Consider the following 112,085-nt stretch of genomic DNA (forward strand, 5'->3'; position numbering starts at 1 on the left):
TTCGTCATCGTGTTCTGGACCTGCTGCATCATCCCGCTGTTCGCGGTGTATGCGTTCGCCCCCAAAGTGCTGGCTGCGCTGAACGTCCAAGGCGACAGCGCCTCGATCGGCTCAATCCTGATCACCCTGTTCTTCGTCGCTGGCTGCGTGATTGCCACGCGCATCATCAACCGCATCGGCCGGCGCAGCATGTTGCTCTACAGCTTTCTGTTCTCCGGCCTGGCGCTGCTCTGCCTGGGCCTGTTCCACGCCAGTGCCGGGCTCTGGATCCTGTTGTTCTTTGCCATCTACGCCTTGTTCATCGGCGGCGCCCAAGTGCTCACGCTGGTGTACCCGAATGAGCTGTTCCCCACTGAAATCCGCGCATTTGCAGTAGGGGTCGGCACCTCGTTCTCGCGCATCGGTGCGGCCGTCGGTACCTACCTCGTGCCTATCTCGCTGGACACCCTGGGCATCGCCCAAACCATGTACATCGCGGCACTGATCACCCTGATCGGGTTGCTGCTGTCGTGGCTGCTGGCGCCGGAAACACGTTCGCTCAACCTGCAGCAAGCCGCCGCGCTTGGCTGATACCGCACGCTGCGCTGGCCGTATCGGCCCGCGTCGTCTTACCGCTAGTGAAACTACCTGGAGCACCATCAATGAAGTTCGAAGGCATCTATACCCCGGCCATCACCCCTCTGGACGCAGACGGCAACATCGACAAGGCCGCCTTCGCCGAGGTCCTCGAATACCTGGTCGAGGCCAAGGTCCACGGCATCATCATCGGCGGCTCCACGGGCGAGTATTACGCTCACACCGCTCAGGAGCGCTTCGACCTGGCGGCGCAGGCCAAGGATGTTTTGCACGGGCGCCTGCCCTTGATCGTTGGCACCGGCGCTATCCGCACCGAAGACTCGGTGGCCTACGCTGAAGCGGCCAAGGCGATCAAGGCCGACGCCCTGCTGGTCGGCTCGCCACCGTATGCCCTGCCGACTCAGCAGGAAGTCGCCGAGCACGTCCTCGCAGTCGACCGCGCCGCGGGCTTGCCGATCATGCTCTACAACTATCCAGCGCGCATGGGTGTGCACATGGGCCCGGAGCTGTTCGACGCGCTGGCGGGTTGCCGCAACATCGTCGCCATCAAGGAAAGCTCCGGCGACATGGCGCAACTGCACCGCCTGGCGACCAAGCTGCCACACATCGCCCTGTCTTGCGGCTGGGACGATCAGGCCCTCGAATTCTTCGCCTGGGGCGCGCGCAGCTGGGTCTGTGCCGGCTCCAACTTCATCCCGCGTGAGCATGTGGCGTTGTACCAGGCCTGCGTGATCGAAAACAATTTCGTCAAAGGTCGGCAGATCATGGCGGCGATGATGCCGTTAATGGACTTCCTCGAAGGCGGCAAGTTCGTGCAGTCGATCAAGTACGGCTGCGAGCTCAATGGCCTGCGCACAGGCGGTGTTCGAGCTCCACTGAAAGGCCTGCAAGACAGCGAAAAAGCCGAGCTGAAAGATGTCGTTGCGAGCCTCAAGCGCGCTGTTGCACAAATTACTGGAGGAGTCTGAGATGAGCGAGTTGCTGAGCAAAGAAGAGTACGCCGCGATCGCGGCGGACATGCAATACCGCACCCAGGCGTTCATCGACGGGCGCTTCTGCGCAGCCCAGAGCGGCAACACCTTCGTTACCAGCAACCCTGCGACCGGCGCCACCCTTGCTGAAATCGCCTCTTGTGATAGCCGCGACGTAGATATCGCCGTTGCCGCCGCCAAGGCTGCATTCGCCGATGGCCGCTGGCACAAGCAAGCACCAGCTGCACGCAAACAAGTGCTGCTGCGCTTTGCACAACTGCTGGAAGACAATGCCCATGAGCTGGCTGTTCTCGAAAGCCTGGACAGCGGCAAACCGGTCAGCGAATGCCAGACAGTCGATGTGCCAGAAACCATCAACACTTTGCGCTGGCACGCCGAGCTGATCGACAAGGTCTACGACAGCACTGCACCGACCGGGCATGGCGCGGTGACCCTGGTTGTGCGCGAAGCAATCGGTGTGGTCGGCCTGGTGCTGCCGTGGAACTTCCCGTTGCTGATGCTGGCCTGGAAAATCGGTCCCTCGCTGGCCGCGGGGTGCTCGATCGTGGTCAAGCCGGCCAAGGAAACAACCCTCACCGCTCTGCGCGTCGCCGAGCTGGCGCATCAGGCCGGCGTACCGGCTGGGGTATTCAACGTGACCCCAGGTGGCGGCCGCGAGGCTGGCGAGCCGATTGGTCGGCACATGGACGTTGCCATGGTCAGCTTCACCGGTTCGACCGACACCGGCCGGCTATTCCTGAAATATGCCTCCGAGTCCAACCTCAAGCGCGTGGTGCTGGAGCTGGGCGGGAAAAACCCGGCGGTGGTGATGAATGACTGCGAAGACCTCGAGCAGGTCGCCGAGTACGTCACTGCCGGTGCGTTCTGGAACATGGGTGAGAACTGTTCGGCAACCTCGCGGTTGATCGTTCATGAAGACGTCAAGGACGAGCTGCTGAGCCTGATTGGCAAGCAGTTGCACAACTGGCAACTGGGCGACCCGCTCGATCCGCAGAACCGGCTAGGTGCGATGGTCAGCAAAGCGCATTTCGACAAGGTGCGCAGTTATCTCGATTACGTTGCCGAGCACAACCTGCAAGTGGTCCAAGGCGGCGCAACACAAGCCGGCGTGTTCGTGCAGCCGACCATCGTCGATGGCGTTGGCCGGGACAGCCCGCTGTTCATCGAAGAGATCTTTGGCCCAGTGCTAAGCGTCACCAGCTTTGCCAGCCTGGACGAAGCCATCGAGCTGGCCAACGACACCGTCTATGGCCTGGCGGCCTCAGCCTACACCGGCAGCCTGCGTAATGCGCTGCGCTTGTCACGGGAAATCCACGCGGGCGTGGTGACCGTCAACTGCTTCGGCGAAGGCGATGCCTCGACGCCGTTCGGCGGCTACAAGCAGTCCGGGTTTGGCGGTCGTGACAAGTCGATCTGGGCGCATGATCAGTACACCGAGCTTAAAACCATCTGGATCGATGCATCCTGAGCAGTTGAATCTGCTCACAGCCAAGCGCCGCTGCGAGGCGGAGCTCGGCTGGCAAGCTCTCAACGCGTAGCAGCTGGATTGCTGACCCGCGCGGGCGCATCGGCTTTGTTGAAGCCATTAAGCAGCGCATGCGCAGCAAGACCAATCAGCAAGCCCCAGAACGCACCGCCGATACCCAGCAAGGTAATGTTGGCGGCAGCGGCCAGAAAGGTGATCAACGCCGCTTCACGGGTTTTCGCATCGGCGGTCGCGCTGGCCAGGCTGCCGCCGATGGTGCCCAGCAAGGCCAGCCCGGCCAGGGTGGTGATGAAGCTTGCCGGCAAGGCCATGAACAGCGCCGCCAGGGTCGCCCCGAACACCCCTACCAACACATACAGCAAACCAGCGGCAATGCCGGCGATCCAGCGCTTTGACGGCTGTTCGTGGGCTTCCTTGCCGGTGCAGATGGCCGCGGTGATCGCCGCCAGGTTGAATGCATGCGAGCCGAATGGCGCCATCAACAGCGAACCCAGCCCGGTCACCGTCACGATGGGGCTGGCGCTAGTGTCGTAGCCATCGTTGCGCAGCACCAGCATGCCCGGCATGTACTGCCCGGTCAGGGTGATCAGAAATAACGGCAGGGCCACGCTCAGCAGCGCATTGAGCGAGAACTGCGGCGCGGTGAACACCGGCTCGGTCAGTTGCCAGTGCAGGCCGGACAGGTCAAGCCGGCCCTGCACCAGCAAAAAGCTCAACCCCAGCAGCAAAATGCCGGCCACTGCATAGCGCGCAGTAAAGCGCTTGAGCAGCAGGTAGCAGGCGATCAGCAGCCCGGCCAGCAGCGGATCGATGCTGACGCTGCTGAACGCACCAATGCCAAACTGCAGCAGAATCCCGGCCAGCAGCCCTGCTGCTACTCCTGGTGGAATCAACGCGATGACCTTGTCGAACCAGCCGGAACAGCCCAGCAGCACGAAGGCCGCGGCACAGACCATGTAGGCGCCTACCGCTTCGGCATAAGGCGTAGTTGCCAGCGCGACGACCAGAAACGCCGCAGCCGGGGTCGACCAGGCGGTGATGATCGGTGCGCGATAGCGCCAGCTCAGGTACATCCCGGTAATGCCCACGCCAATGGACACCGACCAGACCCACGAGGCCGTCAGCTCAGGGCTAAGGCCGGCCACCTTGGCCGCCTGGAACACCAGGATGAAGGTGCCGCCATAGTTGACGATGACCGATACCAGACCGGCAATGATCGGGTGCAGCAGATCGCTCGGGCGCAGCGACCAGCGAGAGGCATTGAGTGACATGGTAAACAAGCTCCAGGCAGTGGCGAGGCGCAGAGTCTACGGATAGACTGGCCTGCCGCTTCAGGCCAATTCATGCAGTCAGGGCAGACCACATGGCAAAAACGTTCGAACTCGAAACCCTGCAGATGCGCTTGGCCGACAGCGAATTTGTCACTCTCGATCTGCACCAGCGGATCCAGCGCGCACTGCGTGCACTGATTCTCGAAGGCTCGCTGAGTGCCGGCCTGAAGCTGCCCGCCACGCGAGTGCTGGCGCGCTCGCTCGGCGTGGCCCGCGACACCGTCGAAAACGCCTATGTGCAGTTGCAGCGCGATGGCTACATCAACCGCCGCGGCGGCGCCGGCAGCTACGTCGCGCAAACCCTGGGCAGCGAGTTGCATGGCGCCGTTCGCCGGCGCATGCAACAACGCAACGCACGCCGTGCTCAAGCCGCCACGCAAGCGGCCGGGCTGAGCCAGCGCGGCCAGCAGATCCTCGCCAGCGGCGGCATCCATGACCAGCAGGCGATCAAGGCCTTCGCTACAGGCCTGCCGGAAACCCGCAGCTTCCCCACTGAGACCTGGGAGCGCCTGCAACGCCAGGTCATGAAGGACTACCGCGCCAACGTCTTGCTGCATGGTGACCCGCAGGGTGCCGAGCCGCTGCGCAAGGCCATCGCCACGTACCTCAACCTTGAGCGCGGCGCCAACTGCAAGCCCGAGCAAATTCTGGTGCTGAGCAGTACCCGCCAAGCGTTGTTCCTGTGCGCGCAGTTGCTGGTAGACGCGGGCAAACCCATCCTGCTGGAGAACCCCGGCTATTTTGGCGCGAAAAAAGCTTTCGAAGCGGCCGAGGCCAAGGTCGTGCCGATCGACGTCGATGAACAAGGCGTGCGCATCGACCTGCTGCGTGCCGATCGCAGCGGTGCCAATTGCCTGTACGTGACGCCGTCGCATCAATACCCCACCGGCGCCACCCTGCCGCTGGCGCGCCGGCTGGAGCTGCTCGGCTGGGCGGCCGAGCACGGCAAATGGATCATCGAGGACGACTACGACAGCGAGTTTCACTACGACGGGCTGCCCACCGCCTGCATGCAGGGGCTGGACCGCTACCAGCGCACGATCTACCTCGGCACCTTCAGCAAGACCCTGTTCCCCGGCCTGCGCATGGGCTACATGATCCTGCCCGAACAACTGGTGCAGCCGTTTGCCTGCGCCCGCAGCATCATCGACGGGCATACCCCGCAGATCCTGCAACTGACCCTGGCGCGCTTCATGGAAGACGGCCATTACAACGCCCACGTGCGCGCCATGCGCAAACTCTACAGCCGGCGCCGCCTGTACATGCTCGATGCCATCGCCAGGTACCTGCCAGGCATTGCCACCGCCCTGCACCCGCAAGGCGGGCTGCAGATTCCCTGCCTGCTCGAGGCGGGCTGGAGCGAGCAGGACACCATCCGCGTAGCGGCCAGCGCCGGCGTGCAGTTGCCTGGCCTGAGCCGGCTCTACGCGGGCGAGCACAAGCAGCAAGGCTGGCTGCTAGGTTACTCGTCCCTGACCGAGCATGAAATCGAGACGGCCATGTCTTGTTTGGCCAAGGCTTTGAGAAGCCAATAAGCCTGCCGCCAAGCCCGGAGTGGTCTGGTTATTCGGCTGAAATCGGACTGCCAGACGCGACCACAAGCTGATTAACATGCGTGCCCAACGGCGCTGCTCAGCGCAGCATTGACTTGAGCAGCAGAGGCGCTTGCGCAAGGCATCGACCCGGCGCACATGGGCAAGGCTTTTTCGGTACACACCCTTGGCGGTGTTAAAGACGCTCAAGGCCAGGCCAAGCTCGACTTAGCCGACACCAAACAGCTGTGGCAACACCTGGAACAGCTCCGCCAGCGCCATGATGTCAGGTGGCTGACCCAGTGCGCTGTCGCCACCTGGGGCAGAAGTCCGATACCGGGTGATGACCCTGTTGCAAGAGGCCTCGATCAGACGAGCACGCCATGCAGTAGCAGTGCAGCAAGCCGTGCCCTGATGAGTCACATGAATGAATATTCATGCAAGGCTGCGGCTCAGTGCTGCCGGGGCTGACGGGCCATCCGGGCAGGCTCGCCGGGGGCGGTTTGCTTGAGCAGCAGCGGGTGCTTGCGTAGCATTGCCGACCCGGTGACCTCTCCACCCCGAAGAACGCGCATGCCCCAACCCATCCCCCTCAAGGATCACGAACAGGAAAAGCAGCTGGTCAACCGCCGCCTGTTGGTCTGCGCCGTGCTGACCTGCAGCCTCGTTGCGGTGCTGATCGCTCGCCTGTACGTGCTGCAAGTGCTGCAGCACGACCAGCAGAGCGCCGTTTCCGAAAACAACCGCGTCCACGTCCTGCCGATCGCGCCCGAGCGCGGCTTGATCTACGACCGCAACGGCGTCGTGCTGGCCGACAACAAGCCCAGCTTCAACCTGACCATGACCCGCGAGCGCGCTGGCGATTCAGCCAAGGTGCTCGACAGCCTGACGCAGATCCTCGGCCTGGCCGACGACGACCGTCAGCAGTTCAACAAGGATCTGCGCCGTGGGCGTAAACCGTTCGAACCGGTGACCTTGATGGTGGGCCTGAGCGAAGAACAGATCGCTCTGATTGCCGTCAATCAGTTCCGCCTGCCGGGGCTTGATGTAGAGCCGCAGTTTATCCGTGAGTACCCGCTCAATGAGCACTTTGCGCACTCGGTGGGCTATGTCGGCCGGATCAACGAGAAGGAAGCCAAGACCCTCGACAGCACCGAGTACCGCGGTACCCAGTCGATCGGCAAGACTGGCGTCGAGCGCTTCTACGAGGATCGGTTGCACGGCCATGTCGGCTACGAAGAGGTCGAGACCAACGCCCAGGGCCGGGTCATGCGCGTGCTCCGCCATCAGGACCCGATCCCGGGCAAGGACATCATCCTCAGCCTTGACGTGCAGCTGCAGCAGGCCGCCGAAAAAGCCCTGGGCGATCGCCGTGGCTCGGTGGTGGCGCTCGACCCCGCCACCGGCGATGTGCTGGCGATGGTCAGCAACCCAAGCTTTGATCCTAACCTGTTCGTCAAAGGCATCAGCTTCAAGCAATACGCCGCGCTGCGCGATTCGATCGACCGGCCGCTGTTCAATCGGGTGCTGCGCGGTTTGTATGCGCCGGGTTCGACGATCAAACCGGAGGTGGCCATCGCCGGCCTCGACAGCGGCGTAATGACGCCCGCCAACCGGGTGTTCGACCCCGGCTACTACGAGCTGCCCAACTACGACCACAAGTACCGCAACTGGAACCGCAGCGGCGATGGCTGGGTAGACATGTACACCGCGATCATGCGCTCCAACGACACCTACTTCTATGACCTCGCGCACAAGCTGGGCATCGACCGCCTGCATGACTACATGGCCGAGTTCGGCCTCGGCCAGAAGGTCTCCCTGGACATGTTCGAGGAAGCCGCCGGGCTGATGCCGTCGCAGCAATGGAAGCGCGCGACTCGCCGTCAGGCGTGGTTCCCCGGTGAAACGCTGATCCTGGGGATTGGCCAGGGCTACATGCAGGTCACCCCGTTGCAGCTGGCCCAGGCCACCAGCCTACTCGCCAGCAAAGGCGTGTGGCACCGCCCGCACCTGGCCCGGAGCATTGGTGGCGAGCCGCCGCGGGATCCGCACCCGATGCCGGATATCGTCCTGCACGACAAGCGCGCGTGGGACCAAGTCAGCCAGGGCATGCAGATGGTCATGCACGACCCGCGCGGCATCGCCCGCGCCTCGGCGGCTGGCGCCCAGTACCGGATTGCCGGCAAGAGCGGTACCGCGCAGGTAGTGGCGATTCGTCAGGGCGAGCGCTACGACCGCAACAAGACCCTGGAGCGGCACCGCGACAATGCCTTGTTCGTCGGTTTCGCCCCTGCCGAGCATCCCTCGATTGTGGTGGCGGTGATGATCGAAAATGGCGAAGCCGGCGGCCGCGTCGCCGGGCCGGTGGTGCGCGAGGTGATGGATGCCTGGCTGCTGGACAGCCAGGGCCATCTGAAGCCCGAATATGCCGGTGGTGAGCACGCTTCGCCGCATTCCTGACTCGCTGCGCAGACGGCCACGCATACAGAACCCCTTTAAAGGAATAAGAGTATTCTTTCTTATTCCTTTTTAAATAAACCCAGTTCTTCTATAACTGTCTGCACTGTACAGCCGCCAACAGCTGGCCAACTGTCTGCAGCGCAGCACCCCATCAACAGCAAGCCCCAACAGCCTCGACGATTGCTCAAGCAAAGTCCCCCACTCAATTGACCTGGAGACTCGCACATGAGCAACCCGCTCGACAACGCTGCCCTGGCCGGCGGTATTGCCCACCCCGCTCGCTCTTCGGCCCTTGGCATTGCCCGCGAGCTGGCTGAGCAGTTTGCTCAAACCGCAGTCGAGCGCGACGAACGCGGCGGCACGCCCAAGCGCGAGCGTGACGCCCTGCGCAGCAGTGGCCTGCTCGCGCTGACCATCCCCACCGCCTATGGCGGCCAGGGCGCCAACTGGCGCGAAACGCTCGAAGTGGTGCGCGAATTCGCCCGGGTCGATAGCTCGATTGCCCATGTGTTCGGCTTCCACCACTTAATGCTGGCCACCGTGCGCCTGTTCTCGCGGCCCGAGCAATGGCAACCATGGTTCGAGCAGACGGCGCGCAAGCATTGGTTCTGGGGCAACGCCCTCAACCCTCTGGACACCCGCACCGTGGTCAAGCACTTCGACGGCTGGTGCGAGTTCTCCGGGCAAAAGAGCTTCTGTTCCGGCGCCAGCGATTCTGAGATGCTGATCGCCTCGGCCGTGGACGAACGTGCCGGCGGCAAGCTATTGATCGCGGCCATCCCCAGCGCCCGCACCGGCATCAGCCTGCACAACGACTGGAACAACATTGGCCAACGCCAGACCGACAGCGGCAGCGCCACCTTCGAACGGGTGCGGGTCGAGCAAGACGAACTACTGCTCGACCCTGGCCCGCTGAGCACGCCATTCGCTGCATTGCGCCCGCTGATTGCTCAGTTGCACTTCGCCAACCTGTTCCTCGGCATCGCCGAAGGCGCCTTTGCAGAAGCGCGCCAGTACAGCCTCAAGGAAAGCCGCCCCTGGTTCCGCTCCAGCGCGGCACAGGTCAGCGAAGACCCTTATGTGCTGCGCCATTATGGCGAGTTCTGGGTGGGCCTGGAAAGCGTGCGCTTGCTGATCGAACGCGCCGCCGACCAGCTCGATGCTGCCTGGCAGCAGGAGCATGCGTTGAGTGCAGAGCAACGCGGCGACCTCGCCCTGGCCATCGGCACCGCCAAGGTCGCGGCAACCCGCCACGGCCTGGATATCTGCAACCGCCTGTTCGAAGTCACCGGTGCCCGCGCCACCCATGCCTCACTGCGCTTCGACCGGCATTGGCGCAACCTGCGCACGCAAACCCTGCACGACCCCGTGGATTACCGCATCCACGAGCTCGGCGAGTGGGCTCTCAACGGCAAGCGCCCTGTCCCGTCCTTCTATTCCTAAAGGCACGCCCATGCAATTGCTCACCCTCCCCCCGTCACCGTCACTGGCCACCTCGATCCGGGCGACTGCGCAGGTCTTCGAAGACCCCAGGTCGCAGGCGCTGCTGGCCCACTTGCAACAGGTTGCGCCAAGTGAGGCCAGCGTGCTGATCATCGGCGAGACCGGCACGGGCAAGGAGTTGGTGGCGCGCCATATCCACGACCTTAGCAGGCGTCGCAACGGGCCGTTCATCGCGGTCAACTGCGGGGCGTTTTCCGAGTCGCTGGTCGAGGCCGAGTTGTTCGGCCACGAGAAAGGTGCCTTTACTGGCGCGCTCGCCGCCAAGGCCGGCTGGTTCGAGGAAGCCAATGGCGGCACGCTGTTTCTCGACGAGATCGGCGACCTGCCCTTGCCGATCCAGGTCAAGCTGCTGCGCGTATTGCAGGAGCGCGAGGTGGTCAGGCTAGGCTCGCGCAAGAGCATCCCGATCAATGTGCGGGTGCTGGCAGCCACCAACGTGCAGCTGGAAAAAGCCATCAATGCCGGGCATTTTCGTGAAGACCTGTACTATCGCCTGAGCGTAGTGACGCTGTCGCTGCACCCTCTGCGCGATCGCCCCGGCGATATCATGCCGCTGGTGCGCCACTTCATCCGCCGCTACAGCGAACGCTTGGGTTATGGCCCGGTCGAGCTCAGCCCACGCGCGCAGGCCAAGCTGGTCGAATACAGCTGGCCGGGCAATATTCGCGAGCTGGAAAACGTCATCCATCACAGCCTGCTGACCTGCGGCAACGGTGAAATCCAGGCGCAGGATCTGCGCATGTCCAACCTGCGCCTGGAGCGCCAGGAGGATGCCGCCGCCAGCCATGCTGGTTCGGCAGAAGAGCTGCTGGAGCAAGCGTTCAGCCGGCTGTTTGAGGAGCAGTCCGGTGAGTTGTTCGAGAAAGTCGAGAACGCCCTGCTGCGTTCGGCGTATCACTTCTGTCACTACAACCAGGTGCATACCGCGCAGTTGCTGGGGCTGTCGCGCAATGTCACGCGCACCCGCTTGATCGCGATTGGCGAACTGGTGGTGAACAAGCGCCGCAATCAGGAGGAAAGCGTGCATAGCCGGGTGGTGGGTTTGTCCATCTGACCTGCAGCCCTGCTCGCCAGGCTGCAGCCAGGGTCAGTCTGGGCTGACCCGCACGAGGGAACGACGGACCTTGTCCAGCAGCTCGCCAATCTGGAACGGCTTGATCAGCATATCCATGCCCGAGCCGAGAAACGCCTGCCGATCCAGCGCGGTCTCGGCGTAGCCGGTCATGAACAGCACCGGTAAGCCTGGCCGGTAAACCCGGGCCATATCAGCCAGCTCGCGACCGCTGATGCCTGGCAGACCGACATCGGTGAGAAGCAGTTCGATACTGCTGTCGTTGCGCAGATGGTCCAGCGCCTGCTCGATGGTTTCCGCCAAGGTATAGCGGTAGCCAGCGTCAGCCATCACCTCAGCCACCGACAGGCGTACCGAAGCCATGTCCTCGACGATCAGCACGTGCTCACCTGCGCCTCTTTGATCGACGTGGGCCACCAGCGCCTCGCTGACCGCTTCGCGGTTGCTGGCAGGCAACAGCAGGGTCACTTCCGTGCCCTGCCCCTGGGCACTGCGCAACGCGACATGGCCACCGGACTGGCGAGCGAAGCCGTAGATGGTCGACAGACCAAGGCCGGTGCCCTGCCCCAAAGGTTTGGTGGTGAAGAATGGGTCGAAGACCTTCTCCAGCAGGTCCGGGGCGATACCACTGCCGTCATCGCGTACCGTCACGGCGATGTAAGCGCCATCCTGAAGATTGGGGTCGGCACTGGCCACCACTGCGGAGGTAGTGACCCAGATATGCCCGCCCTTGATCAACGCATCGCGGGCGTTGATCACCAGGTTGAGCACGGCGCTTTCCAGTTGCACCGGATCGACCAGCGCAGTCGCCGGGCACTCGCTCAGCTGCAACTGCAGATCGATGCGTTCACCGATGGTGCGGGTCAGCAGCTCTTGCAGCGAACGTACGCGCTCGTTGACATCGACCGGATGCGTATCCAGCGGCTGCTGCCGCGCAAAGGCCAGCAGACGATGAGTCAGCGAGGCCGCGCTCATCGCCGAGCTCAGCGCCGCATCGGCATAGTTGGGCACCTTTTCCAAGCGGTTTTCGCCGACGCGTTTACGGATCAGCTCGAGGCTGGTGATGATCCCGGTCAGCAAGTTGTTGAAGTCGTGGGCGATACCGCCAGTCAGGCTGCCCAGAGCGTCCATCTTCTGCAGTTGCAGCAGCTGCGCTTCAGTGCGGGCGCGCTGGGCCACTTCGCGGGCCAGCTGGGTGTTGGCATCATCGAGTTTGGCCAGGTGCGAGCGCTCGCGGTGGCGATGCTCGGTGACGTCCTCAACGAACACCAGGCACAAGCCGGGGGTGCGATATGGCGACAACTGCCAGTCGGTGTCGCGCAACTGGCCTCTCACCGTCATGCCCAAGGTACCGCGCCAGCGCTCGCCGTCTGCCAGGTGCCGCCGCAAGGCAGCCAGGGCACGTTCCTGGCCCGGGGTGAAGCATTCCAGCAGCACTTCAGGCTGCTGATTATCCTGAATCAGCTGGGCGAATGCCTGGTTGCACTCGTGCACTTTGAACTGCGCATCCAGCACTGCAATCGGCGCCGACACGTTGCTGAATATCTCGCGAAAACGCGCCTCGCTTTCACGCAGGGCGCGCTCGGTGTCACGCACCCGCAGCAAGGTGCGCAGAGTCGCCTGCAGCACATCCGGGTCGACCGGGTGCACCAGGTAGGCATCGGCTCCGGCCTCAAGACCGGTAATGATGTCGCCGGTCAGGATCGACGCAGCCGAGACATGGATCACCGGCAGCAACGCCGTCTCGGGATCGGCGCGCAACAGGCGCACGACATCGAAACCGCTCATGTCCGGCAGGTTCACATCCAGGATCAACGCATCGATCTGTTCATTGCGGATCATCTCCAGGCCGTCGCCGCCAGTGCCTGCCTCGAGCACCTGATAGCCGTGCAGGGCCAGCCGCCGACGCAGCGCGTAACGGGTGGTGGCGTTGTCGTCGACGATCAGCAGGCGGATCTCAGAGCTCATCGGCGCTCTCCTGGGCGATGGCAAGCGGGATGATTACAAAGAACGTCGAGCCGACCCCGGGTTCACTTTCTACGCCCACTTCTCCGCCCAACAGCGCAGCGAAGCGTTTACACAAGGACAGGCCCAAGCCAGTCCCGCGCAGGCGTTTCTGCAAAGGCGAGTCGACCTGGGCGAAATCTTCGAACAGGGCGCCGAGCAGTTCCGAGGCAATACCGATACCCGAATCACTGACGGCAAAGCGGATGCGGTCAGTACCGTGCAGACGGGCCGACACGCGGATCTCGCCGCGCAGGGTAAATTTCAGGGCGTTGGCAATGAAGTTGCGCAGGATCTGCGCCAGCTTCTTGTCATCGGTATACAGCTGCGGCAAGCCTTGCGGCTCTTCGAAGATCAGGTCGACCGCGCCCATGTCGACGATCGGCCGGAACATCCCGCGCAAGGCGGCGAACAGGTCGAGCATATCGAACCAGGCTGGCGAGATATTGATCCGCCCGGCCTCGATCTTGGCCAGGTCGAGCAAGTCGTCGACCATGTCGCTGAGCTCGCGGGTCGCCGAGCTGATGAAGCCGACCTGCAACTGCTGTTCTTTGCTCAGCGGCCCGTCGATTTCGTCAGCGAGCAGGCTGGTGATGCTCAGGATCGAGCCCAGCGGCGTGCGGAATTCGTGGCTCATGTAGGCCAGGAAGCGGCTCTTGAGGTCGGATGCCTGGCGCAATTGCTCAGCCTGCACGTCCAGCTCGGCATACAGTGCGAGCACGCCCTGATTGGTCTCTTCAAGCTCGTCGCGCAAGGCTTCATTGTCGGCTTGCAAGCGGCTGATGAGGGCGGCCTGCTCCGCCGAATCGGGAATCTGTTCAGGCATAAGCAGCCTCCAGGTCGATGACCAATACGGTGACATCATCACGACCGCGGCAAAAATCCCGGTGCAGAACCCCAGCGATGATCGCCGGGTGGCGCGGGGCCAGGCCCGGGTAGGCTTGCAGGTTCCAACGCGATTGCAGCCCGTCGCTGTACATGATCAACAGATTTCCCTGTACCTGAGCGTAGTTGAACACCTGACCCTTGCGGTATTGACCGCCGACGATGCCGGGATACGAGGTCAGCCCGCGCGGACGTTCGCCGCCTACCAGCGTCGCACCGATGTTGCCGATACCGATAAAGGCCAGGTTGTCCGCTGCAGCGTCATACTGGGCAATCGCCGCCGCGCCGCCGCGCGTGCCGCCCATGGCGTGGTGCATTTCGGCGAGCAACTGTTCGGGTTCGCTGAAGGGGGTTCGAGCAAATTCCGTAGCGCCCGCCAGGGCGGCTGAGGCAGCCTCGCTGCCATGACCGAGGCCATCGACCACCAGGGCACTCAGGCGCTGATGATCGCGGGCGACATACCAGGTGTCGCCACAGGCTGGATCGTTGTGCAGTGAATGCTGACTGACGCCAATGCGTACGTCGGCGCCCTTGACATCGCGACGATGCAAACGCGCCAGCACCGCCGCGCCGCGCTCGTCCGCATACACATCGAACACCTGCGCCTGGCGGCTGACCGCGCCCAGGCCGATGCCTTGGGTACCAGCTGTGGAATACCTGTCCGTCAGGCAGGCGTGCACGTCAAAGCCAGGGCCTCGATCGATGGCCAAGAGCTCGAGTGCATGTGCCGCGCCATGCGGCAAGACACGCAGGTGCAGTTCGCCGCGTTCGGCATGCTTGAGCACATTGCTGGCAAGCTCGGTGGCAACCAGCGCCGCACGGCCTGCGTCGGCCTGATCAAAACCGTGGTCTTCGGCAAGCTTTTGCACGGTGCGCCGAGCATGGCCCACCTGGCTGCTGTCATCGAGCGTCAACACCTGGGTCAGGCTGGCCGCAAAAGTCATGTCCATCGAGTTATGGTCACCCGAGTGCCTTGCCCTGGGACGGTATCCAACTCGAACTCGTCGACCAATCGGCGCGCCCCGGTCAGGCCCAGACCCATGCCATTGCCAGAGGTCCAGCCATCGGTCAGGGCCAGTTTGGTATCGGGGATACCCGGACCTTCGTCACGAAACACCAGACGCAGACCCACCCGGCCAAGGCCGTCGATGATCTCCCAGTCCATGTCGCCGCCACCGCCATACACCACGGTGTTACGCGCCAGCTCGCTGACAGCGGTGACCATCTTGGTCAGGTCGACCAGGCGCATGCCGCATTCGCTGGCCAGCTTGCGCGCCAGTTGACGCGCCAGCACCACATCCTGCTCGATGCGTACCGGTTGACTGCCGCTATCGCGGACGTTCATGACTGGCCTACCCGCTGGCGCAGTAGGTGCATGCCGCGATCAACGTTCAGTGCCGTGCTGACACCGGGCAAGGTCAGCCCCAGTTCGACCAGGGTGATAGCGACCGCAGGCTGCATGCCGACCAGCACCGTCTCGGCGTCAAGGATGCGCGACAGTCCGGAAATAGTGGCGATCATGCGGCCGATGAACGAATCGACCATATCCAGCGCCGAGATATCGATCAGCACGCCGCGGGCGTTGGTCTGGTCGATGCGGCTGGTCAGGTCATCCTGCAGGCGCAGCGCCAGCTCGTCATGCATGTCTACCTGGATGGTCACCAGCAAAAACTGGCCCATCTGCAGGATCGGGATACGCTCCATCGTTTACGCCCGCTCGCCGATGTCGGTGCCCAGGCGCTTGAGCGCGAGTTTCAGTGCATCGGCCAGGTTCGACTTGGTGGTCAGGGTGCCCAGGTCCAGGCCCAGGTGCACGATGGTCTGGGCGATCTGCGGGCGCACGCCACTGATGATGCAATCAGCGCCCATCAGGCGGATTGCGGTGACGGTCTTGAGCAGGTGCTGAGCAACCAGTGTGTCCACGGTCGGCACGCCGGTGATGTCGATGATGGCAATTTCCGAACCGGTCTCGACAATGCGCTGCAGCAGCGACTCCATGACGGTCTGGCTGCGGTGCGAGTCAAGTGTGCCGATCAATGGCAGCGCGAGCACGCCTTCCCATAGTTTGACCACTGGAGTGGACAGCTCGAGCAGTTCTTCCTGCTGGCGCTTGATCACTCCTTCACGGGTCTTTTGATAGGTGCGGATGGTGTGCAGGCCAAACGCATCGAACAGCTCGGAAATTTGCCACAGTTGTTCGGCAAGCTCGGCTGGCTGATCGCGGTACTGGGTTTGCAGCAGCGCAAACAGCGGGCCTTTCAGCGAAAAGATGAACGAGGCAGTCTGATGCGACTCCTGGCCGAGCTGGGCACGGCTGGCGGAGAGTTTGTCGAGGAAGCGGCGGGTTTCTTCCCAGCCCGCAGCCGCTGGGTTAGCACTGCCCTCATGGCGCAAGCCATCTACGATCAGTTGCAGAAACTCACGGCTTTGCTGACGCAGGTCGTGCTCTTTGACGTTACGCGAAGCGCCACTGGCTTCGAGCGCTGCCTGCCAATCATTGAGCAACTGTGGCTGATTGCCGACGATCGCTTCCAGGGTGCTGCCTTGCAGTGCTGCCATATGCCGTTAACTCCGAAAACTTGCTGAGATGCCATCGATCATTCACTTCGCATTGAATGACATCCGCGGATATGAATAGTTGGGAAAAAACTGCAATAAATCGCTCGTATGCCCGCTGCGCTGCAGCTAACTCTAGGTCATGTTTGCCATTCATGGGCCAGCACGGCATGCCGACAAGGCATTTGCCCTGAACGACACCGCCGTGGCATAGATCTATGGGAGAGCTTTTTAACAGAAACCGCGCATTTGAGGAGATTTCTTTGTGAGCAACCCACAGTACGTACCGCCCAAGGTCTGGCGCAACGAGCCCGCCAATGCCGGCAAGTTCTCCAGCACCAACCGTCCGGTGGCAGGCGCCACCCACGAGCAGGCCTTGCCACAGGGCAAACAGCCGCTGCAGTTGTACTCGCTGGCGACGCCCAACGGCGTCAAGGTGACCATTCTTCTTGAAGAATTATTGGCACTCGGCCATAGCGGCGCCGAGTACGACGCCTGGCTGATCCGCATTGGCGAGGGCGAGCAATTTTCCAGCGGTTTTGTGGCGGTCAACCCCAACTCGAAGATCCCGGCACTGCTTGACTGCAGCCAACAGCCACCGGTGCGGGTGTTTGAATCGGGCTCGATCCTGCTGTATCTGGCAGAGAAGTTCGGTGCGCTGCTGCCGAGCGCCCCAGCCGCACGAACCGAGACACTCAACTGGCTGTTCTGGCAGATGGGCGCAGCACCCTACTTGGGCGGCGGCTTCGGCCACTTCTATGTGTATGCGCCGGAGAAGATCGAGTACGCCATCAACCGCTTCACCATGGAAGCCAAGCGTCAGCTGGATGTTCTCGAGCGGCGTCTGGCCGAAAGCCCTTACCTGGGCGGCGACGAGTACAGCATCGCTGACATCGCCGTATGGCCCTGGTACGGCCAGTTGGTGCGCGGCAACCTGTATGACGCGGCGCAGTTCCTCGCCGTCGAGGAATACCCCAACGTGCAACGCTGGGCCGAAGAAATTGCCCAGCGCCCGGCAGTACAACGCGGCACGCGGGTCAACCGCACCTGGGGCGATGAGGCCACGCAGGTTGCAGAGCGTCACTCTGCGCAAGACCTGGATTAACCAGTAATACGTGCCGGGGCTGCGCCCCGGCCAGTTACGTTCAGGATGATGCAGCTTCGCCCTCGACCTCTTCCTTGCGGCTGGCGTAACGCTGGGCCAGCACTGCACAGACCATCAATTGAATTTGATGGAACAGCATCAACGGCAGGATCATCGCGCCGATCCCGCTACCGACGAACAGCACCTGCGCCATGGGCACACCGGTAGCCAGGCTTTTCTTCGAGCCGGCAAACAGGATGGTGATGCGGTCTTCGACACTGAAGCCGAGCGCTCGGCCGAGCACCCGCACGCCCAACAGCACTACCGCCAGCAGTATCCCGCACACGGCGAACAGGCCGGCCAGATGTTGCGGCGACACCGTGTGCCAGAGCCCGGTGACAACCGCTTCACTGAACGCGGTGTAGACCACCAGCAGAATCGAGCCCTGATCGACGATCTTCAGCCAGCGCGCGTTGTGCTTGACCCAGTCGCCGATCCAGCGCCGAGCGATCTGGCCGGCCACGAATGGCACCAACAACTGCAGGGTGATTTTCAGCACCGCGTCCAGGCCCGAGCCGGTATTGCCGTCGGCACCCAGCAGCAACATCACCAGCAGCGGGGTGAGGAAAATCCCCAGCAGGCTCGAAGCCGCTGCGCTGCAGATCGCAGCCGGGACGTTGCCGCGCGCCAGCGAGGTAAAGGCGATTGCCGATTGCACCGTGGCCGGCAAGGCACACAAATAGAGCACGCCCAGGTATAGCTCGTTGCCTACCAACGGCACGAACAGCGGCTTGAACGCCAGCCCCAGCAGCGGAAACAGGACGAAGGTGCAGGAGAACACCAGCAGGTGCAGACGCCAGTGGCCAGCACCCTTGATGATTGCCTCGCGCGACAGCTTGGCCCCATGCAGGAAGAACAGCAGGCCGATAGCCAGGTTGGTCAACCAGCCGAACACCACTGCACCCTGGCCCGAGCACGGCAGCAGCGTAGCGATCAGCACCACGCCGAGCAGGGCCAGGGTGAAGTTGTCGAACAGCATGCGGAAGTACTTCATTACTCATTCCTTGTTGTCATCGTGCAGCGCACGACGATAAGGTCTGCGGCTTATCTGCGCTAACGCTGGAACGCCCGCCAGTGTCGCGCAACGGACACCGCGTACGCTGCAGACAGGAATCCCCATGCTCACTTCCCGCACATTTCTCACCCTGCTTGGCCTCACCTGCTCGCTGGCCAGTACGCACAGCCTTGCTGATGATCTGCAATCTCGGGTCGATGCCGTGATCAAACCGTTGATGGAAAAACACGCGATCCCAGGCATGGCAGTTGCTGTGTTCGCCGATGGCCGAGAACATATCTTTATCTATGGCGAAGCTAACAAGGTCGACCACCAGCCGGTAAGCCGCGAGACCCTGTTTGAAGTCGGGTCGTTGAGCAAGACTTACACCGCGACACTGGTGGCGCTGGCCAGTGCCGAAGGTAAAGTCGATCTGGCCGCGCCAGCCAGCCGCTATCAACCTGCGCTGAGCAACACGGCCTTGGGCCAGGCCACCCTGCTGGAGCTGGGCGCGTATAGCGCCGACTGCCTGCCATTACAGTTCCCGGATGACGTCAAGAGCGACGCCCAGGCGCTGGTGTTCCTCCAGCAATGGCAACGCAAGGCTGCGCCAGGCACGCAGCGCTGCTATTCCAACCCCAGCCTCGGCTTGTTTGGCGACCTGGCAGCGCGCGCGCAGAAGCTGCCCTTCGCGAAGTTGATGGAAGAGTCGCTGCTGCCAAAGCTTGGCCTCAACCACACCTACCTGCAGGTGCCTGCCAGCGCACACAGCCAGTACGCCCAGGGTTATGACGCTCAGCAGCGGCCAGTACGGGTCACGCCCGGCGCCTTCGCTGATGAGGCCTACGGCATCAAGACGACGATCGTCGACGCGCTGCGCTATGTGCGCGTGCAGGTACAGCCCGAGCAATTGACTGCACCACTCAAGCAAGCCATCGCCCTCACCCACCAAGGTTACTTTCAGGTGGGCCGCATGACTCAGGGCCTTGGTTGGGAGCGCTACCCTCATCCCGTGACTCTGCCCACACTACTCGCGGGCAACGGTGCCGGTATGGTCCGCGAGCCGCAGGCTGTAACCCGCTTGAGCCCGGCCAGCCCCGCCGACGCTGGCGCTTGGTACAACAAGACGGGGTCAACCAGTGGCTTCGGTGCCTACGTTGCATTTATCCCCAGCAAAGGCCTGGGTATCGCCCTGCTTGCCAACCGCAATTACCCCAATGAAGCCCGTGTCGAAGCGGCCTACCAGATCCTTTCCGGGCAGTGACTGATGGATTGTCGGACATTATGTAGTGAGGAAAAATATTCACTACAAAACTGTTGACGCCGTTGATCGGCGTTGGGCATGATTAAGCCGTCTCCCTGATCGGGAGCGGTGGCAAGGGTAGTCCAGACGGCTTGCGCGGTAACGCAAGGCGTTCGTGGAGAGGGAACTGTCCAAAAGGCAGCATGTGAAAAGCCCCTGTTGCAACGCTGCGGTAGCAGCCTTGGTAGCGCGCTACATGTGTAGAGCGCCAAGTGTGAAATCACTAAACGACGGGTAATAGGGGCTTTATGATGAACATGAATTTGAACGACAAACCGACTGTTGACCAATTGGCCGAGCTGTTCGCTGCACGCAAGGACAGCCTTGACGATCACCTGCTGTGGATCAGCCAGACTGGCGAGGTTCGCCTTGATCGTCTGCCGCCGAACAGCCTTGAAGACGAATTTGCAGCGCACCTGCCCAGCACCTGCGCCAGCTTCAGGGTCTACCGTCGCGGCCAGGGCTTTGTTGGCAAAAAGGCTGCAGCCGACACCGAGTTCGTTGGCCGCGTGCTGGAAACGCTGCAACAGGAATGGCCTGCAGCCCGTGAGCGGCAAGTAGCCAAGCTGATCGAGCCACTGAACTGAGCGGCCTGATTGTGGTGTTGAGCCCGGCCTGCAAAGGCCGGGCTTTTTCATGCGCGTAGCCGCTGCGGCTGCGGCGCAGCGTCAAGGCTCATGGCCCGCGCCCGGTTGACACCCCACACCATCGCCCGCGTAGTCGTCTCGCCGGGCCGTGTCGGATAGTACTCTTCCAGCAATGCTGTGCCGTTGTCGCTGTACATGCCGATGAACATCTGCGTGGCGCCCAGCCGTGACAGGCGGACCTGCACGTCAATGGTAATACCGTCGCTGAGTTGTTCTTCATGGCTGCGGCTGGGCAGCTGTGATTGGGCCCAATGCCGGTAGGCTTCTTCCCTGATGCGCATTGCAGTCAATCCTCCTTTTGTGAAAGTACAGCGCAAGCAGACCACAGCATTGTTACATCTGCGAGTGCAACTCACTGTTAACTTGCGCAAAATCAACAAAGCTCATCATAAGCGTGCCGTTGGGCGAAAATCCTGTAGGCATTCCTGTCTTGGGACCGCTGCACGCTGCCAATGACACTGTTTTACTTGCGCGCCGGAATCCGCGGCGTGAACCGCCCTTTCTTGCAGCGCTGCAACGCCACCGGCTGCATCTGCTCGGAGTCATCCAGGGTCATATGGGCAAAACCCAGGCGAAACGCAGCTTGCCCGCAGCGCACCTGATTGTTGATCGGAAACACGTCATTAAGGTCTTCGACAAAGGCTTCGCTCATCGCCCAACTCCCTGCACAGTTAGCCGCGCCGGCAAGCCCCTCGCTTGCCCGATAAAGCCCGGCTGTTGAACTGAGACTAGCCGGTCATTCTCGGACTGCTCGGGCGAAAAACCCATAACTGACCAGTGGCACTTAGCCTTATCTGAGCCTGACTGCAGTACCCGTGGCGAACACCACCACCATGCCGCCCTGCACCGAGGGCATGCTGATTTCGAAGTCCACGCCGACCACTGCATCGGCATTCATCTGCCGCGCGCGGGCGATCAACTCAGCGGTAGCCTGCTCGCGGGCTTGCTTCAATGCACTTTCAAGGGTCTGCGAACGCCCCCCGAAGAAATCCCGAAAGCGCGCAAAGAAATCGCGGACGAAGTTGATCCCCTGCACCGATTCGGCGCTGACCAAGCCCAGGTATTCACCAATCGGACGGCCATCGAGCTGGCTGGTGGTAGAGATGATCATGCACATACTCCTGCTGCTGCCCGGCCTGCATGGCCGGGGCAAAAGAAGCGATCTTAGCAAAGCGCCGCGCGCAGGCGCTGGCTCAGCCGACTGCCAAACACATTGATCAACAAGCCGACCATTACCAGCAGCGCGCCCCAGCCCTGAATAGCGCTGAGCCGCTCACCCAGCAACCACGCCGATGAGCTCAGGCCGATTACCGGCACTAACAATGAAAACGGCGCAACCTTGCCGGCCGGATGGCGCGACAGCAGCGTGCTCCAAAGGGTGTAGCCAAGCATGGTTGCCGCATACGCCAGAAACAGCAGCGCGCCCACTGAACTCCAGCTGATATGGGTCAACGCCTGACTGATTCGCTCGGGGCCCTCAAGCATCCACGACAAGGCCAGAAACGGCAGCGGCGGAATCAACCCGCCCCACACCACCAGCGCCACCAGATTCACCGAGCCAAAGCGCCGCGTGATGATGTTGCCCATGCCCCACATCGCACCGCCACATAGCGTCAACAACAGCGCAATCAGCGGCACATGGCTGCTGTGCTCACTGCCGATCAACATAAGCCCGCCTGCCGCTACCAGCAAGCCAAGGACACTGGCCGGGCGCAAGCGCTCGCCGAGAAACAGCGCGGCAAAGCCTAGGGTGAAGAACGCCTGCGACTGCAGGATCAGCGACGCCAGCCCAGGCGGCATGCCGCTGTGCATGGCCTGGAACAAGAAGGCGAACTGGCCCAGGGAGATCGTCGCGCCATAGGCGATAAGCCAGCGCCACGGCAGGTTCGGTCGCTTCACCAGCAGTACGGCCGGGAACGCCACCAGCAAGAAGCGCAAGGCGCCCAACAGCATCGGCGGCAAGCCATCGAGGCCTACCTTGATCACCACGAAATTGACTCCCCAGATGATGATCACCACTAGAGCGATCAACAGGTCCTTGAGCGGCATCATCAGGTCCTTATCCAAACTGTTATAGACATATTTCGTAACAGCATAAGGGTTTTTTGCCGCTCGTGACCCGCACAGTTGCTGGCCAGGGTTGCGCTACAGTCTGGCGCAGCACGGCTGAGCCAGCACCGTCATCTGCCAGTCATGCAACTGTCGTAATCTGCGGGGCATCACTGTGCCCCAGGTTTCCGGCATGCCGCGTCTGCTCTCACTCCTGTTGTTGTCGCTGCCACTGCTCTGCCTGGCTGAGCCGGTGCAATTGCGCATTCAGGGCTCTAACACCATCGGCACTGCGCTTGGGCCTGCGCTGGTTCAGGGGATGCTGCGCAGCAAGGACGCGACGGCGATCGAGCATTCCACAGGGGCTGTGCCCAACGAAATCGCCATTACGGCGCAGGGTCGCGATGGCGAACTCCTCAGCGTGCTGATCGCAGCTCACGGCAGCAGTACCGGTTTCGCTGCACTGGGCAGTGGTGCGGCAGACCTGGTTGCATCCTCGCGACCGATCAGTGACGTCGAGGTAGATCAGTTGCAGGCGTTCGGCGACTTGCGCAGCGGCCGTTCCGAGCAGGTCATCGGCCTCGACGGCGTCGCCGTGATCGTCCATCCAGACAATCCACTGACCAGCCTCACCACAGCGCAGCTGGCCCAGGTGTTTGCCGGTCAGGTAACCCGCTGGGAGCAACTGGGCGTAGCGGGCGGTGCTATCCGACTGTATGCGCGCGATGACCGCTCCGGCACCTTCGAGACCTTCAAGGCGTTGGTCCTCGACCCTGTACGTAGCGCACTGAGTGGCGAGGCCAGGCGCTTCGAGTCCAGCGACGCGCTGGTCGAGCAGGTCCAGAGCGACCGCCAAGCGATTGGCTTCAGCAGCCTTGCGGCCGTGCATGGGGCCAAGGTCCTGGCCATTGCTGCTGGCGATGCGCCGGCCCTGCCGCCCAGCCGCGCGCTGGTTGCCAGTGAAGATTATCCGCTGTCGCGGCGCTTGTACTTCTACCTGCCGGCCAGTCCGCATCCGCTGGCCCAGGCGCTGGCTGATTTTGCCCAAAGCCCGGCAGGCCAGGTCATCGTTGCTGAGCAAGGCTTCGTCAATCAGCAAGTCAAAGCTTTGCCGATCCCCGCCCAGGCAGACATGCCAGCGCGCTACCGCAGCCTTGCTCTGAAAGGACGTCGACTGACCGTGAACTTTCGCTTCCAGGAAGGCAGTGCGAGCCTGGACAGCAAAGCGCTGCGCGACGTACACCGGGTCGCAGACTTCCTGCAGCAGGCCGGCCACGAGCAAACCAGGACGCTATTGGTCGGCTTCGGCGATCCCAAGGAAACACCGGGCAGGGCCGCCTTGCTCTCGCGCCTGCGGGCCATGGCAGTGCGCCGCGAACTGGCCCATGAAGGCCTGCAGAACATCGACGTGCTGGGTATGGGCGCCGAGCTGCCGGTAGCGGGCAACGAGCAAGAGCAAGGCCGCCAACGCAATCGCCGGGTCGAGGTGTGGGTGTATTGAGGAATGCAGAGGGCCACGCAAAGAAATGTAACAGGCTGCCACTCGGCAGCTCCGGCATCTGGGTCTAGGCTCTAACCCATGTGATACCGGGCCCCTCTGACGGCTGCCACGCCGCCATGTCGGATCACTGTTGCCATGCAACGTCGACAATCAAGGAGGGGCTCATGACAGCTCTACAGACCTACCTCGCTACTCCCGTACTCGGTACCAGCGCCTGGCTGTGGCTGGTTTTCGTCGTCATCGTGGTTGGGCTGCTGGTGCTTGACCTTGGCGTCCTGCACCGCAAAGAACGCGAAATCGAAATGCGTGAAAGCCTGCTGCTGTATTCAGGCTATTTCAGCGTGGGCGTACTCTTCGGCGCCTGGGTCTGGTTCGAGTTGGGCGCGCAGTCGGCGCTGGAGTTCTACACCGGCTTCCTGGTCGAACAATCGCTGTCGATGGACAACGTGTTCGTCATGGCGATGATCTTCAGCTACTTCGCCATCCCACGCCGCTACCAGCACCGCGTGTTGTTCTGGGGCATCCTCGGGGTGGTGGTGCTGCGCGCGATCATGATCGGCGTTGGCGCTGCGCTGGTGCAGAACTTTGCCTGGGTGCTCTACCTGTTCGGCGCGTTCCTGCTGTTTACCGGGGTGAAAATGGCTCTGTCCAAGGAGGATAGCCAACCGGACCTGGCCAACAACCCGGTGTTGAGGTTTGTACGCCGGCATATGCGCGTCACTGACGACGTGCACGGAGCAAAATTCTTTGTCCGGCTGACGCCGCCCGGTGAAAGCAAAGCGCTGCGTTACGCCACACCGCTGTTTCTGGCGCTGGTGTTGATCGAACTGGCCGACCTGGTGTTTGCCGTCGACAGCGTGCCGGCGATCTTTGCCATTACTCAAGACCCGTTCATTGTCTACACCTCGAACATCTTCGCCATCCTTGGCTTGCGCTCGCTGTACTTCGCGCTGTCCGCCCTGATGCATCGGTTCGTATATCTGAAGTACGCGCTGGCCCTGGTGTTGATCTTCATCGGCTGCAAGATTTTCTATCACGGCCTCATCGGCAAGGTGCCGGCGCTGCTCTCGCTGGGGGTGACTTTTGCACTGTTGCTGGGCGGGGTCGTGCTGTCGTTGCTCAAGACCCGCAATGATGCGACAGCGGGTGGCCAGCCTGGTCATGGACCAGACCCCGTGGCTCATCACCGGCCAACACCACGCTCAATTCAGGAGGGAGCGATCACTGAAAATCCTGACTCGCTGAGGAACCGCTAGCCAAGTGCAAGTTCGGCGCGCTGCCCAGGCGCGCCACCCTCAGCGGCCCATGCGCAGTAACTCCGCCGGTACATACTTGCCGATTTCATACTTGCCGATGGCGGCCCGATGCACCTCGTCCGGCCCGTCCGCCAGGCGCAGGGTGCGCTGCATGGCGTACATATAGGCCAGCGGGAAATCAGCGCTGACCCCTGCCCCGCCATGGATCTGGATGGCCCGGTCGATCACTTTCAACGCGACATTGGGCGCGACCACCTTGATCTGCGCGATCTCGCTGCGGGCGACCTTGTTGCCAACGGTGTCCATCATGTAGGCCGCCTTCAGCGTCAGCAGGCGGGCCATGTCGATTTCCATACGCGAGTCGGCGATCTTGTCGATGTTGCCGCCAAGCCGCGCCAATGGCCGGCCAAAAGCCGTGCGTTCAACCGAGCGCCGGCACATCAATTCCAGCGCACGCTCGGCCATGCCCACCGAACGCATGCAGTGGTGAATCCGCCCCGGCCCCAGCCGCCCCTGGGCAATCTCGAAGCCACGGCCTTCGCCCAGCAGGACGTTTTCATAGGGCACGCGCACATTGTCGAAGAGCACTTCGGCGTGGCCATGGGGGGCGTCGTCGTAGCCGAACACCGGCAATGGCCGGACGATCTTCAGCCCGGGCGTGTCGGTGGGTACCAGAATCATCGAGTGCTGTTCATGGCGCTGGCCATCCGGGTTGGACAGGCCCATGAAGATCATCACCTTGCAGCGCGGATCGCAGGCGCCGGAGGTCCACCACTTGCGCCCGTTTATCAGCCACTGATCACCATCGCGCACGGCCGTGGCCGCCATGTTGGTGGCATCGGACGAAGCCACGTCCGGTTCGGTCATGGCGAACGCCGAGCGGATCTCGCCGCGCAGCAGCGGTTCCAGCCACTGGCGCTTCTGCGCCTCGCTGGCGTAGCGCACCAGCACCTCCATGTTGCCGGTATCGGGCGCCGAGCAGTTGAACGGCTCCGGCCCCAGCAGGGAGCGGCCCATGATTTCCGCCAAAGGCGCGTATTCAAGGTTGCTCAGGCCCGCGCCGTATTCCGAGTCGGGCAGAAACAAGTTCCACAGGCCTTCAGCGCGAGCCTTGGTTTTGAGCTCCTCCATTACCGCCGTCGGCTGCCAGCGGTCGCCCGCGGCAACTTGGCGGTCGAACACTGCTTCGGCAGGATACACATGCTGGTCCATGAACGCAGTGACGCGCTCTCGCAGGGCCTGCACCTTGGGCGAATAGGCGAAATCCATCGGGCTTACCTTCACAGGATGAAGAACATGGGCCTGAGCCTAGAACAAGCGCGCCAATCCACCTAGCCTATTTTCAGCGTGTATAAACATTCATAACCGATATATGATCCAGCGATAACATCACGTCGAGCGGCGCCCAATGAATCTCAGCAAGGTTGACCTCAATCTGTTCATCGTCTTCGATGCGATCTACACCGAAGCCAACCTAACCCGCGCCGGGCAGATCGTCGGCATTACCCAGCCGGCGGTGTCCAACGCATTGTCGCGGCTGCGCGAGACCTTCAACGATCCGCTGTTCGTGCGCACCGCCCAAGGCATGGTGCCGACGCCGATGGCGCAAAACATCATCGGCCCGGTACGCAACGCGCTGGCGCTGCTGCGGGTTTCGGTGCAGGAAAGCCGCATCTTCAATCCGCAACAGGCGAATAAAACCTTCCGCATCAGCATGACCGACCTGACCGAAGCGGTAGTGCTGCCGCCGCTGTTCCAGCGTCTGCGCCGGCTGGCACCAGCGGTGATGATCGAAAGCTTCCTGTGCAAACGGCGCGAAACCACCAAGGAACTGGCCGCTGGCCGCCTCGATTTCGCCGTCGATGCGCCGCTCAACACCGACCCGCAGGTGCGCCATGTCAAACTGATGCAGGACCGCTTCGTCTGCGCAATGCGTCAGGGCCACCCACTGGCCGAGACCAAGCTGACGCTGGAGCAGTACCTGGGCATGAGCCACATCCATATCTCCAGCCGGCGTAACGGCCTGGGATATGTCGACCTGGCGCTGGGCAAGATGGGCCTGCAACGCAAGGTTGCGCTGCGCTCACAACACTACCTGATGGCCTCGCAAGTGTTGCAGCAGACTGACATGGTAATGACTGTGCCAGAGCGTTTCGCCCGCCGCCATCAACTGCGCCACTTGCCACTGCCGGTTGACGTACCGCCGCTGGAAACTCACCTGTACTGGCATGAAAGCACCGACCAGGACCCAGCCAACCGCTGGATGCGCGAACAGATCATCGAGCTATGTGAGCGGGTTGTGGTGGAAGAGGAAAAAATGTTTGATCCTGTTTGACAGGTTTTAGGAGAATTTTCTTCTACCCGATCGGGATTAGCGGGAAAACAAGGGAAAAAATTTTTGGCTGCAGACCGATAGCATGTCGCTAACGTTCGCCACCATCAGGCGACATGCCCGGATCAGTCCATCATGCCCAGCGCCCCACTGTACTTTGACTACGCCGCCACAACCCCCGTCGATGAGCGGGTTATCGAAACCATGCTCGCCTGCCTCGGCCACCACGCCAACTTCGGCAACCCTGCCTCCAGCGGTCACGCCTATGGCCAAGCGGCACGTGCCGTGGTCGAGCAGGCCCGCCAGCAGGTCGCCGAGCGGGTTGGCGCGCAGCCAGAGGAGTTGGTCTGGACCTCAGGCGCCACCGAGTCCAACAACCTCGCCCTGAAAGGCATCGCCGATGGCGCCGACAAGCCTGGGCACCTGCTTACCAGCGCGCTGGAACACAAGGCAGTGCTCGACACGGTGGCCGAGCTTGAGCGTCAAGGCTGGGCAGTGACCCGCCTGATGCCCGATCAGGCCGGGTTGATTCAGCCCGATGCGGTTCGCCAGGCGCTGCGCGACGACACGCGGCTGGTGTCGCTGATGGCGGTCAACAACGAACTGGGCACCGTCACCGACTATGCCGCGATTGGCGAGATCGTTCGTGCCCATGGCGCAATACTGCACGTAGACGCTGCCCAGGCAGTCGGCAAGATCGCGCTCGACCTGCGCGAGCAGGCCGTCGATCTGATGTCCTTCTCAGCGCACAAGGTCTACGGCCCCAAGGGCATCGGTGCGCTGTATGTCGGTCCGCGAGCGCGGCCACTGATGCGTGCCCAGATGCATGGTGGCGGCCATGAAGGCGGCCTACGCTCGGGCACCCTCGCGACCCACCAGATCGCGGGCATGGGCAGCGCCTTCGCCTTGGCAGGCGAATCTGCCGAGGCCGAGCAGCAGCGCATCCATCAACTCAGCGAACGCCTGCTAAACGGCCTGCTGGCGCTGCCGGGTGTCGCACTTAATGGCTGCCCGCAGCAACGCATCGCCAACACCCTGAACCTGCGCATCGCCACCCCAGGCTTCAACAGCGCAGCGCTGGCCAGCGAGTTGGCGTTGTCGACGACTTCGGCCTGTAACTCCGCCAGCAATGCTGCGTCACATGTGCTGCTAGCGCTGGGCCTTACCGATCAACAAGCTCGCAGCAGTGTGCGCATCAGCCTAGGCCGTTACACCACAGAGACTGATGTGGATGCTGCAATCAAGGTGTTTACCCGCGTGCTGGCGACTGCTGCGCCGACCTTCTGGTAACCACACGCGACATGTTCAGGCGCGCGGCCTCGCGCCTGCCATTAGCAGCAGCGTGGCCAATACGGCCAAGCCAGCCACCGCGCTGGCTACGTAGCCCAGCGCTGCAGTGCCGTACCATTGAATCACCAGCCCGCCCAGCGCAGCGCCAACCGCGATGCCACCGTTTGCAGCAGATACGTTCAATGTCCCGGCCAGGGCCTGAGCCTTGGCGCCGGCCTGCATGACGCGCACCTGACACACCGGGAACAACGCCGTGTAGGCAACGCCCCACAGCGCCAGGGCAATCAGCAGCAGCGCTGGATTGCCGACCACGGGAGCAACCGCGCCCATGCCAATCGCGAGAATGAAAAGCAACAGTACCGTCGCTCCGAGCGGGCTACGGTCAACGATGCGCCCGGCCAGGCTGTTGCCAAGCATGCCGACCACACCAAAGCCCATCAGCCACCAACCGACCTGAGCCGCAGGCACGCCCGCCACCTGTTCGAGGATTTCTGCCAGGTAGGTGTAGGCGCTGAACATCGCGGTAAACACCAGCACCGACAACAGCACATGGGCAATAAAGCGCCGGTCACGCAAGATCACTGTCTGCCGTTCGCCTTGCGCCCGCTGCGGCGCGGGCGGCAACTTCGGCAACCAGGCCCACATCAGCAGCGCGACCAGCAGGCACAACCCGGCCAGCAGCCAGAAGCTGCCACGCCAGCCGACCAGCCCGGCGGCGACAGTGCCCAGCGGAATGCCGAAGACAAACGCCGCCGTGATGCCCAGATAGACCTTGGCCACCGCCCAACCCTCACGGCCGGGCCCTGCCAACTGCCCTGCACTCTCGCTGGCGGTGCCCCAATACACCGGCAACGCCAGTGCGCCGAGTACACGCGCCAGCGCCAGCACCCAGACGTTTGGCGCCACTGCGGCAAGTGCGTTGGACGCGGCAAACACCAGCACGATGGCAATGAACAGGGTCTTGCGCGGATAGGCTGACAACCAGGCGGTCAGAAACGGCCCGAACAGCATGACAGTCACCGCAAACAGGGTCACCAACTGGCCCGCTGCTGCAATCGACAGGCCTAGGTCGCGGGCCAGCCCCGGCAGCAAGCCAAGGATGATGAATTCAGTGGTCAGCAGGGCAAAGCCGCCGACCGCGAACAACAGAATGGACAGCCCGGTGCGCTGCCCGGAGTCGGCGACTGCGGGAGCAGTCAGGGAAGAATTTTGCATCGTCTATCGCTCGGAAACTTTCAGCCGCGAAGCTTAATATGGAATTACAGGCCTATTACGGGTAGATTTTCCGTAATTTGCTGAACCATTTTCACTAATCAAGGCCCGCCTCCATGCCTGTCGCCGAGCATCTCAAGGACATCGACTTCTTCGTCAATGTCGCCAACGCGGGTAGCTTCACCGCCGCTGCCGAGCGCATGAACCTGACCAGCTCAGCCGTCAGCAAGGGTGTGGCGCGCCTGGAGAAACGTTTGCAGGTCAGGCTGTTCGAACGCACCACTCGGCGCCTGCTGCTCAGCGACAGCGGGGCAGCCTATTACCGAACCTGCAGCCGAGTGCTGGCCGAGATCGCCGAAGCCGAGATGGCCCTGCATGATGAACTGAACGAGCCATGCGGGCCGCTGCGGGTCGATCTGCCCGCAAGCTTCGGCCGCCTGCATGCGCTGCCCGCCGTGCTCGACTTCGCCCGGCGCCATCCGCGCCTGCAACCGCACATCACTTTGTCCGATCGCTTTGTCGACATGCTCGAGGACGCCATCGACGTCATCGTTCGCATTGGCGGGCCGCAGGTGTGGCCGGCTGGTGTCGAGCATCGCTATCTGGGCAGTCAGCGCACGGTGTTTTGCGCCGCCCCCAGCTACCTCGCCGAGCACGGCACGCCGCGTGATGAGCGCGACTTGCAGGCACTTGGTTGCGTGTTGTACGCCTGCGCCGATGGCAGCACACCGCCCCTGCATTTCGCCAGTGGCCGGCAAGGCGCGACGCAACTGAAAAGCATCAGCGGCCGCCTGGCCATCGGTGACGCCGAAGGCCAGGCGATAGCGATCATGGCCGGCCACGGTATCGCCCAGTTACCGACCTGGCTGGTTCAGCGCCAATTGGATCAGGGCAGCCTGGTCGAAGTGCTGCCAGAGTTCGCCAGCGAGGGCCTTCCGATTCACCTGGCCTGGCGCCGCAATCGGCGCCATTTGCCCAAGGTCAGCGCACTGGTCGAAGCGCTCAGCGCACAGCTGATACCGGTGCTGGACCCGCAGGTCAAAGGAAGGTGAATACACTCGACGCCGGCAAGCGCGACTTGCCCAGCCCAGCGTTGAAGTCGTCGGCACTGCGGTAGCCCAGGCTGAGCAGCACCACACTGGTGAAGCCGCGCTCGCGCAGGCCAAGCTCGGCGTCCAATAGTTTGCTGTCGAAACCTTCGATCGGCGTGGCATCCAGCTCCAGCGCGGCAGCGCCCAGCAGCGCAGTGCCAAGAGCAAGGTAGGTTTGTTTTTCCATCCAGTGCTGCAGGTCTTTCTGATCGAAGCGGTGCAGGTCGACATAGCTGCGCCGGGTCAGGTCCTGGCCGGCCTTGGCCTGCTCGGTATGGAAACGGCCGTCACGGGCTTCCTGCTCCAGCAGGGCCTGCAGATGCGCTTCAGGCATCTCGGTGCGCGCGGCAAATACCAGCACATGCGAGGCATCGCGAATCTTTGCGGTGTTGTAGGCAAACGCTTCGGTGCTCTTGGCTATCCGCGCCTTGCCTTCAGCGCTGTCGGCAACGATGAAGTGCCAAGGCTGGGTATTGACCGAAGACGGGCTGTGGCGCAGTTGCTCGAGCAAGGTATCGATGGTCGCTTGCGGGATTCTGCGGCTGGCGTCGTAGGCTTTGGTGGTGTAACGGCGCTTGGCCAGGGTAACGGTGTCCATCGAAAAGCTCCTGAGGTGTGCAGATTCGACGCGCATCTTAGCGCTGTTGCAGCCAATAGAAACCGCTGAAAATACAGCAACACTTTCATGCCAATGACGAAAATGCTGCGCAACCTGCTGCACATCCGTTCTAAACCTGACCAGCCCTTGTGGGTTAAGGTAGTGGGCCCACTCACCAGCAGCTGCCGCCCATGACCAACTGGATTGATCTGAGCCAGGACGCCGATACCGGCATCGAGTCGGTGCGCGCGCATTTCACCGGGCACGCCTACGACCCGCACTGGCATGACAGCTACCTGGTCGGCGCCACCGAGCAAGGCGTGCAGCAGTTCAACTGCCGCCGCGCCAGCCATGTGAGCACGCCCGGTCAGGTGTTTCTGCTCGAGCCCGGCGAGATCCACGATGGCCTGGCGCCGACTGCCGACGGCTTCACCTACTTCACCTTGTACCTGGAGCCAGACTGGCTGCAGGCCGAACTGCCGGGCTTGTTCGAACAAGCGCCGGCCAATAGCCTGCCCAGTTTTGCCGACACCCAGTGCAACGATGTGCGCTTGAGCGGGGCGATCATGCGCGCCTTCGACGCCGTGCACAGTCAGGACCTGCGCATCGTGCGCCAGACGGCCATGGACGACATGCTCGCCTGCCTGACCCAGCACCTGCACTGGCGCAAGCGGCTCAATCCCGACCCACGCCTGCCGCTGACCGCGCAGCGTGCGCGGGACTACCTGCACGCGCATATCGATCAGGATATCGGCCTGGTCGAGCTGGCTCAGGCCTGCGGGGTCGATCGTTTTCGACTGAGTCGCGCGTTCAAGGCGGCCTTCGGCCTGGCCCCGCACGCCTACCTGATTCAGCTGCGCCTGGCTCGAGCGCGGCGCCTGCTGGCCTTGGGCGAGAGCCCCGCTGCAGTGGCCACGGCGCTTGGCTTTGCCGATCAGAGCCACCTCGGCCGCTGGTTCCGCCGGGCGTATCGCCTGACCCCAGCAGCCTACCAACGACGCTGCTCAAAGCTTCCAGACTGAACCGGCGGCGGCAGCGACCATGGTGCTCCATCCCTCTGGAGTTACCGTTGATGCTGCAGTCCCTGTTGCCCTTTACCTTGTTTGCGCTGGTCACCAGCATCAGCCCCGGGCCGACCAACGTGCTGATCCTCGCCCATAGCGCCCGCGCCGGGCTGCGTGCCAGCGTGGCGCCGATTGTGGCGGCCTCCACGGCTGCGGCGGTGATCGTCTGGGCGGTTGGCCTGGGCCTGGGCGAAGTGCTGCTGCGCTATCCGCTGGCGCAGCAAGTGATGAGCTGGCTCGGCGTGATCTGGCTGACGTGGCTGGGCTGGCAGTTGCTGCGCAGTGCCGGCGAGCCGATCCAGAGTGCCGAACAACAGCCCTTCGGCGCGATCAGTGCTGCGTCGCTGCAACTGATCAACCCCAAAGTCTGGTTGCTGGCCGTGGCGGTAATCGGCGTGTATGCAGCGCCGGGCCAGCCGGTCTGGCAGCTGGCGCTGGTGTTGCTGCTGGTGGCCCTGCCGAGCATGACCAGTTGGGCCCTGCTCGGTGCTGGTAGCGCCCGCTGGTTGCAGTCGCCGCAGCGCCTGCGCCGGTTCAATCAGCTGCTGGCGTGCTTGCTGATTGCCTCGGCGTGGTCGGCGCTGCTGCTGTAGCGGCCCGGCTCAGCCGAGCGCAGGCGTCTCGCGCAAGCGCTTGAGGCTGACCAGCGCCAGGATCAGGCCGAGCACAGCCACCGAACCGCCAGCCAGGCCGATGTAAGCCACGCCCAACTGGCCGCTGACGATGCTGCCGAGCAACGCGCCGCCGCCGATCCCGATGTTGTAGATGCCAGAGAACAACGCCATGGCCACATCGGTGGCGTCCGAGGCCAGCTTGAGGGTCTTGGACTGCAACGCCAGACTGAAGCTGAGGATCGCCACCCCCCAGAACATGCTCAATACGGCGAATACAGTGAAGTTGCCCGAGAGTGGCCAGAGCAGCAGCAGGCAAGCGGCCAGGCACCCAATCGAACCGAGCAGGAACAGCTGCGGGAAACGCTCGCTGTAGCGGCTGAACAGCACCGAACCAATCACCCCGGCACCGCCAAACAGCAACAACAACAAGGTGGTGCGATCGCCGCCGATCTGTGCGACATGCAAGGCAAATGGTTCGATATAGCTGTAGGCGGTGAACTGTGCGGTGATCAGCAACGTCACCAGCAGGTAGGTAATCACCAGGGCCGGCCGCTTGAACAACACCGGCAAGCTGCGCAGCGAGCCGGAGTTCTGGCTCGGCAGCAATGGCAGCGACTTCATCAGGCAGAGCATGGTCACCAGCGCCACGCCGGCGATGCTCAGAAACGTCACCCGCCAGCCCAGCGCCTCGCCCACCACCCGGCCAAGCGGAATGCCCAGGACCATCGCCAGGGTGGTACCGGTCGCGAGCAGGCCCAATGCCTTGGCCTGCTTGCCCGCTGGCGCCACCCGCACGGCCAGCGAAGCGGTAATTGCCCAGAACACCGCATGCGACAAGGCAATGCCGATACGGCTGAGCACCAGCATGGTGAAACTTTGCGATAGCCACGACAGCAAGTGGCTGACGATGAACACCAGAAACACCCACAGCAGCAAGCGGCGCCGCTCGATATTGCGCGTCAGCAACATCATCGGCAGCGACGCCAGCGCCACTATCCAGGCATAGATGGTCAACATCAGGCCGACCTGCGCAGTGCTCATGTCAAAACTACGGCCGATGTCACTGAGCAGCGCCACCGGAACGAACTCGGTGGTATTGAAGATAAACGCAGCCAGGGCCAACGCAATGACACTGAGCCAGCTGCCGCCGCCCACCGGTGTGGGCATGGATGTAGGGATCGGACCATTCATGGATGGGAATTACAGCTCCTGAAAAAAGACGACAAGCACGCAACCCAGCCCGCTGCGAAAGCATGCGGCAGGTGCGGATAGATATGTATCAAGGATGGCGGCCATGGTACGCGCCAAGCCAGGGCCTCACAACCGCAGTGCGGGCGGAGTAACATGTGCGCTCTAGAGACAGACCGCGGAACAAGGAGTCCGATCCGTTCATGGACAAGCAGCACGCCCAGCAACAATGGCAGCAGGCCGTAATCGCCTATGCCAAGGCCATCAACCACTACGTCGCGCAAGGCCGCACGCAAGGCTGGGACAACCTCGAGGAGCCGGTCGCGCCTGCCACCGAGCACCTGCTGCCGGCCTGGCAGGCGGCGCTACAGGCGATCAATCAGCCCTATATCGATGAGCAGCAACGCCGCGCATTTCGCAGCGACTGGCCGCCCGCCCACCTGCCGCTGGTACCGCTGCTGGAACAGCACGGGCAAGGCATCGCCAGCGTGCTCATGCTCGATGACGGCAGCCTGCTGGCACGGATTGGCATGCCTCACGAAAAAGGCCAGGTGGTTCGCATCGATGGGCGCACGGTGACCCCGGTGATTGGCGTCGAGCACTTTGGCCGCTGCCCGCAGCGACGTTATTTCGCCCTGGCCAACGCTGAGGGTATCCGCGTCACTGATGGTTGGGGTGGCCCGCAGGTCGCGCGGATGGCCTGGCCCCATGGCCTTGAAGGTTTGCCCAGAGGCTATCCGTTCGAACCGTTCGATTTACCGCCCACACCGAGCGCGCTGATCCCCTTCCCGGATGGGCAGCGGGTATTGCTGGTCAGCAGCGAAGGGATATTTGTGCTCACCGGCGAGCGGGCGATTCGCCTGTTGCCGCAGCAGCAGACGATTCTCGATGATCTGGCAGAAGGGATCGACCCCGACGATATCGCCCTGGGCCTGTCGATGGAGCACGGCGCAGTCTCGCCCGATGGCCGCCTGCTCGCCATCGGCGAACAAGGCGCGCGCCATCTGGTGCTGGATGATCAACTGCAGGTGGTCGCCGAAGTCGGCCCAGTCGGTGAATACCCACACTTTGCCTTGTTCAATCAGCGCGGCGACCATTTGATCCTGAATGCCTGCCATTTTTACAACGGCAACACCCTGGGTGTGCGCACGGCTGACCTGCCGGGGCTCGATACCGACTACTACAGCGAAGACCCGCGCACGCCGCTGGTCGAGGATGGCGCGCGGATCTACGCTGGCGTAGCCCGCGCCGGCGAGTACATCGTGGGTGATGCGCACGGCTATCTGCGGGCATTTGGCGAAGACGGTCAGGAGCACTGGCAGCATTACCTGGGCTCGACCTTGTGCGCCATGGACATCAGCGCAGATGGCAAAACCCTGGTCGCCGCCAGCTATGCCGGCTTCATCTCGCTGATCGCCCTCGACAGCGGCCGCCCTGACTGGCAGATCGGCACTGGCGAGCACGGCGAGCTACGCCGCTGGCTGTTCTGGAAGGGCCTGGACAAGCCACTGGCTTGGTGACCCGTCACCTGCCAGTCAGGCTTTCAGCGTGGCCATGTCGATGACGAAGCGGTATTTCACATCGCCAGCGATCACCCGCTCGAAGGCTTCGTTGATGCTGCGGATATCGAGCATCTCGATGTCGCAGGTGATGCCATGCTCGGCGCTGAAGTCGAGCATTTCCTGGGTTTCGGCGATGCCACCGATCAACGAACCGGCCAGTACGCGACGCTTGAGCACCAGGTTGGCTGCATGCAGTGGTGGCTCGACCGGCTCGATCAGGCCGACCAGGATGTGCACGCCATCAAAGGTCAGGGTGTCGAGGTAGGGATTGAGATCGTGCTGCACTGGGATAGTGTCGAGCAAGAAGTCGAAACGCCCGGCGGCGGCGCGCATCTGCTCGGCATCGCTGGACACGATGACGTGATCGGCGCCCTGGCGGCGAGCTTCTTCTGCCTTGGCTGCGGAGCGGGTGAACAAGGTCACTTCAGCGCCCAGTGCCTTGGCGAACTTGATGCCCATGTGGCCCAGGCCACCCATGCCGAGAATGCCGACCTTGTGGCCAGGGCCGACACCGTGGTGCTTGAGCGGCGAGTAGGTGGTGATGCCGGCGCACAGCAGCGGCGCCGCGCTGGCCAGGTCCAGACCTTGCGGCATGCGCAGGACGAAATGCTCGCTGACCACGATGCTGTTGGAGTAGCCGCCCATGGTGTTGCTGCCATCGACCCGGTCCGGGGTCGCGTAGGTCATGGTCGGGCCGGCCAGGCAGTACTGCTCGAGGTCCTTGGCGCAGGCCTGGCACTCGCGGCACGAGTCGACCATGCAGCCAACGCCGACCAGGTCGCCGACTTTGTGCTTGCTGACGTTGGCACCGACCGCCGTCACCCGGCCGACGATTTCGTGGCCCGGCATCAGCGGGTACACAGCGATGCCCCACTCGTTGCGCGCCTGGTGAATGTCGGAGTGGCAGACGCCGCAATAAAGGATCTCGATGGCGACGTCATCGGCACGCGGGCTGCGACGCTCGAAGCTCATCGGCAGCAGCGGGCTGGTCGGGGTTTGGGCGGCATAACCGATTGCGGTATACATGGCGAAGACCTCTCAAGTGAAACGATTCAATGCCAGCCATTCTCCTGCCAGATGGCGAGCGAGGCCACCGTGAATTCTCCGGCATGCTTGCCTGATTCTCCGAAACCGCCACATCCGATATAGCGCCAGGCTATAAATCTGCGAGAATGCCAGTGTCTGATTCTCTGCCCAGGCCCTTTATGCAGCTTACCCGCCACGTCGACGCCAACGCCCCGCTCTGCGACCTGATTCGCCGCCTGGCAACGCGCCCGGGGTTTGTCTCCACCCATCTGCCGCAGGTGCAGGTGCTTAGCTGGGATCACTACGTCGCCAGCAGCCCGCAGATCTATGAACCGAGCCTGATGATCCTCGCCCAGGGCAGCAAACTGGCAAGGCTGGGGCCGCGTACCCTGGAGTACGGCGCGGGTCATTACCTGGTGCAGGCGCTGTCGGTGCCGTTCATGTGCGAGACCTTCGCGACTGCCGAAGCGCCACTGCTGGGCGTGGCCGTGGATATCGACCGCAGCGTACTCAGCGAACTGGTGCAGAGCATGCAGCTGGCGCCAGATGCCTGTGTGCAGGCGCAAACCCCGCAGTCGATGACCTCGGCGGCACTCGATGCGGCCATGCGCGATAGCGTCGAGCGCCTGCTGCAGTGCCTGCAGGACCCGCTGGATGCCCAGGTGCTAGGCCCGGCACGTATGCGCGAAGTGCTCTACACCGCTTTGCGTGGGCCGCAGGCCGGTGTGCTGAGGGCCTTGGTCGAGCAGCAAGGGCACTTTGCCCGAGTAGCCGCCTCGCTTGCTTATCTGCGCGAGCATTACGCCGAGCCGCTCAGCGTCGAAGCCTTGGCCAGCTGCGCCAACATGAGCGTGTCGACCTTCCATGAGCACTTCAAGCGCTGCACCGACATGGCGCCAATGCAGTACCTCAAGCGCCTGCGCCTGCTCAAGGCGCAGCAGATGCTGATCGGCGAAGGCCTGGGCGTGGCACAGGCGGCGCACCGGGTCGGTTATCAGAGCACCTCGCAGTTCAGCCGCGAATACAAGCGTCAGTTTGCCCAGAGCCCAGGGGATGAGCAGCCTTACCAACGATTTGCGCCAGGCAGCCTGAACGATTTTTCCGCTTCGGTCTGAGCACCTCAGCCATGCAGCGCGCTACAGGCGTTACTGACGCAAGACCATGTCGACAATCGTCGCCTGCAACTCTTGCCTCGCCTGCTCCGGCTCAAGCGCGCCGTTTGCTGCGGCCTGCGACAAGGCATCCGCCGCGCCCACCAGCACGCGCAACCCTGCCGCAGCAATATCGCCACTCGGCGCGAACGGAGCCAGCGCGAGCCGGCACTTGTCCAGAAACGGCGCTTCGCACTGGTTTTTCAGCGTTTCCATCTCGGGCGAACCGGTCAAGGCTGCACTGACGCCGGGAATCTCCCGCCCCTGGCTGATCACGCAATCGATATAGGCCGCGGCAATCACCCGTGCGCGGTCCGTCAGGGTCGGTTCACAGCTCGCCAGCAATGCATCCAGCATCGCCGACTGACGCGCGTCGTATTCCTGATAGAGCGCAACCAATAAGCCGTTTCGCGATACGAAATGGTCGTAGACCACTGGCTTGGTCACACCGGACTGCTGTGCCAGCTGGCCGAGGCTGAGCGCATCGGTGCCCTCCAGCCTGACGATTTCCCGAGCCACTTCCAGCAATTGGCTCCGGCGCTGTTCCCGCGACAGGCGCTTGCGCGACTGCGGATTCTGCTCACTTGACATCGCAACCTACCAAAAGTAACTTACCAAAGGTAACTTACCGATAGTATATAGCGACGCCTGCCGTCTCGCAGCCCCTTCCGGAGAATCTTCATGCACGCACTGATCGTCATCGGCCACCATGATCCTGAGTCCCTTACCCATGCGCTCGCCGCGCAGATCGCCGAGGGCCTTGCCGACGCGGGCCACAGCAGCAGCCTCGCCGACCTGGCCACTGAGAGATTCGACCCGCGCTTTGGCCTTGCTGACCACGCCGTGCATCGGCGCCTGGCGACAGCTCCGGCTGATGTTCTAAGCGAACAGGCGCGGATCGAATGCGCCGATGCTCTGGTGCTGGTCTACCCCGTTTACTGGTGGTCGATGCCAGCTTTGCTCAAAGGCTGGGTCGAGCGCGTATTCAGCAACGGCTGGGCGTTCGACTATTTGCCAGACGGGCGTTTGATCAAAAAGCTCCACGGCCTGCCGGTACAGCTGGTTGGCCTGGCTGGCGCCGACGCGGGCACGTTCGTTCGGCATGGTTACGGCCATGCCATGGCGACTCAGATAGAGCATGGAATCTTTGATTACTGCGGTGCTCGGGTGCTTGGCTCGGCGCTTCTGGATGACAGCGAGAGCGGCCAGAGCCTTGCCCATCTGGCGAGCGCGCGCTCAATCGGGCAGAAGCTGTTCGACAAGGTTGCGATAAGCGCCTGACCTCTTTGCCCCCTGATACGGCAGTGAACCGCCAGCACGCTGCCATTGCGGGAGTTCTACCGATCCAGCTACCATTGAGAACGATTCACACTCACGATCGGATATCAACCGTTGGACAGCACCTCGACCCGCAAGCTGGGCTTCTTTTTCAGCGATAATCACAGCTGGCTGCTCCAACACATCCACAAGCGCCTGCGTAACCGCGCAGATGCTGAAGACACGGCTGCCGAAGCGTTTTGCCAGATGCTCGGTGCGCGGGTTGATCCAGACAGCATCCTGCAGCCGCGGGCCTACCTGTCGACGATTGCCCGTCGACTGATTTTCGATCGTCACCGCCGCCGCCAACTTGAGCAGGCTTACCTGGAACGCCTGAGCCATCTGCCGGAGCAAGTGGCGCCGTCAGTTGAAGAACAACTGCTGCTGATCGAGGCCCTGGTGACTATCGACCAGGCGCTCGATGGCCTCCCCGCGATCGTCAAGAGCACATTCCTTTACAGTCAGCTCGACGGCATGAGCTACGTCGACATCGCGGCCAAATTGCAGCTGTCCGAACGCACCGTCAGCCGCTACATGAAACAGGCGCTGCGCCAGTGCTACCTGAGCGAGCTGCAGCCATGAGTGCGCGCAGCCTGGACAGCGTGACCGAGCAAGCCATCGACTGGATGGTCGAGCTCAATGCCGCTAGCCCGGACCCAGCGCTGCTGCGCCGGGTCGACCAGTGGCTGGCGCAAGACCCGCGCCATCAACACGCCTGGGATCTGTTACAGCAACGCCTGGGCCGGCCGTGCGCAGCGCTGAGAGCACTGGATCAGCGCGTGCCCGGGCAAGCCAGTGAGGCCCGCCAACTGCTGCTGCAACCGACGCGCACACGCCGTGATGTGCTGCGCAGTCTCGCCGGGCTTGGGTTGCTGGGTGGCGGCCTGTGGGCCGGCTGGCGCAGCGACGCGGCGCAGGACTGGATGGCTGATCTGCACACCGCTAGCGGCCAGCGCCGCACCTTCACGCTCGAAGACGGCAGCCGTCTCAGCATGAACAGCGCCAGCGCGGTTGACCTGCGCTTTGATCGCGAGCAACGGCTGGTGGTGCTGCGTCACGGCGAGCTGTTGATCGACGTTGCCAAAGACCCGCTGCGGCCGCTGCGGGTGCGCGCCGCGCAAGGTCAGATCCAGGCCCTGGGCACGCGTTTTCTGGTCGGCCAGGAACCAGCCACAACACGGGTTACCGTGCTGCAGCACAGCGTGCGCGCCAGCCTGCCGAATGGGCAGGAGCAAGTCCTGCAGCAAGGTCAGGCCGCGCTGCTTGGCGCTGACGGCATTCAGCTACTCAGTGGTGAGCAGCTGCAGCGCGCCGCCTGGGTCGACGGCAAGCTCGAGGTCCTCGATGAGCCACTGCACGCCGTGGTCGAGGCGCTGCGCCCTTACCAGCGTGGTTACATTCGCCTGGCCCCGGCAGTGCGCGGCCTGCGCGTGCAGGGTGTGTTCCCGCTGGACCAGCCGCAACAGGCCTTGGCCGCCCTCGCCGAAGCTTTGCCTATAAAGGTCGAGCACTACGCACCGTGGCTGACACTGATCGGGCCAATGCCAGCATAGTGAGAATATCTTTAAAAATCATTCGCAGCCGTGTCCGGTTTTCATTTCTCGTCGCACCTATCTCCTGACAGCCACTTTTCAACGGGAGAACACCGTGCACAACACCTGGCCCCGCGCCCTGCCCCTGGTCCTCGCTCTGAGCAGCTTGAGTGCCCTGGCTCAGGCGCAGACGTTGACCTTCAACCTGCCGGCCGCAAGCCTGGCCGCCACCCTCAACCGCATCGCCAGCCAGAGCGGCAGCATTATCGCGCTGGAGCCAGACCTGGTGCGCGGCAAGCAGGCGCCAGCAGTGGTCGGCCAGATGAGCGCCGAACAGGCCATGCAGACCGCCCTGAGCGGCAGCGGCCTGCAACTGCGGGTGGCCGGCAGCGGCCATTTCAGCGTGGCCCCGGCCAGTGTCGGCGGCGACGCGCTGGAGCTGGGCGCGACCAGTATCAATGACAACTACCTCGACGCCACCAGCGAAGGCAGCGGCTCCTATGCCGCGCGCGCAGTCACCTTGGGCAAAGGTACCCATACCCTGCGAGAGATCCCCCAGTCGGTCACGGTGATCACCCGCAAGCAGTTGGACGACCAGGGCATCACCGACCTCAAGGACGCGCTCAATCACACCACCGGCATCGTCGGCGCGCAGGGTATCGGCCCGGGCATGGTAGTGACTTCGCGCGGTTTCCAGATCGATGACTGGCAGTACGACGGCGTACCGATCCAGCGCAACAACTACTCGCTGGGCAACTGGGCGACCCAGGATCTGGTGTTCTTCGATCGCGTTGAAGTGCTGCGCGGCTCCTCTGGGTTGCTGCAAGGCACCGGCAGCCCGGGTGGTGCGATCAACCTGGTGCGCAAGCGCGGCCAGGCGGCGCCGACCGTGGCCATCACCGGCAAGGCCGGCTCCTGGGACCATTACGGCCTGCAACTGGATGCCGGCGGGCCGTTGACCAGCGATGGCAAGGTGCGCGGGCGGATGGTGCTGGATGAAGACCAGAGCGACAGCTTCATCGACTATCAATGGAGCAAAACCCACTCGCTGTATGGCGCGCTGGACATCGACCTGAACGACGCTACCACGGTTGGCGCAGGTATCAGCTACAGCCGTGAACAGTCACGCCCGATGCTGCGCGGTATCCCGCGTTACGCCAGCGGCAAGCCGGTCGATCTACCCCGCTCGACCTTCACCGGCGCACGCTGGAGCCGCGCCGAAACCGACGTCACCACCTACTACCTGGACCTCGAGCACCGCTTCAACGACGACTGGACATTCAAGACTGCCGCCGTGCGCATGGACGAAACCAACACCTCCACCCATCAGCGCGTGCAGACGTCCGGCGAAGGCCTGGAGGCCAACGGCGATGGCGTCAGCTACGCCGACTGGATCACTGACTTCCACTCCAGCAAGCTGGGGCTGGATATGAACGTGGTCGGCCACTTCGATACCGGCTCGGTGGCGCACGAAATCACCGTCGGCGGCAACTATGCCAAGCTGACCTCGGATGACGCCTACTGGCGCAAATTCAACGCCGGCAGCGGCAACATCTTCGACATCGATCATGACCGCCCGGAACCGAGCCGCGACAGCCTGCTGGCCGGTCCTTTTGGTCGCCATAACCAAGCCAGCTACGACGTTCGGCAAAAGGGCCTGTACGGCGTCTGGCGCGTCAAGCCGGTGCAGGACCTGACGCTGATTGCAGGCACCCGCGTCAGCTGGTTCGACTACAGCTGGGACTCGATCGACTTCAACAACCCGACCGATCCGGGCAGGCGCTACCCCACCAGCCGTATGACCGAGTCCGGTGAGGTCACCCCGTATGCCGGCTTCATCTATGACGTCACAGAGAAATGGTCGTGGTACGCCAGCTATACCGATGTGTTCGTGCCGCAGACCGAACGTGCCCTGGGCAATGCCCCACTCAAGCCGATCGTTGGCAGCAACTACGAGACCGGCCTCAAGGGCGAGTTGCTCGATGGCCGGGTCAACACCTCGCTGGCGATCTTCCGTTATGACCAGGAAAACCGCGCGGTTACCGATATCGCATCGGGCCAGGAATGTGATGGCTGGTACTGCTCGATGGCCTCCGGCAAGGTCCGCAGCCAGGGCGTCGAAGCCGAGATCAGCGGCGAACTGGTCAGCGGCCTGCAGCTGTTCGCCGGCTACACCTACAACACCACCACGTTTCTTGATGACCCGGAAAACGAAGGCCGCACTTTCAGCCAGTGGACGCCCAAGCACATGTTGCGTACGTGGGCCGATTACCAGCTGCCGGTCGACGGCCAGCGCTGGAGCACCGGCATGGGCTTCACCAGCCAGAGCCACACCCTGGGTTACGAGCGCAGCTACGAGGTGCCCGGCTACACGGTATGGAGCGCGCGGGTGGCGTATCAGCTGAACCCAGAAGTGAATCTTGCGCTGAACGCCAACAACCTGTTCGACAAGAAATACTGGGTCGCCGGCTTCAACCAGCTCAACGGCAGCAACAACTATGGCGAGCCGCGTAATCTGATGTTCTCGGTCAAGTACACGCCGCAGTTCTGAAGCGCTTCTCAGACCTTCAGCGGCCACTGCGCCAACGGCAAATAGCGGCCCTTGCGTGACTCGTACAAGGTGAAGTGCCGCGCACTGAGGTAAAAATCAGCCGGCACGCTGGCCTCCGGCACCTGCCCCTGAAAGTCCCGTGCCAGGGTCAGGTGCGCGCGGTACTCACGGCTGCTGCGGGCGATGCCCAGGCCCAGCGCGGCCTGTTCCAGGGCATACACCAACTGGCGCAGGGCGGGCGGCGCATCACTTGCCTGCAACACCAGCGCTTCGGCCCGTGGCCACACCTGCAATTGATCGAGCAACACGCGTAACGGCGCGGCCGGGCGTTTGATCTGGTCGACCGCAGCGCACAGAGCGGGTAACTGCGCACTGTCGACATCCCCGAGAAACAGCAGAGTCAGATGGAAGTTGTCGGCGGGCACTGGCTTGCCGCTGCGCAACTCAAGTTGACGACGCCACTGGGCGACGCTGCGGCGCTGGTCATCACTGACTGGGAGGGCAAAAAACAGTCGCTTGAACGGGCTGCCGCTGGGGCGCGTTTCCTTGGCCATGTTCGCTCCGGATTAATGAACGGATCAGTCGAGTGTACCGGCCTGACGGATCGGAGATGAGCCGAAAATCCTAGCGGAAACGTTTGCGCGACACGTAGGCAATGCCACCAAAGTACCGTCGATCAAATGTAACAATAAGTACAAAGTCGTACTCGGTTTGTTTATGCTGACGCGATCTAGCCATGGCTCATGGCCATTCTCTACAAGTGTTTGTCGATGAAAATTGCTTTCGTACTGATCTTCGTCCTCTCGATTGCCTATGTGCATCTGCGTGGCCATGTGCGTCACAAGCTGACGCGCCAGCTGGGGGACCACTCGAGTTTCCTTGCGCCGATCAACAGCTTCCTCTATCTGTTTTCCAGGCTGCCGGCCAAACCCTACCTGCCGGTCGATGCCTTCCCAGAGCTGCAACCGCTCAAGGACAACTGGCAGGAAATTCGCGCTGAAGCCCAGCAGCTGCTGCACGTTGGCGAAATCAAAAAGTCCGACAACCATGACGACGTTGGCTTCAATTCGTTCTTCAAGACCGGCTGGAAGCGCTTTTACCTGAAGTGGTATGGCGAGACCCACCCGTCGGCGACAACACTGTGCCCGCGCACCACCGAGCTGCTGCAAGGCATCGGTACGGTCAAGGCTGCCATGTTCGCCACCCTGCCCCCAGGCGCCAAGCTGGTTCGCCACCGTGACCCGTATGCCGGCTCCTATCGTTATCACCTAGGCCTGGACACGCCGAACGACGATGGCTGCTATATCGATGTCGATGGCGAAAAGTACTCGTGGCGCGACGGCGAGGCGGTGATTTTCGACGAAACCTACATCCACTACGCCGCCAACACCACCGAGCACAACCGCATCATCCTCTTTTGCGATGTCGAGCGGCCGCTCAAGTACCACTGGGCTACCGCCTTCAACCGCTGGTTCAGCCGCAAGGTGATGGCCGCGGCTGCAGCGCCCAACAACGCTAATGACAAGACTGGCGCGATCAACCGCCTGTTCACCCGCATCTACAAAATCCGCGAGCGTGGCAAGGCGCTGAAAAAACGCAACCGCATGCGCTATTACCTGGAAAAGTGGCTGGTGGTAGCGGCCCTGGTGCTGGTGTTCATCTACATCTGAGACAGCCTGGCAAGGCGCCGTCATGCCGGCGGCGCTGAATGCTTGCTACCTAAGTGCAACACGCTTTCGACTATTATCCCGCTCGCTAACCCTCTCCACTCGACTAGCCTGAAAGCTCCTGCCGCAACCCTACAAGGTGAAGACAATGAGCATGATGGACTGGGACGCCTACCGTAAGCAGCTGATGGCTGGCATCGGCGACCTCAAGCAACTCTCACCGGACACCGTCGCGGGCTACGTGACCGCCAGCGGCGCCGGGGCCAAGACCAACCACCTGGATGCCAAGACCCGCGAATTGATCTCGCTGGCGGTTGCCGTCACCACCCGCTGCGACGGCTGCATTGCCGTGCACTCCAAGGAAGCCCTCAAGCAGGGCGCGACCCGCGAGCAGATCGCCGAGGCGCTCGGTGTCGCCGTGGCGATGAACGCTGGAGCTGCGCTGGTCTATTCGACCCGAGCTCTGGATGCGCTGGGCCAAGCCGACGAGTAAGCCTGTCGGCGTCGCCGCACTTGCGCGGCGGCGCCTGCACCACCAGACTTGCCGGCTCAGCCCGTGCAGGTACCGCCATGATCCACATCCGCCCCATGACCGCCGCCGACTTCGACGGCTTCTGGCCCACTATGCAAAACATCGTCCAGGCCCGCGAAACCTACGCCTTCGACCCGCAGATCAGCTTCGAGCAGGCGCGCCAGCTGTGGCTGGAGGCACCGCTGCATACGCTGGTGGCGGAGCAGGACGGCGAGCTGCTTGGCTCGTATTACCTCAAAGCCAATGCCGCCGGACCCGGCGCCCATGTGGGCAACTGTGGCTATATGGTCTGCCCGGCTGCACGCGGGCGTGGCGTGGCCAGGCTGATGTGCGAGCACTCACAGAAGCTTGCCCGCCAGGAAGGGTTTCTGGCGTTGCAGTTCAATTCGGTGGTGGCGAGTAACGAGGTGGCCGTGGCGCTGTGGCGCAAGCTTGGCTTCGATGAAGTCGGCCGCCTGCCCAAGGCCTACCGGCATGCCCGGCTGGGGCTGGTGGATTGCCTGGTGATGTACAAATGGCTGGCGGATGAGCCGGTGGTGGAGAAACCTGCGCTGCTGATCGGGCGCAAGAACATTGAAGCGCGGGTGTCGCGGCGGCGTGGCAAGTAGCTATAGGTCGGAGTAGTTGGGGCTGCTTTGCAGCCCCACTACAAATCGCTAAATCAGAACGCCAAACCAACCTTCACACCAAACTCATCACGCTTGAGCTTGGTATTGTCAGCCACATCCGAGTCTTCATCGAGTTTGTACTCGGTGCGGGTGTAGTAGACGCTGCCGTAGACCGGCATGCCGCCCTGCTGGTTCATCAGCAGGCTGACTTCGGCATAAGGGTTGGTGCGGTCTTTCATATCCACGGTGTCGCTGCCGAAATCGTCGACCTTGAGCTTGGCGCGGCCGTCAATGCTACGGCGAGCACCGACTTCAACGCGCAGGGTCGAGGCATCGAACTGGTGGTTGTAGCCGATGGCAGCCTTGGCGAACGGCGACTTGTAGGTCAGCTCGTTGTCCAGGTCGTCGAGCTCAGGCTCGAAGCGCGACCAGTCATAGCCGGCGCCCACGGTAAAGTCGAGGAAGTTGCGCGCGTCCATCGCAGCACGCCAGCCCAGGTCCAGATCAACCTTGGCTTCCTTGAGCTTGTTGTCGCTCTTCTTACCATACTTGGCGTCCGCGCCAATCTGGTAGATGAAGCCGGATTCGGCGGTCATCTTGTTGCCATAGTTGGCAAACAGACCACCTTGACCAAGGTGATCGGTCTCCGATTCAGAGCCGCCTTCGAACTTGAACTTGTCGTAGCTGCCGAGCAAGCCGAAAGTGAACAGCGGATCGGTACTTGGCGCAGCGCTGGCAGCAAGCGGGGCAGCGATCAGGGCCAGCAGGCAGGAATGACGCAACAGGTTACGGGTTGACATAGGTAAAGGTCTCCATGACGTGGGTGTTTCTGTGACAATCGAGCGCTTCGATGCACACCGAATGTGAAAAGTTCGAAAAAGAATCAGTAAAAACTCGCAAACCTCTAATGCGTCACAAATTTTTCTCAGCGCCAAGGTTTGACTAAGGCCACTTTCGATGCTCAGATGCGCGCCAGTTTCAGGTGTCCTGCGCCGCCGTGCGCAGGGTGAAACGGGAAGCCGGTGCGTCATCTGCATGACTAGTCCGGCGCTGCCCCCGCAACGGTAAGCGAGTGAAACCTTCGACACACCACTGTGCCCGTGCACGGGAAGGTGAAGGTTTCCAGCCCTCGCAAGCCCGGAGACCGGCCTGCAACTTTCAGTTGGCAAACCCGCGGTGGGCGGGCGCAGGCCGGTTTGCGCGTGTGCCCAGCGTTCGTGCCCGCTTGTCTTTGCGTTGTTTCCACCGGGATCCTTACTTCCTGCACCAGTGGAACGACATGTCCCGTACCAATACCTTTACTCTTCTGGCGGCCTGCATTGCCGCCGCTTCGCCAGCCGTGGCCGCAGAGCCGGCGAGCAAGGTCGTCGCCCTGCCCTCTATCGCGATCAGCGAACGCCGCGACGCAAGCGCCGACCTCACCAGCAGCAGCGAGACCGGCTCGCGCCTCGGCCTCACTGCCCTCGAAACACCAGGCAGTGTCAGCAGCCTTAGCGCCGAACAGATCCAGCAGCGCAGCAACCTCACCGTGCAGGATGCGGTCACCCGCACCCCGGGCATCACCTCCATCGGCACCCCAGGCGATGGCGGCACTGGCCTCAGCGCACGCGGCTTCAACGGCCATGGTTCGGTGATGACCCTGCTCGACGGCGCGCGTCTGTACACCGGTGCCGGCACCCAGACTTTCCCGGTCGACCCATGGCTGGTCGAACGCATCGAAGTGCTGCGCGGGCCGGCGTCGGTGTTGTACGGCGAAGGCGCCACCGGCGCGGTGGTCAACGTCATCCCGAAAAAGCCCGTGCAAGGCGAGATCCACAACCAGCTGCGCCTGGGCTACGGCTCATGGGACCGCCAGCAACTGGGCCTGGACAGCGGCGGCAGCCTGAGCGAGCGCCTCAGCTACCGCGCCACCATCAACCAGCAGCAAGGCAATGGCTATATCGACCGCGGCGACTCACGCAACCTGGCCCTGGGCCTGGCACTGCGCTTCGATGCCAGCGAAGCCCTGAGTTTCACCTTCGCCCACGAACGCGGCGACGCCGAGCCGATGAACTACTTCGGCACACCGCTGATTGCCGGGCACTACCGTGACAGCCTGCGCGACAAGAACTACAACGTGCGTGACGCCGAATTGCGCTACCACGACGAATGGACCCGCCTGAGCAGCGAGTGGGCTATCAGTGACAACGTCAGCGCCAGCAACCAACTCTATTACATCAAGAGCCGTCGCCACTGGCGCAACGCCGAAAACTACAACTGGGATGCAGACGTCGGCCAACTGCTGCGTAATGGTTTTCTCCAGATCAAGCACAACCAGGAGCAGATCGGCGATCGCCAGAGCTTCGCCTTCCAGCACAGCCTGTTTGGCCTGGCCAGCACCACCGTGGTAGGCGCCGAATACAACAAGATCCGTTTCCGCCTGACCAACAACTGGCCCTACAACGATATCGGCAACGACTACATTGACCCGTGGCAGCCCGCGCCCGGCCAGTTCGCCAGCGCCACGCCGCTGCAACCGCGCTCGTTCAGCACCACCCACAGCGCAGCGCTGTTCGCCGAAAACCGCACGCAGCTGACCGAGCAGCTGTCGCTGGTGACCGGTATTCGCCGTGATCAGAACCACATCGAGCGCGACAACCTGATCGACGGCAGCCGCACCGACCGCAGTCTCAGCGGCGGCAACTGGCGCGCCGGGCTGGTCTATGCGCTGACGCCGGACCTGTCGCTGTACGGCCAGTACTCGACCAGTGAAGACGGTGTGGAAAACCTGGTCAGCCTCAGCTCGGCACAGATGAACTTCGACCTGACCGAAGCGCGCCAGACCGAACTTGGCGTCAAGCAGCGCTTTCTTGATGGCGGTGGCGAGTGGACCTTGGCCGCTTATCACATCGTCAAGAAAAAGCTGCTGGTCGACGACCCTGTCAGCCATCAACCGCAACAGGCCGGCCAGCAGACCTCCGATGGCCTGGAGGCGACCCTCGAATTGGCCCTGGCCAACCAGTGGCAGCTGTCGGCCAACGCCGCGCTGCTGCGGGCCAAGTACGACGACTTCAATGAAAGCGTGGCAGGCGTTGCCACCGACCGCAGCGGCAAACGCCCGGCCAATGTGCCGCGACGCAGTGCCAACCTGTGGCTGAGCAAAGGCTTTGGCCAGGACGTCGATGCCGGCGTCGGCCTGCGTTATGTCGACACGCGTTACGCCGACACCGGCAATAGCCAGAGCATCCCCAGCTACACCGTGGTCGATGCCAACCTGGGCTGGCAAGTGCTGCCTGACGTGCGCCTGGGCCTGCAGTTGAACAACCTGTTAAACCGCAACTACGTGACGGCCGCCTACAGCGGCGAGCAGTGGCTGCTGGGCGCACCACGCTCGTATTTCGCCACGCTGGACTACAGCTTCTAGACGCGATTTACCCTGGCTGGCCGCGCAGCAAAGGGCTGGCCAGGGCCTTCATGGTCACTACGCTCGCCGACAAAAGACTTTCAACAGGAAAACTAATAGTTATAAGATAACGTTACACGAAACCTCACCAGCGAATTTTCATGACAATCGCCCTAACCTCCCCCACCCTCGTCAGCCAACGCCTGCAGAGCATCGATGCCCTGCGCGGGCTGGTCATTCTGTTCATGCTGCTCGATCACGTACGCGAGACCTTCTTCATGCATCACCAGGTGGTTGACCCGATGACCATCGAAAGCACCGAACCTTCGTTGTTTTTCAGCCGCACCCTGGCGCATCTGTGTGCCCCGGTGTTCGTCCTGCTGACCGGTCTTTCGGCCTGGCTGTATGGCGAGAAGTATCAAGGCCGCGGCGCCACGTCGGCGTTCCTGTTCAAGCGCGGACTGTTTCTGGTGGTGCTGGAATTCACCCTGGTCAACTTCGCCTGGACCTTCCAGTTGCCCCCGACGGTGATCTACATGCAGGTGATCTGGGCGATCGGCGTGAGCATGATCGCGCTGTCACTGCTGGTCTGGCTGCCACGCCCGGCGCTGATCGCGCTCGGTGCACTGATCATCGCCGGGCATAACCTGCTCGACGGCGTGCACTTTGCGCCCGGCTCGGTCATGCATGTGCCGTGGGCGATCCTGCATGACCGCGGCTGGCTGGAGGTGTCCGACAGCCTGCGCATGCGCACCTCCTACCCAGTGCTGCCGTGGATTGGTGTAATTGCCCTTGGCTACGCCCTCGGCCCGTGGTTCGCCCGCAGCAGCGTCGCCGGCGTGCGCCAACGGCGCTTGCTGCTGGCGGGTGTAGCGGCCCTGCTCGGCTTCGTCGGCCTGCGTCTGCTCAATGGCTACGGCGAAGCACCGTGGAGCAGCTACCCAAGCCTGGTGCAGACCGTGATGAGCTTTTGCAACATCACCAAGTACCCGCCATCACTGCTGTTCCTGGCACTGACGCTGGGCGCCGGGCTGCTGTTGCTACGCGGCTTCGAACGCGCCGGCCAGGCGCGCTGGATCAGTGTGCTGGCGGTGTTCGGCGCGGCGCCGATGTTTTTCTACCTGCTGCACCTGTATGTGCTCAAGCTGCTGTACCTGGCCTGTGTCGCGCTGTTCGGGCTCAATCAGGGTGGTTATTTCGGCTTCGACAGCATCGGCTTCATCTGGCTGACTGCAGTCTTGCTGGCGGCGGCGTTGTACCTGCCGGTGCGCCAGTTTGCCCAACTCAAGGCACGCCGCCGCGACATCAGCTGGCTCAAGTATCTCTGAAAAGCGTTTTCCCCCGGCGGCGTGATGGTCTACCATGCCGCCCGCCGGTTTCCATCACGGAACTAACAGGGAATCCCAGGCCTGCCCTCAATGCAGGCGAAACGGAACTGCCCCCGCAACTGTAAGTGCCGAGCCTGCTCCATCGATGCCACTGGGTTGCTGACCCGGGAAGGCTGGAGCCAGGCCATGACGCACCAGTCAGGAGACCTGCCGGCAAGCATTTACCAACCGGCGGGGTGTCCGGGCTGGCCATCTCCACCCTTCCCAGGGTGCTGCCCGTTGCCGTGCGCAATGGGCAAGGCGATGCCTGTCCGTGGGTTCATTCCCCGCATTGTTCGATAGGAGATCGCCCACCCATGCTGCCCCGTTTCGTGACCCTGCTGGCAGGCCTGAGCCTGTCTGGCCTGGCCCAGGCCGCCGCCACCCACTATCCGCTGACCATCGACAACTGCGGCGCGGTGCAGACCTTTGCCCAGGCGCCGCAGCGCGCAGTGACCATCGGCCAGGCCGGTACCGAAATGCTCTATGCACTAGGCCTGGGCGACAAGCTGGTGGGCACCTCGCTGTGGTTCAACAACGTGCTGCCCGAGTTCAAGGCGCAGAACGACAAGGTCGAGCGCCTCGCTGACAACGATCCAAGCTTTGAAGCAGTGGTCGGCAAGCGCCCGCAACTGGTAGCTGCGCAGTTCGAATGGATGATCGGCGCACAGGGTGTGGTCGGCACCCGTGAGCAGTTCAACGAGCTGAACGTGCCGACCTATGTGCTGCCGTCCGATTGCGAAGGCAAGGACAACCTGGTCGGTGCCGACGGCACCCGGCTGCAGCCGTTCCAGATCGCCAGCATCTACAAAAGCGTCAGCCAACTGGCCGAGATCTTCGACGTGCAGGCGCGTGGCGAAGCGCTCAACAACGAGCTCAAGCAGAGCCTGGACACTGCCCGCAAACAACTGGCCGGCCACGACCTGACGCAGACCTCCGCCCTGTTCTGGTTCTCCAGTGCCGACCTCGACATCGACCCATATGTCGCCGGCCGCCAGGGCGTGGCCGACTTCATGCTGCAGACCCTGGGCGTGCGCAACGTGGTCGAGTCCAGCGAAGAGTGGCCAACGGTTGGCTGGGAAACCCTGGCCAAGGCCAACCCGACCTGGCTGATCATCGCCCGCATGGACCGCCGCCGCTTCCCTGCCGATGACTACCAGAAGAAGCTCGAATTCCTCCGTAGTGACCCCGTCACCAAACACATGGACGCCGTTCGCAAGGGCCGCATCATCGTCCTCGATGCCGACGCGATGCAGGCCGGTATTCGCCTGTTCCGTGGCCTGGAGACGCTGTCCAACGCGTTTGCTTCGGGGAAAGCCGAGCAACCATGATGCGTCTGCTGCCCTACTGCGCCGCTGCCCTGCTCGCCTTGCTGGGGGCGATGCTTGCCGGTATCGCCATTGGTGAAACGCCAGTGGCGCCCAGCGTGGTCTTGCGGGTCCTGGCCAACAACCTGTGGGACGCCGGTTACCCAGTCGACCCGATCGACGCGGGCATCATCTGGAACTATCGCCTGACCCGCACCCTGGTGGCTGCCGCATGCGGCGCCGGGCTGGCGACCTGCGGGGTGATCCTGCAGGCGCTGCTGCGCAATCCGCTGGCCGAGCCGTATCTGCTCGGGTTGTCGGCGGGTGCTTCGACGGGTGCGGTCGCGGTAGCCCTGCTCGGGCTTGGTGGCGCTGCGCTGTCGATGTCGGGCGGCGCGTTCATTGGTGCACTGGCAGCGTTCGGCCTGGTCCTGCTGCTGTCGCGGGCCAGCGGTGCTGGCGGCGGTAATGCCCAGGTGATTCTGGCTGGGATCGCTGGCTCGCAGTTGTTCAGCGCGCTTACGGCATTCTTGATCACCAAGTCGGCGACTGCCGAACAGGCGCGCGGCATTCTGTTCTGGCTGCTGGGTAACCTCAGCGGCGTGCGTTGGCCGTCAGTGTGGCTGGCGGTGCCAGTGGCGCTGCTGGGTTTGGCAGTATGCCTGTGGCATCGGCGCACTCTCGACGCCTTTACCTTCGGCGCCGACTCGGCGGCCTCGCTGGGTATTCCGGTGCGCCGCAGCCAACTGCTGCTGATCAGCTGCGCGGCGCTGGTTACGGCAGTGATGGTATCGATTGTCGGCGCCATCGGCTTTGTCGGCCTGGTCATTCCTCACGCACTGCGCCTGCTGCTCGGCACCGGTCACAGCCGCCTGCTGCCGGCAAGTGCCCTGGGAGGTGCGCTGTTCCTGATCAGCGCCGATATCCTCTCGCGGACCTTGATTCCTGGGCAGGTGATTCCGGTCGGCGTGGTCACTGCGCTGATTGGCGCGCCTCTGTTCGCCTTGATTCTGGTAAGCCGCCGGGGGCGCGCATGACCAACCTCAACACCGTGAATCTCGCGCCGCTCAGTTGCCGAGGCCTTGGCCTGCGTCTGGGTGGCAACGATCTGCTCGAAGCGGTCGAGCTTGAGGTGATCGCCGGGGAAACCCTCGGCGTGGTTGGCCCAAATGGCTCCGGCAAATCGACCCTGCTCAAACTGCTTGCCGGCCTTCTCAAACCGAGCAGTGGTGAAGTGCAACTGCTCGGCCAGCCACTGGCGCGCATGCCCCGGCGGCAGATCGCCCAGGTCTTGGCTCTGGTCGAGCAGCAGGCCGACACCAGCGATGCCATCAGCGTGTATGACGCCGTGGCCCTGGGTCGCACACCATGGCTGTCGGCGCTGGCGCCGTACTCCCCCGAGGATCGGCGCATCGTCGAGCAGGCCCTTACCGATCTTGACGCCCTGCATTTGCGCCAGCGCCTCTGGCACAGCCTGTCCGGCGGCGAGCGGCAGCGCGTGCACATCGCCCGCGCCCTGGCCCAGCGGCCGAGCGTGTTGCTGCTCGATGAGCCGACCAACCATCTCGATATCCAGCACCAACTAAGCCTGCTGCAACAGGTCCAGGCTTTGCCGGTGACAACCTTGGTGGCATTGCACGATCTTAACCAGGCACTGACCTGCGACCGCCTCGCGGTGCTCGACCAAGGCCGCCTGGTAGCCCTTGGCAAGCCCCATGAAGTGCTCACGCCAGAGCGCCTGCTGTGCACCTTCGGCGTACACGCTCACTACCTCACCGACCCATACGACGGCGCGCGCATCCTGCGCTTTCGCGCCCCCTGAACACGGATGTTCTCACTATGTTTTCACGCCTTCTCGCCTTATTGCTGTGCAGCACCCTGCTCGCCCCTCTGGCTCACGCCGAAGTCCATGAAGTAAAGATGCTCAACCGCGGCAGCGACGGTGCCATGGTCTATGAGCCGGACCACCTGCGCATCGCTCCCGGCGACAGCGTGCGCTTTGTGCCGACCATGAGCGGGCACAATGCCGCGACCCTTGCCGAGCTGCTGCCAGCCGGCGCCGAAGCCTTCAAGAGCAAGCTCAATCAGCCCCACGAGCAGCAGTTCAGCGTGCCGGGGTTGTACGCCATTCAGTGCATACCGCACCTGGCGATGGGCATGGTCATGTTGATCCAGGTTGGCGAACCGGCGGTCAATAGGCCGGCCCTGCCGGCGACCTTGCCAGCCCGGGCCAAGGCCCGTCTGCAAGTACAGCTGGAGAAACTGGGAGCAAGTCAGTGATCCATTTCAAGCGCGCTGTTGCTCTGCTGCCGCTGATCACTGTCTCCCCTCTGGCAGCCGCCGAGCCTGCCCAGGCAAAGGCCAACGGGCTGATTGAAGACAGCAACTGGAGCCTGCTCAACCGCAGCGTATTCGACCAGCGCGATTATCGTCGCGGCGCCAGCAACAGCGGCGCGCGCAACGCCTACAAACCGCGTAGCGAGCGCAGCGGCAAAGCCGAAGAATGGGGCTATGGCCTGATGGGCACCTTGCAGTCAGGTTTTACCCAGGGCCTGATCGGGGTTGGCGTCGATGCCCACGCTTACCTCGGCGTGCAACTCGACAGCGGCGGCGGCCGTGCGGGCAAGGCGCGCTTGCTCAGCGTGGACAATCAAGGCCACCCGAAAACCGAGTACAGCCGCGCTGGCGCCGCACTTAAACTGCGGATGGCCGATACGGCGCTGAGCTACGGTGAGCAGCGGGTAAAAACGCCGGTATTCAACGCCTCCGACAGCCGCCTGCTGCCAGAGACTGCAACCGGCTGGTTGTTGACCAGCAACGAAGTTGACACCTTGAAACTGGTTGCCGGGCACTTCACCGAGAGCGCCGACCGTAATGCCAGCAGCCACAACCAAGGCCTGGTGGTGAACTACTCGAATGCCCTCAAGGGCGACAGCTTCGACCTCGCCGGCATGGTCTGGAACCCGAGCGATGCCATCAGCGCCAGCTTGTACACCTCGCGCTATGAAGACACATGGAACCAGCACTATCTGGGCAGCACCCTCAGCCACGCCCTGAGCGACCAACGCAGCGTCAGCCTCGACCTCAACCTGTACCGCACCCGCGACACCGGCAAGGCCTTGTCCGGGCAGATCGACAACACCACCTGGAGCCTGGTCTCGCGCTACAACCACGGGCCACACGGTTTCAGTCTCGGTTGGCAGCGAGTGCACGGCGACACCCCGTTCGACTACGTCAGCCGCGGCGCCATTTTCATCAGCAACGCGGTGCAGCTGTCCGACTTCAACGCCCCCAACGAGAAGTCCTGGCAGGCGCGCTACGACCTGGACATGGGCGCCTACGGCGTGCCTGGGTTGAACCTGACGGCGCTGTATGTACGCGGTTTCGACATCGACGGCAGTCGTGTCGATCCACGCGGCGGTTATGCCTATCTCGGTTACGGTCGCGGCGGCAAGCATTGGGAACGCGACCTTGAAGCGCGCTATGTGGTGCAGAGCGGCAAGGCCAAAGGCATGGTGTTCTCTCTGCGGCATGACGTGCATCGTGGGAACACGGCGCAAGCTGAGCTGGATGCGGATCAGATTCGGGTAGCGGTGGAGTATCCACTTACGGGTGGGTTTTGAGGCAGGCAGAGCGAAGCTGATCGGAACGAGAAGCTCTCACTGCGTCTTCGCTTATCTACCTCAGTCGGTTCGCCAAACGGTCACTGCAACCTGCCGACGGCGCCGCCTTAGCTCACCCCACAAAATGCCTTCTCACCCCCTACACCAGCAGCAACTGCATATGCGTCGTTTGCCATACAGGGTCCTGTTCAATATCGGTGATGACAAACCCTTGCCGCTCCCAGAAGCGAATCGCACCTGGCAGAAACGGATGCGTATGCAGATACAAACATTCGATTCCAGCAGCCTTGGCCCGCAACCGCAGCTCTGCAAACAGCGCTGCGGCCAGACCACAGCGGCGGTACTCGGGCAAAACGAACAGCCGCACCACTTCCACCACAGTGAAGTCGTGATAATTCAGCTGGCTGAAGCGGTGGTCGTAAGGCAGGTAGCCGATGGCTGCGACCAGCCGGCCGTTGTCGCGCGCGGTCAAGAAACAGCCGCCACCTTGCAGGTAGGTGTCGCTGAACCGGGCAAGGTCAGCCGGCAACGGCGCATCAGCCAGCAGCGCAAACAGCTCCCGACGCGAGTCGTTGACGAACGCGACCACCTCGTCGATGGCATCGGCGGCTACCGAAGTGATGATCCAGTCTGTCATTGCGCTCAAGCCTTGAAGCGAGGTGAAAGCCAACTTCTACCCGATCGCCAGCCCGTGCGCAATTGCACGGGCGCGCTCAAGCTGACTGACGAAACGGCAAGCGCTGCGGATCACAGTCCGCAACGTCGCGGCGAAACTGTTCATCGCTGTAGTCACGTGGGTAGTAAGAGAACCGCTTGAGGTCGAAGTAGTCGTCCTGCGTCATGTAGCGCCTGGACAAGCGAATACTCTCGATCTCGGCCTGCTCGTGATTGATCTCGGCGCTGAGGTGGACCTGGGTGACGCCACGTTCTTCAGCACTGGATACCTCCACCGGGCGTGCGCCAAACTCAGCTAGTTCGCCCAGAAACTCCTCACTATGACTGGGCGGCCCATAGACCACGACCGGGCCAACCGACACGCCCTTGAGGTATTGCGCGTGGGCATCCAGCCAGCGCTGTGTTTCATCGAGCGTCTGCGCGGTTTCGCCGCCATACAAGAGCACGTTGACCTTGACCCAGATGCCATGACTGGCGCAGGTCTCGAGCAACTTGGATGCGGCATCGAGGTAGCGCTGTGGCTTGTCAGCCTTCTGCATCCGCTCCAGCTGCAGCAGCGAGGCAGACTCGAGCCCCAGATCAATCACCTTCATGCCTGCCGCCACCAGGCCTGGCACGGCGTTGGGTTTGACGCTGTCGACCCGGCTCTCGCAGCGCCAGGCGATGTTGATACCGGCAGCCTGTATCGCATTGGCCAGCTCATCGGCCCATTTGCGTTTGGGCACCAGATAGGATGACTGGAAGTATGGCCGCACCGACTGATCGCCATACACGTCGATCAACGTGTGCAGTTCTTTGACGATCCGCGCCGGCGTCTTCAAGTCGGTCAAAGGCATTGCCCGCTCTTCACAAAATGCGCAACCGCGGCCACAACCGCGCGAGGTTTCAACGCTGGGCTGATAGCGCTGGAAGTTCTCGACCAGACTGTGATCGAGACCGCAGTGTGCAGGGGCCTGCCACTGCCCACTAAAACCGAGCAAGTGCGCCATTGCATCTTCGCCCGCGCCTTGGACAATCAGGTCGACGTGCGGCATGCGCTCCTTCAGCCACGCCTTGTCCGGGTTGGTGACCCAACGCCCGCCGAGGAGATGCGGATCCGCGGGTCGAGCGCCTTGACCGCAGCGCAGAAACGCTGGGCCCACTCCAACGCGTAGAAACTTGGCATCGACAGCATCACCTGAGTCGCCAGGCGCAACCGCCCTTGCTGGTGCAAGCGCGCGACCAACTGCTCAGGGTTTTCGTGCTCACCATGCACCAGCGCTGTCTCGATGCCGTTGAGGCTGCACAGCGAGGCCAATCCCAGTGCGCCGTAGTTCAGGTACAACTGTCGGCGCGCCAGGGGGTGATCGCGCTTTTTTGGCTGGAGCAAACCCGCCGAGACGAACAACACCGGCGCAAGGCCACCAGAGCGGGCAATCAATCCACTCATTGCTCGGCTCCGCAGCCTTCGCAGACCTGCTCGGCCTGCACCTCGGCCGGCCCTTCGACTGCCACGATAAGCGCTTCCTCACCGGCCAACCGATCGCGGCGGATGCATTCGTCGCAAAGGGTTACCCGTGGGTACTGCTCGGCAGTCCGCTCCGCCAGCATGTCGCCCTGAATCACGCAGATATTCATATCGCTCCCCCGCCCACACAAATCGAGGGGGTATTGAGATGCAGCTGGGCAGCCGCTGTCAAAAACGATGTGTTTACTTTCCTGACATCTGTGCAGGCCGTTTCCCACGCAGCGCAACTGCCACGCAGGCCTTGGAAAAACGGTAAACTTGCCACCCCACCGTGCCCAAGGGCTGCTCGATGAATCGCTTGCTCAACCTGCTGCTGCCCGTGTTCTTGCTCGGCGCCCTCGCTGCCTGCGACCAGCAGCCCAGCCGCGAACAACAGATCCTCGCCAAGCTGCCCTTGCAAGCCGCCTACGAGCACAACATCGGCAGGATGGCCTCACTGCTGGCCATGGACCACCCGCAGGTCCCCGAAGAGCAGATCAAACAGGTGCTGCGCAAGCACCTCACCGTCGAGGACCAGCGCAACGACCTGTTCAAGCTGTACAGCACAGCCAACTTCAGCGATGCCGAATTCGAGACCATCGTCGAGGCAACGCAGAATCCCGAGACAGCCAAGGCACTCGGCGACACCGAGCAGGGCAAACGCCTCAGCGAGAAGCTCACCGGTCTGATGCGCGCCAGCGCCCAGGACAAAGCGGTGCAGGCCCTCGCCGCGCAACGTATGCAGCAGGTCGAGGACGATCTGCAAGCGCTGCCTTGAACAGCCCGGTTTAGCTGTAGCTGCAATCACGCGAAACGCATAAGGTATTTCGCAGTAACCCGTCAGTGAGGTCAGGATTGCCACACGCCAAGAAAGGACTGCGCCTGGATCTGCGCACACTCATCCTCGTACTGTCGGCGCTGACTGCAGTGACCATGCTGCTGACCAGCTACTTCGCCAGTTACCGAGTACAACGCCAACTGCTGATCGACCACTCTCTGGAAGCCAACCGGGTCTACGCGGCAAAACTTGCAGCAATCACCGATACGTTTCTGGGCAACGCGCTGCAGCAACTGGGCTTCAGTGCCGGGGTGCAGGCGCACAACCTGAACGATGCGCCCTCGCTGCTGGCGGAGACCGAGCGGGTGCTGCAGCAGAGCATCGCCTTCAACTCGACCTTTCTGGTCGACGCCCAGGGGTTTCTGCGCGCCGTTTCGCCCGCGCCACTGCGCCACCTGATCGGCACCCATGTGCAGACGCCAGGCTCGCAAGAGGCCCTGCGCGAACGCCGCCCGCTGGTATCAACACCTTTTCTGTCGGCAGCCAATAACCTGGTGGTGGTGCTGTCACAGCCAATCTTCGATGGGCAAGGCAAATACCTGGGCTATGTCGGCGGCAGCGTGTACCTGCGTGAACGCAACTTTCTCAACAGCATGCTCGGCGAGCACTACTACAAGGATGGTTCGTACCTGTACGTGGTCGACCGCAACCGGCGCCTGCTCTATCACCCGGATCCGGAGCGGGTCGGTACAGTGGTCGAGGGCAATTCCCTGATCGATCAGCTCCCCGCCCTGTCTGAGGGCACACGGCAGATCCATAACAGTGCCGGCGTGGAGATGCTCGCCGGTTTTGCCACCGTGCCCAGCACCGGTTGGGGCGTGATCGCGCAACAACCGCTGAGCCAGACAGTAGCGCCAATGCGTCAGCTGATTCTGAATGTGGTGCTGCTGTCGGCGCCGTTGGCATTGCTTGGTTTTCTCGCCCTGTGGTGGTTTGCCCTGGCCATCACCCGGCCGCTGTGGCAACTGGCGGCGGGCGCGCTGGCGCTGGACCGCCCTGGCACGTCCGAACATCTGCACAAGGTGCGCGCCTGGTACTTCGAAGCGGCCGAGTTGAAGCGCGCTTTGCTGTTTGGCCTCAATCTGCTGCAGGAGCGCATCGGCCGGCTTAACCGGGACGCGCAAACCGACCCCTTGACCGGGCTCGGTAACCGCCGCAGCCTTGAATACAACCTGTCGCTGCTCAAGGCCGAGGAGCGTAACTTCGCCGCTGTCGTGCTCGACATCGATCACTTCAAACGGATCAACGACACTTACGGCCATGCAGTGGGTGATCAGGCCCTGCGCCAGTTGGCCGAGCTGATGCGCAGCTGTTGCCGTGAAGTCGACGTGCTCTGCCGCACCGGTGGCGAGGAGTTCATCATGATCCTGCCTGGCGCCAGCGTGGAGATCGCCACCGTGGTTGCTCAGCGATTGCGCATTTGCGTGCAGGACACACCGCTCGCTGCGGTCGGTGCGATCACCGTGTCGCTGGGCGTGGCCCATTGGCAGTCCAACTCTGGCAGCCTGCCGGCCGAGGTGCTCAGCGAGGCCGACGCTGCGTTGTATGTGGCCAAGCAGAACGGGCGCAATCAGGTCCAGGTCGCGCGCAGTGGCGAGGCGGCGCACAGCTGAGCTGAGCGTTTGCCGCGGCGCTGATGTCCAAGCTGCAGCCCCTATCGATCCGGAGATGACCATGCCCCGTCTGGGCTTTGCCTGTATGTACCGCCACCCGCATCGCAGCCTGTCGATCAAGGAACTGGAGGCCATCGAAAAGGCTTTCAACCCGCGCACCACGACCTTGCGCTGGCTTAACAGCGCCAGCGTCGAAGCCGCTGCGGCAAAGCTGCTGGAGCTGGTCGAACACAATCTCGGTGCCCAGTTGCGCCTGCTGGCGTATGTTGCCGAACTACCGCCAACCCTGCGCATGGTGCGCTTGAGCAGCGACCTGCTGCCGCTCTACAGCCACCCGCAAGTGGCCGAGTTCTACCGTAACCCGACCGTTCAGGCTGACCTGCAGACACGCCTCGGCGCGATTGGAGCGTTTGCCCGCAGCGCGGATATTCGCCTGTCGTTTCATCCCGGCCAGTACTGCGTACTCGGCTCGGACCGCGCCGACGTGGTCGAGAACAGCCTGGCCGAGTTCGAGTACCACGCCGACATGATCCGCATGATGGGCTACGGCCAGCGCTTTCAGGACTTCAAGTGCAACGTGCACATTGCCGGGCGCTTGGGCGCCGCTGGCGTTCGTGCCGTATGGCCGCGGCTGTCGCAGGAGGCGCGCAATGTCATCACCTTCGAGAACGATGAAAAGACCTACGGCGTCGACGATTGCCTGGGCCTGGCCGACCTTGCGCCGGTGGTGCTGGATATCCATCACTGCTGGATTCACGAGAACGACTACATCGCCCATGACGACCCACGGCTGGCGCCGATCATCGCCAGCTGGCGCGGCGTGCGCCCGGTGATGCACTACTCGCAGCCGCCCGAGCGCCTGCAGGAACTGGGCTTTGCCGCCCAGCAGAAGCTGGAGATTCCAGCCTTGCTGGAGCAGGTCAACAAGCGTGATCTGTACCAGCACAGCGAGCGCATGTGGAACGACTGGACCAACCGTTACGCGCTGGGCTTCATGGGCGGCTTCGACATCATGTTCGAGGCCAAGCACAAGAACCTCGCCACCCTCGAGTTCTATCAGCGCTACGTTGATGGCGCTGCCGCCGGCGGTTGATTGGGCACCGTCCGTCAGTTCCGGGGCACCCTCGCCGACGAGGCAAGGCCCAACGCATGTACTCACATGAACGGGAGATACACCATGAAGCGGATGCATGCACTTTGTCTCGCAGTCTGCCTGGGCGCCACCGCGCCACTGGCAATGGCCGCGACCAACATGAATGACAACGACGCGCCAAGCACCCAGACCGGCGGCGCCACCGGCGTTGGCCCGGGCACCATGAACAGCGACGGCACGGGCACCGGCACCATGCAGCGTGACGGCACTGGCACTGGCACCATGAACGGCAGCGGTACCGGTGGCAGCGGCATGGGCGGCAGCACCACTGACAGCGATGACAACCAGGGCGGCACCGGCGGCAGTGGCACCGGCAGCGGCGGCATGGGCGGCTCGGGCAGCGGCACTGGCTCAGGCAGTTCCGGTAGCGGCGGCTCCGGCGGTGCAGGCGGTAGCGGCGCAGGTGGCGGCGGTGGCGGCGGCTAATTCACGGGCCGTCGCACGTTAAACGCCGGCAGGTTCGAATTGCGATTCGAGCCTGCCGGCTTCGTTCAGGATGCGGGTTTCAAGCACCGGGCAAAATGTAACAACCCTTGTCTTAATAATGTCATGTTTACTTCATAGGATTGTCTCTGAACTGCCATCTATGGCCCCACGGCTTATTTCAGGGATGAACCGCAGCATGCGTCGAGTCGTATTCAATCAGAAAGGTGGAGTGGGCAAATCGAGCATTGCCTGCAATCTTGCCGCTGCCAGCGCTGCAGAGGGTTACCGGACACTGCTGGTCGATCTCGATCCCCAGGCCAATGCCACCTACTACCTCACCGGTTTGAGCAACGACCAGATTCCACCCGGCATTGCCGACTTCTTCAGGCAGACCCTCAGTACCAGCCCTGAAGGCAAGAAGAACCGTGTGGCCATCAGCGAGACACGCTACGCCAACCTGCACCTGGTCACTGCCAGCCCTGAGCTGGCCGATTTGCAGACCCGTCTGGAAAGCAAATTCAAGATCAACAAGCTGCGCAAGCTGCTGGTCGCGCTGTCGGAAGATTACGAGCGGATCTATATCGACACCCCGCCTGCGCTGAACTTCTATACCTTCAGCGCCCTGCTCGCCGCCGAGCGCCTGCTGATCCCGTTCGACTGCGACAGCTTCTCGCGCCAGGCGCTGCTCAACGTCATCGCCGAAGTTGAAGAGCTGCGCCACGACCACAATGCCGAACTTACCGTCGAGGGCGTGGTGGTCAATCAGTACGCCGGGCGCACCGCACTGCATCAGACCCTGGTCGAGCAACTGCGCGGTGAAGGCCTGCCGATTCTGCCGGTGTACCTGAGTGCCTCGATCAAGATGCGCGAGTCGCACCAGGCCGCCGTGCCGCTGGTCCATCTGGCGCCCACGCACAAATTGGCCCGCGAGTTCGTCGACCTGCTCGATGTATTGGAACGCGCCGCCTGACACCCAGGTGCGACAATCCACCACAGCCAGTCAGCACTCAGGCGATGCTGAGCTGATGGTAGATTCACCGCCATGAAAATCCCCCGCCAGAGCCGTGCGCTGACTGCCTGGGCGCTGTATGCCAGCGTCCTCTTCAGCCTATTGATCTGCGGCTTGCACCACGGCCAAATGAGCGGCCTGCAACTGTCCGGGCTCAACGGTGGCTTCTGCTCGCTGTCCAGCGAGCACGGGCCGGTGGTCGACCTTGGCGAGTCCAGCGGTGATCAGCACATGGCGCAGCTGGACTGCCCAGTGTGCTCATCGTTTGTTCAAGCGGTGGCACCAAGCAGCACGGGCTGGTGGTTCGAGCGCCTGCGCGGCAGCGCGCCGTCGCCGATGGTCGAGCGCAGCTGGGCCCAACCGCCGCCACGCTATGTGCGCCCTGCCCTCAACCCACGCGCCTCCCCTGCCATCCACGCAACGCCAGCAACCTTCGTCTGAGTCGCCCGGGCCACTTGCCCGCAGGTGTGTGCTCAGCCATGACTTTTGCGTGGAAACCACAACAACATGATCCGCCAGACTTCCCTGGTGCTCCTGGCGAGCACCTGCAGTATCGCCTGGGCCGACCACTCGGCCATCGAACTCTCCGCCACCAGCATCGACGCCAGCCGTGCAGCGCCCTCGGGCGTGCAACTGGACGAGCCGATCCGTACCGGCTCCAAGCTCGGCCTGACCGCGCGGCAAACGCCTGCCTCGGTGAGTGTTTCCGACCGCAGCGTGATCGAACAACGTGGGGCCAAAGACACCCAGGACGTGATCAACGCCATGACCGGTGTAAACGCCTCGGCCAACCCCGGCTACGGCGGCTTTGTCAGCTACCGCGGCTTCACCCAGAACCAGGTCACCCAGCTCTTCAACGGCATCAACCTTGGCTATAGCAGCGCCACTCGCCCGGTGGACGCCTGGGTCATCGACCGCGTCGAACTGATCGGTGGGCCGTCGTCGTTCCTGCATGGTGCCGGTGCAGTCGGCGGCTCGATCAACTACATCAGCAAGCTGGCCAGCCGCGATCAGCAGACCATCGATGGCCGCCTGCGCTATGGCAGCTTCGACGATTCGGAAATCGCTTTCGGTATCAACCAGGCCCTGGCCAGCAACCCGGCCGAGGCTCATCACTTCGTGCGTCTGGATTTCAGCCGCGGCCACAGTAACGGATACATCGACCGCAATGAGCGCGACACCGACAGCCTGGCGTTGTCCTTGCTCAGTGAGCTGACCCCCGACCTCACCCACACGCTGGCCATCGAATACCAGCAGGACAAAGAAGTCAGCCCCTACTGGGGCGCGCCGATCCTGCCGGGGCGCAGCACCATGAAGATCGACAACGGCCGCCGCTTCGAGAACTACAACGTCGCCGACGGCCGCTATGAACAGCGCGTGCGCTGGTTGCGCTCGATGCTCGACTACCAGATCAGCGACGCCACCAGCGTGCACAACACGCTGTACCACTACGACGCCCAACGCGACTACCGCAACCTTGAGCGGTACAGCTACAACGCCGCGAGCAATGTGCAGCGCGGCAGCCCATACCTGCAGCGCCATGAGCAAACGGTACTGGGCGACCGTATCGAACTGCGCCACGCCAACACCCTGCTTGGCCTGTCGAGCCAATGGGCGATGGGCGTGGATTACTCGCGCATGCGCCAGGATCTCTACCCCACTGCGGGCAGCTGGAGCGACGTGGTCGACCCAGACCATTTCGACCCTGGAAGTTTCGGTGATATCCCGGGGGTCAATACCGGCCTGACCCGCCAGCGCCATCACCAGATCGACAATCGCGCAGTGTTCGCTGAAAACCGCCTGCAGTTGACCGATCGCCTGGCCTTGCTCACAGGCCTGCGCTACGATTACCTAGAAATGCAGGTGGACAACTACGGCACGGTTTCGCCCACCAGCCCAGCCTACTTTGAACGCCGTTGGGAATCGCTCAGCGGGCGGGTCGGCTTGACCTACGAGCTGACGCCAAGCGCCAGCGTGTACCTGCAGTACAGCACCGCTGCCGACCTGCCGGCCGGGTCGTTGGCAGCTGCCACCTACTCCAACGTCGGCCTGTTCGATCTGTCCAAGGGCGAGCAGTGGGAAGCCGGCAGCAAGTTCGACTTTCTCGAAGGCCGCGGCGCGGCAACCATTGCGCTGTATCAGATCGTGCGCAAGGACTTTACCGTGCGCGATTCGAGCAACCCCAACCTGACGGTGCAAGCCGGTCAGCAGACCTCACGCGGGATCGAACTGGCTGGGCGTTTTCAAGTCACGCCAACGCTGCTGGCCGAAGCCAACTATGCCTATGTCGATGCGCAGTATGATGAGTTCAACGAGGCCGCCAATGGCATCTCGGTATCGCGTAAAGGCAACGCGCCGGTCAACGTGCCGGCCAATGTCGGCAACCTGTGGCTGACCTACAGCTTCGATACGGCTTGGTCGATGGGCGTTGACGGTCGTTATGTCGGCTCGGTCTACGCCGACAACGCCAACACGTTGAAGGCGCCGGCCTATACCCTGTTCGGTGCATTCGCGCGCTATCAGGTCGACCGGAACACCGCACTGACAGCACGGGTGCGCAACCTGACCGACGAGGTCTACGCCAAGCAGGCATACGGCCTGCAGTACTACATGGGCGCGCCGCGTGCGCTCGAGTTGGCCATGGACGTGCGTTTCTGATGGCTGCCAGTGCGCGCCGGCAGCGGCCATGTAGATCGGGTGTTCACAACTGAACACCAACTGGCCGCCCGGTACCAGTGCCTGGTACAGCGTTGCGATCAGCCGTGGCAAGTCTTCGATATAGTGGAAGGTGAGCGCACTGTAGGCCAGATCGAACCCTGCTGCTGGCAGCGTGAGGCTCTCCAGATCAGCGATGCGGTACTCGATCGCCGGATCATGGGTATCGTGCCGGGCACGCGCGAGCATGTTCTGCGACAGGTCCTAGCTGCTCAGTTGGTCGAGCAGCTCAGGACGCTTGCGCCACCGCACCAATGAAGTTGGCCAGCTCGGCGGTTTGCGGCGCGGCGAACACCTCCCGCGGATTGCCCACTTCATGCACCTTACCCTGGTGCATGAACACCAGCTTGTCGCCCACTTCCCGGGCAAAGCGCATCTCGTGAGTGACCATGATCAGGGTCATGCCCTCCTTGGCCAGCTGGCGTACCACCCCCAACACCTCGGTCACCAGTTCCGGGTCCAATGCCGAAGTGATCTCGTCACACAGCAGCACTTTCGGCGACATCGCCAGCGCACGGGCGATGGCCACCCGCTGTTGCTGGCCACCGGAGAGTTGATCCGGGTAGGCGTTGAATTTCTCGCCCAGGCCGACCCGCGCCAGCATCTGCTCAGCCAGTTGCCGCGCTTCGCCCTTGCTGGTCTTCTTCACCACCTGCGGCGCCAGCATCACGTTCTCGCCGACGCTCAGGTGCGGGAACAGGTTGAACTGCTGAAACACCATGCCCACCTTCTGGCGCAGGCTGCGCAGGTCGGCGCGGGCAGCGTCGAGGTACTCACCGTCGACTTCGATGACGCCGTCACTGATCGACTCCAGGCCGTTGAGGGTGCGCAACAAGGTGCTCTTGCCCGAACCGCTGCGGCCAATGATCGCGACCACTTCGCCCTCTTCGATGCTCAGGTCAACGCCCTTGAGCACGTGGTTGTCGCCGTAATATTTGTGCAGCGCAGACACTCTAAGCAGGGGCATGCAGCCTCCTTTCCAGATAACGGGCGCTCAATGAGAGCGGGTAGCAGAGGATGAAGTAGCCCACGGCGACCAGGCCGTAGGTCAGGAACGGCTCGAAGGTGGCGTTGGCGAGCATGCCGCCGGTCTTGGTCAGTTCGGTGAAGCCGATGATCGACGTGACCGCCGTACCCTTGACCACCTGCACCGAGAAGCCCACTGTCGGCGCGATGGCGATGCGCATGGCCTGCGGCAGGATCACATAGCGCAGTTGCTCCAGTCGGCTCAGCGCCAGACTGCCGGAGGCTTCCCACTGGCCACGGCCGATCGACTCGACACAACCGCGCCAGATCTCGGCAAGGAACGCGCTGGTAAACAGCGTCAGGGCAATTGCTGCTGCCATCCACGCCGAAACGTCGATGCCGAACAGCGCGATGCCGAAGAACACCATGAACAGCTGCATCAGCAATGGCGTGCCCTGGAACAATTCGATATAGCCCCGGGCAAGGCCGCGCAGATAAGGGTTGTCAGAGATCCGCGCGAGCAGCAACAGCAAGCCGGCAACGCCGCCGCAGACAAACGCCACCAGCGACAGCAACAAGGTCCATTGCAAGCCGGCCAGCAGGTTGCGGACGATATCCCACAAGGTGAAGTCCATCAGCGTCTCCCCATCAGCCAGCGCTGGCCGAGCCAGGCCAGCAACTGCCGCACGCCGATGGCCATGAGCAGATACAGCACGGTGGTCAGCAGATAAGTCTCGAACGCGCGGAAATTACGCGATTGAATGAAGTTGGCCGCGAACGACAACTCCTCGGTGGCGATCTGCGAACACACCGCCGAACCGAGCATGACGATCACGATCTGGCTGCTCAGCGCCGGCCAGACCTTGGCCAGTGCCGGCCGCAGAATCACATGTCGAAACGCCTCGAAGCGGCTCATGGCCAACGCTGCAGCCGCTTCCAGCTGGCCCTTGGGGATGGCCATGATGCCGGCGCGGATGATCTCGGTGGAGTACGCGCCGAGGTTGATCACCATCGCCAGCACTGCCGCTTCCCATTCACTCAGGCGCACGCCAAGCGCCGGCAAGCCAAAGAAGATGAAAAACAGCTGGACCAGAAACGGCGTGTTGCGGATCAGCTCCACATACGCCCCGAACACCGCTGAAAACGGCTGCAGGCGCCAGGCCCGGACCACCGCGCCGAGCACGCCGATGGCCAGCCCCAGCACGGTACCGACCACCGTCAGTTGCAGGGTGAACAGCGCGCCCTTGAGGAGCAGGTCAGCCTGGGCCAGCACCGGGGCGAAATCAAATTGATAGGCCATCGAACAGCAACTCCAGGCGCGGCTTAAAGGTCAGCCGGAAGCGGCTGCTTCAGCCATTTTTCCGCATTGCGATTGAGGCTGCCGTCAGCCTTGGCTGCGTCCAGCGTGGCGTTGACCTTGTCCAGCAGTGCCGGCTCCTGCTTGGCCAGGCCGACATACACCGGCGAGTCCTTGAGCTTGACCTTGAGTACCGGCACCTTGGCCGGGTTCTTCTCGGCGATCACGGCCATGACCACGCTGCCACTGGCGATCAGCTCGACCTGCCCAGCCAGGTAGGCGGCGATGGTCGAGTTGTTGTCTTCAAAGCGCTTGATGGTTGCGCCCTTGGGGGCCACTGCCGACAGCTCCATGTCTTCGATCGAGCCGCGGGTGACGCTGATGGTCTTGCCAGCAATGGCATCGATGCTGTCGATCTTGGTCTCGGCCGGGCCGAACACAGCCAGGTAGAACGGTGCGTAGGGTTTCGAGAAGTCGATCACCGCCGCCCGCTCCGGATTTTTGCCCAGGCTGGAAATCACCAGGTCAACCTTGCCGGTGGTAAGGAACGGGATACGGTTGGTGCTGTTGACCGGCGTCAGCGCCAGCTTGACCCCAAGCTTGTCGGCCAGCAACTGCGCGGTGTCGATGTCCAGGCCGCGCGGTTTGAGGTCAGGGCCGACCGAACCGAATGGCGGGAAGTCTTGCGGCACAGCGACTTTCAATACACCACGGGCGGTGATGTCGGCCAGCGCATCGGCTTGGGCCTGAACTGCGCCAAGGGCACCGCCGCAGAACACGGTAGCCAGAAACAGGGTACGGAACTTGGTCATGCACGAGCCTCGCAGGGTCAGAGTGGGCAACTGGACTGGCAGTTACACAGCACAAGTGCACGGGCCATGCCAGAAAGCTCCCTAAACCCCGCAAAAGCAGGCCAGACCGTCTGCGCCACGGTCTTACTGGTCTGAACAGTTGCCTGCTGACTAAGGCAAGCGCGCCGCGCGACGCCCTGCATTTGTGCAAGCTCCGTTCACCCTGCGCCAGCACGGAGCAAGGCTTGCCAGCGCCGCGCATTGCCCGTAAAAGGGTCGAACCCTGCCCTCTGACCGGTCTGAACTGCATGCTCGATACCCTCCCCCGCGCCGTCCCGGAAATCGCCTTGCAGGCAATCCGCAAACTGATCGATGACGGTGGTTATCTGCCCGGTGATGCCCTGCCCTCGCAGCGCGACCTGGCCGAGCAACTGGGGGTCAGCCGGGCCTCGTTGCGCGAAGCATTATCGACCCTCAGCGCGTTGGGCCTGGTCAGCGTGCAGCCCGGTAAGGGCGTGTTCGTGCTGGCCCCAGTGCCGGCAACCCCGGTGGGCTTCAGTTGGCCGTACGCCGAGCAGGTGTCTGCCGCCGACACCTTCCAACTGCGCTATGCACTGGAAGGCTTTGCCGCCGGGCAGGCGGCGCTGAACCTGACGGCCGACGATCTTGACCGGCTTGCCGCCAATGTCGAGGCCATGCGCCAGGAGTTGCGTGCGGGTAACTTCGAAGCGGCAGCGCGGCTGGACTTTGCCTTCCACCAGGCGCTGCTGCAGGCCTCCGGCAACCGCGCCATGCTGCATGTGATCACCGCCAGCCAGGACATCTTTCTGGAAAGCCAGAAGCTGCCGTTCATACGTCCGGAGCGGGCCATGGAAACCTGGCAGGAGCACAGCAAGATCCTCCGCGCCCTGGCCCGACGCTCGCAACTGGGCGCGCAGCGGGCCATGCAGGAGCATATCCGCAACGCAGCTTCGCGTACCGGCGTGGTGTTCCCGGTCTAGGCCGGCGCAACCGCTTGCCTGCTGGTTGAAACAGATAGCTCAGTGTCGCCCCCGAATATGCGCGCGGCGCAACCTGCCGATCTACTGATAGCCATAACAACGATGCTGCGGCCCGACTGCGGCACTTTCAATCAGGCTGCCATGGCAAATCGGAGCGTATCCGCATGTCCACTTCCCATGAGGTATCACCGGCCACCTTGCGCCGGGTCATCGCGGCCTCGGCCGTTGGCAATTTCGTCGAGTGGTTCGACTTCGCCGTCTACGGCTTCCTTGCCACACTGATCGCCAGCCAGTTCTTCGCCAGCTCCGACCCCGGCGCCGGCCTGCTCAAAACCTTTGCCGTGTTCGCCGTAGCCTTTGCCTTGCGGCCATTGGGCGGCATCGTGTTTGGTGCTTTGGGAGATCGGCTCGGGCGCAAACGCGTGTTGTCGATGACCATTCTGCTGATGGCGGGCTCGACCACACTCATCGGCCTGCTGCCCACCTACGCCAGCATCGGTATCGCCGCGCCGCTGTTACTGACCCTGGCGCGCTGCCTGCAAGGCTTTTCCGCTGGTGGCGAGTACGCAGGTGCATGCGCTTATCTGATGGAACACGCACCGCAAAACAGACGCGCGTTCTATGGCAGCTTCGTGCCGGTGTCGACCTTTTCGGCGTTTGCCTGCGCAGCAGTGATCGCCTACGCCCTCGAGGCAAACCTGAGCAGTGACGCGATGAACAGCTGGGGCTGGCGTGTGCCGTTTCTGATCGCGGCGCCATTGGGCCTGGTCGGTCTGTACCTGCGCTGGCGCATGGAGGAAACCCCAGCGTTCCGTGCGGCCATCGCCGAAGGCAAGGTGCACAGCCATTCGCCGCTCAAGCAGACCCTGCGCAATCACGGCCGGGCGATCCGCAACCTCGGCGCATTCATTTCGCTGACGGCACTGTCGTTCTATATGTTCACCACCTACTTTGCCACTTACCTGCAACTGGTCGGCAACCTGACCCGCGCGCAGTCGTTGCTGGTGACCACTGTGGCACTGCTGTTCGCCGCTGCCGGCTGCCCACTGGCCGGGTTGCTTTCGGACCGCATTGGCCGACGCAAGACCATTGGTTTTACCTGCCTGTGGGTGATGATTGCGGTGTTCCCGGCCTACTGGCTGGCGAGCTCGGGGTCGATGTCCGGCGCGTTGCTCGGCGTGATCCTGCTGGCGGTCGGTGCGCTGATGAGTGGTGTAGTCACTGCCGCGCTGCTCTCGGAGAGCTTCCCTACCCGCACCCGCTACACCGCCTCGGCGATCACCTACAACGTTGCCTACACGCTGTTCGGCGGCACCGCGCCGCTGGTTGCGACCTGGCTGATTGGCCAGACCGGCAGCAGCCTGGCACCTGCGTTTTATCTGGTGGTGATCGCCTTGCTGGCGTTGATCGGTGGCCTGGCGCTGCCGGAGACTTCGCGGGTTTCACTGCATGACGAGGTGCCGACAGGGCAGCCTAACCCCGCCGTTTAAGCCATGTCTGCGGGGTCGTTGAGGCCCCGTTGCACAGTCAGTTGCGGTAGTCGCCACCGTGCACGGCCCAGAGGTAGGCCTTGTCTGCCTCAAGCCTCAGGTCACGCCACTCTTGCCACGTCACCAAGCCCAGGCGGTCCATTTCGTCAGCCTGATAGAGCAGCCGCTCGTGGTAGGTGTTGGGGCAGTCCATGCGCTGCTGGCGGTCCTCCAGCAGTTGATACCACCCCGACAGTGCCGAGATCCGCTGTTGATCCTGTGGCTGCAAGGAGGCATCGAAGACATTCATTGGCAGTTACCCGGCGCTGGTTTCCCGGTTGAGTCAGCGCAGCGCTGAGGGGTTCCTGCGAACTTGCCCATGGCCCGCTCAGCGGTTAGAGGCTGCGGGTAATGCCGCCATCGACGCGGATGTTCTGCCCGGTGATGTAGGCGGCGCCTTCACTGGCCAGAAATGCCACGGTGGCAGCGATTTCTTCGCTGGTGCCATAGCGCTTGAGCGGTACGCTGTCGCGGCGTTGCTCGGTGCTGGGCAAGCTGTCGATCCAGCCGGGCAAGACGTTGTTGATGCGCACGTTATCGCCGGCAAATTCGTCGGCAAAAATCTTGGTGAACGCGGCCAGCCCTGCGCGGAATACCGCTGAAGTCGGGAACAGGGAGCTAGGTTCAAAAGCCCAGGCGGTAGAAATATTGATGATCACGCCACCTTGCTGGCGCTGCATGATCGGCGTAACCAGGCGACTGGGACGGATTACATTGAGCAGGTACGTGTCCATGCCAAGCTGCCAGTCCTGATCGGTCAGCTCCAGAATTGGCGCCCGTGGGCCGTGGCCTGCGCTGTTGACCAGCACGTCGACGCGGCCCCATTTGGTCAAGACCGCATCGACCAGTGCTTGCAGATCGGCAGGGGATTGATTGCTGCCGGTCAGGCCGATACCGCCTAGTTCAGCGGCAAGGGCCTCGCCTTTGCCGGAAGAGGACAGGATCGCGACGTGAAAGCCGTCGGCGGCTAGTCGGCGGGCGGCGGCGGCGCCCATGCCGCTGCCGCCGGCGGTGATAATGGCTACTTTGTCTGCTGACATGATTGCTCCTGAGTACACATTGATGACGCTTAAAGGCTACACCCGAGAGCAGGCTCGTCAGCAGTCATGAATAATCACGAGAGCCAGTAGAAAAACTTCTGAGTAGAACCTGATTCGAAACTCTCCCGCACGGCCATTGGCCGATGCGGTCCTACTCATTAAGGTGTTATTTCCAGCAGATCAGGGCCGTCTTCCATGCCACCACGCAGCACATCCCCAGAGCACGCCTTCACCGGCTTCGTCAGCGTGCGCGGCGCCCGCGAGCACAACTTGCAGAACGTCGATGTCGACATCCCTCGCGACGCGCTGGTGGTGTTTACCGGTGTGTCCGGCTCAGGCAAATCCTCGCTGGCGTTTTCCACCGTATATGCCGAAGCGCAGCGGCGTTATTTCGAATCGGTGGCGCCTTACGCACGGCGCCTGATCGATCAGGTCGGGGTACCCGATGTCGACGCCATTGAAGGCTTGCCGCCAGCGGTAGCCCTGCAGCAGCAACGCGGCAGCCCCAGTGCGCGCTCCTCGGTGGGCAGCGTGACCACCTTGTCGAGTTCGATCCGCATGCTCTACTCGCGCGCCGGCAGTTACCCCGACGGGCAACCAATGCTGTACGCCGAGGACTTCTCGCCGAATACGCCGCAGGGCGCTTGCCCGGAGTGTCATGGCCTGGGCCGCGTCTATGAAGTCACCGAGGCGAGCATGGTGCCCGACCCTTCTCTAACTATCCGCGAGCGTGCGGTGGCGGCCTGGCCGTTGGCCTGGGGCGGGCAGAATCAGCGCGATATCCTCGTCACCCTGGGCTACGACATCGACAAGCCATGGCGCGATCTACCGCAAGAACAGCGTGACTGGATCCTGTTCACCGAGGAAACCCCGACTGTGCCGGTGTACGCCGGGCTGACTCCCGAGCAGACCCGCACAGCGCTCAAACGCAAACTGGAGCCGAGTTATCAAGGCACATTCAGTGGCGCCAAGCGCTATGTGCTGCACACCTTCATGCACTCGCAAAGCGCGCAGATGCGCAAGCGCGTCAGCCAGTACATGCGCCCAAGTGCATGCCCGCTGTGCGCCGGCAAACGCCTCAAGCGCGAAGCCCTGACCGTCACCTTCGCCGGCCTGGACATTGCCGAGCTGTCGCAGCTGCCGTTGCAGGACCTGGCCGTGGTATTGCGCACGGTGGCCAATCCCGACTATCTGACCAACGCAGAGCAAAGCGGCGCTACCCTCTCTCATCAGCAAACCCGCGAGGCACGCCAGCAACGGGCGGCCAAGGGCGAGCCGGCGCACAGCGGCGGCCCGGATGTGCGCCACACGCCCAATCTGTCGCTGGAGAAACGCCTGGCCGCGCAACGCATTGCCGCCGAACTGCTGGAACGGATCAACACCCTGATCGACCTTGGCCTGGGGTATCTGGCACTCGAGCGCAGCACGCCCACGCTGTCGTCCGGCGAGCTGCAGCGGCTGCGCCTGGCCACTCAGCTCAACTCGCAACTGTTCGGCGTGATCTATGTGCTCGACGAGCCCTCGGCCGGCTTGCACCCAGCCGATAGCGAGGCGCTGTACGCGGCCCTGCAACGGCTGAAAAGCAGCGGCAATTCAGTGTTTGTGGTCGAGCACGACCTGGACACCATGCGCCGCGCCGACTGGCTGATCGATGTGGGCCCTGCCGCCGGCGAGCACGGCGGGCGGATTCTCTACAGCGGCCCGCCAGCGGGCCTGGCCGAGATCGAGCAGTCGTGCACCCGCGCGTATCTGTTCGCCGAGGCCAGGCCGCAACACCAGCAATCCAGAGCCGCACAGGGTTGGCTGGCGCTTGAGGGGGTGACCCGCAACAACCTGCAAGATCTCAGTGCGCAATTCCCGCTGGGCTGCTTCACGGCGGTTACCGGGATCTCTGGCTCGGGCAAGTCCAGCCTGGTCAGCCAGGCCCTGCTCGAGCTGGTAAGCGCCCACCTCGGCCAGCCGGAGCAAGCCGCAGAGCCTGACGAACAAAGCCTGGAAGACGAGCCGGAACAAGCCAGCAGTGGCCGCATCGCCGCTGGCGTGGAGGCGATCAAGCGGCTGGTCAAGGTCGACCAGAAGCCGATCGGACGTACCCCACGCTCCAACCTGGCCACCTACACCGGGCTGTTCGATCACGTCCGCAAGCTGTTTGCCGCTACCGAACAGGCTAAGGCGCAGGGCTTCGACGCCGGACGTTTCTCGTTCAACGTTGCCAAGGGCCGTTGTGAAACCTGCGAAGGCGAAGGTTTTGTCAGCGTCGAGTTGCTGTTCATGCCCAGCGTCTACGCGCCCTGCCCGACCTGCCACGGCGCCCGCTACAACCCGGCAACGCTGGCAGTGACCTGGCAGGACATGAGCATTGCCGATGTGCTCGGCATGACCGTCGAACAAGCGCTGCAGGTGTTTGCCGAACAGCCGCCCGTGCGGCGCAGCTTGCAGGTGCTGGCCGATATTGGCCTGGGTTATCTGCGTCTTGGCCAACCGGCCACCGAGCTGTCCGGTGGCGAAGCGCAACGGATCAAGCTGGCCACCGAGCTGCAACGCAGCGCGCGCGGCGCCACCCTGTATGTGCTGGATGAGCCCACCAACGGGCTGCACCCGCAGGACGTCGACCGCCTGCTGCTGCAACTGAACAGGCTGGTCGACGGCGGGCACACGGTGGTGGTGGTCGAGCATGACATGCGTGTGGTGGCGCAAAGCGACTGGGTCATCGACATCGGCCCCGGCGCCGGCACTGCGGGTGGCCAGGTCGTCGCCAGCGGCGTGCCCGCCGAGGTCGCCCGCTGCAAGCACAGCCGGACGGCGCCATTTCTGCAAAGTGTGCTGCGCTCAATTACCCAGTAGCGTCTGCAGTTCAAGGGCATCGCCCAAGGCTGCATCGCCTGCCGTGTTGTCAAAAATGCACCAGGTCGCCGCGCCTGCCTCGGCGCGGGCCAGCAACTGCGGCGCCAGCGCCTGCAGCCAAGTGCTGGGGTAATCGCTGAAATAGGTACGCGGTGAGCCATGCAGGCGCCAGTACGCAAGGCCTGACCAGCCACGCGGCTGCGCATCCAGGGCAAAGCGCGCCGGGTCTGCGCCCACCAGTGCCACCTGCAACTGCTCCATCAGCGGTCCGGCCTCGGCCCAGCTGGGGTGGCGCGCTTCCAATGCCACAGGCCCTGGATACACCTTGCGCACATCAGCCATGAAACGCTCCACCAGCAGCGGCTCGAACGCCAACGACGGCGGCAGTTGCACCAGCACGCAACCCAGCGCTGACCCGAGCGCCGTGCACTGCGCAAAGAACTCAGCCAAGGCTTGCGCGCAATCGACCAGACGCCGTTCATGGCTGATGGCACGCGGCAGCTTGACCGAAAAGCGAAACCCCGGCGGCACCGCGCCAGCCCAGCGCGTATAACTGGCTGGGCGATGCGGTCGATAGAACGAACTGTTGATCTCTACCGCAGTGAGTTGGCGGGCGTAGCGCTGCAGATGGCTGCCCTCGCCTGCCAGCTGTGCAGCGTAAGTACGTGAGATGCTCCAGCCGGCACAGCCCAGATAAATCATCAGTACCTCCCTGCTTGACTTGCCCGTCAGCCAGTGGAGTTGCAGAACGGGGTCAAGGTTCAGCTGGCATCACCCGTTGTCAGCGGATTACCTTCAGGAAAAAGTTGCCGAATAAGCCAGCACTTCTATATTCACTTAACCCTGCCTCATGCGATGGCGACCATGGCCAGCACCGCCCAGCTGATCATTTGCGAGCACTGCGACTGCGTTTACCAGCAGGTTGTGCTCGGCAAACATCAAAAGTCCTTGTGTGTGCGCTGCGCCGGCGTGCTGGAGCGCTACAACGGCCTGACGGTGGAACAGCGCCTGGCGCTCACCATCACCGCAGCCATGCTGTGGCTGTTCGCCAACTTCTATCCGATCATGACCATCAGCCTGCAAGGCCTGAAAAACAGCGCCACCTTGTGGGATTCGGTACTGGCGCTGAGCCAGGGACCAATCACCTTCATTGCCATGGTCGCAGCCATCGCCATCATCATCGCGCCGGCGTTTCAGTTGATGCTGCTGATCTGGGTGCTGGCCTTTGCCCTCAGCCAGCGCCGCGCGCCGGCGTTCAAACTGTGCATGCGCTGGCTGGAAACCCTGCGCCCGTGGAGCATGCTCGAAGTCTGCCTGCTCGGCGCCATGGTTGCGGTGTTCAAGCTGGCCGGGATGCTGGCGGTGCTGCCCGGTATCGGCCTGTTCGCCCTCGCCGCGCTGAGCCTGCTGCTGATCCGCATCGCTGGTCGCGATATCCGCGAACTGTGGGCGCTGCCATGAACCGCACTGCCAGAGACCACCCACCGACGGCCGCCGAGCTCAACCTGTGCCTGTGTCACAGCTGCGGCCTGGCCTGCGACATGCGCGACGAGCCACACAGTTGCCCGCGCTGCGACGCACCACTGCACCGGCGCAAGGTCAACTCGCTGGCCCGCACCTGGGCGTTCATGCTGGCCGCGCTGGTGTTCTACATCCCGGCCAACCTGCTGCCGGTGATGAACACGACCATGCTCGGCGACGGTGCCGACAGCACCATCATGAGTGGCGTGCTGGAGTTCTGGGCGCACGGCGCGTGGGACATCGCGCTGATCATCTTCATCGCCAGCATCGCGGTGCCGGGGGTCAAGTTCGTCGCGCTGTCGCTGCTGCTGATCACCGTCCAGCGGCGCAGCCAGTGGGCGTGCCGCGAGCGTTCGCAGTTGTACCGGTTTGTCGAGTTGATCGGCTACTGGTCGATGCTCGACGTGCTGGTAGTGGCGCTGGTTGCAGCGCTGGTCAAGTTCCAGGCGCTGGGCGATATCGAGCCGCGCGTGGGGATTCTGTTCTTTGGCCTGGTGGTGGTGTTCACCATGCTCGCGGCGATGAGCTTTGACCCGCGTCTGATCTGGCAAGCAGGACCTGAGGAGGCCATGGATGAAGTCGCCCGCCACTGAAGCACCGGCAGAACCGGGACCACCGCCAATCAAGACGCGCCGTTTCAGCGTGTCACTGGTGTGGCTGGTCCCGCTGGTGGCGGTACTGGTCGGCCTGTCGTTGGTGATTCACAGCAAACTGCAGGAAGGCCCGACCATCACCCTCAACTTCAAGACCGGCAGTGGCCTGGTGGCGAACAAGACCGAGGTTAAATACCGCAGCGTGGTCATCGGTCACGTTTCGGCGGTGGCCTTGAGCGATGATCAACGCAGCGTCAACGCTACCGTCCAGCTGGACAAGCAAGCCGAGGGCTTCACCCGCGAAGACTCGCAGTTCTGGGTGGTGCGCCCGCGTATTGGCGCCGGTGGCGTGTCGGGCATCGACACGCTGCTCTCGGGTGACTATATCGGCGCCGACATCGGCCAGGCCGAGGGCCGCGCCAAGCGCTTCAAGGGCCTGGAAAACCCGCCGCCGATCACCTACGGCGAACCCGGCAAGCGCTTCACCCTGCACACCCAGGACCTTGGCTCGCTGGATATAGGCTCGCCGGTGTACTACCGCAAGATCCCTGTGGGCCAGGTAGTCGCCTACGCGCTGGATGCCGATGGCAAAGGCGTCAATATCGAAGTGTTCATCCACGCCCCCAATGACGCCTATGTCACCGACAACACGCGCTTCTGGAACGCCAGCGGCATCGACGTCAACGTCGGCGCCAACGGTGTGGCGATCAAGACTGAATCGCTGTCGACCCTGCTGGTTGGCGGCATCGCCTTCCGCGCACCTGAGTACAGCCCCAACGATAGCGCCGCCGCCGAAGCCCGCACCTATGAGCTGTTTGACGATCAGCAAACCGCGCTGGCCCCGCCGAGCGGCAAAGCCCAGTACCTGACATTGCGTTTCGACCAGGCCATGCGCGGCCTCAAAGTGGGCGCGCCGGTGGAGTTTCTCGGTATCGAGATCGGCCGAGTGGTCTCGGTCAATCTGGACTTTGATGAAGTGCAACGCAGCTTCCCGATCAACGTCGGCATCGTGGTGTATGCGCAACGATTGGGCCAGGCGCACAAGAAAATGCTCAAAGCGCTCAAGCATGATCCGGATGACATGACCGCCACCGCCCAGGTGTTCAGCTCGTTCGTCGCCAACGGCCTGCGCGCGCAGGCACGCAATGGCAACCTGCTGACCGGTCAGCTATACATCGCCCTGGACTTCTTCCCCAAGGCGCCCAAGGTCGCCTTCGACCTGAACGCCAGGCCAATTGCGATCCCGACCCTGCCCGGCAGCCTGGAAATCCTCCAGGAGCAACTCCAGGCGATGCTGGAAAAAATCAACAAGCTGCCCGTCGAGCGCATCGCCGGCAACCTCGACGGCAACCTGGTCGAGTTGCGCAAAGGCCTGATGCAGTTCAACAGCCGCACCCTGCCGGGGGTGCAGAGCACCCTGGCGGATGTCAGCAAGACCTTGCAGTCGGCCAGCGCCACGCTCGCCGAAGACTCGCCGCAGCGTGAGAAGCTCAGTGAGACCCTCGACGAACTCGGGCGCATGTCTCGCTCGTTGCGCGATCTGTCCGATTACCTTGGGCGTAACCCAGAGGCGTTGATCCGTGGTCGACCAAGCAATGCGCCACCTATCGACCTGCAAGGCCCGCCGCGCAACTGACCCGGAGCGATAGCCATGACTTCACCCTGCAAGCTCATGCTGCTCGTCTCGCTTGCGCTGCTGGCAGCGTGTCGCAGCGAGCCGATCCAGTTTCACACGCTGATGCCAACCCAGGTCAGCCGCTCCCCGGCCGGCAGCGAGATCGCCATCGAAAGCGTCAGTGTGCCCGCGCAGGTCGACCGCGCCCAGATCGTGATTCGCCAGGGCGCCAGCGGCCTGGCCATTCTGGAAACGCAATGGTGGGGCGCCAGCCTGGCCGATGAGCTGCGCAGCGCCTTGGTCGAGCAACTGAGCAGTGGCGTGCCTGGCCAGCAACGCTCGGTAAGAATCATTGTGCAGCGCTTTGATTCCGTGCCCGGCCAATACGCACTGCTGGATACCAAGTGGCGCCTGCGGGTCGCCGCAGGCGCCAGCCTGGATTGTCGCAGTGTGGTGCAAAGCCCGGCCGGCGCATCAATCGATGCAGTGGTTACGGCCCATCAGCGCAACCTGATGCGGCTGGCCTCGCTGATCAACCAGACCGCGCGCAATCCGCAAGCAGGCTGCGCAGCCAGCCCAAGCCTAGGCCCGGGCGTCTGACTACTCAGTAGGCGACTCGGTATTCACATATGGCGGCACTTCGGCGAGGGCAAACGCACGGCGCTGATCACGCTGCGGCAAACGCCTGGCCGGCAGCGGCTCGAGCGTCTGCGCCTGGCCGGTGACCAACGCGCGTTCGATGGCCATGATTACGCGCACATCACGCCAGCCCTCATCGCCATCCGGCTCCGGCGCCTGGTCGTTGAGGATGCAGTCGGAGAAGTACGCGGTCTCGCCGGCAAATTGATCCACCACCGGATGCACATGCACGCGGGTGGTGTCATCGAGGGTGGCGCGGTAGCTGATCGCGACATCTTCCCCATAGCCATAACAAGGCGATGCTTCGATTTCGCCCTCAGTGCCGAGCAGCTGGAAGCGCTCGGAATCAGGCAGGCAGTAGCTGACGGTGAACTGCGCCAGGCGCTCTTCAGGAAAACGCAGCGACACGTTGACGGTGTCCCACGTGTCGATCTGGCTGCCTGGCGAATGGCTGCCTATCGCACTCACCTCAATCGGCTCGGCATTGAACAGCTGGCGCACCATGTTCAGCGGATACGGGCCCATGTCCGCTACCGGGCCGGCAGCAAAGCCGCTGTGGGCGCGGTGATTACTCGGTTTGACGGTCTGGGTGAAAATCGATGTGAACAGACGCGGCTGGCCGAACTCGCCGCTATGCACCCGCTCGATCATCTCCAACGTGCCCGGCTCGCAGTGCAAGCGGTAGGCGATCATCAATTTGGTACCGGTGCGTTGCGCCGCATCGCGCATGGCCACGCAGTCGTCATCGCTGGCCGCCATGGGTTTTTCCAGCAGCACGTGGATACCGGCTTCCAGCGCCGGGATGACGAATTCGCGATGACGGAAGTTGGGCGTGGCAACGTACACCGCATCAATCTCACCGGAGGCAAGCAGTGCTGCGTAGTCGGTGTAGGCCCAGGCCTTGAGCTGGTAGCGGCTGGCCAACTGGCGAGCCTTTTCAGAGTCGCCGGTAACCAATGCGGCGAGGGTCGAATTGCCGGTCTGACTGACCCCAGGCATGAATGCACCCTGCGAGATCGAACCACCGCCGACTACTGCGTAGCGGATTTTGCCATCTGAACTGGGCATTGCTGTCTCCTTGCGGGAAATTTTCATTAGCTAGGAAGTGGGCAAGCAAGCCGGGGGGCGAGTTCGATTTTTCTTGCCTTGCGGATGATCGAGCACCATGGGGAAAATTATTTTCATCAGGCTGCATCCAAACCCGTTACTGGTGGGTAGTACTGTCAGCAGCCCATCGCTGCCACTCGGTTACTCACCAGGAGATACACCATGAATGGCAAACGTACTCTCAGCCTGATCAGCGCTTCCCTGGCCATCGGCGGCCTGTCCCTGTTCATGCAGACCGCCCAGGCGCAAATGGGCCTGCCGGATGCAGTCAAGGTGCCGGACGGCAACAAAGTGATGATGGAAACCGTCGGCGTAGGCGAGATCACCTACGAGTGCCGCGACAAGGTAGATGCCGCCGGCCAGACCGAGTGGTTCTTCGTCGGCCCCAAAGCCGTGCTCAATGACCGCAAGGGCAAGGCAGTCGGCGACTACTTTGGCCCACCTGCAACCTGGCAGGCCAGGGATGGTTCGAAAGTCACCGGCACCCAGGTCGCCGTCTCCCCAGCCAGCAAAGGCGACATCCCCTACCAACTGGTCAAGGCCAACCCCGCCGACGGCAAAGGCGCGATGCAGGGCGTGAGCTACATTCAGCGCACCGCGACCAAAGGCGGCGTAGCTCCCGCCAGCGTATGCACTGCCGCCAACAAGGGTGAGAAACAGGTTGTCAAATATCAGGCCGACTACATCTTCTGGTCTGCCAAGTGATCGACGTGCGCGGCAAGTGCTGACTACAAAAGTCGTCTAAGCTCTGCGACAAACCCCGGCCAGCCGGCTGGGGTCCGCACCCCTTGCCAATGGCTGAACAGAATTTGTCCTTGCCTGAACCCGCGTTTGATTATCAACGTTGCCTGCTGGCCTGCGCTGCAGGCGATCGTGGAGCCCTGCGCGAGCTGTATCAGCAGGAAAGCGCGCGTTTGCTCGGGGTCGCCCTGCGCATCGCACGCGAACCGGCGGTGGCTGAAGACATCGTCCATGACGCCTTCGTGCGGATCTGGACGCATGCCGCAAGCTTCGATCCAGATAGAGGTTCGGCACGTGGCTGGATCTACAGCGTCACCCGGCATCTGGCATTGAACTTCGTGCGTGATGGCGCGCGCCAGGTGCCTCTGGATGAGCAACACGACGAGGCGCTGCAAGCCTCTGCGCAGTGGCAGCCAGTGGACTTTACCGCGCAGGCGCATTCGGCGCGGATTTACCACTGCCTGGAGCAGCTGGAGCCGGCGCGGCGCGACTGCATCCTGCACGCCTACGTCGACGGCTGCACCCATGCAGAAATCGCCCAGCGCATGAGCACGCCGCTGGGCACGGTCAAGGCCTGGATCAAGCGCAGCCTGGCAGCATTGCGGGAGTGCATGGGATGAACAACGACCAGAGCAACGCCGATGAGCTGGAGCAACTGGCCGGTGAATACGTGCTGGGCACGCTCGATGCCGAGCAACGTGCCGCCGTGCAACAACGCCTGGCCTATGACGGTGCCTTGCGCGCCGCTGTCGATGCCTGGGAGCAACGCCTTCTGGAGTTGACTACCCTCGCCCCGGCGCAACAACCCTCGATGCAACTGTGGCAGCGCGTTGGCCGCAGCCTGGACAGCCTCGCTCCACGTGAAGCAGCCCCCGAACGCAGCGTGAACACCTCCTGGTGGAACCTGCTGCCGCTGTGGCGTGGCCTGGCAGGTGCTGGCCTGGCGGCGAGTCTGGTGATGGCCGTGGCGCTGTCGAGCCAGACTGTCACGCCGCCGCAGACCTCCTATCTGGTCGTGCTGGTCGCCCCGCAAGACCGCGCCCCGGGCTGGGTGATTCAGGCCAGCAGTCCGCGTGAGGTCGAGCTGATTCCACTCGGCCAAGTCACTGTGCCGGCCGACAAAACCCTGCAGTTCTGGACCAAAGGTGATGACTGGCAAGGGCCGGTGTCGCTGGGTCTGGTCCAGCCAGGGGAGAAGATTTCGGTGCCGCTGGACAAACTGCCGCCGCTTGAAGCGAACCAGTTGTTCGAACTGACACTGGAGAATGCCGGCGGATCGAAGACTGGCAAGCCGACTGGGCCGATTCAGTTTATTGGCCGGGCGGTGAAAGTCATTTGATTGTCAGCATGGAACCTGTGGCTTCGAGATTGAGCACCGTTTGAGCTATGTGGACAAAGCTGTCCAAAAGCCCTCATGCTCACAGCTTCAAGTTCACGACCGAGCAAGGAAGCCATCATGACTGTTCGCGGTAACGACCGGCAGATCGACAACATCGAATTCAATGTCAGCGACATTGCCCGCAGCAAAGCGTTTTACGCCAAGGCATTCGACTGGACCTTTGTCGATTACGGCCCAACCTACACCGAATTCAGTGACGGTCGCCTGAGCGGCGGGTTCACTACCGGCGAGCCGGTCCGCCCCGGCGGCCCGCTGGTGATTCTGTACGCCGACGATCTGGATGCGACTCAGCAGCGGCTGCTGGCTGCTGGCGCGCAGATCAGCCGGCAGACCTTCTCGTTCCCCGGCGGCAGCCGCTTCCACTTCATCGACCCGGACGGCTACGAACTGGCGGTGTGGACTGCAACAAGCAGTGCTTGATCGGCCCGTTCAGTTGTCACCGAAAAAACTGCGCCCGCGTTCCTTGAGCAATTCGACCATCGCGGCCACGGCCGGTGGCAGATAGCCCTCGGCGCGAATCGACACCGCCACAGTGCGATGCATGGTGGTTTCATCCAGGGTCACCGCACGCAAGCGCGACATACCGTGGCCGTGCTCAAGGGTTTCCCTCGCTACAAAGCTCAGCAGCCGGGTGCGCTCGATCAGGCGGGGCAGCATCGAGATGCTGTTGGCTTCGATCTGCACCTGTGGCATCGGCAAATGGTGAGTGGCAAACACGTTGTCGATCCAGCGCCTGGAACTGACCGTGATCGCCGGCAGCACCCAGCGGTATTGGCAAAGGCTGTGCAAGGTGATCGGCGCGGCAAACAATGGATGGTCGGCACTGGCTACCACTACGGCCTCATCCTGCAAGATCGGGTAACTGCTGACGTGCGGATCATCGACGATCAGCGGGCAGATGATGGCATCCAACCGCCCCGAGCGCAGCGACTCCTTGAGCAGATCGTCCTGGCCGATGGACAGCTGCAAGGTCAGCTCGGGCGCGCGCTGCAACAGCGACTCGGTCAGCCGCGGCAACAAGTACTCAGCCATGCTCGCCGCGCAACCGAGGCGGATGTTGCCAATCAAACCACCGGCAAAATCGCGGACCTCGCGCTCGGTTTCGGCGATGTTCAGCTGCAATTGCCGACCTCGCTCAAGCAGTAACTCGCCTACGTCGGTCAGCTTGATACGCCGACCATCACGCTTGAACAGCCGCGTGCCGAGGGATTCTTCCAGCCGTTGGATACTTTTGCTCAAGGCGGGCTGGCTGCGGTTGAGCCGTTCGGCAGCCCGGCCAAGATGGCCAAGCTCAGCGATGGTGGCGAAGTAAGTCAGGTCACGAAGGTCCATGATTCATGAATTTCAGTTATAGGTTCATCGAAAGTAGAAAATAGACTTGATCGATTGCGCCGTCGATAATTTTCTCCAGCAAGCGCCGTTACCGGGTCGAGGAGAATCACCACGTGCAGTTGTTGCTATCAAATCCCCTGCTGATCCTACGCTGGCTGGCCCTGATCGGTTGCGCTGCCGCCAGCGGCCAACTACTGCATGCGTTGGCATTGCCTGCAGGATTGTTTCTCGGGCCGATGCTGACCGCGATCGCCTTTGGCGTCAGTGGCGCCGGGCTGCGCCTGCACAAACAGGTGTTTCGCTTTGGCCAGGGCTGCGTCGGCCTGATGGTTGCCCACTCGATGAGCTGGACGGTACTGGCGGCCTTGGCGCAGTCGTGGCCGGTGATGCTGATAACCACGCTGCTCACTGTGCTGTTGAGCGCCATGGTAGGCCTGGCCACTGTGCGTTACGGCGGTATCTCGGCCGCGACTGCAGCCTGGGGCACAGCCCCTGGCGCAGCTTCGGCGATGGTCTCGATGGCGGAAGCACACGGCGCCGATCCGCGGGTAGTGGCAACCATGCAATACGTGCGGGTCGTCTGCGTAGTGATGATCGGCGCGCTGGTCAGCCACTTGCTTGGCGCCGGCGATATCGCCAGCAAGGCGTTGGTACCAGCCGCCAGCACCCCTGCGGTACAACTGAACCAACTGCTGCCATGCCTGGCCGTGATTGTGATCGGGATAACCCTGGCCGCCAAACTGCCTGCGGGCGCGCTGCTGGCACCGTTGTTGATCGGTAGTGCGCTGCAACTGAGTGGCCTGATGCAGATTGCCCTGCCCGGCTGGTTGCTGGCCTTTGCCTATGGCGCCATCGGATGCTACGTAGGCCTGCGTTTCGATCGGGCCACGGTGCGTTATGTGGGGAGCCGCTTGCCGACCATGATCGCCGGAGCGACCGGGTTGATCGCGCTGTGCGCCGGCTGCGCCTGGTTGCTGGCGTGGGTCACTGGGCATGATTTTCTTTCGATGTACCTGGCAACCAGCCCAGGCGGGCTGGATGCCATGGCCATCATTGCGGTGGAAACCCACTCAGATGTCGGGCTGGTGCTGGCAATGCAGACCTTGCGCCTGTTTGCCGTGATCATCACCGGTGCCTTTTGCGCCAGGCAGATCATCCGCCTGGCCAAGGCCTGAAACCCGCCTACCCCTGCCACGCGTTTACCAGAGCGCAACGTCGTAGGTCAGGTACAGCCGATTGCTGTCACGACCGCGGGCGAAGTCAGCGCGATAGACGTAGTTACGTGCCTTGATGCCAAGCCCCTTGAAGGTGCCCGATTGGACCACGTAGGCCAGCTCGATGTCACGTTCCCACTCGCTCAGGCCAGCATCGCCGGAACGGCCATTGTCACCGCTCAGGTAGCGGGTCATGAAGGTCAGGCCTGGCACACCGGCTGCAGCAAAGTTGTAGGCGTAGCTGGCCATCCAGGTCTTTTCTTCTTCCTCGATGAACTTGCCGATGCCGACGTTGCTGAACGAGTACACGGTCGCACCGCTGATGTACGGCAGCCCGGCGTCGCCGTTGAGCACCTGGTAACCGGCACCTACGGTATGGCCGCTGTGGGCGTAGGCCAACTGGCCGCTGAGCATGTCGTTGTCGATCCGGCCGGCGTAGGCCGAACCGCTGTCATGGCTGCTGAAGTAGCGCAGGTCGCTGGTCAACACGCCGCCACCAAGCTTGAGGTCGTGCTGGATACCGGCGAAGTCCTGGCGGTAGAAGTTTTCCAGTTCGCCATGGAAGTAGCTCAGGCGCAGTGTTTTGCTGGCGGCATAGTCAGCACCGGCGTAGCGGAAATCGCCGGTCTCATCGCCGCGATAGCCGTCGACATAGAGCCCGGTGCTGTCGGACGAATCGCGCTGCTTGAAGCGGTCCAGCTGGCCCGCAGTCAGGGTCAGTCCATCGATATCGGTGCTGAGCAGTTGAGTGCCCTGGTAGGTCTGCGGCAACAAGCGTGCATCATTGTGCACCAGCACCGGGGTCTTGGGCAGCAAGGTGCCGTGCTTGACCACGGTATTGGCCAGCTTGGCTTTGGCGGTTACACCAGCGCTGGCGAACTCGTCGGCCGCGCGGCCATCGTCATGCACGGGCAACAGGCCGGTGCCACTGCGGCCGCGACCGGAGTCGAGCTTGACCCCGACCAGCGCCATGGCATCGAGGCCAACGCCGATGGTGCCCTGGGTGAAGCCTGACTGGTAATCCAGCAAAAAGCCCTGCGCCCATTCGGTGCGCTCGCTCTTGGCAGTGGCAGCAGCGCGAGCAGTCATGCCCTGCTCGTCACGGAAGTTTTCGTTGAAGTAGACATTGCGCAGTTGCAGCTTGAGTTTGCTGTCTTCGATGAAACCGCCGGCGACGGCCGCAGGCAGGCAGCCGCAAAACAGGCCGCAGGCGGCCCCACGCAGAAGGAGTGATTGCATGTCAGAGGACTCTTTTATTGTTTTTTGAAGGGCTGCGCGGGCACCGAGCGGTGCCCGTCCAACAAGGTCAGGCGAAGAACGAAATGGCGCCGGTCAGGACTGCCAGGGCGGTGATTACCAGGGAGGTATACACCGCCCATTTAACCGTGGCTTTCTGGAAGTCGCCGATATCGCGGTCAACCATCCCCACCAGCAGCAGGGTCGAAGCCACCAGCGGGCTCATCAGGTGTACCGGTTGGCCAAGTACCGAGGCGCGAGCGATTTCCACCGGGTCGATGCCGTATGCAGCAGCGGCGTTGGCCAGGATCGGCACCACGCCGAAGTAGTAGGCATCGTTGGACAGGACGAAGGTCAGCGGCATGCTGGTGATCGCCACCACCAGCGGGAACCAGTGGCCCCAGGCATCCGGGATCCAGTCAACCAGGGTCTGCGCCAGCGCGTCGACCATCTTCGTACCCGAGAAGATGCCCGCGAAGATACCGGCGGCAAACACCAGCAGGACCACGGTCATGGCATTGCCCGAGTGGGCGAGGATGCGCTCTTTCTGGATGTCCAGCTGCGGGTAGTTGATCATCAGCGCAGCAACGAAACCGATCATGAACAGGATCGCCGCGTGCATCACACCCAGCACCAGCGCAGTCATCACCGCGATCACCAGCACCAGGTTGACGTAGGCCAGGCGCGGACGCTTGTGCGGGGTATCTTCCAGGATCGCCTTGATGTAGCAGTCGCCACCACCGGACTCGAGCTTGATGTTACCAATGCGCTTGCGCTCGCTACGGCCCAGCAGGAACGCGGTGAACACAACCCAGGCGGCGCCGCCGATCATGGTTGGCAGCATCGGGATGAAGTAGTGGGTGGCGTCCAGGCCCAAGGCAGCGATGGCGCGAGTAGCCGGCCCGCCCCATGGGCTCATGCCGCTCATGATGCTCAACGACAGCATCGAGATGGTCGCCAGAATCATCGGGTTCATGCCGATGCGCTTGTACAGCGGCAGCATCGCGGCGCAGGTGATCATGTAGGTGGTGGTGCCGTCACCATCCAGTGCGACCAGCAGCGACAGCAGCGCGGTGCCGATGGCAATTTTCAGCGGGTCGCCATTGACCCTTTTGAGGATCTTGCGGATCAGCGGATCGAACAAGCCCGCATCGATCATCAGGCCAAAGAAGAGAATGGCAAACAGCAACAAGGCTGCCGATGGCGCAACCACTTTCAGGCCGTCGAGCATCATCTTGCCGGTTTCCGGGGCGAAGCCGCCGATCACCGCAAATACGATAGGCACGACCGTCAAGGCTACGATTGGGGATAAGCGTTTGCTCATGATCAGGTAGGTGAACGTCACTACCATGACCAAACCGAGGAGTGCGAGCATGTCTGTATCTCTTGTTTTTATTGTAAATGTGCACGTCTGCCGGGCAGACGGCGCCTGACCCGCTCGACGCCCGGCAAGGCAGCGAGCGATTGTATGTCAATCGTCAAACGAAGCGTTTAAAGCGATCAGCCGGCGAGCCGGCGCACGGACGGCGCGTAGACGTAGCCGGAGAAGAGCCGCCGGGCAGTGCGTACCACCGAGGCTTGAATCGGCTTGCCTGCGGTGCGTTCCAGGGCAATATCGATGCTGCCGCTCGGGTGTTCCAGGCGCACCTGATTAAGGCCATTGGCGCGCTCGCCGAGCATCTGCATGACCACCGTGCCTGGGCTGACGCAGGCCGTCGCCAGGCCGATGGCGCCAGTGATGGCCAAGGCCCGATGGCAGTCGTGCGGCATGAAGTAACGCACCTGCAGGGTGCCGTCGAATTTGGCTGGCGAGATCAGCACGGGTTTGGGGATGACCATACCGGTGACATCGCCCAGGCCCATCGCCGCGCCGGCCTTGATCCGCAGCGCTTCGATCTTTTGCATCAGCGCGCTGTTGCCCTCGAGCTCGGCTGGGCTTTCGCCGCCAGTAACGCCAAGCTTGCTGGCCTCGATGATCATCATCGGCATGGCCATGTCGATGCAGGTCAGCTCGACACCATCGATCACATCGCTGGCCTGACCGGTGGGGAACAGCTTGCCGGTCTTGCTGCCAACGGCATCGAGGAAGGTCAACTGCACCGGCGCTGCGGTACCCGGCACGCCGTCGATCGCAGTGCGGCCCTCGTAGCGGACGATGCCGCCGGGGGTTTCCACCAGCGAGTTGACGAAGGTTCCGGTGTTCAAGTTGCGGATGCGCACCAGGGTCTTGCCTTCGGTGGCCTTGACCAGGCCCTCTTCGATCGCGAATGGGCCGACTGCGCAGAGCATGTTGCCGCAATTAGGTGCAGTATCGACGCGGCGCTGAGCGACCATGACCTGAACGAACAGGTAGTCGACATCGGCATCGGCATGCAGCGAGGGGCTGAGGATCGCCACTTTGCTGGTCTGCGGGCTGCCGCCGCCGATGCCGTCGATTTCCAGCTCATGGCCAGAGCCCATCAGGTTGATCAGCATTTCGTCACGCTCGACCACATTGGTCGGCAAGTCCCAGGCATGGAAAAACGGACCCTTGGAGGTACCGCCGCGCATCAGAACACAAGGAATTCGTTGCATGACTACTGACTCCTGTTGATCAATAGGGGGTATTGATGTGTTGGAAACAAGAGTGACAGGGACCGATAAATCAATCCAATGCAAAGATCGTAGCTATTATTGCGCGTAGCAAATGAATCAAGACGTGAACTGCTGAAGAGAATCGTCATGGAATATGAGCTCCAGGATATAAGATCTTTCGTGAAAATCGCCGAACTGGGCAGCTTTCACGAAGCTGCTGATGTGCTTCATCTGTCTCAACCAGCACTGAGCCGGCGGATCAAGAAGCTAGAAGAAGGCTTGGGTACGCCGTTGCTCGAACGGACTACGCGCCGGGTCAGCCTGACCAGTGTCGGCCGCGACTTCCTGCCCAAGGCCAGACGCCTGCTGGATGACTTCGAGGACTCGATCCTGAGCATCCGCGAACTGGCCGAACGCCAGACCGGCCAGGTGACCCTGGCCTGCATCCCGACGGCAGCGTTCTACTTTTTGCCGTCGGTGATTCGCCTGTACAACGAGCAATACCCGAAGATCCGTATTCGCCTGCTCGATCTCAGCGCCAACGACGGGCTTGAGGCCGTACTGCGCGGTGAAGCCGACTTCGGCATCAACATGATGAGTGGCCAGCACCCGGACATTGAGTTCGTGCCGCTGGTCGAGGAGAAGTTCGTCCTCGCCTGCCGCCGTGACCATGAGCTGGCCAGCCGCGCGTCGGTGACCTGGACGCAGCTGGCCGACTACCGCCTGATCGGCGTAGGCCGCTTGAGCGGCAATCGGATGCTGCTCGACCATGCCTTGTCCGGCCTGAGCTGGCGTCCCAAGTGGTTCTATGAGGTGCAGCACTTGTCGACGTCGCTGGGCATGGTCGAGGCTGGCCTTGGCGTCTCCGCCATGCCCAGCCTGGCCATGCCGGCAGCCGACCACCCTACCCTGGTCAGCGTGCCGCTGAGCGAGCCAGAGGTGACCCGCACCCTCGGCCTGGTCTATCGGCGCGGCGCCTCGCTGTCGCCGGCTGCCGAGAAGTTCGTGGCCATTCTGCTGGAGAAATGGCCGAATAGCTGAGCCGTGCACGGCGACTGGCTTGCGCTGGTACTGAGCGGACGTCATTCGCCCCCCAGTCCGTGCGGATCGGGCTGGCGTTTTTCGATGGCAAACTTGAGCAACGCCGCGCTGCGGAAAATGCCGTGGGCGAACTTGCCGTAGGGCAAGGTGAGGAACAGCGCCATCACGCAGCCCAGGTGCACCGCGAGCAAGATTGCCATCGCTCCGGTGTCGCGCCAGCCGAGCAAGGCCAGGCCAGTCAGGCTGACCAGCAACAACAGCAAGATGAACGCGCGGTCCATCGGCCGCTGGCTGACATCGCCATGCGCTGGGTCGCGGCGCAGGTTGAGCACCAGCAGGCCGACAGGGCCGATGACCAGGCCCACACCGCCGACAGTACCCAGCACTACCGGCCAGCTGAGCAGCGGATAAGGCGCCATTTCACCCAACAGGTAGTGGTAACCGGTGGCGACCACCGTCGCCGCGAAGCAGAGCATGAAACCGTAAAAGGTCAGGTGATGAAAACGCCGGCGCCACAAGGTGTAACGGTCGCTCTCGTTGGTGCAGCCCTGGCCATGGCCACCGTCCAGGTACTTCAGCGTCAGCGCCGCAGTCGAGGCTTCCACCACCGCAGCGTGCTTGCTTGCGGGCGGGCTGTCTGCCGGTGCGACCTCGCACCAGAAGCGTCTGACGGCGATGCTCAAAGCCAGCATGGCTGCGGCAAAGACCACGCCAAACATCAACGCCAGGGTGTTATGCGGGAACACCGCATAGAAATCCCCCGCCAGCCGCCCTGGTAGCAGCGTGCCATTGACCAGCAGCGCCAGCAGCAGGAACAGCGATAACCCGGCTGCCAGTGCACTGGCGAGCAGCGTGCCGTTATGCCGGTAGAGCCGGCCCAAGGCGCTTGGCCAGGCGTAGTCCGAGTAAGTCTGGCCGCGCACGGTGGCCAGCGCCTTCGGCACATTTACGGCAAACTCATGCGGCGCGGCGTACTGGCAGGCATGCAGGCAGGCACCACAGTTGTGACACAGGTTGGCCAGGTAGTGGATGTCGGCCTTGTTGAAGTCCAGCCGCCGGGTCATTGCCGGGAACACCGCGCAAAAGCCCTCGCAATAACGGCAGGCATTACAGATGCGCATCTGCCGGTCGACTTCGCTTTCGTCCACATTCAGCACGGCGATCAGTTCGCCGTGGCCCTTGCTGGGCTCGACCAGCCGCGGTTCAAGCAGTTGCGCAGTCATGGGTAATCTCGCTGGAAGGATGGTGATAGCCGAGCGCTGCCGCCGCCTGGGTGCCGGCAATCCGGCCGAAAGCGGTGCCGATGGACATGCCGACGCCGGCGGTGTAGCCCTTGCCCAACACGTTGCCGGCCATCATTTCACCGGCAACGAACAGGTTCGGGCTGGGCTTGCCGGCAAAGTGCACGGCGGCGGTGTGATCGGTGCGCAGGCCCAGGTAGGTAAAGGTCACGCCGGGGCGCAACGGGTAGCCGTAGAAAGGTGGGGTATCCAGCGGGCGCGCCCAATGGCTCTTGACCGGTTGCACGCCTTGGGTATGGCAGTCATCAAGCCGAGTGTGGTCAAACGTGCCGACCTGGCAGGCCGCGTTGTAGGCCTGCACGGTGGCGACGAATTCGCCTTCGGGCAGGCCGAGCTGCTGTGCCAGTTCGCCGAGGGTATTGGCCTTGGTGCCGGCAAACACCGGCGGCATGAAACGCCCGAGCGCCTTTTGGTCAATGATCGAAAAGCCTACCTGCCCTGGCTGCTGGGCGACCAGACGGCCCCAGATGGCATAGCGCTTGGGCCAGAAATCTTCGCCCTCGTCGTAGAAGCGCTGGCCGCTACGGTTGACCACCACGCCGAGCGATACGCAGTCGATACGGGTGCAGATGCCGCCGTCATACAGCGGAGCACGCGCGTCGATGGCAACCATGTGCGCCTGGGTCGGATCGCCGATGGTGTCAGCGCCCTGCTCCATCAAGCCACGCAGCAGCACGCCGGTATTGAAACGTGTGCCACGGATCAGAAAATTGTCTGCAGTCCACTCGCCACGTTCGTTCTGGCCCCAGGCCTCGCGCAGCCATTCACGATTGGACTCAAAGCCGCCGGCGGCGAGCACACAGGCCCGCGCCTCGATACGTTCGGCGGGCAGGTCGCGACCATCGACGTGCCGTGGGCCGATATGGGCGGCCACAAAACGATCACCGTCAAGCTCGATGTGGCTGACCGGTGCGTTGTAGCGAACGCCTACGCCGAGCTGCTCGGCGCTGCGGAAATAGGCATTGACCAGCGCCTTGCCGCCCCCCATGAAAAAGGCGTTGGTGCGCGCGGTATGCAGGGCACCGGACAACGACGGCTGAAAGTGCACGCCATGGCTGCGCATCCAGTCGCGGCAAGTCGCCGAAGCTCTGATAACCAAGCGCGCCAGCTTTTCATCGGTCATGCCGCCGGTGACCTTGAGCAGGTCCTGCCAGAATTCTTCTTCCGGGTAGCTCTCGACCAGCACATCCTGCGGCGCATCGTGCATGCACCTGAGGTTGCGCGTGTGCTGCGAGTTGCCACCGCGCCATTCACGCGGCGCGGCTTCCAGCAACAGCACGCTGGCACCGGCCTCGCGCGCCATCAGCGCAGCGCAAAGGGCTGCGTTGCCGCCCCCTATGACGAGCACATCAATCATATCGCCTCCTGTTCAGCGAGGAGACGGGCGTTCGGTTGCTCCTCGCGATGGCGGCGACTTTAGAGCGCTGCCCAGGACGGCGAAACGGGCTGTCGGCACATGTGCCTACAGTTTTGCTAAAGGGTCAGGTAGAGAGCATCCGTGCACCGGGCCAACGGCCTTGCTCGACCAGCTCACGCGCCACGTCGAACAGCACGATGCGCGTGGCCAGTGCCGCCGGTGACAGTTCGTCTTCGGCCAGGCTCACCATCACATTGCGCCGCTCGGCGTCGGCATCGCTGATCTCGAACACCTTCAGCCCCGCCTGCAGCGATCGCGCTACCGTGGCGCCTGGCTGAATGGTTGCGGCGTGGCCGGCACACACCGCGTCCATCAACAACGACAGGCCGTCGATCTCCATGACGATGTCAGGCTCATGCCCCACCCGCTCGAAGGCTGAACGCAGCGTCGTGCGCAAACCGTGCTGGGCGCTGGGCAACACCAGCGGCAGGTCCTTGAGCTGTGCCAGGCTAAGGCTATCGCCCCACTCCGCCCGCACCAGCGCCGTTGGCACCAACGCAAACAAGCGCTCTTGCAGCAGCGGTCGCAGGCTCAAACGCGGCCCCACATCGGCCTGGAACAGTACCGCCAGGTCCAGATGGCGCGCGTTGAGCTGGTTGACCAGATAACCCGAAAGCATCTCAACCAGATGCAGGCGCACGTCTGGATAACGCTCGCGCATGCGCGCAATCAGCGGCAGGCCAAGGATCGATGCTGTTGTGGGCGCCAGGCCAACGCTGGCATAGCCGCTCATGCGCCCGCTCTGCGCGGCCAGCACAGCGTGCTCGGCCTGACGCAGTGTCAGCCGGGCATGGTGCTGGAACGCCAACCCGGCCGCGGTCGGCGCCACGCCGGTGCTGGTGCGGGTCAACAGCCGCGTGCACAGCTCACCTTCGAGCTTGGACAGCTGCTGGCTCAACGCCGAAGCGCCAACCCCCAGCTCAAGGGCGGCGCGGCCGAGGCTGCCGTGTTCAAGTACACCGAGGTAGTAGCGTAATTGGCGCAGTTCCATGGAGACCTCGGGCGATGGTGGGCGGCTACCCTATACTCAAAGCTTTGCACAACTCAATGGCTGACTCGACGGTGATGTTGCAACCTGCTGGGCCGCACATCGGCACTTTCCCAGCGCGTTGGGATCGAAGATTGCAGACAAACCATTCGACTGTTTCCAGGAGGTGCCTGATGATCCTACGCAACACTTTGCTGCTGTCATGCCTGGCTTTGGCGCTGGCCGGCTGCGCAAGCTCCAGCGACAACCAGAAACCGCCGGCAACCATGCAGGTCGACCTGCAGCGTTACCAAGGCACCTGGTATGAAGTCGCCCGCCTGCCGATGTTCTTCCAGCGCAACTGCGTGCAGTCAGAAGCGCGATATGGCCTGCGCGCCGACGGCCTGATCGACGTTACCAATCGCTGCCGTGAAGAAGACGGCAAGTGGAACGAAGTCCACGGCACCGCCGAACCACAGGTGCCTGGCAAGACAGACAAGCTCTGGGTCAAGTTCGACAACTGGTTCAGCAAGCTCCTGCCCGGCTTGACCAAGGGCGAGTACTGGGTGCTGTACCACGATCAGGATTACCAGGTTGCCCTGGTCGGCCACCCGAACCGCGAGTATCTGTGGCTGCTGTCGCGCACGCCGACTATCAGCAGTGAAACGCGTGAGAAATTGCTGACTACGGCGAGTGAGCAAGGGTATGACGTGAGTGAGTTGGTGTGGCGTAAGGCGGATTAAGGGAGATGGGCTGGAAGGGGCTGGCTTTCGCGAGCCCTTCCGGCCTATGTACTTATATATTCTCCAACTTTATTATTGCAGCAACTATCGCTATCCAGACACACCCAATAATCGTCAGCCACGTAGACGCCAGCATCATCTTCTTCAACCTGACCGGAAACGCCTGCAACTCTTCAATGCTCAGTAAACCCCTTCGACGGTGCGGACCTGGTAGAAGCAATAGACCGAATATGTTGGAAACAAGCATCCATCGAGAATGCGCACTTGAAAAATCCGTGCAGTTCTTTTGTCGCTCAAGCCACGGACTGCTTTTGATGGCAGACAACGCGACAAAGAAGTCTCGACTGCAGGCAATATAAAAGCTTAACACCAAGCCTGACAGAACAATCAGTATGGGGCACGCCAATATAACGATGCGGAACGCTGGCGACCAACTACTGAATTCAACCACCCAAATACCCCTCACATTCTCCAATCTCAGTAACTCTCTGACACTCTCAGGCTTGCTTGCAATTTCATGAATGCAATTCCCACGCACTTTTACTCACCCAGATGACATTTTCTTAACAAAGTAAAGTAGCATCATCCAAAAAAACCCAACATACAGACACACTGTTGAAATACGTAGGCGCATGCGTAAGTTTCGCGGAATACAATTTAGATCCTCCGCGACAATCCGCCCCCCAAATCAGGAGGCGCTTATACGTTATCAACGCAGAAAACCCTGCAATAAAAAACCATTATCTTTCAAAGTTGAGTTGTCTTTCCTGGCTACAGATGCCAATCGCCTATTGCCGGAGACGATTCGTTCCATATCCTCCAAATCGCGCCCTAAAATCATCAAGAATCGGAGTGCTAGCCCCACACACATTAAGATCATAGGCACGAGGTAGAGCAGCAGCTTCACTTCGGTCGGCCAAGCACTGACCAGAGCGATCATTAATGTATAAGCTCACAGAAGCATTCACCAATGCCCTCGCCTGCTCCACCGCCCTCTGGTCCCGGCTTTCTTGACTCAGGGCCATTCACTCGGCCAACGCTGGCGACCTCACCACTCATAAATGGCCTTAGCAACGTACAGGAGTGCAGCCCATGCAATACCCAAGCAGTAGCACCCACCTCCAACTCGAAGCCGAAGACGTAAGCTGGGAGGTATAGCATGCAAGTCCTCAGGCACTATCTTGCCGCGTCGAATATAGAGATGATGGCAATCCGTCAATGAGGAAAAGTTAGTCACAAAGCACCACTTATCTCGCAACGTGCGAACAGCCCCAGCAATTAAAATCCTCAAGCGCGGATTGGCAGATACTATTTCTCGCATGACGTCAATATCACCACTCATCATGATATAGACCCACATGACCATACCAACACCTATGAAAACAAATGGCATTGCGTAGATGAATACACCGAGCCCGCCCAGCAATCCCTCAAGATAATTGAGCATAATCCGCCCCTAGTACCGCTCGCTCAGAAACTACGTGACATCCGAACATAGCTCACCTGGAGCACTCCGATAATTAAAATAGCGAAGTAGCAACCTTATCGCCCTTCATTCGCACCAATGGAAGTAGATGCGAATGCAACTAACCCAAAGAGGAATGATCATCAGTCTCACTCAGCACCTGGACCAGAACATCACTCATGCAGCTTATAAAGCCCAAGAATACTCAACAACACCAAGATCGCGCCTAACATCATGGCATCCGCTAGGACAACTCGTAACCTTAAGGATCTTGGGAAATTAACATACTCGCTCGCATCAAGCTCACCACGCTTTATATGAATACGTGACATAGCCAAAACTCCGCTAATAGTGCCGAGCAGTATCCATCGGGAGAAAAGTGTTTTTTCACCCCATATCCGTCTTTGCATCTCGAGCCAAACACTGCTCTGAAGAGCTGACATCATGCGATCAAGGTCACGCCCCCAGGCAGTCCAGGCGTTTATTAACATGCCCAAGATCATAACCGTCAGCGGACCGAAGATCATCAACATCTGCCAAACTACCGGCCATGACCGAGGACTCGGGATCATGGCGCAGTCAACTCATAAATAACTGTACCTGCTCCTTCCCCTGCGCCACTTCCAAGCGCCCCCCCTGCCAATGAGCCACCCACGACTAAAGCGACACCGTACGCGATACGCCCACAGGCACCAAAGCTAGATACGCATCCTTGCAAACTTCCAGCGCTTTGTTGGGCCAGGAGTGCTAGCAGTGTCTGACAGATAATACCCCCACCATAGTCGAACAGGACGCATACGCCTACAGGGAGCGGAAGTACTTTCAGCTGGATACGCGAAGCTGCTCTCGTTAACAAAAAAACGACCAAGCGAGCACTTACAACTTACCCATTTTGATGAATGCAGCGACAACAATCATCCCTATAAAACCAACAAACGTAAGCCATACGGACGCCACCATCCTTTTCTTCAGTCCGTTCGGGAACGCCTTTAACCCCTCAACACTTAACATCCCTCTTCTAATCTGTGGCCCTGGCACGATAAGCAATCCGCATACACCGCACACAATGATCCAACGTGATTTCAAGCTCAAGCTCTTCATGTACCGCTTCTGACCTTCAATCCAGGCAGTGCTACTGAGGGCGGCTACGACCACAAAGAACTCACGCGTGCAGGCTATGTAAAAGCTTAACGCCACACCTGACATACCTATCACTACCGGGGTCAACACCACACTGATACGCAGCATAAATGGCCAACTATCGAACTCAATCATAATACTGGCCATACATCATCTCACCTACTTTTTCTCCCGCAATTCCACCTACCATTCCACCTGCCAACGAACCAGCCCCTACGAGGACGAGCCCACACACCGGCACCCCGACACCCGCAGATACAACAGAGAACACACCGCAGACCGCTAAGGCAACGGACGTACCCAAATTCGCGCCTACTGCACCTCCAGCAATTCCTCCCGTAAAATTCCCCACCTCCGTCAATCTGATTTTTTTGCACTCCGCTGTTTCACCAAAACGACATACTTCTTGAACATTTAGGTAAGAAGCCCCACCCCCTATAGCAGTACCGACAGCCCCACCATGCTGTAAATACTTCGCCACTTTCGCGACCTCATCCAAATGCGTGGCATACCCCGGGATCTGCCCCGCCCCACCGGCTTTTGACCAATGATGAACCAGGCTTTTGGTAGATATTTTCAGATCACGGCGAAGACGCTCGTACGGGCCGAGATTCAGACGCTTGTTCAAAAACGCCGCTTTCAACTGTCCATCCAGTTGCCTGAGCAACTTCTGTCGACTAGCAAAAAACTCCGGGCTATTCAGGTGGCCGAACTTGGCGAACTGCTGCTTATGCAACTGATCGACCTCCAGCAAGGTCGCCCGGACCTGCCTCAGGCCTTGCTCCAGCACGTCCTTACCGACACCCATGGACTGACTCGCGCCTGTCAGCAGCCCTGCAATTTCAGCCTGATGCTCCATCATGAATTCGGCTTCGTCGTAGTCGAGCAGCGCCAGCGAGTCGCGGGCCTGCTGTGCGGCGGCCATCAGTTGAGCTTCTTCGCGGGTGCAGGCATCGCCGTTGTCGGGGTCACCGATGACGAAAATCTCGCCGGCCTTGAAGCCGTCCTTGAACGTCGGGTTGAGCATCTGCAGGCGCGAGATCGGCAAGGTGCCGTCCTGCTCAGCCAAGTGCAGCAGCACCTGAGGGAAGGACATGTTGCGCTGGACAATATGAAAGCCTGGCTCATTGATATACGGCCGGCTATCAACGAAATGCACAGGCTGACCAAAGCTCTGCGCGCCTGGGCCGACCACGCGCGAAGATCTTGTCTCCCGCCAGGGCGGGACAAAGTCAGGTGGCGCTACAACTCGGTTCGTACCGGGCGGGCAAGCGCACAGCACCAGCGAACCATCGACCGCTACTTCGCTGCCATCGGAGATAAAGCACGGCGCGCCTTCGGCGACGGTGCCGGGTTCGGCGCACAACGGGCACGCTGTGGTCTTGTCGCCGACACGCAGCACCATGCGGCCATCACAGATGTAGCCATCACCCGTGGCGATGCACACCGCCCCCGTTGTCGTATCATCGCCATCGACAGCTTGACCTTTACCGTCAATTATCACGCGCATCTGCAAACGCCCTGTGCTTGTTGAGCCAGGGAAACTAGCAGCTTCTGACCGGTATTTTTCCCCGCCAAAAGCGAACAGGATGCGTCCTACTACAGTGAGCGAAAAGTCTTACGGCCGGACACTTTTCCTGACAGCCAAAACTCTCAAACCTGCTTTGAGAGTCTTCATCAGTCAGCCAACGCAAGGCTAAAATAGCCCTCCAAACCCAAGAGGATCCTGCAATGGACCTGCAGTTTCTGGGCACCTCGTCAGGGGTACCTACCAAGGCCCGCAACGTCAGCGCGACAGCGGTCATCGAGGCGTCCGGCAAAAGCTGGTATCTGGTCGACTGCGGCGAAGGCACCCAGCATCAGTTGCTGCACACACCGCTGTCGATGCGTGATCTGCGCGGGATATTCATCACTCATGTCCACGGTGACCACTGCTACGGGCTGCCGGGATTGCTCGCCAGCGCGGGAATGTCCGGGCGCAGCGAACCGCTCGAACTGATCATGCCGCTGGCACTGCATGAGTGGCTGCGCCTGAGCCTGGCGGTGAGCCAGACCTATCTGCCCTTCGAGCTGCATCTGCTGGCGGTAGAAACGCTGCAGGACTGGCGCAGCGCGCAGGTTGCGGTGACTACCGTAGAGCTGTCGCACCGGGTGCCGAGCTATGGCTTTGTGTTCACCGAGATCAACCCGGAGCCGCGTCTGGACACCGAGCGCCTGCAAGCCGACGGCATCCCGCGCGGGCCGCTGTGGGGTGATCTGGCCCATGGCCGGCAGGTCGAACATGAAGGTCGTGTGCTCGACACGCTGACTTACCTGAAGGCATCGCGAGCGGCCCGGCGCATCGTCGTCTGCGGCGATAACGACTCACCTGCGCTGCTGGCCGAGGTTGCCAAAGGTGCCGATGTGCTAGTGCATGAAGCCACCTTCACCGAACCCGTGCTGCAACGTTCGCAATCGAACTTCGGCCACAGCACTGCGGCGGCTGTCGCGCAATTTGCCGAGGCTGCAGGTGTACCGAACCTGGTGTTGACTCACTTCAGCGCCCGTTATCAGGACAACCCGCAGCGCAGCCCGTCCATCGATGATGTGCGCCAGGAGGCGCTGGCTCATTACAGCGGGCAACTGACGCTGGCTCGGGACCTGCAGCGTTATCACCTGGGCAAGGATGGCTTGCTCGCAGCGGTGTGAGTTGGCCGACAGTGCGCTTCTTCACAAAGATCAGTAACCGGTCATTTCCAGGTAACCCCTGCCCTGCCCGCTGCCGCCCTCGACCCGCACCGGCCCTTCCCAATACGGGAACCGGGTGTTCATCCAGGCCTGCTTGTACAGCGCTTCGACCTGGATATCGACGCCCTGCTCCGGCAGCCGCACGCGCCAGCGGGTCGGTACTGTTTTACCGTTTGCCTGTTTGCTCGAGGCCAGCACTTGCAGCTCGATCTGCGCCCCCTGGAGTGCCTGGGTCTTGCCGTCGGCGCTGACCCAGGTGCCGGCTTTATAGGCATCGCCGTGAGCTTCGCGCACCTGAAACAGCATTACCTTGGCGCCGCTGTCCAGGTGCAGGGAAAACCAGTCCCAGCCTGACTGCCCGGCCGCCAGCGGTTGGCTGCTCCATTCGCGATCGAGCCAGGCCTGACCGGTAACGGCCACCCGCTGGCCGTCACGCTCGACTTCGCCACTGACCTGATAGAACGGTTGGCTGTAGTAATAGGAAGCCTGGCCTTTGCCGGATTTTTCGCTGTAGCCCTTGGCCCCGTGCAGCACCAATGGCCGCTCACTGACCAAGTGCAGATCAAAGCGGAAATCCCTGCCTGTGGCTTTCATCTGCAGCTGGCCGATCCCATTGCCGCCCTGCAGCGACCAATCATCGATCCAGGCGCGAAATGGCTGCGCCTCAACCCCAGCCTGGCCGATACCACCGCGGGCGAGCACCTCACTGGACTGATGACCGCCCGGCCCGGTCAGCGCCGCGTGGCCCATCCACAGATTGGGGCTGTTCCAGTCGGCGCTTTCTGCGCCAGGGCGCAGTGCCGAACGAAACAAGGTCCACTGCGCTCCCCACTGCCGCCCCTGGGCATCCTGCAAGTTGGCGGTGACGTACCACCACTCGATGCGGAAGCCGTCGTGGGCGCCATGATCACGCGGGAACTGCAGCTCATGGCCCGGCGTGACCTGCTGGAAGGCGCTGGCCTGCTGACCCAGACCGGCAAAACTGTTGGGCCCGGGTGTAGGCCCATCGCAGCCTGCAAGCAGCAGGCACAGCGCGGTCAGCCAGGGTTTAACGTTCATTGGCAAACTGCCTCAAGAGATCGCTGGGTTGCCTGCGCGCCAGTTGCCAGAGCGGCCAGGCGCTGGCCAGAAAGCTGGTCAGCACGCCGAGCACTGCCAGTTGCAGCAGCTGACCGGGGAGCACATACAGCGGCAGGCGCCAACCAAACGCCTGCACGTTGACCACGGCCACCAGGCACCAGGCCAGTAGCAAGCCAAGCGGAATCGCCAGCAGCACGGTGAAACTGCTCAGCATCAGGGTCTGGCCGAGTGTCAGCCAGATCAACCGACGGCGTTCGACCCCCAGCGCCCACAACGGCGCCAACTGGCCCAGGCGGCTCTGGCCGAGGCTCAGCAGGCTGATGAACAACGCCACACCGGCGATACCCAGGGTCAGGCTGTTGAGTGCGGCGGTAGCGGCAAAGGTGCGCTCGAACACTGCAGCAGACCATCGCTTGAGCGTGGTCTGCTCGACCATGCGGCTGTCATCGAGGTTGAACTGTTGGCCCAGCGCCCGCTTTAGCGCCGGCAAATGCGCGCTAGCCACGGTCAGGCCCAGATTGCTCAACGTCGCCTGCGGCCAGTGCTGGCGTAACCAGTCGGCGCTGATCAGCAGGTGCCCTTTGGGATTGCCATAATCGGCATAAATGCCCACTACCGGCATCGTTTGTGCTGATGGCTCGGGCAGTTGCAAGGCGTCGCCAAGACCCAGCTGCAGGCGCCTGGCCAACTGTTCGCTGAGCATGATCCCGCGCCCCTGCGCAAGCTGCTCCCAGGCACCGGCGGATTTTTCCAGCAGCGGCCAGTGGTTGCTGTAGTACGGGTGATCGATGATGCCCTGGACCTGCGTCGGCCATTGCTGCAGCCGCCACTCGACGCGCCAGTTGGGCAGCACCGCGGTGGCTTCGGGCTGGCATGCCAGCCAGTCGCTGATCTGCACTGCCTGGGCAGTGTCGCGCGGGGTCAGGTACAGGTCTGCCGACAGGCGCTGATCGAGCCAGCCGGTGAAGGTGCGGCGAAAGCCCTCGGTCATGCTGCCCACACCGACGCTGGCGGCCAACGCCAGCAGCAAGGCCATCAGCGCCAGGCTCAGCGCCGGCAATTGCTGGCGGCTGTCGGCCACGAACCATTGCGGCAATGGCCGCCGGCACAAGCGCGCTAAACCGGCCAGGGCAAGCTCGAGCAAGGCCGGCAGCAATAGCGCCGCTGCCAGCAGCAATGCCGCGAGCAGGACAAAGGCGCTAGTCAGGTTATTGCCCCACTCCCAGCACCCCAGCGCTACCAAACCAAGCAACAAGGCGACCAACGCCTGACGACGCAGCCACGGCCCTTGGGCCAGGCGCCAGGCCTGTGGCTGGGCAAGCACCAGCAGCGGCAGGCGCGCAGCGCGCAGCACGCTGCTGACACCGGCCAACAACGCACCGAGCAGACTCACGCCGACGCCGGCCAGCCACCACTGCGGCGACAGGCTCAGTTGCCCGGCGATCTGCGCCCCATACAAGCCGCGCACACTGGCCGCGAAGTCAGGCAGCAACAGGCTGGCCAGCAGATAACCACTGACCACCCCGGCGAGGCCGCCGAGCAACGCGAACACACCCAGCTCCAGCGCCAGCCCGGTCAACAGCACCCGCAAGCTGACACCGCAGGCACGCAGGGTTCTGATCAAGCCGCGCCGTTGCTCCAGCGCCAGGCCAATGGCCGCATGGGCAATGAACAGGCCGACCACGAATGCCAGCAAGCCCAGCGCAGTCAGGTTGAGGTGAAAGCTGTCGGTCAGGCGCTGCAGGTCACCGTCGTCGCCACCGGTTTGCAGCATTAGCTGGGCAGCGATGTCGGCAGGCAGCGCGGGGGGTTCTTTTTCGAGCAGCAGACGCGACAGTTGTCCTGGCGCGCCGAGCAGCGCCTGCGCGTGGCCGATATCGACCACGATCACCCCAGGCGCCAGTTCCTCTTGCAGGACCAACGGCGGCATCAGCTGACCATCGCGGGTGCGCGCGCGCTCACCCGGCTGCAGGTTCAACTGGCGTAGCGTGTCTGGACCGATCCAGGATTGCCCAGGGCTGTCGATGAAGGCCGAAAGCTCGAACGCTTGCGCCTGTACCCCGGCCACGGCCATCTTCGCTGGCAGGCTCAGCGGTTCAATACCGATCAAGCGCACTGCCTGAGTCGCGCTTCCTGAAAGTTGCAGGCGACCTTCCAGAACCGGCGTCACCTGCACGCCTCGTGTACGCAGTTGCACATACAGCGTTTGCGCCAGATGCTCGCCCTGACGCGGCACCAGTTGCGTCTGGCTGGCACCTGAAAGCACACCGCTGGCACGGGCATAGTCGCTGCGGGCCTGGCTGTTGAGCGCCTGCACGCCGGTCCACAATGCTGTTGCCAGCCACAGTCCGGTAAAGATACTGAAGCACTGCAAGCGGTGCCGGCGCCAATGGCTGAGCAGCGCCTGCAAGGTGATCAGCAGGCTGGCCATCAATCCGGCTCCGGCTGAACACGTCCAGCCTTGAGGAAGCACCGTTGTTCGAGCCGCGCCGCCAACTGCCGGCTGTGGGTCACCATCAACAGGCTGCTACCCGCCTGGGCAACCAGCTCGAGCATCAGTTGCAGGACTTCTTCACTGCTTGCCTCATCGAGGCTGCCGGTGGGCTCGTCGGCCAGCACCAGCGCCGGCCGTCCCGCCAACGCACGACCAATCGCCACACGTTGCTGCTGGCCGCCCGACAGCTGCTCGGGGTAGCGCTGCAACAACTCGGTCAGCCCAAGCCGCTCCGCCATCTGCGCGGTCCAGGCAGGATCGTGGCGCCCGGCCAGGCGGGCTTGAAACGCCAGGTTGGCGGCAACGTCGAGGCTGCTGATCAAGTTGTATTGCTGGAACACCAGGCCAATGCTGTCGCGGCGCCAGCGTGCCAGCGCCGTTTCGTCTCGCGTATCGAGGGGTAGGTCCTCGATCAGGATCCTGCCACTGTCGGCCCGATCGAGGCCGGCGAGCAGGTGCAGCAATGTGCTCTTGCCGCTACCGGATTCGCCCATCAGCGCCAGGCTGCTGCCCCGCGCCAGTTGCAGGTCGACGCCCTGCAGCACAGGCAGAACGCCCTGGGCGGTAGTGAATGACTTGCACAGCTGCTCGACGACCAACATCGGTGGGGCTTCCTCTCAGGGTACAACGGGCGTTAATCACTAAAAGTCTTAGGCACAGCGTTGCAGCCATAGGTTGCATCGTTCTGCCCTTCAAGGGTAGGCGCGATCGGGGCTAAACTGAGGCACGAACATCATCAGGCTTACAGGAACCTCCATGGCCCGCACTGCGATACCTGGCTACCACCCATCGTGGTTGCTGCTGATCCTGCTCATCGGCAGCCTTGCATCGCTGACGGGATGCTCGAACAAATCCAGCGCTACGCGCTATGCCCAAGCAGGCGCAAACTGCTTCGCCAAGGCAGTGCCGACCGCTGGCGAGGGTGGCCTGGCATGGGGCAACACGTTGAGCGCGGCGCGCAAGAAATCCATGGACAGCTGCATGCGCTATGCGAGCCGTTCAGGCGGTACGCCGAAGACCTGTCAGGTGGTGATGGCCAAGTGCAAGTGATGGGTGGCGACTACGAGCGGGCCCGCTAGGTCGGGCTATAAGGTCGGTTAACTCGGTTGGTCGTAAGACCGCCCGCCCGCAGCCACCATTGCGATTGTGCAGGCATTGCACCTGAACAATCGCGCAATCATGGTCGGCCAGTGGGCAGGCAGCAATCAGGCGAATCTGATAGCCACGGGTTACTGCAGCCACGGCGGCGGTGGCGGCTCCTCGCTCTTGACCGGCCCACGCTCGGCTTCTTCACGACCGGCACGGCGACGTTCGTCATCCATCCGCGCCGCTTCGATCTCGCGCAGCACGCCGCCGACATCGGCGTCGTGGTCGTCATCCTCGAACTCGCCGGTCAGCGGGCTATCGGGCAACAATTCCCCGGCCTCGAACAGCGACCACATCTCACGGGCGTAGCGGGTGTCCTTGAGCTCGGGAGCAAAGCGCCCGAAGTAACCGCTCATGTTCGCCACGTCACGATCGAGCATGCTGAAGGCATGGTTGTTGGCGGCAGCATCGACGGCCTGGGGCAAGTCGATGATCACCGGGCCATCCGGGCCGAGCAGGACGTTGAATTCGGACAAGTCACCGTGCACCAGCCCCGCACAGAGCATCAAGACGATCTGGCGGATCACGAACGCATGGTATTCACGCGCCTGATCCGGCTCCAGGTGCACGTCGTTGAGGCGTGGCGCGGCGTTGCCGTCGGCATCGACCACCAGCTCCATCAACAGCACGCCGTCCTGGAAGTCGTAGGGCTTGGGCACTCGCACCCCGGCATGCGCCAGGCGGAACAAGGCGGCCACCTCGGCGTTCTGCCAGGCATCTTCGGCTTCCTTGCGACCGTACTTGGAACCCTTGGCCATGGCCCGCGCCTGGCGGCTGTTGCGCACCGTGCGCCCTTCCTGGTACTCGGCCGCCTGGCGGAAGCTGCGTTTGTTGGCCTCCTTGTAGACCTTGGCACAACGCACCTGGGTACCGCAGCGCACCACATACACCGCTGCTTCCTTGCCACTCATCAAGGGCCGCAACACCTCGTCGACCAGACCGTCTTCGATCAGCGGCTCAATACGTTTTGGAGTCTTCATCAGGTTTAATTCAGGGTCCTGTTCTGCCAGACACATGGTTTGCCGGCCATCCTCTCACAGCCTGATCCGACTTGCTCGTTTCGAGCTAATCAATACGAGGATGTTGTTGTACCAAATGCGTGCGTTTGGCCTCAAGTTCAGCAATCTGCTCGTCGATGTCCTCGATTTTTTGCTCAATGTTGTCGTGGTGTTCCTGCAGCAGCTCACGCGCTTCCTCGATGTCCGAGGCGGCGGGCGCAGCGCCGCGCAATGGCTGATTGGCAGTTTCTTTCATGGTGATACCGGTGATAAGGCCGATCAGGGCAATGACCATCAGGTAGTAAGCCGGCATGTACAGGTTGTTGGTGCTTTCTACCAGCCAGGCGGCGATGGTCGGGGTCAGGCCGGCGATCAGCACAGAAATATTGAAGGCACTGGCCAGCGCGCTGTAGCGAATGTGCGTCGGGAACATCGCCGGCAGCGTCGAAGCCATCACCCCGATAAAGAAGTTGAGCAGCACCGCCAGCATCAGCAAACCGGCGAAGATCAGCCCGAGCACACCGCTGGTGATCAGCATGAAGGCCGGGATGGCCAGTGCGAACAAGCCGATGCTGCCGCACAGGATGAACGGGCGGCGGCCGTATTTATCGCTGAGGAAGCCGATCAAAGGCTGCACGAAGAGCATTCCCACCATGATCGCGATGATGATCAGCACCCCGCGGCTCTCGCTGTAATGCAGGTTGTGCGACAGGTAGCTGGGCATGTACGTCAGCAGCATGTAATAGGTGACGTTGGTGGCGATGACTACGCCTACGCAGGTCAGCAGGCTGCGCCAGTGCTTGGTAGCCACCTCCTTGAACGACACCTTGGGACCGCCAGCCAGGCCTTCGCGATCGCCCTGCTCGAGCTTGTCGACATGCTGCTGGAAGGCGGGGGTCTCTTCCAGCGCATGGCGCAGGTACAGGCCGATCATGCCCAGCGGCAGCGCCAGCAGAAACGGCACCCGCCAGCCCCACTCCTGGAACCTCTCTTCACCGATCATGGCCGAGATGAACACCACCAGGCCGGCGCCGGCAACAAAGCCTGCGATCGAGCCGAAGTCGAGCCAACTGCCGAGGAAGCCGCGCTTGCGGTCCGGGGCGTACTCGGCGACGAAAATCGAGGCACCGGTGTATTCACCCCCCACCGAGAAGCCCTGGGCCATCTTGCACAGCAGTAGCAGGATGGGCGCCCAGATGCCAATCGCGGCATAGGACGGAATCAAGCCAATGGCGAAGGTGCTCAGGGACATGATCACAATGGTGGCGGCGAGGACCTTCTGCCTGCCGTATTTGTCACCGAGGGCGCCGAAGAACAGCCCGCCCAGGGGCCGGATCAGGAACGGCACCGAGAACGTACCCAACGCTGCGATCATCTGTACGCTGGGGTCAGCGCCGGGGAAAAAGACCTTGCCGAGCACATAGGCGACAAAGCCGTAGACGCCGAAGTCGAACCACTCCATGGCGTTGCCAAGCGCTGCGGCGGTGATCGCCTTGCGCATCTTGGCGTCGTCAACAATGGTGATGTCTTTCAAGCCGATCGGCTTGACGCTTTTTTTGCGTGATTTCATATCTGCCACTCTGTTACTGACGTGTCCATTACCGGTTGCCATTGTTTTAATGGCCAGGCTCTAAGGCATCAGATACAAAGGGTTACGAAAAAATTCACTGAGCGCCGACATTTTTCGCGCTAACAAACAGGCCATCTGCGCTGAGGCTCCACGCAGATGGCCTGGTATTGGTGATCAGCGCAGCATTACTGACTGCGCGTTACCCGCCAAATGGTGTTGGCGAGGTCGTCGGCGATGATCAGCGCCCCACGCGGATCCACCGTCACACCCACCGGACGACCGCGGGTCTTGCCATCTTCACCACGGAAGCCGGTGGCAAAGTCGATCGGCTCGCCGGCCGGCTTGCCATTGCTGAACGGCACGAAGATCACCTTGTAGCCCACCGGATTCGGTCGGTTCCAGCTACCGTGCTCGCCGACGAACGCGCCCTCGGCAAACTGCGCGCCCATGGCCGCCACCGAAAAATCAACGCCCAGAGCAGCGACGTGGGAGCCGAGGCTGTAATCCGGCTTGATCGCCGCAGCGACTTTCTCGGGGTTCTGCGGCTGCGCACGGGGGTCGACGTTCTGCCCCCAGTAGCTATAGGGCCAGCCGTAGAAGCCCCCCGCTTTGACTGAGGTTAGGTAGTCAGGCACCAGGTCAGGGCCAAGCTCATCGCGCTCGTTGACAACAGCCCACAGTTCACCGCTGGTGGGTTCGATGCTCAGCGCAGTCGGGTTACGCAGGCCAGTCGCATAGGGCTTGTGCGCGCCGGTCTGGGCGTCGATCTGCCAGACCATGGCCCGATCGATTTCGACCTCCATGCCGCGCTCGGTAATATTGCTGTTGGAGCCGATGCCGACGTACAGGTAGCGCCCGTCGGGGCTGATCGTCAGCGCCTTGGTCCAGTGGTGGTTGATCTCGGCCGGCAGGTCGCTGACCTTACTGGGCGGCCCACTGGCCTTGGTCTGGCCATCCGCGTAGTCAAAGCGCACCAGCGCATCCTGATTGGCCACGTACACGCTGCCCTCGAAGTAGGCCAGGCCATAGGGTGCGTTGAGGCCTTCGGCGAACACCGTTTTCACTTCGTACTTGCCGTCCCCTTCAGCGTCACGCAGCAAGGTCAGGCGGTTACCGCCCTTGACCTGGGTATTGCCCTTGGCCTTGATAGAGCTGGCGATGACGTCCTTGGGCTTGAGTTTGGCCGCACTGCCGCCGCGCCCTTCCGCTACCAGAATATCGCCGTTGGGCAGCACCAGCGTCTGCCGCGGGATCTTCAGGTCAGTGGCAATCGCAGTGACGTTGAAGCCCTGCGGTACGGTTGGCTTGAGATCGCCCCAGGCGGTCGGCTCGGCGATTTTCATGCTCGGCAACAGGCCGCGCTGCTGATCAGGCAGTTTCGGGTTGGCGCCGTAGGTTTGCGTGGCGTCGCCTTCGCCACCGCAGGCGCTGAGCAGCAGCGCCATACTCAAGGCTGTCAATGCATGTACGCGGTTCATCGCACACCTCCGGAGCGCAGATTGGTCAGGCCGAGGCCGGTTGCGATGCACGCCAACGCACTGACGATGACCGACAACACCAGCCCCGACGGCATCACGGCCCAGGCATCCTTGGCATGCTCAAAGGCGTTCATCAGGCCCAGCAGCCAGGTAGCCAGCAGCAGCACGAAGTACACCACTGGGCGCCCGCCCTTGTGCTCGGCGCGGATCAGATTGACCAGGGCAAACAGCAATGCCAATCCGCAGAACAGCAAGCCACCGGCAATCAGCCAGGCAGCAAAGTTGGCCCATTGAATCTGGTAGCTTTGGTAATAGGCGATGTCACTGAGCAAGGCGCCGAGAAACAGCGGCACGGTACCGGCCAGCAGGGTCGCGTGCAGCGCTCCTGGCCGGCAGCGATAGAGGGTTGAGTCGTTCACGGTGGCTCCTTTCATCGATCCAGAGGTCCCTCCCTGCACAGACTGCGCCTGGAGGCCTAATGAAGATCGCTCGGCCAAAGCGATAGTTCAGCGCGATTGCAGACAGGGCTGTAATCTGGCCGCTACCCGTTTGCTGAGCGGTGCCGGTTGAGGACTAGAGTTTTGGGCAAAGACGCTGACAACCCGTGCATATCCAAATGCCAGATCCGCGACGAAGTTTGTCTGGGCTGCGGGCGCAGCAAAGACGATATTCGCAAGTGGAAGAAGATGAAGAAGAGCGAGCGCATCGAGGCTGTGCAAAAGGCCAAGGCGCGTTTGAAGGCAAAGAAAGGCAAAAAATAAGGGGGCTGTGGCAGCCCCCTTGGTGTATCTGCCTAGCCGGCGAACTTGGCTCGCGCGGCATGCAACTTCTTGTAGCTGTCGACCAGCCGCAGATGCCGATCAAGCCCCTCCAGTTTCATGCTGGTCGGCGTCAAGCCATGGAAGCGCACACTGCCCTCGACCGAGCCCACGACCGCATCCATCCGCGCATTGCCGAACATGCGGCGCAAGTTGACCTCGTAGTCGGCCAGTTCCAGTTCATCATCGAGCACTACTTCCAGCACCACGTTGAGCGCCTGATAGAACAGGCCGCGGTCAACGGTGTTGTCGTTGAACTGCAGGAACGCTTCTACCAGTTCCTTGGCTTCGTCGAAGCGCTTCAAGGCGAGCTTGATCAGCAGCTTCAATTCCAGAATGGTCAACTGGCCCCACACCGTGTTGTCGTCGAACTCGACACCGATCAAGGTGGTGATGTCGGTGTATTCATCCACTTCGCAGTTATCCAGACGCTTGACCAGTGCCTTCAGGCTGCGATCGTCCAGGCGGTGCAGGTTGAGGATGTCTTCGCGGAACAGCAGCGCCTTGTTGGTGTTATCCCAAATCAGGTCTTCAACCGGATAGATCTCGGAATAGTCCGGCACCAGGATACGGCAGGCCTTGGCGCCAAGGTGCTCGTACACGGCCATGTACACTTCCTTGCCCAGCGATTCGAGGATGCCGAACAGGGTTGCAGCCTCTTCCTCGTTGGAGCTTTCCCCTTCACCAGAGAAGTCCCACTCAACGAATTCAAAGTCGGCCTTGGCACTGAAGAAGCGCCATGAGACGACACCGCTGGAGTCGATGAAGTGCTCGACGAAGTTGTTCGGCTCGGTCACTGCGTGGCTCTCGAACGTCGGCTGCGGCAGGTCATTGAGACCTTCGAAGCTGCGTCCTTGAAGCAACTCGGTGAGGCTGCGCTCAAGCGCGACTTCCAGGCTTGGGTGCGCGCCGAACGAGGCGAACACGCCGCCGGTGCGCGGGTTCATTAAGGTCACACACATGACCGGGAATTCGCCGCCCAGCGAGGCATCCTTGACCAGCACCGGGAAGCCCTGTTCTTCAAGCCCCTTGATCCCGGCGAGGATGGCCGGGTATTTGGCCAGCACATCCTCAGGAACATCCGGCAGGGCCAGTTCACCCTCAAGAATTTCCCGTTTTACCGCACGCTCGAAAATCTCTGACAGGCACTGCACCTGCGCCTCGGCCAGAGTGTTGCCGGCGCTCATGCCGTTGCTCAGGTACAGGTTTTCGATCAGGTTGGAGGGGAAGTACACCACATCACCGTCGGACTGGCGTATGAACGGCAGCGAACAAATGCCGCGCTTTACATTGCCCGAGTTGGTGTCGTACAGGTGCGAGCCGCGCAGTTCGCCGTCGGGGTTGTAGATCTCGAGGCAGTACTCATCAAGGATCTCGGCAGGCAAGGCGTCCTTGCTGCCGGGTTTGAACCAGCGCTCGTCCGGGTAATGCACGAACTCGGCGCTGGCAATGTCTTCGCCCCAGAACTGATCGTTATAGAAGAAGTTGCAGTTGAGGCGTTCGATGAACTCGCCCAGCGCCGAAGCCAGGGCTCCTTCCTTGGTGGCGCCCTTGCCGTTGGTAAAGCACATGGGCGAATGCGCATCGCGCACATGCAATGACCAGACGTTGGGCACGATATTGCGCCACGAGGCGATTTCGATCTTCATCCCAAGGCCCGCGAGGATGCCCGACATGTTGGCAATGGTCTGCTCCAGTGGCAGGTCCTTGCCAGCGATGTACGTGCTTGCCTGCGGATCGCTGTCGAGCATCAACAAGGCTTGCGCATCAGCATCCAGGTTAGCCACCTGTTCGATGACGAACTCTGGGCCGGCCTGTACCACCTTCTTCACCGTGCAACGGTCGATCGAACGCAGGATGCCCTGGCGGTCTTTGTCGGAGATATCAGCCGGCAGTTCGACCTGGATCTTGAAGATCTGGTTGTAGCGGTTTTCCGGATCGACGATGTTGTTTTGCGAAAGGCGAATGTTGTCGGTGGGGATGTTGCGCGTTTCGCAGTACAACTTTACGAAGTAAGCCGCACACAACGCCGACGAAGCCA

At 62.3% G+C, this 112,085-nt stretch carries 108 protein-coding genes, 1 pseudogene and 2 riboswitches (2 of these 111 cut by a window edge); of the genes and pseudogenes, 57 read left to right on the plus strand and 52 right to left on the minus strand.

What is annotated here, in order from left to right:
• From HU736_RS05820 to HU736_RS05830, 3 genes are all read left to right on the plus strand, one after another.
• Positions 1–570, plus strand: the end of a protein-coding gene (locus HU736_RS05820) for an MFS transporter (protein ID WP_186700949.1). 759 nt of this gene lie to the left of the window's left edge; only the last 570 of its 1,329 coding nucleotides appear in the window; its start codon lies beyond the left edge, outside the window; it ends in the stop codon at positions 568–570.
• 71 nt (positions 571–641) lie between these two features.
• Positions 642–1,544 carry a dihydrodipicolinate synthase family protein gene (locus tag HU736_RS05825; RefSeq protein ID WP_186700948.1) on the plus strand — a complete coding sequence of 301 codons (903 nt, stop codon included), beginning with the start codon at positions 642–644 and terminating at the stop codon, positions 1,542–1,544.
• 1 nt (position 1,545) lies between these two features.
• On the plus strand, positions 1,546–3,036 hold the full coding sequence (locus tag HU736_RS05830; RefSeq protein WP_186700947.1) for an aldehyde dehydrogenase: 1,491 nt from the start codon (positions 1,546–1,548) through the stop codon (positions 3,034–3,036).
• A 59-nt stretch (positions 3,037–3,095) separates the two neighbouring features.
• On the opposite strand, the gene HU736_RS05835 is transcribed toward HU736_RS05830, so the two are convergent.
• Complete coding sequence (locus HU736_RS05835; protein ID WP_186700946.1) at positions 3,096–4,325, minus strand: benzoate/H(+) symporter BenE family transporter; 1,230 nt, start codon at positions 4,323–4,325, stop codon at positions 3,096–3,098.
• Between the two features lie 92 nt (positions 4,326–4,417).
• Between HU736_RS05835 and pdxR the strand changes: the two genes are divergently transcribed.
• The 4 genes from pdxR (at position 4,418) to HU736_RS05855 (ending at position 10,934) form a co-directional block, all read left to right on the plus strand.
• Positions 4,418–5,920: a MocR-like pyridoxine biosynthesis transcription factor PdxR gene (gene pdxR / locus HU736_RS05840; protein WP_186700945.1), complete on the plus strand. Its 1,503-nt coding sequence runs from the start codon at positions 4,418–4,420 to the stop codon at positions 5,918–5,920.
• 570 nt (positions 5,921–6,490) lie between these two features.
• Positions 6,491–8,377 (plus strand): penicillin-binding protein 2, encoded by a 1,887-nt coding sequence (mrdA, locus tag HU736_RS05845; RefSeq protein WP_186700944.1) that lies wholly within the window; start codon positions 6,491–6,493, stop codon positions 8,375–8,377.
• A 225-nt stretch (positions 8,378–8,602) separates the two neighbouring features.
• On the plus strand, positions 8,603–9,820 hold the full coding sequence (locus HU736_RS05850; protein WP_150572412.1) for an acyl-CoA dehydrogenase family protein: 1,218 nt from the start codon (positions 8,603–8,605) through the stop codon (positions 9,818–9,820).
• A 10-nt stretch (positions 9,821–9,830) separates the two neighbouring features.
• Complete coding sequence (locus HU736_RS05855; RefSeq protein ID WP_103437578.1) at positions 9,831–10,934, plus strand: sigma-54 interaction domain-containing protein; 1,104 nt, start codon at positions 9,831–9,833, stop codon at positions 10,932–10,934.
• 33 nt (positions 10,935–10,967) lie between these two features.
• On the opposite strand, the gene HU736_RS05860 is transcribed toward HU736_RS05855, so the two are convergent.
• From HU736_RS05860 to HU736_RS05885, 6 genes are read right to left on the minus strand one after another with little or no spacing between them, the layout of a single operon-like run.
• Positions 10,968–12,920 carry a PAS domain-containing hybrid sensor histidine kinase/response regulator gene (locus HU736_RS05860; RefSeq protein ID WP_186700943.1) on the minus strand — a complete coding sequence of 651 codons (1,953 nt, stop codon included), beginning with the start codon at positions 12,918–12,920 and terminating at the stop codon, positions 10,968–10,970.
• The gene (locus HU736_RS05865; protein WP_103437580.1) at positions 12,910–13,782 is read right to left on the minus strand and encodes a sensor histidine kinase; all 873 of its coding nucleotides are present in this window, start codon (positions 13,780–13,782) and stop codon (positions 12,910–12,912) included. The genes HU736_RS05860 and HU736_RS05865 overlap by 11 nt, the downstream gene beginning before the upstream one ends.
• The gene (locus tag HU736_RS05870) at positions 13,775–14,791 is read right to left on the minus strand and encodes an ATP-binding protein (RefSeq protein WP_437180449.1); all 1,017 of its coding nucleotides are present in this window, start codon (positions 14,789–14,791) and stop codon (positions 13,775–13,777) included. Before HU736_RS05870 ends, HU736_RS05865 begins: the two co-directional genes overlap by 8 nt.
• Entirely contained in the window at positions 14,782–15,186 is a 405-nt protein-coding gene (locus tag HU736_RS05875) for an anti-sigma regulatory factor (RefSeq protein WP_186700942.1), read from the minus strand. The genes HU736_RS05870 and HU736_RS05875 overlap by 10 nt, the downstream gene beginning before the upstream one ends.
• Positions 15,183–15,545 (minus strand): STAS domain-containing protein, encoded by a 363-nt coding sequence (locus tag HU736_RS05880; protein WP_101319914.1) that lies wholly within the window; start codon positions 15,543–15,545, stop codon positions 15,183–15,185. Before HU736_RS05880 ends, HU736_RS05875 begins: the two co-directional genes overlap by 4 nt.
• A gap of 3 nt (positions 15,546–15,548) precedes the next feature.
• The gene (locus tag HU736_RS05885) at positions 15,549–16,400 is read right to left on the minus strand and encodes an STAS domain-containing protein (protein ID WP_186700941.1); all 852 of its coding nucleotides are present in this window, start codon (positions 16,398–16,400) and stop codon (positions 15,549–15,551) included.
• Between the two features lie 262 nt (positions 16,401–16,662).
• On the opposite strand from HU736_RS05885, the gene yghU reads away from it, so the two are divergent.
• Positions 16,663–17,502, plus strand: a complete 840-nt coding sequence (yghU, locus tag HU736_RS05890; protein WP_186700940.1) for a glutathione-dependent disulfide-bond oxidoreductase — start codon at positions 16,663–16,665, stop codon at positions 17,500–17,502.
• A 40-nt stretch (positions 17,503–17,542) separates the two neighbouring features.
• On the opposite strand, the gene HU736_RS05895 is transcribed toward yghU, so the two are convergent.
• A complete protein-coding gene (locus HU736_RS05895; RefSeq protein ID WP_186700939.1) occupies positions 17,543–18,535 on the minus strand; it encodes a bile acid:sodium symporter family protein in 993 nt (330 codons plus the stop codon).
• A gap of 124 nt (positions 18,536–18,659) precedes the next feature.
• On the opposite strand from HU736_RS05895, the gene ampC reads away from it, so the two are divergent.
• Positions 18,660–19,799 (plus strand): class C beta-lactamase, encoded by a 1,140-nt coding sequence (gene ampC, locus HU736_RS05900; RefSeq protein ID WP_186700938.1) that lies wholly within the window; start codon positions 18,660–18,662, stop codon positions 19,797–19,799.
• A gap of 296 nt (positions 19,800–20,095) precedes the next feature.
• Positions 20,096–20,425 carry a hypothetical protein gene (locus HU736_RS05905; RefSeq protein WP_186701008.1) on the plus strand — a complete coding sequence of 110 codons (330 nt, stop codon included), beginning with the start codon at positions 20,096–20,098 and terminating at the stop codon, positions 20,423–20,425.
• A 47-nt stretch (positions 20,426–20,472) separates the two neighbouring features.
• Here HU736_RS05905 and HU736_RS05910 read toward each other — a convergent pair whose 3' ends face one another.
• From HU736_RS05910 to HU736_RS05925, 4 genes are all read right to left on the minus strand, one after another.
• On the minus strand, positions 20,473–20,766 hold the full coding sequence (locus HU736_RS05910) for a hypothetical protein (RefSeq protein WP_186700937.1): 294 nt from the start codon (positions 20,764–20,766) through the stop codon (positions 20,473–20,475).
• Between the two features lie 182 nt (positions 20,767–20,948).
• Positions 20,949–21,137 (minus strand): hypothetical protein, encoded by a 189-nt coding sequence (locus HU736_RS05915; protein WP_101319928.1) that lies wholly within the window; start codon positions 21,135–21,137, stop codon positions 20,949–20,951.
• 138 nt (positions 21,138–21,275) lie between these two features.
• Positions 21,276–21,596 carry a YbjQ family protein gene (locus HU736_RS05920; RefSeq protein ID WP_101319930.1) on the minus strand — a complete coding sequence of 107 codons (321 nt, stop codon included), beginning with the start codon at positions 21,594–21,596 and terminating at the stop codon, positions 21,276–21,278.
• Positions 21,597–21,649: 53 nt separating this feature from the next.
• Entirely contained in the window at positions 21,650–22,534 is an 885-nt protein-coding gene (locus tag HU736_RS05925; RefSeq protein WP_103437587.1) for an EamA family transporter, read from the minus strand.
• Between the two features lie 193 nt (positions 22,535–22,727).
• Between HU736_RS05925 and HU736_RS05930 the strand changes: the two genes are divergently transcribed.
• Together HU736_RS05930 and HU736_RS05935 are read left to right on the plus strand one after the other, a co-directional pair.
• Positions 22,728–24,035 (plus strand): substrate-binding domain-containing protein, encoded by a 1,308-nt coding sequence (locus tag HU736_RS05930; protein ID WP_186700936.1) that lies wholly within the window; start codon positions 22,728–22,730, stop codon positions 24,033–24,035.
• A 164-nt stretch (positions 24,036–24,199) separates the two neighbouring features.
• Positions 24,200–25,291 carry a TerC family protein gene (locus HU736_RS05935; protein ID WP_225912981.1) on the plus strand — a complete coding sequence of 364 codons (1,092 nt, stop codon included), beginning with the start codon at positions 24,200–24,202 and terminating at the stop codon, positions 25,289–25,291.
• 39 nt (positions 25,292–25,330) lie between these two features.
• Here HU736_RS05935 and HU736_RS05940 read toward each other — a convergent pair whose 3' ends face one another.
• Positions 25,331–26,560: an acyl-CoA dehydrogenase gene (locus HU736_RS05940; RefSeq protein WP_186700935.1), complete on the minus strand. Its 1,230-nt coding sequence runs from the start codon at positions 26,558–26,560 to the stop codon at positions 25,331–25,333.
• A gap of 139 nt (positions 26,561–26,699) precedes the next feature.
• Here HU736_RS05940 and HU736_RS05945 point away from each other — a divergent pair, with 139 nt between their 5' ends.
• Complete coding sequence (locus HU736_RS05945; protein WP_103437590.1) at positions 26,700–27,626, plus strand: LysR family transcriptional regulator; 927 nt, start codon at positions 26,700–26,702, stop codon at positions 27,624–27,626.
• Positions 27,627–27,758: 132 nt separating this feature from the next.
• Positions 27,759–28,913, plus strand: coding sequence for a cysteine desulfurase family protein (locus tag HU736_RS05950; RefSeq protein WP_186700934.1), 1,155 nt, complete (start codon positions 27,759–27,761; stop codon positions 28,911–28,913).
• A gap of 15 nt (positions 28,914–28,928) precedes the next feature.
• Here HU736_RS05950 and HU736_RS05955 read toward each other — a convergent pair whose 3' ends face one another.
• The gene (locus HU736_RS05955; RefSeq protein ID WP_186700933.1) at positions 28,929–30,128 is read right to left on the minus strand and encodes an MFS transporter; all 1,200 of its coding nucleotides are present in this window, start codon (positions 30,126–30,128) and stop codon (positions 28,929–28,931) included.
• 113 nt (positions 30,129–30,241) lie between these two features.
• Here HU736_RS05955 and HU736_RS05960 point away from each other — a divergent pair, with 113 nt between their 5' ends.
• Positions 30,242–31,177 carry a LysR family transcriptional regulator gene (locus HU736_RS05960; RefSeq protein ID WP_103437593.1) on the plus strand — a complete coding sequence of 312 codons (936 nt, stop codon included), beginning with the start codon at positions 30,242–30,244 and terminating at the stop codon, positions 31,175–31,177.
• On the opposite strand, the gene nfsB is transcribed toward HU736_RS05960, so the two are convergent.
• Positions 31,164–31,814 carry an oxygen-insensitive NAD(P)H nitroreductase gene (gene nfsB / locus HU736_RS05965; RefSeq protein ID WP_101319950.1) on the minus strand — a complete coding sequence of 217 codons (651 nt, stop codon included), beginning with the start codon at positions 31,812–31,814 and terminating at the stop codon, positions 31,164–31,166. The genes HU736_RS05960 and nfsB overlap by 14 nt on opposite strands.
• Before the next feature lie 191 nt (positions 31,815–32,005).
• Here nfsB and HU736_RS05970 point away from each other — a divergent pair, with 191 nt between their 5' ends.
• Both HU736_RS05970 and HU736_RS05975 read left to right on the plus strand, forming a co-directional pair.
• Entirely contained in the window at positions 32,006–32,836 is an 831-nt protein-coding gene (locus tag HU736_RS05970) for an AraC family transcriptional regulator (RefSeq protein ID WP_186700932.1), read from the plus strand.
• 50 nt (positions 32,837–32,886) lie between these two features.
• Entirely contained in the window at positions 32,887–33,471 is a 585-nt protein-coding gene (locus tag HU736_RS05975; RefSeq protein ID WP_181107465.1) for a LysE family translocator, read from the plus strand.
• A 9-nt stretch (positions 33,472–33,480) separates the two neighbouring features.
• On the opposite strand, the gene HU736_RS05980 is transcribed toward HU736_RS05975, so the two are convergent.
• Positions 33,481–34,683, minus strand: a complete 1,203-nt coding sequence (locus HU736_RS05980; protein ID WP_186700931.1) for a sugar transporter — start codon at positions 34,681–34,683, stop codon at positions 33,481–33,483.
• Positions 34,684–34,883: 200 nt separating this feature from the next.
• Between HU736_RS05980 and HU736_RS05985 the strand changes: the two genes are divergently transcribed.
• On the plus strand, positions 34,884–36,200 hold the full coding sequence (locus HU736_RS05985; protein WP_186700930.1) for a beta-propeller fold lactonase family protein: 1,317 nt from the start codon (positions 34,884–34,886) through the stop codon (positions 36,198–36,200).
• Between the two features lie 15 nt (positions 36,201–36,215).
• Here HU736_RS05985 and HU736_RS05990 read toward each other — a convergent pair whose 3' ends face one another.
• On the minus strand, positions 36,216–37,268 hold the full coding sequence (locus HU736_RS05990) for an NAD(P)-dependent alcohol dehydrogenase (RefSeq protein WP_101319963.1): 1,053 nt from the start codon (positions 37,266–37,268) through the stop codon (positions 36,216–36,218).
• A gap of 179 nt (positions 37,269–37,447) precedes the next feature.
• Here HU736_RS05990 and HU736_RS05995 point away from each other — a divergent pair, with 179 nt between their 5' ends.
• On the plus strand, positions 37,448–38,383 hold the full coding sequence (locus tag HU736_RS05995) for an AraC family transcriptional regulator (RefSeq protein WP_186700929.1): 936 nt from the start codon (positions 37,448–37,450) through the stop codon (positions 38,381–38,383).
• Between the two features lie 30 nt (positions 38,384–38,413).
• Here HU736_RS05995 and HU736_RS06000 read toward each other — a convergent pair whose 3' ends face one another.
• Positions 38,414–39,010: a TetR/AcrR family transcriptional regulator gene (locus HU736_RS06000; protein ID WP_186700928.1), complete on the minus strand. Its 597-nt coding sequence runs from the start codon at positions 39,008–39,010 to the stop codon at positions 38,414–38,416.
• Between the two features lie 90 nt (positions 39,011–39,100).
• Between HU736_RS06000 and HU736_RS06005 the strand changes: the two genes are divergently transcribed.
• The 4 genes from HU736_RS06005 (at position 39,101) to HU736_RS06020 (ending at position 43,819) form a co-directional block, all read left to right on the plus strand.
• Entirely contained in the window at positions 39,101–39,700 is a 600-nt protein-coding gene (locus HU736_RS06005; protein ID WP_186700927.1) for an NAD(P)H-dependent oxidoreductase, read from the plus strand.
• Between the two features lie 111 nt (positions 39,701–39,811).
• Positions 39,812–40,318, plus strand: coding sequence for a sigma-70 family RNA polymerase sigma factor (locus HU736_RS06010; protein ID WP_186700926.1), 507 nt, complete (start codon positions 39,812–39,814; stop codon positions 40,316–40,318).
• Complete coding sequence (locus HU736_RS06015) at positions 40,315–41,289, plus strand: FecR family protein (protein ID WP_186700925.1); 975 nt, start codon at positions 40,315–40,317, stop codon at positions 41,287–41,289. Before HU736_RS06010 ends, HU736_RS06015 begins: the two co-directional genes overlap by 4 nt.
• A gap of 94 nt (positions 41,290–41,383) precedes the next feature.
• Complete coding sequence (locus HU736_RS06020; RefSeq protein ID WP_186700924.1) at positions 41,384–43,819, plus strand: TonB-dependent siderophore receptor; 2,436 nt, start codon at positions 41,384–41,386, stop codon at positions 43,817–43,819.
• An 8-nt stretch (positions 43,820–43,827) separates the two neighbouring features.
• Here the strand turns inward: HU736_RS06020 and thpR are convergent, their stop codons facing one another.
• The gene (gene thpR, locus HU736_RS06025; RefSeq protein ID WP_103437606.1) at positions 43,828–44,373 is read right to left on the minus strand and encodes an RNA 2',3'-cyclic phosphodiesterase; all 546 of its coding nucleotides are present in this window, start codon (positions 44,371–44,373) and stop codon (positions 43,828–43,830) included.
• A 216-nt stretch (positions 44,374–44,589) separates the two neighbouring features.
• Here thpR and lpxO point away from each other — a divergent pair, with 216 nt between their 5' ends.
• The 3 genes from lpxO (at position 44,590) to HU736_RS06040 (ending at position 46,626) form a co-directional block, all read left to right on the plus strand.
• Entirely contained in the window at positions 44,590–45,489 is a 900-nt protein-coding gene (gene lpxO / locus HU736_RS06030) for a lipid A hydroxylase LpxO (protein ID WP_103437607.1), read from the plus strand.
• Positions 45,490–45,634: 145 nt separating this feature from the next.
• Positions 45,635–45,979, plus strand: coding sequence for a carboxymuconolactone decarboxylase family protein (locus HU736_RS06035; RefSeq protein WP_103437608.1), 345 nt, complete (start codon positions 45,635–45,637; stop codon positions 45,977–45,979).
• Positions 45,980–46,056: 77 nt separating this feature from the next.
• Complete coding sequence (locus HU736_RS06040; protein ID WP_181107446.1) at positions 46,057–46,626, plus strand: GNAT family N-acetyltransferase; 570 nt, start codon at positions 46,057–46,059, stop codon at positions 46,624–46,626.
• A 53-nt stretch (positions 46,627–46,679) separates the two neighbouring features.
• On the opposite strand, the gene HU736_RS06045 is transcribed toward HU736_RS06040, so the two are convergent.
• The gene (locus HU736_RS06045) at positions 46,680–47,426 is read right to left on the minus strand and encodes a hypothetical protein (protein WP_103437610.1); all 747 of its coding nucleotides are present in this window, start codon (positions 47,424–47,426) and stop codon (positions 46,680–46,682) included.
• A 163-nt stretch (positions 47,427–47,589) separates the two neighbouring features.
• Positions 47,590–47,793, plus strand: a riboswitch (cobalamin riboswitch).
• A 112-nt stretch (positions 47,794–47,905) separates the two neighbouring features.
• Here HU736_RS06045 and HU736_RS06050 point away from each other — a divergent pair.
• The 7 genes from HU736_RS06050 to HU736_RS06080 all read left to right on the plus strand — a co-directional run bounded on the left by HU736_RS06050 (position 47,906) and on the right by HU736_RS06080 (position 56,305).
• Positions 47,906–50,029 carry a TonB-dependent receptor gene (locus HU736_RS06050; protein ID WP_186700923.1) on the plus strand — a complete coding sequence of 708 codons (2,124 nt, stop codon included), beginning with the start codon at positions 47,906–47,908 and terminating at the stop codon, positions 50,027–50,029.
• Between the two features lie 140 nt (positions 50,030–50,169).
• Positions 50,170–51,336 carry an acetyltransferase domain-containing protein gene (locus HU736_RS06055; RefSeq protein ID WP_103437612.1) on the plus strand — a complete coding sequence of 389 codons (1,167 nt, stop codon included), beginning with the start codon at positions 50,170–50,172 and terminating at the stop codon, positions 51,334–51,336.
• 28 nt (positions 51,337–51,364) lie between these two features.
• A riboswitch (cobalamin riboswitch) is annotated at positions 51,365–51,565 on the plus strand.
• A 127-nt stretch (positions 51,566–51,692) separates the two neighbouring features.
• Complete coding sequence (locus HU736_RS06060; protein WP_103437613.1) at positions 51,693–52,706, plus strand: ABC transporter substrate-binding protein; 1,014 nt, start codon at positions 51,693–51,695, stop codon at positions 52,704–52,706.
• Complete coding sequence (locus HU736_RS06065) at positions 52,703–53,719, plus strand: FecCD family ABC transporter permease (RefSeq protein WP_181107438.1); 1,017 nt, start codon at positions 52,703–52,705, stop codon at positions 53,717–53,719. The genes HU736_RS06060 and HU736_RS06065 overlap by 4 nt, the downstream gene beginning before the upstream one ends.
• Positions 53,716–54,504: an ABC transporter ATP-binding protein gene (locus tag HU736_RS06070; protein ID WP_186700922.1), complete on the plus strand. Its 789-nt coding sequence runs from the start codon at positions 53,716–53,718 to the stop codon at positions 54,502–54,504. Before HU736_RS06065 ends, HU736_RS06070 begins: the two co-directional genes overlap by 4 nt.
• A 17-nt stretch (positions 54,505–54,521) precedes the next feature.
• On the plus strand, positions 54,522–54,962 hold the full coding sequence (locus HU736_RS06075; protein ID WP_186700921.1) for a pseudoazurin: 441 nt from the start codon (positions 54,522–54,524) through the stop codon (positions 54,960–54,962).
• Positions 54,962–56,305 carry an OprD family porin gene (locus HU736_RS06080; RefSeq protein ID WP_367615291.1) on the plus strand — a complete coding sequence of 448 codons (1,344 nt, stop codon included), beginning with the start codon at positions 54,962–54,964 and terminating at the stop codon, positions 56,303–56,305. Before HU736_RS06075 ends, HU736_RS06080 begins: the two co-directional genes overlap by 1 nt.
• A gap of 139 nt (positions 56,306–56,444) precedes the next feature.
• Here the strand turns inward: HU736_RS06080 and HU736_RS06085 are convergent, their stop codons facing one another.
• The 4 genes from HU736_RS06085 to HU736_RS06095 form a co-directional block, all read right to left on the minus strand.
• A complete protein-coding gene (locus HU736_RS06085; RefSeq protein WP_186700920.1) occupies positions 56,445–56,942 on the minus strand; it encodes a GNAT family N-acetyltransferase in 498 nt (165 codons plus the stop codon).
• A 76-nt stretch (positions 56,943–57,018) separates the two neighbouring features.
• Entirely contained in the window at positions 57,019–58,014 is a 996-nt protein-coding gene (locus HU736_RS06090; RefSeq protein ID WP_225912982.1) for a B12-binding domain-containing radical SAM protein, read from the minus strand.
• Positions 58,015–58,022: 8 nt separating this feature from the next.
• Entirely contained in the window at positions 58,023–58,409 is a 387-nt protein-coding gene (locus tag HU736_RS21795; protein ID WP_225912983.1) for a hypothetical protein, read from the minus strand.
• Positions 58,406–58,597, minus strand: a complete 192-nt coding sequence (locus HU736_RS06095; protein ID WP_103437619.1) for a hypothetical protein — start codon at positions 58,595–58,597, stop codon at positions 58,406–58,408. The genes HU736_RS21795 and HU736_RS06095 overlap by 4 nt, the downstream gene beginning before the upstream one ends.
• Positions 58,598–58,776: 179 nt before the next feature.
• Between HU736_RS06095 and HU736_RS06100 the strand changes: the two genes are divergently transcribed.
• The 7 genes from HU736_RS06100 to HU736_RS06130 all read left to right on the plus strand — a co-directional run bounded on the left by HU736_RS06100 (position 58,777) and on the right by HU736_RS06130 (position 66,163).
• Positions 58,777–59,244, plus strand: coding sequence for a hypothetical protein (locus HU736_RS06100; protein WP_186700919.1), 468 nt, complete (start codon positions 58,777–58,779; stop codon positions 59,242–59,244).
• A 77-nt stretch (positions 59,245–59,321) separates the two neighbouring features.
• Positions 59,322–60,917, plus strand: coding sequence for a sensor domain-containing diguanylate cyclase (locus tag HU736_RS06105; protein ID WP_186700918.1), 1,596 nt, complete (start codon positions 59,322–59,324; stop codon positions 60,915–60,917).
• A 61-nt stretch (positions 60,918–60,978) separates the two neighbouring features.
• Positions 60,979–62,010 (plus strand): apurinic/apyrimidinic endonuclease family protein, encoded by a 1,032-nt coding sequence (locus tag HU736_RS06110; protein ID WP_186701006.1) that lies wholly within the window; start codon positions 60,979–60,981, stop codon positions 62,008–62,010.
• An 84-nt stretch (positions 62,011–62,094) separates the two neighbouring features.
• Positions 62,095–62,496 carry a hypothetical protein gene (locus HU736_RS06115; protein ID WP_103437623.1) on the plus strand — a complete coding sequence of 134 codons (402 nt, stop codon included), beginning with the start codon at positions 62,095–62,097 and terminating at the stop codon, positions 62,494–62,496.
• A gap of 196 nt (positions 62,497–62,692) precedes the next feature.
• Positions 62,693–63,466, plus strand: coding sequence for a ParA family protein (locus HU736_RS06120; protein ID WP_186700917.1), 774 nt, complete (start codon positions 62,693–62,695; stop codon positions 63,464–63,466).
• Positions 63,467–63,538: 72 nt separating this feature from the next.
• Positions 63,539–63,946 carry a DUF2946 family protein gene (locus HU736_RS06125; RefSeq protein WP_186700916.1) on the plus strand — a complete coding sequence of 136 codons (408 nt, stop codon included), beginning with the start codon at positions 63,539–63,541 and terminating at the stop codon, positions 63,944–63,946.
• A 66-nt stretch (positions 63,947–64,012) separates the two neighbouring features.
• On the plus strand, positions 64,013–66,163 hold the full coding sequence (locus HU736_RS06130; protein ID WP_186700915.1) for a TonB-dependent receptor: 2,151 nt from the start codon (positions 64,013–64,015) through the stop codon (positions 66,161–66,163).
• Between the two features lie 63 nt (positions 66,164–66,226).
• Here HU736_RS06130 and HU736_RS06135 read toward each other — a convergent pair.
• The 5 genes and pseudogenes from HU736_RS06135 to HU736_RS06155 all read right to left on the minus strand — a co-directional run.
• A pseudogene (locus tag HU736_RS06135) lies at positions 66,227–66,421 on the minus strand (class I SAM-dependent methyltransferase); the annotation flags it as partial.
• 28 nt (positions 66,422–66,449) lie between these two features.
• On the minus strand, positions 66,450–67,187 hold the full coding sequence (locus tag HU736_RS06140) for an amino acid ABC transporter ATP-binding protein (RefSeq protein WP_103437627.1): 738 nt from the start codon (positions 67,185–67,187) through the stop codon (positions 66,450–66,452).
• The gene (locus HU736_RS06145; protein WP_186701005.1) at positions 67,174–67,824 is read right to left on the minus strand and encodes an amino acid ABC transporter permease; all 651 of its coding nucleotides are present in this window, start codon (positions 67,822–67,824) and stop codon (positions 67,174–67,176) included. The genes HU736_RS06140 and HU736_RS06145 overlap by 14 nt, the downstream gene beginning before the upstream one ends.
• Positions 67,821–68,486 carry an amino acid ABC transporter permease gene (locus tag HU736_RS06150; protein ID WP_103437629.1) on the minus strand — a complete coding sequence of 222 codons (666 nt, stop codon included), beginning with the start codon at positions 68,484–68,486 and terminating at the stop codon, positions 67,821–67,823. Before HU736_RS06150 ends, HU736_RS06145 begins: the two co-directional genes overlap by 4 nt.
• 23 nt (positions 68,487–68,509) lie before the next feature.
• Positions 68,510–69,295, minus strand: a complete 786-nt coding sequence (locus tag HU736_RS06155) for a transporter substrate-binding domain-containing protein (protein WP_103437630.1) — start codon at positions 69,293–69,295, stop codon at positions 68,510–68,512.
• A 287-nt stretch (positions 69,296–69,582) separates the two neighbouring features.
• Between HU736_RS06155 and HU736_RS06160 the strand changes: the two genes are divergently transcribed.
• The gene (locus HU736_RS06160) at positions 69,583–70,275 is read left to right on the plus strand and encodes a FadR/GntR family transcriptional regulator (RefSeq protein WP_186700914.1); all 693 of its coding nucleotides are present in this window, start codon (positions 69,583–69,585) and stop codon (positions 70,273–70,275) included.
• Between the two features lie 164 nt (positions 70,276–70,439).
• A complete protein-coding gene (locus HU736_RS06165; RefSeq protein ID WP_103437631.1) occupies positions 70,440–71,765 on the plus strand; it encodes an MFS transporter in 1,326 nt (441 codons plus the stop codon).
• Positions 71,766–71,802: 37 nt separating this feature from the next.
• On the opposite strand, the gene HU736_RS06170 is transcribed toward HU736_RS06165, so the two are convergent.
• Complete coding sequence (locus HU736_RS06170; RefSeq protein ID WP_186700913.1) at positions 71,803–72,054, minus strand: hypothetical protein; 252 nt, start codon at positions 72,052–72,054, stop codon at positions 71,803–71,805.
• 85 nt (positions 72,055–72,139) lie between these two features.
• Entirely contained in the window at positions 72,140–72,844 is a 705-nt protein-coding gene (locus tag HU736_RS06175) for an SDR family oxidoreductase (RefSeq protein ID WP_186700912.1), read from the minus strand.
• Between the two features lie 195 nt (positions 72,845–73,039).
• Between HU736_RS06175 and HU736_RS06180 the strand changes: the two genes are divergently transcribed.
• A complete protein-coding gene (locus tag HU736_RS06180) occupies positions 73,040–75,688 on the plus strand; it encodes an excinuclease ABC subunit UvrA (protein ID WP_186700911.1) in 2,649 nt (882 codons plus the stop codon).
• On the opposite strand, the gene HU736_RS06185 is transcribed toward HU736_RS06180, so the two are convergent.
• Positions 75,674–76,390, minus strand: a complete 717-nt coding sequence (locus HU736_RS06185; RefSeq protein WP_186700910.1) for a DUF72 domain-containing protein — start codon at positions 76,388–76,390, stop codon at positions 75,674–75,676. The two genes, HU736_RS06180 and HU736_RS06185, sit on opposite strands and share 15 nt — an antisense overlap.
• Positions 76,391–76,552: 162 nt before the next feature.
• On the opposite strand from HU736_RS06185, the gene HU736_RS06190 reads away from it, so the two are divergent.
• From HU736_RS06190 to HU736_RS06205, 4 genes are read left to right on the plus strand one after another with little or no spacing between them, the layout of a single operon-like run.
• Positions 76,553–77,149 carry a paraquat-inducible protein A gene (locus HU736_RS06190; protein ID WP_101320028.1) on the plus strand — a complete coding sequence of 199 codons (597 nt, stop codon included), beginning with the start codon at positions 76,553–76,555 and terminating at the stop codon, positions 77,147–77,149.
• Entirely contained in the window at positions 77,146–77,802 is a 657-nt protein-coding gene (locus HU736_RS06195) for a paraquat-inducible protein A (RefSeq protein WP_186700909.1), read from the plus strand. Before HU736_RS06190 ends, HU736_RS06195 begins: the two co-directional genes overlap by 4 nt.
• Positions 77,783–79,438, plus strand: coding sequence for a PqiB family protein (locus HU736_RS06200; RefSeq protein WP_186700908.1), 1,656 nt, complete (start codon positions 77,783–77,785; stop codon positions 79,436–79,438). Before HU736_RS06195 ends, HU736_RS06200 begins: the two co-directional genes overlap by 20 nt.
• Positions 79,439–79,453: 15 nt before the next feature.
• Positions 79,454–80,017, plus strand: coding sequence for a PqiC family protein (locus tag HU736_RS06205; protein WP_186700900.1), 564 nt, complete (start codon positions 79,454–79,456; stop codon positions 80,015–80,017).
• Here HU736_RS06205 and HU736_RS06210 read toward each other — a convergent pair whose 3' ends face one another.
• Positions 80,018–81,124 (minus strand): Gfo/Idh/MocA family protein, encoded by a 1,107-nt coding sequence (locus tag HU736_RS06210; protein WP_186700898.1) that lies wholly within the window; start codon positions 81,122–81,124, stop codon positions 80,018–80,020.
• A gap of 201 nt (positions 81,125–81,325) precedes the next feature.
• On the opposite strand from HU736_RS06210, the gene HU736_RS06215 reads away from it, so the two are divergent.
• The 4 genes from HU736_RS06215 (at position 81,326) to HU736_RS06230 (ending at position 83,723) form a co-directional block, all read left to right on the plus strand.
• The gene (locus HU736_RS06215) at positions 81,326–81,868 is read left to right on the plus strand and encodes a DUF3455 domain-containing protein (RefSeq protein WP_186700896.1); all 543 of its coding nucleotides are present in this window, start codon (positions 81,326–81,328) and stop codon (positions 81,866–81,868) included.
• 89 nt (positions 81,869–81,957) lie between these two features.
• Complete coding sequence (locus HU736_RS06220) at positions 81,958–82,524, plus strand: sigma-70 family RNA polymerase sigma factor (RefSeq protein ID WP_186700894.1); 567 nt, start codon at positions 81,958–81,960, stop codon at positions 82,522–82,524.
• Entirely contained in the window at positions 82,521–83,243 is a 723-nt protein-coding gene (locus HU736_RS06225; protein ID WP_186700892.1) for an anti-sigma factor, read from the plus strand. Before HU736_RS06220 ends, HU736_RS06225 begins: the two co-directional genes overlap by 4 nt.
• Positions 83,244–83,360: 117 nt before the next feature.
• Positions 83,361–83,723, plus strand: coding sequence for a VOC family protein (locus tag HU736_RS06230; RefSeq protein ID WP_103437642.1), 363 nt, complete (start codon positions 83,361–83,363; stop codon positions 83,721–83,723).
• A 9-nt stretch (positions 83,724–83,732) separates the two neighbouring features.
• Here the strand turns inward: HU736_RS06230 and HU736_RS06235 are convergent, their stop codons facing one another.
• Positions 83,733–84,635 (minus strand): LysR family transcriptional regulator, encoded by a 903-nt coding sequence (locus HU736_RS06235; RefSeq protein ID WP_103437643.1) that lies wholly within the window; start codon positions 84,633–84,635, stop codon positions 83,733–83,735.
• A gap of 113 nt (positions 84,636–84,748) precedes the next feature.
• Here HU736_RS06235 and HU736_RS06240 point away from each other — a divergent pair, with 113 nt between their 5' ends.
• A complete protein-coding gene (locus HU736_RS06240) occupies positions 84,749–85,810 on the plus strand; it encodes an AbrB family transcriptional regulator (protein ID WP_186700890.1) in 1,062 nt (353 codons plus the stop codon).
• A 24-nt stretch (positions 85,811–85,834) separates the two neighbouring features.
• On the opposite strand, the gene HU736_RS06245 is transcribed toward HU736_RS06240, so the two are convergent.
• The 3 genes from HU736_RS06245 to HU736_RS06255 form a co-directional block, all read right to left on the minus strand.
• Entirely contained in the window at positions 85,835–87,088 is a 1,254-nt protein-coding gene (locus HU736_RS06245; protein WP_186700888.1) for an OprD family porin, read from the minus strand.
• Between the two features lie 67 nt (positions 87,089–87,155).
• Positions 87,156–88,460 carry a CitMHS family transporter gene (locus HU736_RS06250; RefSeq protein WP_103437646.1) on the minus strand — a complete coding sequence of 435 codons (1,305 nt, stop codon included), beginning with the start codon at positions 88,458–88,460 and terminating at the stop codon, positions 87,156–87,158.
• Positions 88,461–88,585: 125 nt separating this feature from the next.
• Positions 88,586–89,659 carry a 4-oxalomesaconate tautomerase gene (locus tag HU736_RS06255; protein WP_186700886.1) on the minus strand — a complete coding sequence of 358 codons (1,074 nt, stop codon included), beginning with the start codon at positions 89,657–89,659 and terminating at the stop codon, positions 88,586–88,588.
• A 147-nt stretch (positions 89,660–89,806) separates the two neighbouring features.
• On the opposite strand from HU736_RS06255, the gene HU736_RS06260 reads away from it, so the two are divergent.
• On the plus strand, positions 89,807–90,700 hold the full coding sequence (locus tag HU736_RS06260; protein ID WP_101320065.1) for a LysR family transcriptional regulator: 894 nt from the start codon (positions 89,807–89,809) through the stop codon (positions 90,698–90,700).
• A 41-nt stretch (positions 90,701–90,741) separates the two neighbouring features.
• On the opposite strand, the gene tcuB is transcribed toward HU736_RS06260, so the two are convergent.
• From tcuB to HU736_RS06275, 3 genes are all read right to left on the minus strand, one after another.
• Positions 90,742–91,923, minus strand: a complete 1,182-nt coding sequence (gene tcuB, locus HU736_RS06265) for a tricarballylate utilization 4Fe-4S protein TcuB (RefSeq protein ID WP_186700884.1) — start codon at positions 91,921–91,923, stop codon at positions 90,742–90,744.
• Positions 91,904–93,358: an FAD-dependent tricarballylate dehydrogenase TcuA gene (gene tcuA, locus HU736_RS06270; protein ID WP_186700877.1), complete on the minus strand. Its 1,455-nt coding sequence runs from the start codon at positions 93,356–93,358 to the stop codon at positions 91,904–91,906. Before tcuA ends, tcuB begins: the two co-directional genes overlap by 20 nt.
• A gap of 124 nt (positions 93,359–93,482) precedes the next feature.
• Entirely contained in the window at positions 93,483–94,409 is a 927-nt protein-coding gene (locus tag HU736_RS06275) for a LysR family transcriptional regulator (protein ID WP_186700875.1), read from the minus strand.
• 170 nt (positions 94,410–94,579) lie between these two features.
• On the opposite strand from HU736_RS06275, the gene HU736_RS06280 reads away from it, so the two are divergent.
• Positions 94,580–95,128, plus strand: a complete 549-nt coding sequence (locus HU736_RS06280) for a lipocalin family protein (RefSeq protein ID WP_186700873.1) — start codon at positions 94,580–94,582, stop codon at positions 95,126–95,128.
• Positions 95,129–95,837: 709 nt separating this feature from the next.
• Here HU736_RS06280 and HU736_RS06285 read toward each other — a convergent pair.
• The 4 genes from HU736_RS06285 to HU736_RS06300 form a co-directional block, all read right to left on the minus strand.
• A complete protein-coding gene (locus tag HU736_RS06285) occupies positions 95,838–96,068 on the minus strand; it encodes a hypothetical protein (protein ID WP_186700872.1) in 231 nt (76 codons plus the stop codon).
• Between the two features lie 698 nt (positions 96,069–96,766).
• Positions 96,767–97,126, minus strand: a complete 360-nt coding sequence (locus HU736_RS06290; RefSeq protein ID WP_146047346.1) for a hypothetical protein — start codon at positions 97,124–97,126, stop codon at positions 96,767–96,769.
• Between the two features lie 343 nt (positions 97,127–97,469).
• Complete coding sequence (locus tag HU736_RS06295; protein WP_186700871.1) at positions 97,470–97,880, minus strand: hypothetical protein; 411 nt, start codon at positions 97,878–97,880, stop codon at positions 97,470–97,472.
• Positions 97,861–99,243 carry a PAAR domain-containing protein gene (locus tag HU736_RS06300; RefSeq protein ID WP_217862378.1) on the minus strand — a complete coding sequence of 461 codons (1,383 nt, stop codon included), beginning with the start codon at positions 99,241–99,243 and terminating at the stop codon, positions 97,861–97,863. The genes HU736_RS06295 and HU736_RS06300 overlap by 20 nt, the downstream gene beginning before the upstream one ends.
• A 221-nt stretch (positions 99,244–99,464) precedes the next feature.
• Between HU736_RS06300 and HU736_RS06305 the strand changes: the two genes are divergently transcribed.
• Positions 99,465–100,421, plus strand: coding sequence for a ribonuclease Z (locus HU736_RS06305; protein ID WP_103437656.1), 957 nt, complete (start codon positions 99,465–99,467; stop codon positions 100,419–100,421).
• A gap of 30 nt (positions 100,422–100,451) precedes the next feature.
• Here HU736_RS06305 and HU736_RS06310 read toward each other — a convergent pair whose 3' ends face one another.
• Genes HU736_RS06310 through HU736_RS06320 form a run of 3 tightly spaced genes read right to left on the minus strand, consistent with a single transcriptional unit; the run spans position 100,452 to position 104,636 of the window.
• The gene (locus HU736_RS06310; protein ID WP_186699297.1) at positions 100,452–101,519 is read right to left on the minus strand and encodes a lipocalin-like domain-containing protein; all 1,068 of its coding nucleotides are present in this window, start codon (positions 101,517–101,519) and stop codon (positions 100,452–100,454) included.
• Positions 101,509–103,971: an ABC transporter permease gene (locus tag HU736_RS06315; RefSeq protein WP_186699295.1), complete on the minus strand. Its 2,463-nt coding sequence runs from the start codon at positions 103,969–103,971 to the stop codon at positions 101,509–101,511. Before HU736_RS06315 ends, HU736_RS06310 begins: the two co-directional genes overlap by 11 nt.
• On the minus strand, positions 103,971–104,636 hold the full coding sequence (locus HU736_RS06320) for an ABC transporter ATP-binding protein (RefSeq protein WP_186699293.1): 666 nt from the start codon (positions 104,634–104,636) through the stop codon (positions 103,971–103,973). The genes HU736_RS06315 and HU736_RS06320 overlap by 1 nt, the downstream gene beginning before the upstream one ends.
• Positions 104,637–104,790: 154 nt before the next feature.
• Between HU736_RS06320 and HU736_RS06325 the strand changes: the two genes are divergently transcribed.
• Entirely contained in the window at positions 104,791–105,084 is a 294-nt protein-coding gene (locus tag HU736_RS06325) for a hypothetical protein (RefSeq protein WP_101320085.1), read from the plus strand.
• A 179-nt stretch (positions 105,085–105,263) separates the two neighbouring features.
• Here HU736_RS06325 and HU736_RS06330 read toward each other — a convergent pair whose 3' ends face one another.
• The 4 genes from HU736_RS06330 to HU736_RS06345 all read right to left on the minus strand — a co-directional run bounded on the left by HU736_RS06330 (position 105,264) and on the right by HU736_RS06345 (position 109,660).
• Positions 105,264–106,160: a PA4780 family RIO1-like protein kinase gene (locus HU736_RS06330; protein ID WP_181106483.1), complete on the minus strand. Its 897-nt coding sequence runs from the start codon at positions 106,158–106,160 to the stop codon at positions 105,264–105,266.
• A gap of 85 nt (positions 106,161–106,245) precedes the next feature.
• A complete protein-coding gene (proP, locus tag HU736_RS06335) occupies positions 106,246–107,748 on the minus strand; it encodes a glycine betaine/L-proline transporter ProP (protein WP_186699291.1) in 1,503 nt (500 codons plus the stop codon).
• A 185-nt stretch (positions 107,749–107,933) separates the two neighbouring features.
• On the minus strand, positions 107,934–109,226 hold the full coding sequence (locus HU736_RS06340) for a PQQ-dependent sugar dehydrogenase (protein WP_186699289.1): 1,293 nt from the start codon (positions 109,224–109,226) through the stop codon (positions 107,934–107,936).
• Positions 109,223–109,660: a DUF2231 domain-containing protein gene (locus HU736_RS06345; protein WP_101320092.1), complete on the minus strand. Its 438-nt coding sequence runs from the start codon at positions 109,658–109,660 to the stop codon at positions 109,223–109,225. The genes HU736_RS06340 and HU736_RS06345 overlap by 4 nt, the downstream gene beginning before the upstream one ends.
• Positions 109,661–109,807: 147 nt before the next feature.
• Between HU736_RS06345 and HU736_RS06350 the strand changes: the two genes are divergently transcribed.
• Positions 109,808–109,987, plus strand: coding sequence for a DUF1289 domain-containing protein (locus HU736_RS06350; RefSeq protein WP_103437663.1), 180 nt, complete (start codon positions 109,808–109,810; stop codon positions 109,985–109,987).
• A gap of 32 nt (positions 109,988–110,019) precedes the next feature.
• On the opposite strand, the gene HU736_RS06355 is transcribed toward HU736_RS06350, so the two are convergent.
• Positions 110,020–112,085 carry the 3' portion of an OsmC domain/YcaO domain-containing protein gene (locus HU736_RS06355; protein WP_186699287.1) on the minus strand. Its footprint extends 130 nt past the window's final position, so 2,066 of the gene's 2,196 nt are visible here — the last part of the coding sequence; its start codon lies off the right edge, out of view — the gene reads right to left on this strand; its stop codon occupies positions 110,020–110,022.

Origin of the sequence: Pseudomonas shirazensis (genome assembly GCF_014268785.2) — a bacterium.
Lineage (GTDB): Bacteria > Pseudomonadota > Gammaproteobacteria > Pseudomonadales > Pseudomonadaceae > Aquipseudomonas > Aquipseudomonas shirazensis.

Bases quoted from the DNA above. Each gene is read 5' to 3' on its own strand.
- HU736_RS06235 (WP_103437643.1), bottom strand. From the start codon at position 84,635: ATGGACCTTCGTGACCTGACTTACTTCGCCACCATCGCTGAGCTTGGC.
- HU736_RS05940 (WP_186700935.1), bottom strand. From the start codon at position 26,560: ATGGATTTCGCCTATTCGCCCAAGGTGCAGGCCCTGCGAGAGCGCGTC.
- HU736_RS05975 (WP_181107465.1), top strand. From the start codon at position 32,887: ATGCTGCAGTCCCTGTTGCCCTTTACCTTGTTTGCGCTGGTCACCAGC.
- HU736_RS05830 (WP_186700947.1), top strand. From the start codon at position 1,546: ATGAGCGAGTTGCTGAGCAAAGAAGAGTACGCCGCGATCGCGGCGGAC.
- HU736_RS06310 (WP_186699297.1), bottom strand. From the start codon at position 101,519: ATGAACGTTAAACCCTGGCTGACCGCGCTGTGCCTGCTGCTTGCAGGC.
- HU736_RS05910 (WP_186700937.1), bottom strand. From the start codon at position 20,766: ATGCGCATCAGGGAAGAAGCCTACCGGCATTGGGCCCAATCACAGCTG.
- HU736_RS06150 (WP_103437629.1), bottom strand. From the start codon at position 68,486: ATGGCCTATCAATTTGATTTCGCCCCGGTGCTGGCCCAGGCTGACCTG.
- HU736_RS05875 (WP_186700942.1), bottom strand. From the start codon at position 15,186: ATGAACGTCCGCGATAGCGGCAGTCAACCGGTACGCATCGAGCAGGAT.
- HU736_RS06015 (WP_186700925.1), top strand. From the start codon at position 40,315: ATGAGTGCGCGCAGCCTGGACAGCGTGACCGAGCAAGCCATCGACTGG.
- HU736_RS06250 (WP_103437646.1), bottom strand. From the start codon at position 88,460: ATGCTCGCACTCCTCGGTTTGGTCATGGTAGTGACGTTCACCTACCTG.
- HU736_RS05865 (WP_103437580.1), bottom strand. From the start codon at position 13,782: ATGCCTGAACAGATTCCCGATTCGGCGGAGCAGGCCGCCCTCATCAGC.
- HU736_RS06330 (WP_181106483.1), bottom strand. From the start codon at position 106,160: ATGAAGACTCCAAAACGTATTGAGCCGCTGATCGAAGACGGTCTGGTC.
- HU736_RS06315 (WP_186699295.1), bottom strand. From the start codon at position 103,971: ATGGCCAGCCTGCTGATCACCTTGCAGGCGCTGCTCAGCCATTGGCGC.
- HU736_RS06160 (WP_186700914.1), top strand. From the start codon at position 69,583: ATGCTCGATACCCTCCCCCGCGCCGTCCCGGAAATCGCCTTGCAGGCA.
- HU736_RS05885 (WP_186700941.1), bottom strand. From the start codon at position 16,400: ATGGCAGCACTGCAAGGCAGCACCCTGGAAGCGATCGTCGGCAATCAG.
- HU736_RS06300 (WP_217862378.1), bottom strand. From the start codon at position 99,243: ATGCGCGTGATAATTGACGGTAAAGGTCAAGCTGTCGATGGCGATGAT.
- HU736_RS06305 (WP_103437656.1), top strand. From the start codon at position 99,465: ATGGACCTGCAGTTTCTGGGCACCTCGTCAGGGGTACCTACCAAGGCC.
- HU736_RS06035 (WP_103437608.1), top strand. From the start codon at position 45,635: ATGAGCATGATGGACTGGGACGCCTACCGTAAGCAGCTGATGGCTGGC.
- HU736_RS05825 (WP_186700948.1), top strand. From the start codon at position 642: ATGAAGTTCGAAGGCATCTATACCCCGGCCATCACCCCTCTGGACGCA.
- HU736_RS06165 (WP_103437631.1), top strand. From the start codon at position 70,440: ATGTCCACTTCCCATGAGGTATCACCGGCCACCTTGCGCCGGGTCATC.
- HU736_RS06255 (WP_186700886.1), bottom strand. From the start codon at position 89,659: ATGCAACGAATTCCTTGTGTTCTGATGCGCGGCGGTACCTCCAAGGGT.
- HU736_RS06095 (WP_103437619.1), bottom strand. From the start codon at position 58,597: ATGAATATCTGCGTGATTCAGGGCGACATGCTGGCGGAGCGGACTGCC.
- HU736_RS05970 (WP_186700932.1), top strand. From the start codon at position 32,006: ATGACCAACTGGATTGATCTGAGCCAGGACGCCGATACCGGCATCGAG.
- HU736_RS05860 (WP_186700943.1), bottom strand. From the start codon at position 12,920: ATGAGCTCTGAGATCCGCCTGCTGATCGTCGACGACAACGCCACCACC.
- HU736_RS06055 (WP_103437612.1), top strand. From the start codon at position 50,170: ATGACAATCGCCCTAACCTCCCCCACCCTCGTCAGCCAACGCCTGCAG.
- nfsB (WP_101319950.1), bottom strand. From the start codon at position 31,814: ATGGACACCGTTACCCTGGCCAAGCGCCGTTACACCACCAAAGCCTAC.
- HU736_RS05870 (WP_437180449.1), bottom strand. From the start codon at position 14,791: ATGGACATGACTTTTGCGGCCAGCCTGACCCAGGTGTTGACGCTCGAT.
- HU736_RS06290 (WP_146047346.1), bottom strand. From the start codon at position 97,126: ATGTTGATGATCTTCGGTCCGCTGACGGTTATGATCTTGGGCATGTTA.
- HU736_RS05985 (WP_186700930.1), top strand. From the start codon at position 34,884: ATGGACAAGCAGCACGCCCAGCAACAATGGCAGCAGGCCGTAATCGCC.
- HU736_RS21795 (WP_225912983.1), bottom strand. From the start codon at position 58,409: ATGAGTGGATTGATTGCCCGCTCTGGTGGCCTTGCGCCGGTGTTGTTC.
- HU736_RS05995 (WP_186700929.1), top strand. From the start codon at position 37,448: ATGCAGCTTACCCGCCACGTCGACGCCAACGCCCCGCTCTGCGACCTG.
- HU736_RS05960 (WP_103437593.1), top strand. From the start codon at position 30,242: ATGCCTGTCGCCGAGCATCTCAAGGACATCGACTTCTTCGTCAATGTC.
- HU736_RS06155 (WP_103437630.1), bottom strand. From the start codon at position 69,295: ATGACCAAGTTCCGTACCCTGTTTCTGGCTACCGTGTTCTGCGGCGGT.
- HU736_RS06260 (WP_101320065.1), top strand. From the start codon at position 89,807: ATGGAATATGAGCTCCAGGATATAAGATCTTTCGTGAAAATCGCCGAA.
- tcuB (WP_186700884.1), bottom strand. From the start codon at position 91,923: ATGACTGCGCAACTGCTTGAACCGCGGCTGGTCGAGCCCAGCAAGGGC.
- HU736_RS06075 (WP_186700921.1), top strand. From the start codon at position 54,522: ATGTTTTCACGCCTTCTCGCCTTATTGCTGTGCAGCACCCTGCTCGCC.
- HU736_RS05925 (WP_103437587.1), bottom strand. From the start codon at position 22,534: ATGCCGCTCAAGGACCTGTTGATCGCTCTAGTGGTGATCATCATCTGG.
- HU736_RS06040 (WP_181107446.1), top strand. From the start codon at position 46,057: ATGATCCACATCCGCCCCATGACCGCCGCCGACTTCGACGGCTTCTGG.
- HU736_RS05905 (WP_186701008.1), top strand. From the start codon at position 20,096: ATGAATTTGAACGACAAACCGACTGTTGACCAATTGGCCGAGCTGTTC.
- HU736_RS05945 (WP_103437590.1), top strand. From the start codon at position 26,700: ATGAATCTCAGCAAGGTTGACCTCAATCTGTTCATCGTCTTCGATGCG.
- HU736_RS06280 (WP_186700873.1), top strand. From the start codon at position 94,580: ATGATCCTACGCAACACTTTGCTGCTGTCATGCCTGGCTTTGGCGCTG.
- HU736_RS06185 (WP_186700910.1), bottom strand. From the start codon at position 76,390: ATGATTTATCTGGGCTGTGCCGGCTGGAGCATCTCACGTACTTACGCT.
- HU736_RS06120 (WP_186700917.1), top strand. From the start codon at position 62,693: ATGCGTCGAGTCGTATTCAATCAGAAAGGTGGAGTGGGCAAATCGAGC.
- HU736_RS05990 (WP_101319963.1), bottom strand. From the start codon at position 37,268: ATGTATACCGCAATCGGTTATGCCGCCCAAACCCCGACCAGCCCGCTG.
- HU736_RS06230 (WP_103437642.1), top strand. From the start codon at position 83,361: ATGACTGTTCGCGGTAACGACCGGCAGATCGACAACATCGAATTCAAT.
- HU736_RS06090 (WP_225912982.1), bottom strand. From the start codon at position 58,014: ATGCCGCACGTCGACCTGATTGTCCAAGGCGCGGGCGAAGATGCAATG.
- HU736_RS06225 (WP_186700892.1), top strand. From the start codon at position 82,521: ATGAACAACGACCAGAGCAACGCCGATGAGCTGGAGCAACTGGCCGGT.
- HU736_RS06245 (WP_186700888.1), bottom strand. From the start codon at position 87,088: ATGCAATCACTCCTTCTGCGTGGGGCCGCCTGCGGCCTGTTTTGCGGC.
- HU736_RS06045 (WP_103437610.1), bottom strand. From the start codon at position 47,426: ATGTCAACCCGTAACCTGTTGCGTCATTCCTGCCTGCTGGCCCTGATC.
- HU736_RS05915 (WP_101319928.1), bottom strand. From the start codon at position 21,137: ATGAGCGAAGCCTTTGTCGAAGACCTTAATGACGTGTTTCCGATCAAC.
- mrdA (WP_186700944.1), top strand. From the start codon at position 6,491: ATGCCCCAACCCATCCCCCTCAAGGATCACGAACAGGAAAAGCAGCTG.
- HU736_RS06070 (WP_186700922.1), top strand. From the start codon at position 53,716: ATGACCAACCTCAACACCGTGAATCTCGCGCCGCTCAGTTGCCGAGGC.
- thpR (WP_103437606.1), bottom strand. From the start codon at position 44,373: ATGGCCAAGGAAACGCGCCCCAGCGGCAGCCCGTTCAAGCGACTGTTT.
- HU736_RS06000 (WP_186700928.1), bottom strand. From the start codon at position 39,010: ATGTCAAGTGAGCAGAATCCGCAGTCGCGCAAGCGCCTGTCGCGGGAA.
- HU736_RS06190 (WP_101320028.1), top strand. From the start codon at position 76,553: ATGGCCAGCACCGCCCAGCTGATCATTTGCGAGCACTGCGACTGCGTT.
- tcuA (WP_186700877.1), bottom strand. From the start codon at position 93,358: ATGATTGATGTGCTCGTCATAGGGGGCGGCAACGCAGCCCTTTGCGCT.
- HU736_RS06110 (WP_186701006.1), top strand. From the start codon at position 60,979: ATGCCCCGTCTGGGCTTTGCCTGTATGTACCGCCACCCGCATCGCAGC.
- HU736_RS06325 (WP_101320085.1), top strand. From the start codon at position 104,791: ATGGCCCGCACTGCGATACCTGGCTACCACCCATCGTGGTTGCTGCTG.
- HU736_RS06100 (WP_186700919.1), top strand. From the start codon at position 58,777: ATGAATCGCTTGCTCAACCTGCTGCTGCCCGTGTTCTTGCTCGGCGCC.
- lpxO (WP_103437607.1), top strand. From the start codon at position 44,590: ATGAAAATTGCTTTCGTACTGATCTTCGTCCTCTCGATTGCCTATGTG.
- HU736_RS06205 (WP_186700900.1), top strand. From the start codon at position 79,454: ATGACTTCACCCTGCAAGCTCATGCTGCTCGTCTCGCTTGCGCTGCTG.
- HU736_RS05950 (WP_186700934.1), top strand. From the start codon at position 27,759: ATGCCCAGCGCCCCACTGTACTTTGACTACGCCGCCACAACCCCCGTC.
- HU736_RS06085 (WP_186700920.1), bottom strand. From the start codon at position 56,942: ATGACAGACTGGATCATCACTTCGGTAGCCGCCGATGCCATCGACGAG.
- HU736_RS05920 (WP_101319930.1), bottom strand. From the start codon at position 21,596: ATGATCATCTCTACCACCAGCCAGCTCGATGGCCGTCCGATTGGTGAA.
- HU736_RS06170 (WP_186700913.1), bottom strand. From the start codon at position 72,054: ATGAATGTCTTCGATGCCTCCTTGCAGCCACAGGATCAACAGCGGATC.
- HU736_RS06295 (WP_186700871.1), bottom strand. From the start codon at position 97,880: ATGGCCAGTATTATGATTGAGTTCGATAGTTGGCCATTTATGCTGCGT.
- HU736_RS06130 (WP_186700915.1), top strand. From the start codon at position 64,013: ATGATCCGCCAGACTTCCCTGGTGCTCCTGGCGAGCACCTGCAGTATC.
- HU736_RS06050 (WP_186700923.1), top strand. From the start codon at position 47,906: ATGTCCCGTACCAATACCTTTACTCTTCTGGCGGCCTGCATTGCCGCC.
- HU736_RS06345 (WP_101320092.1), bottom strand. From the start codon at position 109,660: ATGAAAGGAGCCACCGTGAACGACTCAACCCTCTATCGCTGCCGGCCA.
- HU736_RS06115 (WP_103437623.1), top strand. From the start codon at position 62,095: ATGAAGCGGATGCATGCACTTTGTCTCGCAGTCTGCCTGGGCGCCACC.
- HU736_RS06220 (WP_186700894.1), top strand. From the start codon at position 81,958: ATGGCTGAACAGAATTTGTCCTTGCCTGAACCCGCGTTTGATTATCAA.
- ampC (WP_186700938.1), top strand. From the start codon at position 18,660: ATGCTCACTTCCCGCACATTTCTCACCCTGCTTGGCCTCACCTGCTCG.
- HU736_RS06285 (WP_186700872.1), bottom strand. From the start codon at position 96,068: ATGATCGCTCTGGTCAGTGCTTGGCCGACCGAAGTGAAGCTGCTGCTC.
- HU736_RS06060 (WP_103437613.1), top strand. From the start codon at position 51,693: ATGCTGCCCCGTTTCGTGACCCTGCTGGCAGGCCTGAGCCTGTCTGGC.
- HU736_RS06065 (WP_181107438.1), top strand. From the start codon at position 52,703: ATGATGCGTCTGCTGCCCTACTGCGCCGCTGCCCTGCTCGCCTTGCTG.
- HU736_RS06125 (WP_186700916.1), top strand. From the start codon at position 63,539: ATGAAAATCCCCCGCCAGAGCCGTGCGCTGACTGCCTGGGCGCTGTAT.
- HU736_RS06320 (WP_186699293.1), bottom strand. From the start codon at position 104,636: ATGTTGGTCGTCGAGCAGCTGTGCAAGTCATTCACTACCGCCCAGGGC.
- HU736_RS06340 (WP_186699289.1), bottom strand. From the start codon at position 109,226: ATGAACCGCGTACATGCATTGACAGCCTTGAGTATGGCGCTGCTGCTC.
- HU736_RS05980 (WP_186700931.1), bottom strand. From the start codon at position 34,683: ATGAATGGTCCGATCCCTACATCCATGCCCACACCGGTGGGCGGCGGC.
- HU736_RS06200 (WP_186700908.1), top strand. From the start codon at position 77,783: ATGAAGTCGCCCGCCACTGAAGCACCGGCAGAACCGGGACCACCGCCA.
- HU736_RS06195 (WP_186700909.1), top strand. From the start codon at position 77,146: ATGAACCGCACTGCCAGAGACCACCCACCGACGGCCGCCGAGCTCAAC.
- HU736_RS06215 (WP_186700896.1), top strand. From the start codon at position 81,326: ATGAATGGCAAACGTACTCTCAGCCTGATCAGCGCTTCCCTGGCCATC.
- HU736_RS05880 (WP_101319914.1), bottom strand. From the start codon at position 15,545: ATGGAGCGTATCCCGATCCTGCAGATGGGCCAGTTTTTGCTGGTGACC.
- HU736_RS06180 (WP_186700911.1), top strand. From the start codon at position 73,040: ATGCCACCACGCAGCACATCCCCAGAGCACGCCTTCACCGGCTTCGTC.
- HU736_RS06005 (WP_186700927.1), top strand. From the start codon at position 39,101: ATGCACGCACTGATCGTCATCGGCCACCATGATCCTGAGTCCCTTACC.
- pdxR (WP_186700945.1), top strand. From the start codon at position 4,418: ATGGCAAAAACGTTCGAACTCGAAACCCTGCAGATGCGCTTGGCCGAC.
- HU736_RS05850 (WP_150572412.1), top strand. From the start codon at position 8,603: ATGAGCAACCCGCTCGACAACGCTGCCCTGGCCGGCGGTATTGCCCAC.
- HU736_RS05835 (WP_186700946.1), bottom strand. From the start codon at position 4,325: ATGTCACTCAATGCCTCTCGCTGGTCGCTGCGCCCGAGCGATCTGCTG.
- HU736_RS05855 (WP_103437578.1), top strand. From the start codon at position 9,831: ATGCAATTGCTCACCCTCCCCCCGTCACCGTCACTGGCCACCTCGATC.
- HU736_RS05895 (WP_186700939.1), bottom strand. From the start codon at position 18,535: ATGAAGTACTTCCGCATGCTGTTCGACAACTTCACCCTGGCCCTGCTC.
- HU736_RS05930 (WP_186700936.1), top strand. From the start codon at position 22,728: ATGCCGCGTCTGCTCTCACTCCTGTTGTTGTCGCTGCCACTGCTCTGC.
- proP (WP_186699291.1), bottom strand. From the start codon at position 107,748: ATGAAATCACGCAAAAAAAGCGTCAAGCCGATCGGCTTGAAAGACATC.
- HU736_RS06140 (WP_103437627.1), bottom strand. From the start codon at position 67,187: ATGCCCCTGCTTAGAGTGTCTGCGCTGCACAAATATTACGGCGACAAC.
- HU736_RS06175 (WP_186700912.1), bottom strand. From the start codon at position 72,844: ATGTCAGCAGACAAAGTAGCCATTATCACCGCCGGCGGCAGCGGCATG.
- HU736_RS06275 (WP_186700875.1), bottom strand. From the start codon at position 94,409: ATGGAACTGCGCCAATTACGCTACTACCTCGGTGTACTTGAACACGGC.
- HU736_RS05955 (WP_186700933.1), bottom strand. From the start codon at position 30,128: ATGCAAAATTCTTCCCTGACTGCTCCCGCAGTCGCCGACTCCGGGCAG.
- HU736_RS05935 (WP_225912981.1), top strand. From the start codon at position 24,200: ATGACAGCTCTACAGACCTACCTCGCTACTCCCGTACTCGGTACCAGC.
- HU736_RS06210 (WP_186700898.1), bottom strand. From the start codon at position 81,124: ATGCCCAGTTCAGATGGCAAAATCCGCTACGCAGTAGTCGGCGGTGGT.